Origin of the sequence: Streptomyces roseofulvus (genome assembly GCF_039534915.1) — a bacterium.
Taxonomy (GTDB): Bacteria; Actinomycetota; Actinomycetes; order Streptomycetales; family Streptomycetaceae; genus Streptomyces; species Streptomyces roseofulvus.
Genome location: NZ_BAAAWE010000001.1, coordinates 5,803,020 through 5,918,362, shown reverse-complemented (window position 1 = coordinate 5,918,362; position 115,343 = coordinate 5,803,020). Strand labels below are relative to the sequence as shown.

Annotated in this window: 84 protein-coding genes, 1 tRNA gene, 3 rRNA genes and 1 pseudogene (2 of these 89 cut by a window edge); 29 read left to right on the top strand and 60 right to left on the bottom strand. The window is 72.1% G+C overall.

Features of this window, described 5'->3' with window-relative positions; genetic code table 11:
* From ABFY03_RS27400 to ABFY03_RS27390, 3 genes are all read right to left on the bottom strand, one after another.
* On the bottom strand, window positions 1-588 hold the start of the coding sequence (locus ABFY03_RS27400) for a DNA translocase FtsK (RefSeq protein ID WP_346171035.1). 2,229 nt of this gene lie to the left of the window's left edge; only the first 588 of its 2,817 coding nucleotides appear in the window; its start codon is at window positions 586-588; its stop codon lies off the left edge, out of view.
* Window positions 589-704: 116 nt separating this feature from the next.
* Window positions 705-1,379, bottom strand: a complete 675-nt coding sequence (locus ABFY03_RS27395; protein ID WP_319008733.1) for a response regulator — start codon at window positions 1,377-1,379, stop codon at window positions 705-707.
* Between the two features lie 300 nt (window positions 1,380-1,679).
* Entirely contained in the window at window positions 1,680-7,199 is a 5,520-nt protein-coding gene (locus ABFY03_RS27390) for a HAMP domain-containing protein (RefSeq protein ID WP_319008732.1), read from the bottom strand.
* A gap of 267 nt (window positions 7,200-7,466) precedes the next feature.
* On the opposite strand from ABFY03_RS27390, the gene ABFY03_RS27385 reads away from it, so the two are divergent.
* On the top strand, window positions 7,467-10,112 hold the full coding sequence (locus tag ABFY03_RS27385; protein ID WP_319008731.1) for a SpoIIE family protein phosphatase: 2,646 nt from the start codon (window positions 7,467-7,469) through the stop codon (window positions 10,110-10,112).
* Between the two features lie 100 nt (window positions 10,113-10,212).
* Here the strand turns inward: ABFY03_RS27385 and ABFY03_RS27380 are convergent.
* The 7 genes from ABFY03_RS27380 to thyX form a co-directional block, all read right to left on the bottom strand.
* Window positions 10,213-10,285: transfer RNA gene (locus ABFY03_RS27380), tRNA-Thr, on the bottom strand.
* 5 nt (window positions 10,286-10,290) lie between these two features.
* Window positions 10,291-10,407: ribosomal RNA gene (gene rrf / locus ABFY03_RS27375) — 5S ribosomal RNA — on the bottom strand.
* Between the two features lie 72 nt (window positions 10,408-10,479).
* A 23S ribosomal RNA gene (locus tag ABFY03_RS27370) occupies window positions 10,480-13,595 on the bottom strand.
* A gap of 282 nt (window positions 13,596-13,877) precedes the next feature.
* A 16S ribosomal RNA gene (locus ABFY03_RS27365) occupies window positions 13,878-15,403 on the bottom strand.
* The 16S, 23S and 5S rRNA genes sit together here with 1 tRNA gene alongside, the layout of an rRNA operon.
* A 493-nt stretch (window positions 15,404-15,896) precedes the next feature.
* Entirely contained in the window at window positions 15,897-17,582 is a 1,686-nt protein-coding gene (locus ABFY03_RS27360; protein WP_319011200.1) for a ribonuclease J, read from the bottom strand.
* 130 nt (window positions 17,583-17,712) lie between these two features.
* Window positions 17,713-18,612, bottom strand: a complete 900-nt coding sequence (dapA, locus tag ABFY03_RS27355) for a 4-hydroxy-tetrahydrodipicolinate synthase (protein ID WP_319011201.1) — start codon at window positions 18,610-18,612, stop codon at window positions 17,713-17,715.
* A 177-nt stretch (window positions 18,613-18,789) separates the two neighbouring features.
* Entirely contained in the window at window positions 18,790-19,530 is a 741-nt protein-coding gene (thyX, locus tag ABFY03_RS27350; RefSeq protein WP_319011202.1) for an FAD-dependent thymidylate synthase, read from the bottom strand.
* 171 nt (window positions 19,531-19,701) lie between these two features.
* Between thyX and ABFY03_RS27345 the strand changes: the two genes are divergently transcribed.
* Together ABFY03_RS27345 and ABFY03_RS27340 are read left to right on the top strand one after the other, a co-directional pair.
* On the top strand, window positions 19,702-19,941 hold the full coding sequence (locus ABFY03_RS27345) for a hypothetical protein (RefSeq protein ID WP_319011203.1): 240 nt from the start codon (window positions 19,702-19,704) through the stop codon (window positions 19,939-19,941).
* A 54-nt stretch (window positions 19,942-19,995) separates the two neighbouring features.
* Window positions 19,996-20,544: a hypothetical protein gene (locus ABFY03_RS27340; protein ID WP_319011204.1), complete on the top strand. Its 549-nt coding sequence runs from the start codon at window positions 19,996-19,998 to the stop codon at window positions 20,542-20,544.
* Here the strand turns inward: ABFY03_RS27340 and ABFY03_RS27335 are convergent.
* From ABFY03_RS27335 to eccD, 6 genes are all read right to left on the bottom strand, one after another.
* On the bottom strand, window positions 20,534-20,986 hold the full coding sequence (locus tag ABFY03_RS27335; RefSeq protein WP_319011205.1) for a hypothetical protein: 453 nt from the start codon (window positions 20,984-20,986) through the stop codon (window positions 20,534-20,536). The two genes, ABFY03_RS27340 and ABFY03_RS27335, sit on opposite strands and share 11 nt — an antisense overlap.
* A gap of 5 nt (window positions 20,987-20,991) precedes the next feature.
* Window positions 20,992-21,744 (bottom strand): 4-hydroxy-tetrahydrodipicolinate reductase, encoded by a 753-nt coding sequence (dapB, locus tag ABFY03_RS27330; RefSeq protein WP_319011206.1) that lies wholly within the window; start codon window positions 21,742-21,744, stop codon window positions 20,992-20,994.
* Window positions 21,745-21,769: 25 nt separating this feature from the next.
* The gene (locus ABFY03_RS27325) at window positions 21,770-23,149 is read right to left on the bottom strand and encodes a M16 family metallopeptidase (protein ID WP_319011207.1); all 1,380 of its coding nucleotides are present in this window, start codon (window positions 23,147-23,149) and stop codon (window positions 21,770-21,772) included.
* Window positions 23,146-25,356, bottom strand: a complete 2,211-nt coding sequence (locus ABFY03_RS27320) for a polyribonucleotide nucleotidyltransferase (RefSeq protein ID WP_346171034.1) — start codon at window positions 25,354-25,356, stop codon at window positions 23,146-23,148. The genes ABFY03_RS27325 and ABFY03_RS27320 overlap by 4 nt, the downstream gene beginning before the upstream one ends.
* A 269-nt stretch (window positions 25,357-25,625) precedes the next feature.
* On the bottom strand, window positions 25,626-25,913 hold the full coding sequence (gene rpsO, locus ABFY03_RS27315; RefSeq protein WP_030496547.1) for a 30S ribosomal protein S15: 288 nt from the start codon (window positions 25,911-25,913) through the stop codon (window positions 25,626-25,628).
* Between the two features lie 175 nt (window positions 25,914-26,088).
* On the bottom strand, window positions 26,089-27,588 hold the full coding sequence (eccD, locus tag ABFY03_RS27310; RefSeq protein ID WP_386723770.1) for a type VII secretion integral membrane protein EccD: 1,500 nt from the start codon (window positions 27,586-27,588) through the stop codon (window positions 26,089-26,091).
* Between the two features lie 279 nt (window positions 27,589-27,867).
* On the opposite strand from eccD, the gene eccCa reads away from it, so the two are divergent.
* Window positions 27,868-31,833: a type VII secretion protein EccCa gene (gene eccCa, locus ABFY03_RS27305; protein WP_346171033.1), complete on the top strand. Its 3,966-nt coding sequence runs from the start codon at window positions 27,868-27,870 to the stop codon at window positions 31,831-31,833.
* Window positions 31,834-31,920: 87 nt separating this feature from the next.
* Here eccCa and ABFY03_RS27300 read toward each other — a convergent pair whose 3' ends face one another.
* From ABFY03_RS27300 to eccB, 10 genes are all read right to left on the bottom strand, one after another.
* Complete coding sequence (locus ABFY03_RS27300; RefSeq protein WP_346171032.1) at window positions 31,921-32,616, bottom strand: hypothetical protein; 696 nt, start codon at window positions 32,614-32,616, stop codon at window positions 31,921-31,923.
* 6 nt (window positions 32,617-32,622) lie between these two features.
* The gene (locus ABFY03_RS27295; RefSeq protein ID WP_346171031.1) at window positions 32,623-34,929 is read right to left on the bottom strand and encodes a DUF6571 family protein; all 2,307 of its coding nucleotides are present in this window, start codon (window positions 34,927-34,929) and stop codon (window positions 32,623-32,625) included.
* Window positions 34,929-35,381, bottom strand: a complete 453-nt coding sequence (locus ABFY03_RS27290) for a hypothetical protein (protein ID WP_346171030.1) — start codon at window positions 35,379-35,381, stop codon at window positions 34,929-34,931. The genes ABFY03_RS27295 and ABFY03_RS27290 overlap by 1 nt, the downstream gene beginning before the upstream one ends.
* Window positions 35,382-35,635: 254 nt before the next feature.
* Entirely contained in the window at window positions 35,636-35,932 is a 297-nt protein-coding gene (locus ABFY03_RS27285; protein ID WP_189848199.1) for a WXG100 family type VII secretion target, read from the bottom strand.
* 63 nt (window positions 35,933-35,995) lie between these two features.
* A complete protein-coding gene (locus ABFY03_RS27280; RefSeq protein WP_030496554.1) occupies window positions 35,996-36,358 on the bottom strand; it encodes a WXG100 family type VII secretion target in 363 nt (120 codons plus the stop codon).
* Between the two features lie 102 nt (window positions 36,359-36,460).
* Entirely contained in the window at window positions 36,461-37,738 is a 1,278-nt protein-coding gene (locus tag ABFY03_RS27275) for a S8 family serine peptidase (RefSeq protein ID WP_346171029.1), read from the bottom strand.
* Between the two features lie 40 nt (window positions 37,739-37,778).
* A complete protein-coding gene (locus ABFY03_RS27270; RefSeq protein WP_346171028.1) occupies window positions 37,779-39,521 on the bottom strand; it encodes a hypothetical protein in 1,743 nt (580 codons plus the stop codon).
* 6 nt (window positions 39,522-39,527) lie between these two features.
* Window positions 39,528-39,977 carry a hypothetical protein gene (locus ABFY03_RS27265; protein ID WP_346171027.1) on the bottom strand — a complete coding sequence of 150 codons (450 nt, stop codon included), beginning with the start codon at window positions 39,975-39,977 and terminating at the stop codon, window positions 39,528-39,530.
* Window positions 39,978-40,197: 220 nt separating this feature from the next.
* Window positions 40,198-41,454, bottom strand: a complete 1,257-nt coding sequence (mycP, locus tag ABFY03_RS27260; RefSeq protein WP_386723771.1) for a type VII secretion-associated serine protease mycosin — start codon at window positions 41,452-41,454, stop codon at window positions 40,198-40,200.
* Window positions 41,451-42,989 (bottom strand): type VII secretion protein EccB, encoded by a 1,539-nt coding sequence (eccB, locus tag ABFY03_RS27255; protein ID WP_346171026.1) that lies wholly within the window; start codon window positions 42,987-42,989, stop codon window positions 41,451-41,453. Before eccB ends, mycP begins: the two co-directional genes overlap by 4 nt.
* A 181-nt stretch (window positions 42,990-43,170) precedes the next feature.
* Here eccB and eccE point away from each other — a divergent pair, with 181 nt between their 5' ends.
* The 9 genes from eccE to ABFY03_RS27210 all read left to right on the top strand — a co-directional run bounded on the left by eccE (window position 43,171) and on the right by ABFY03_RS27210 (window position 55,183).
* Window positions 43,171-44,520 (top strand): type VII secretion protein EccE, encoded by a 1,350-nt coding sequence (eccE, locus tag ABFY03_RS27250; protein ID WP_319011216.1) that lies wholly within the window; start codon window positions 43,171-43,173, stop codon window positions 44,518-44,520.
* Window positions 44,517-45,236 carry a hypothetical protein gene (locus ABFY03_RS27245; protein ID WP_319011217.1) on the top strand — a complete coding sequence of 240 codons (720 nt, stop codon included), beginning with the start codon at window positions 44,517-44,519 and terminating at the stop codon, window positions 45,234-45,236. Before eccE ends, ABFY03_RS27245 begins: the two co-directional genes overlap by 4 nt.
* A gap of 178 nt (window positions 45,237-45,414) precedes the next feature.
* Window positions 45,415-45,648 carry a DUF397 domain-containing protein gene (locus ABFY03_RS27240; protein ID WP_031014159.1) on the top strand — a complete coding sequence of 78 codons (234 nt, stop codon included), beginning with the start codon at window positions 45,415-45,417 and terminating at the stop codon, window positions 45,646-45,648.
* A 525-nt stretch (window positions 45,649-46,173) separates the two neighbouring features.
* Window positions 46,174-49,233, top strand: coding sequence for an SCO5717 family growth-regulating ATPase (locus ABFY03_RS27235; protein ID WP_346171025.1), 3,060 nt, complete (start codon window positions 46,174-46,176; stop codon window positions 49,231-49,233).
* A gap of 200 nt (window positions 49,234-49,433) precedes the next feature.
* A complete protein-coding gene (locus tag ABFY03_RS27230; protein WP_346172311.1) occupies window positions 49,434-51,293 on the top strand; it encodes an ABC transporter substrate-binding protein in 1,860 nt (619 codons plus the stop codon).
* Window positions 51,294-51,295: 2 nt separating this feature from the next.
* Window positions 51,296-52,357: an ABC transporter permease gene (locus tag ABFY03_RS27225; RefSeq protein WP_319011219.1), complete on the top strand. Its 1,062-nt coding sequence runs from the start codon at window positions 51,296-51,298 to the stop codon at window positions 52,355-52,357.
* Complete coding sequence (locus ABFY03_RS27220) at window positions 52,354-53,238, top strand: ABC transporter permease (protein WP_319011220.1); 885 nt, start codon at window positions 52,354-52,356, stop codon at window positions 53,236-53,238. Before ABFY03_RS27225 ends, ABFY03_RS27220 begins: the two co-directional genes overlap by 4 nt.
* The gene (locus ABFY03_RS27215; protein WP_346171024.1) at window positions 53,235-54,203 is read left to right on the top strand and encodes an ABC transporter ATP-binding protein; all 969 of its coding nucleotides are present in this window, start codon (window positions 53,235-53,237) and stop codon (window positions 54,201-54,203) included. Before ABFY03_RS27220 ends, ABFY03_RS27215 begins: the two co-directional genes overlap by 4 nt.
* Window positions 54,200-55,183 (top strand): ABC transporter ATP-binding protein, encoded by a 984-nt coding sequence (locus ABFY03_RS27210; RefSeq protein WP_346171023.1) that lies wholly within the window; start codon window positions 54,200-54,202, stop codon window positions 55,181-55,183. Before ABFY03_RS27215 ends, ABFY03_RS27210 begins: the two co-directional genes overlap by 4 nt.
* A gap of 62 nt (window positions 55,184-55,245) precedes the next feature.
* Here ABFY03_RS27210 and ABFY03_RS27205 read toward each other — a convergent pair whose 3' ends face one another.
* Window positions 55,246-56,184, bottom strand: coding sequence for a hypothetical protein (locus ABFY03_RS27205; RefSeq protein WP_319011223.1), 939 nt, complete (start codon window positions 56,182-56,184; stop codon window positions 55,246-55,248).
* 92 nt (window positions 56,185-56,276) lie between these two features.
* Window positions 56,277-57,587 (bottom strand): type III polyketide synthase, encoded by a 1,311-nt coding sequence (locus ABFY03_RS27200; protein ID WP_346171022.1) that lies wholly within the window; start codon window positions 57,585-57,587, stop codon window positions 56,277-56,279.
* On the opposite strand from ABFY03_RS27200, the gene ABFY03_RS27195 reads away from it, so the two are divergent.
* Window positions 57,586-58,908 (top strand): cytochrome P450, encoded by a 1,323-nt coding sequence (locus ABFY03_RS27195; protein WP_319011225.1) that lies wholly within the window; start codon window positions 57,586-57,588, stop codon window positions 58,906-58,908. The genes ABFY03_RS27200 and ABFY03_RS27195 overlap by 2 nt on opposite strands.
* A gap of 15 nt (window positions 58,909-58,923) precedes the next feature.
* Here the strand turns inward: ABFY03_RS27195 and ABFY03_RS27190 are convergent, their stop codons facing one another.
* The 9 genes from ABFY03_RS27190 to rimP form a co-directional block, all read right to left on the bottom strand.
* Window positions 58,924-59,883 (bottom strand): bifunctional riboflavin kinase/FAD synthetase, encoded by a 960-nt coding sequence (locus ABFY03_RS27190; protein ID WP_319011226.1) that lies wholly within the window; start codon window positions 59,881-59,883, stop codon window positions 58,924-58,926.
* Between the two features lie 50 nt (window positions 59,884-59,933).
* The gene (locus ABFY03_RS27185) at window positions 59,934-63,473 is read right to left on the bottom strand and encodes a trypsin-like peptidase domain-containing protein (protein WP_346171021.1); all 3,540 of its coding nucleotides are present in this window, start codon (window positions 63,471-63,473) and stop codon (window positions 59,934-59,936) included.
* Between the two features lie 154 nt (window positions 63,474-63,627).
* Window positions 63,628-64,524, bottom strand: a complete 897-nt coding sequence (truB, locus tag ABFY03_RS27180) for a tRNA pseudouridine(55) synthase TruB (RefSeq protein WP_319011228.1) — start codon at window positions 64,522-64,524, stop codon at window positions 63,628-63,630.
* Window positions 64,521-64,961, bottom strand: coding sequence for a 30S ribosome-binding factor RbfA (gene rbfA / locus ABFY03_RS27175; protein WP_319011229.1), 441 nt, complete (start codon window positions 64,959-64,961; stop codon window positions 64,521-64,523). The genes truB and rbfA overlap by 4 nt, the downstream gene beginning before the upstream one ends.
* Before the next feature lie 29 nt (window positions 64,962-64,990).
* Window positions 64,991-65,284, bottom strand: a complete 294-nt coding sequence (locus ABFY03_RS27170; RefSeq protein ID WP_031008504.1) for a DUF503 domain-containing protein — start codon at window positions 65,282-65,284, stop codon at window positions 64,991-64,993.
* Between the two features lie 138 nt (window positions 65,285-65,422).
* Window positions 65,423-68,485, bottom strand: a complete 3,063-nt coding sequence (gene infB / locus ABFY03_RS27165) for a translation initiation factor IF-2 (RefSeq protein WP_319011230.1) — start codon at window positions 68,483-68,485, stop codon at window positions 65,423-65,425.
* A gap of 148 nt (window positions 68,486-68,633) precedes the next feature.
* Entirely contained in the window at window positions 68,634-68,924 is a 291-nt protein-coding gene (locus tag ABFY03_RS27160) for a YlxR family protein (RefSeq protein WP_319011231.1), read from the bottom strand.
* Between the two features lie 96 nt (window positions 68,925-69,020).
* Window positions 69,021-70,016, bottom strand: a complete 996-nt coding sequence (gene nusA / locus ABFY03_RS27155) for a transcription termination factor NusA (RefSeq protein ID WP_319011232.1) — start codon at window positions 70,014-70,016, stop codon at window positions 69,021-69,023.
* A gap of 2 nt (window positions 70,017-70,018) precedes the next feature.
* A complete protein-coding gene (gene rimP / locus ABFY03_RS27150) occupies window positions 70,019-70,516 on the bottom strand; it encodes a ribosome maturation factor RimP (RefSeq protein ID WP_319011233.1) in 498 nt (165 codons plus the stop codon).
* A 181-nt stretch (window positions 70,517-70,697) separates the two neighbouring features.
* On the opposite strand from rimP, the gene ABFY03_RS27145 reads away from it, so the two are divergent.
* The 4 genes from ABFY03_RS27145 to ABFY03_RS27130 are packed head-to-tail and all read left to right on the top strand — an operon-like array spanning window position 70,698 to window position 73,563.
* Window positions 70,698-71,255 carry a hypothetical protein gene (locus tag ABFY03_RS27145; protein WP_346171020.1) on the top strand — a complete coding sequence of 186 codons (558 nt, stop codon included), beginning with the start codon at window positions 70,698-70,700 and terminating at the stop codon, window positions 71,253-71,255.
* Complete coding sequence (locus tag ABFY03_RS27140; RefSeq protein ID WP_319011235.1) at window positions 71,252-71,668, top strand: ferritin-like domain-containing protein; 417 nt, start codon at window positions 71,252-71,254, stop codon at window positions 71,666-71,668. Before ABFY03_RS27145 ends, ABFY03_RS27140 begins: the two co-directional genes overlap by 4 nt.
* A 55-nt stretch (window positions 71,669-71,723) precedes the next feature.
* Window positions 71,724-72,623, top strand: coding sequence for an aminoglycoside phosphotransferase family protein (locus tag ABFY03_RS27135; RefSeq protein ID WP_346171019.1), 900 nt, complete (start codon window positions 71,724-71,726; stop codon window positions 72,621-72,623).
* Window positions 72,624-72,681: 58 nt separating this feature from the next.
* Window positions 72,682-73,563 (top strand): slipin family protein, encoded by an 882-nt coding sequence (locus ABFY03_RS27130; RefSeq protein ID WP_346171018.1) that lies wholly within the window; start codon window positions 72,682-72,684, stop codon window positions 73,561-73,563.
* Window positions 73,564-73,763: 200 nt separating this feature from the next.
* Here ABFY03_RS27130 and ABFY03_RS27125 read toward each other — a convergent pair whose 3' ends face one another.
* The 12 genes and pseudogenes from ABFY03_RS27125 to ABFY03_RS27070 form a co-directional block, all read right to left on the bottom strand.
* Window positions 73,764-75,464 carry a proline--tRNA ligase gene (locus ABFY03_RS27125; protein WP_346171017.1) on the bottom strand — a complete coding sequence of 567 codons (1,701 nt, stop codon included), beginning with the start codon at window positions 75,462-75,464 and terminating at the stop codon, window positions 73,764-73,766.
* A 71-nt stretch (window positions 75,465-75,535) separates the two neighbouring features.
* Entirely contained in the window at window positions 75,536-76,081 is a 546-nt protein-coding gene (locus tag ABFY03_RS27120; RefSeq protein ID WP_319011239.1) for a GNAT family N-acetyltransferase, read from the bottom strand.
* Window positions 76,082-76,109: 28 nt separating this feature from the next.
* Window positions 76,110-76,956: pseudogene (locus tag ABFY03_RS27115) on the bottom strand (GNAT family N-acetyltransferase).
* A 294-nt stretch (window positions 76,957-77,250) separates the two neighbouring features.
* Complete coding sequence (gene ispG, locus ABFY03_RS27110) at window positions 77,251-78,408, bottom strand: flavodoxin-dependent (E)-4-hydroxy-3-methylbut-2-enyl-diphosphate synthase (protein ID WP_319011241.1); 1,158 nt, start codon at window positions 78,406-78,408, stop codon at window positions 77,251-77,253.
* A gap of 107 nt (window positions 78,409-78,515) precedes the next feature.
* Complete coding sequence (locus tag ABFY03_RS27105) at window positions 78,516-79,823, bottom strand: M50 family metallopeptidase (protein WP_319011242.1); 1,308 nt, start codon at window positions 79,821-79,823, stop codon at window positions 78,516-78,518.
* Window positions 79,820-81,070 carry a 1-deoxy-D-xylulose-5-phosphate reductoisomerase gene (gene dxr / locus ABFY03_RS27100; protein ID WP_319011243.1) on the bottom strand — a complete coding sequence of 417 codons (1,251 nt, stop codon included), beginning with the start codon at window positions 81,068-81,070 and terminating at the stop codon, window positions 79,820-79,822. The genes ABFY03_RS27105 and dxr overlap by 4 nt, the downstream gene beginning before the upstream one ends.
* Before the next feature lie 34 nt (window positions 81,071-81,104).
* Window positions 81,105-82,340: a 3-phosphoshikimate 1-carboxyvinyltransferase gene (gene aroA / locus ABFY03_RS27095; RefSeq protein ID WP_346171016.1), complete on the bottom strand. Its 1,236-nt coding sequence runs from the start codon at window positions 82,338-82,340 to the stop codon at window positions 81,105-81,107.
* A gap of 127 nt (window positions 82,341-82,467) precedes the next feature.
* Window positions 82,468-83,913 carry an aldehyde dehydrogenase family protein gene (locus ABFY03_RS27090; protein ID WP_319011245.1) on the bottom strand — a complete coding sequence of 482 codons (1,446 nt, stop codon included), beginning with the start codon at window positions 83,911-83,913 and terminating at the stop codon, window positions 82,468-82,470.
* A gap of 198 nt (window positions 83,914-84,111) precedes the next feature.
* Window positions 84,112-85,527, bottom strand: a complete 1,416-nt coding sequence (locus ABFY03_RS27085) for an outer membrane protein assembly factor BamB family protein (RefSeq protein WP_346171015.1) — start codon at window positions 85,525-85,527, stop codon at window positions 84,112-84,114.
* Between the two features lie 78 nt (window positions 85,528-85,605).
* On the bottom strand, window positions 85,606-86,622 hold the full coding sequence (locus ABFY03_RS27080) for an EamA family transporter (RefSeq protein WP_346171014.1): 1,017 nt from the start codon (window positions 86,620-86,622) through the stop codon (window positions 85,606-85,608).
* Between the two features lie 91 nt (window positions 86,623-86,713).
* Entirely contained in the window at window positions 86,714-88,270 is a 1,557-nt protein-coding gene (locus tag ABFY03_RS27075; RefSeq protein ID WP_319011248.1) for a PucR family transcriptional regulator, read from the bottom strand.
* A 116-nt stretch (window positions 88,271-88,386) separates the two neighbouring features.
* The gene (locus ABFY03_RS27070; RefSeq protein ID WP_346171013.1) at window positions 88,387-90,750 is read right to left on the bottom strand and encodes a type IV secretory system conjugative DNA transfer family protein; all 2,364 of its coding nucleotides are present in this window, start codon (window positions 90,748-90,750) and stop codon (window positions 88,387-88,389) included.
* Window positions 90,751-90,996: 246 nt separating this feature from the next.
* Between ABFY03_RS27070 and gabT the strand changes: the two genes are divergently transcribed.
* The 4 genes from gabT to ABFY03_RS27050 all read left to right on the top strand — a co-directional run bounded on the left by gabT (window position 90,997) and on the right by ABFY03_RS27050 (window position 96,941).
* Window positions 90,997-92,331, top strand: a complete 1,335-nt coding sequence (gabT, locus tag ABFY03_RS27065; RefSeq protein ID WP_319011250.1) for a 4-aminobutyrate--2-oxoglutarate transaminase — start codon at window positions 90,997-90,999, stop codon at window positions 92,329-92,331.
* A gap of 104 nt (window positions 92,332-92,435) precedes the next feature.
* Window positions 92,436-93,245 (top strand): phosphatase PAP2 family protein, encoded by an 810-nt coding sequence (locus ABFY03_RS27060; protein ID WP_319011251.1) that lies wholly within the window; start codon window positions 92,436-92,438, stop codon window positions 93,243-93,245.
* Complete coding sequence (locus ABFY03_RS27055) at window positions 93,188-95,650, top strand: McrB family protein (protein ID WP_346171012.1); 2,463 nt, start codon at window positions 93,188-93,190, stop codon at window positions 95,648-95,650. Before ABFY03_RS27060 ends, ABFY03_RS27055 begins: the two co-directional genes overlap by 58 nt.
* On the top strand, window positions 95,634-96,941 hold the full coding sequence (locus ABFY03_RS27050; protein ID WP_346171011.1) for a 5-methylcytosine restriction system specificity protein McrC: 1,308 nt from the start codon (window positions 95,634-95,636) through the stop codon (window positions 96,939-96,941). Before ABFY03_RS27055 ends, ABFY03_RS27050 begins: the two co-directional genes overlap by 17 nt.
* Window positions 96,942-96,965: 24 nt before the next feature.
* Here ABFY03_RS27050 and ABFY03_RS27045 read toward each other — a convergent pair whose 3' ends face one another.
* From ABFY03_RS27045 to ABFY03_RS27010, 8 genes are all read right to left on the bottom strand, one after another.
* A complete protein-coding gene (locus ABFY03_RS27045) occupies window positions 96,966-98,771 on the bottom strand; it encodes a chitinase (protein ID WP_346171010.1) in 1,806 nt (601 codons plus the stop codon).
* Between the two features lie 106 nt (window positions 98,772-98,877).
* Window positions 98,878-99,360, bottom strand: a complete 483-nt coding sequence (locus ABFY03_RS27040) for a hypothetical protein (RefSeq protein WP_319011255.1) — start codon at window positions 99,358-99,360, stop codon at window positions 98,878-98,880.
* A gap of 126 nt (window positions 99,361-99,486) precedes the next feature.
* Window positions 99,487-100,905, bottom strand: a complete 1,419-nt coding sequence (locus tag ABFY03_RS27035; RefSeq protein ID WP_319011256.1) for an NAD(P)/FAD-dependent oxidoreductase — start codon at window positions 100,903-100,905, stop codon at window positions 99,487-99,489.
* 36 nt (window positions 100,906-100,941) lie between these two features.
* Window positions 100,942-101,736 carry an ABC transporter permease gene (locus tag ABFY03_RS27030; protein WP_319011257.1) on the bottom strand — a complete coding sequence of 265 codons (795 nt, stop codon included), beginning with the start codon at window positions 101,734-101,736 and terminating at the stop codon, window positions 100,942-100,944.
* Window positions 101,736-102,665 carry an ABC transporter permease gene (locus ABFY03_RS27025; RefSeq protein ID WP_319011258.1) on the bottom strand — a complete coding sequence of 310 codons (930 nt, stop codon included), beginning with the start codon at window positions 102,663-102,665 and terminating at the stop codon, window positions 101,736-101,738. Before ABFY03_RS27025 ends, ABFY03_RS27030 begins: the two co-directional genes overlap by 1 nt.
* A complete protein-coding gene (locus tag ABFY03_RS27020) occupies window positions 102,662-103,810 on the bottom strand; it encodes an ABC transporter ATP-binding protein (RefSeq protein ID WP_319011259.1) in 1,149 nt (382 codons plus the stop codon). Before ABFY03_RS27020 ends, ABFY03_RS27025 begins: the two co-directional genes overlap by 4 nt.
* A gap of 41 nt (window positions 103,811-103,851) precedes the next feature.
* A complete protein-coding gene (locus tag ABFY03_RS27015; RefSeq protein WP_319011260.1) occupies window positions 103,852-105,099 on the bottom strand; it encodes an ABC transporter substrate-binding protein in 1,248 nt (415 codons plus the stop codon).
* 49 nt (window positions 105,100-105,148) lie between these two features.
* Window positions 105,149-106,663: a gamma-aminobutyraldehyde dehydrogenase gene (locus tag ABFY03_RS27010; RefSeq protein WP_319011261.1), complete on the bottom strand. Its 1,515-nt coding sequence runs from the start codon at window positions 106,661-106,663 to the stop codon at window positions 105,149-105,151.
* A 175-nt stretch (window positions 106,664-106,838) separates the two neighbouring features.
* Here ABFY03_RS27010 and ybiA point away from each other — a divergent pair, with 175 nt between their 5' ends.
* On the top strand, window positions 106,839-107,423 hold the full coding sequence (ybiA, locus tag ABFY03_RS27005; protein WP_346171009.1) for a riboflavin biosynthesis intermediates N-glycosidase: 585 nt from the start codon (window positions 106,839-106,841) through the stop codon (window positions 107,421-107,423).
* Here ybiA and ABFY03_RS27000 read toward each other — a convergent pair.
* Window positions 107,391-108,140, bottom strand: a complete 750-nt coding sequence (locus ABFY03_RS27000; RefSeq protein ID WP_346171008.1) for a DUF4190 domain-containing protein — start codon at window positions 108,138-108,140, stop codon at window positions 107,391-107,393. The genes ybiA and ABFY03_RS27000 overlap by 33 nt on opposite strands.
* A gap of 75 nt (window positions 108,141-108,215) precedes the next feature.
* Between ABFY03_RS27000 and ABFY03_RS26995 the strand changes: the two genes are divergently transcribed.
* From ABFY03_RS26995 to ABFY03_RS26970, 6 genes are all read left to right on the top strand, one after another.
* A complete protein-coding gene (locus ABFY03_RS26995) occupies window positions 108,216-109,247 on the top strand; it encodes an adenosine deaminase (RefSeq protein WP_346171007.1) in 1,032 nt (343 codons plus the stop codon).
* A gap of 22 nt (window positions 109,248-109,269) precedes the next feature.
* Window positions 109,270-109,956, top strand: coding sequence for a glycerophosphodiester phosphodiesterase (locus ABFY03_RS26990; RefSeq protein WP_319011265.1), 687 nt, complete (start codon window positions 109,270-109,272; stop codon window positions 109,954-109,956).
* A complete protein-coding gene (locus tag ABFY03_RS26985) occupies window positions 109,956-110,732 on the top strand; it encodes an SAM-dependent methyltransferase (RefSeq protein WP_319011266.1) in 777 nt (258 codons plus the stop codon). Before ABFY03_RS26990 ends, ABFY03_RS26985 begins: the two co-directional genes overlap by 1 nt.
* Window positions 110,732-111,883 carry a sensor histidine kinase gene (locus ABFY03_RS26980; protein WP_346171006.1) on the top strand — a complete coding sequence of 384 codons (1,152 nt, stop codon included), beginning with the start codon at window positions 110,732-110,734 and terminating at the stop codon, window positions 111,881-111,883. Before ABFY03_RS26985 ends, ABFY03_RS26980 begins: the two co-directional genes overlap by 1 nt.
* Complete coding sequence (locus ABFY03_RS26975; protein ID WP_346171005.1) at window positions 111,880-112,563, top strand: response regulator; 684 nt, start codon at window positions 111,880-111,882, stop codon at window positions 112,561-112,563. The genes ABFY03_RS26980 and ABFY03_RS26975 overlap by 4 nt, the downstream gene beginning before the upstream one ends.
* 120 nt (window positions 112,564-112,683) lie before the next feature.
* On the top strand, window positions 112,684-113,853 hold the full coding sequence (locus ABFY03_RS26970) for a serine hydrolase domain-containing protein (protein ID WP_346171004.1): 1,170 nt from the start codon (window positions 112,684-112,686) through the stop codon (window positions 113,851-113,853).
* On the opposite strand, the gene ABFY03_RS26965 is transcribed toward ABFY03_RS26970, so the two are convergent.
* Both ABFY03_RS26965 and ABFY03_RS26960 read right to left on the bottom strand, forming a co-directional pair.
* Window positions 113,819-114,367: a hypothetical protein gene (locus ABFY03_RS26965; RefSeq protein ID WP_319011270.1), complete on the bottom strand. Its 549-nt coding sequence runs from the start codon at window positions 114,365-114,367 to the stop codon at window positions 113,819-113,821. The two genes, ABFY03_RS26970 and ABFY03_RS26965, sit on opposite strands and share 35 nt — an antisense overlap.
* Window positions 114,368-114,434: 67 nt before the next feature.
* Window positions 114,435-115,343, bottom strand: partial view of a polyamine ABC transporter substrate-binding protein gene (locus tag ABFY03_RS26960; RefSeq protein ID WP_346172310.1) — the 3' portion only. It continues 204 nt past the right edge of the window; only the last 909 of its 1,113 coding nucleotides appear in the window; its start codon lies off the right edge, out of view — the gene reads right to left on this strand; it ends in the stop codon at window positions 114,435-114,437.

Genomic DNA, 115,343 nt, shown 5'->3' with positions numbered 1-115,343 from the left:
GGCGATGTGGACCTGCCCGAGGACGCCGATGACGAGGGCGGACAGCCCGATGACGATCCGGCCGTTGGCCTCGGGCCGCTCCGGATAGCAGAAGAGCCGGAAGGAGATGCCGCCGAGCAGCAGCGGGACGAGCAGGTCGAGCCGGCCGAAGGCTCCGGTGACCAGCATCTCGACCAGGTCGCCGACCGGGTTCTCCAGATGGGACCAGGTGCCGGCGGCGACGATCAGCGCGGCGGCGAGCAGCAGCAGCGCGAGACCGTCCTTGCGGTGGGCGGGGTCGAGCCCCTTGGCGCCCCGCCCTATCCCCCGGAACATCGCGCCGACGCCGTGCGCCGCGCCGCGGGCCACCTTGTACACGCCCCCGGTCGGGGACGGTGCCGGCCGGGCCGCGGGCCGCTTCGCCGCGGCCTTCTTCGCGGGGGCCCGCTTGGCGGGCGCGGCCTTCTTGGCCGCCGCCTTCTTCGCCGGCGGCTTGGCCGGGGACTTCGCCGTGGACTTGGCGGCCGCCTTCTTCGCGCCGCCCGTCGTCCGGCCGGCGCGCGATGGTGCGGTGCCCTGAGAACCCTTGCCGGACGTACGTGAAGCCATGGTGCTGAGGTTACCGGTGAGCGGCCGGGCTGTCCGCCTCACCCGAACGTGTCGCCCTTGCCCCGGCACGGAGCTGACGGCCGGTCATCACGATCCGGCCGTCCCGTGACGGAGCCTCAGCCCTGCGCGGGCAGCGAGGGCGCGCCGCCGGTGCCCGGCTCCAGCGCGTCCAGCGCCCGCCGCAGCCCGGTGAGCTTGCGCTCCAGATGGGCGGCGGTGGCGACGGCCGCCGCGTCGGCCGACTCGTCGTCGAGCTGCTTGGAGAGCGCCTCGGCCTGCTCCTCGACGGCGGCGAGCCGGGCGGACAGCTCGGCGAGCAGCCCGGCGGCCTCCTTGCCCTGGCCGCCCTCGCCGCCGCCCTCCAACTGGAGCCGCAGCAGCGCCGCCTGCTCCCGCAGCTTGCAGTTCTTCATGTAGAGCTCGACGAAGACCGAGACCTTCGCCCGCAGCACCCACGGGTCGAACGGCTTGGAGATGTAGTCGACCGCGCCCGCCGCGTATCCGCGGAAGGTGTGGTGCGGACCGTGGTTGATCGCGGTGAGGAAGATGATCGGGATGTCGCGGGTCCGCTCGCGCCGCTTGATGTGCGCGGCGGTCTCGAAGCCGTCCATGCCGGGCATCTGGACGTCGAGCAGGATGACCGCGAAGTCGTCCGTCAGCAGCGCCTTGAGCGCTTCCTCCCCGGACGATGCCCGCACCAGGGTCTGATCGAGCGCGGAGAGAATGGCCTCCAGCGCCAGCAGATTCTCCGGCCGGTCATCGACCAGGAGGATCTTGGCCTTCTGCACCATGCCCCGTCCTCCTCGTCCCGGCAACGGCTCGACCCGGCTTCCGGAACCGCTGCCGGAACCGGGGGAAGCACCGGGCGCCGCCCCGGAGGACGGCTTCCTGCCGCCGTCCGTCCTTGTGCCGGTCATCGTAGCCGCACCCCGTACGTCGCCACACCCTGTCACCGCGATGTCACTGTGCACAGTTCGGAAACGGGGCGTGGGTCGAGAAGGTTCCCCGTCCCGGACGGTCTCACACGCGGGTGGCGGGAGTCCGCCGTCCGGCACCGGCCCGCGCGGGGCCCGGCGCCGGACGGCGCGGGCTCACGCGTCCCGCATCCACTGCTCCATCACGGACAGCAGGTAGTCCGGGTCGACCGGCTTGGTGACGTAGTCGGAGGCGCCCGACTCGATCGCCTTCTCCCGGTCCCCCTTCATCGCCTTCGCGGTGAGCGCGATGATCGGCAGCCCGGCGAACTGCGGCATCCGCCGGATCGCGGTGGTCGTCGCGTACCCGTCCATCTCCGGCATCATGATGTCCATCAGGACGACCGTGACGTCGTCGTTCTGCTCCAGGACCTCGATCCCCTCCCGCCCGTTCTCCGCGTACAGCACCGCGAGGCCGTGCTGCTCCAGCACGCTGGTGAGCGCGAAGACGTTGCGGATGTCGTCGTCGACGATGAGGACCTTCTCGCCGGAGAAGGAGAAGGTGCGGCGCGGCTCCGGGGCGGCCTCCTCCGTCGCCCCGCCGGCGAACTCGGCTGCGGAGGCGTCCTCCGGGCCCGGCTGGCCCGGCACCCCGCCCCGGGTTCCGCCCGCACCGGCCGCATCGGGCGTCTCGGCGACCGGTCCGGCCTTCCGCCGGTGCCGGAAGAGCGCCCCGGCCCCGGACCGCGCGTCGCTCCGCACGGGCGCGGGCGGGAAGTGCGGGAAGGTGTCCCCGGCCGGCCCCTCCTCGGCCTCCGGCCGCTCGTCGTCCGCCTCCCCCTGCCCGTAGCCGTTCGGGGGCACCTCGGTCGGGTTCAGCGGCAGGTAGAGGGTGAAGGTGGAGCCGCGGCCGGGCTCGCTCACCGCGAAGATCTCGCCGCCGAGCAGCCGGGCGATCTCCCGGCTGATCGAGAGCCCGAGGCCGGTGCCGCCGTACTTGCGGCTGGTGGTGCCGTCGGCCTGCTTGAACGCCTCGAAGATGACCCGCATCTTGCTGGCCGCGATGCCGATGCCGGTGTCGGTGACCGAGAAGGCGATCAGATCGGCGTCGGCGTCGCGCAGCGCCCCGGCCTCCAGGAGCTGCTCCCGGATGGACTGCGGCACGTCCCCGCCGGCCGGCCGGATCACCAGCTCGACCGCACCGGAGTCGGTGAACTTCACCGCGTTCGACAGCAGGTTGCGCAGCACCTGGAGGAGCCGCTGCTCGTCGGTGTGGAGGGTGGCGGGCAGCTCGGGCGAGACCCGGACCGAGAAGTCCAGGCCCTTCTCCGCGGTGAGCGGCCGGAAGGTCGCCTCCACGTAGTCGACGAGCTGGACGAGGGCGATCCGGGTCGGGGAGACGTCCATCTTGCCCGCCTCGACCTTCGACAGGTCGAGGATGTCGTTGATCAGCTGGAGCAGGTCGGAGCCGGCGCCGTGGATGGTCTCGGCGAACTCGACCTGCTTCGGCGTGAGGTTGGTCTCGGCGTTGTCCGCGAGCAGCTTGGCCAGGATGAGCAGCGAGTTGAGCGGGGTGCGCAGCTCGTGCGACATGTTGGCCAGGAACTCCGACTTGTAGCGCATGGAGACGGCGAGCTGTTCGGCGCGCTCCTCCAGGACCTGCCGGGCCTCCTCGATCTCGGTGTTCTTGACCTCGATGTCCCGGTTCTGACGGGCCAGCAGCTCGGCCTTGTCCTCCAGCTCGGCGTTGGAGTTCTGCAGCTCCTTCTGCCGGTGCTCCAGCTCGGCCGACCGCTCCTTGAGCTGCTCGGTGAGCTCCTGGGACTGCTTGAGCAGCACCTCGGTCTTGGTGTTGACGCTGATGGTGTTGACCGTGGTCGCGATGAGTTCGGCGATCTGGTTGAGGAAGTCCCGCTGGATCTGCGTGAACGGCTGGAAGGAGGCCAGCTCGATGACGCCGAGGACCTTCCCCTCGAAGAGCACCGGCAGCACGATCACGTGCGCGGGCGAGGCCTCGCCGAGCCCGGACGAGATCTTGAGGTAGCCCGGCGGCACGTTGACCTGGATGGTCCGCTTCTCCTCCGCCGCCGTCCCGATGAGGGTCTCGCCGGGGCGGAAGGAGGTCGGCATGGAGCCGGCCGAGTAGCCGTAACTCCCGCGCATGCGCAGCTCGTACGAGCCGTCGCCCTCGCCGACCAGTTCGGTGTCGTGGTTGGCGGAGCCGGTCGGCGTCGCCACGAAGAAGGCGCCGTGCTGGGCGGAGACCACCGGCGTCAGCTCGCTCATGATGAGCGAGGCGACGTCGTCGAGGTCGCGGCGGCCCTGCATGAGGCCGGAGATCCGGGCCAGGTTCGACTTCAGCCAGTCCTGCTCGTCGTTGGCGAGGGTGGTGTCACGCAGGTTGGCGATCATCGTGTTGATGTTCTCCTGGAGCGCCTGGATCTCGCCGGCCGCGTCCACGCCGTCGATCTTGACGTTCAGGTCGCCGCGGGTGACCGCGGTGGCGACGGCCGCGATGGCCCGCACCTGCCGGGTGAGGTTCCCGGCCATCTCGTTCACCGAGAGCGTGAGGTCGCTCCAGGTGCCCTCGACGTCCCGGACCCGGGCCTGGCCGCCGAGCTGCCCGTCGGTGCCCACCTCGCGGGCGACCCGGGTGACCTCCTCGGCGAAGTTCGACAGCTGGTCGACCATCGTGTTGATGGTGTTCTTCAGCTCCTGGATCTCGCCCCGCGCCTCGATGTCGATCTTCTTGGTGAGGTCGCCCTTGGCGATGGCGGTGGTGACCGCGGCGATCTGCCGCACCTGGCCGGTGAGGTTGTCGGCCATGCTGTTCACCGAGTCGGTGAGGTCCTTCCACGTGCCGGAACCGCCGGGCACCCGGGCCTGGCCGCCGAGGATGCCGTCGGTGCCCACCTCGCGGGCCACCCGGGTCACCTCGTCGGCGAACGAGGACAGGGTCGTCACCATCGTGTTGACGGTCTCGGCGAGTTCGGCGACCTCGCCGCGCGCCTCGACGGTGACCTTCTTCGTCAGGTCGCCGTTGGCGACCGCCGAGGAGACCCGGGCGATGTTCCGCACCTGACTGGTCAGGTTGTTGGCCATCAGGTTGACGTTGTCGCTGAGGTCCTTCCAGATGCCGGTGACCCCGCGCACCCGGGCCTGGCCGCCCAGGATGCCCTCGGTGCCCACCTCGCGGGCCACCCGCGTCACCTCGTCGGCGAAGTTCGACAGCTGGTCCACCATCGTGTTGACGGTGGTGACCAGCTCCAGGATCTCGCCCTTGGCGTCGACGGTGATCTTCTTCGACAGGTCGCCGCGGGCCACGGCGGTGGTGACCTCGGCGATGTTGCGGACCTGGAAGGTCAGGTTGTTCGCCATGAAGTTCACCGACTGGGTCAGGTCCTTCCAGGTGCCGGAGACCCCCTGCACCTCGGCCTGGCCGCCCAGGATGCCCTCCGTACCCACCTCACGGGCGACCCGCGTCACCTGGTCGGCGAAGGAGGACAGCTGGTCCACCATCGTGTTGAGGGTGTTCTTCAGCTCCAGGATCTCGCCGCGCGCGTCGACGTCGATCTTCTGCGACAGGTCGCCGCGCGCCACCGCCGTGGCGACCTGCGCGATGTTCCGCACCTGCGCCGTCAGGTTCCCGGCCATGCCGTTCACCGAGTCGGTGAGGTCACGCCACACGCCGGCGACGCCCGGCACCTGCGCCTGGCCGCCGAGCCGCCCGTCGGTGCCCACCTCGCGGGCCACCCGGGTCACCTGGTCCGCAAAGGCGGACAGCTGGTCGACCATCGTGTTGATGGTGTTCTTGAGTTCCAGGATCTCGCCGCGCGCGTCCACGTCGATCTTCTGCGACAGGTCGCCGCGCGCCACCGCCGTGGTCACCTGCGCGATCTGCCGCACCTGCGACGTGAGGTTGCCGGCCATGAAGTTCACCGAGTCGGTCAGCTCGCGCCAGCGGCCGGAGACCCCGTCCACCCGCGCCTGACCGCCCAGCCGGCCCTCGGTGCCCACGTCCCGGGCCATCCGCGTGACCTGGTCGGCGAAGGACGACAGCTGCGACACCATGGTGTTGACGGTGTTCTTCAGCTCCAGCATCTCGCCGGCCACGTCGACCGTGACCTTCTGCGACAGATCGCCGTTGGCCACCGCCGTCGTCACCTGCGCGATGTCCCGCACCTGGCCCGTCAGGTTGTGGAAGGCGTTGTTCACCGAGTCGGTGAGGTCCTTCCACGTGCCGGCGGCGCCGGGCACCTGGGCCTGCCCGCCCAGTCGGCCCTCGACGCCGACCTCCCGGGCCACCCGGGTCACCTCGGAGCCGAAGGCGGACAGCTGGTCCACCATGGTGTTGACGGTGTTCTTCAGCTCCAGCATCTCGCCGGCCACGTCGACCGTGACCTTCTGCGACAGATCGCCGTTGGCCACCGCCGTCGTCACCTGCGCGATGTCCCGCACCTGCGTGGTGATGTTCCGGAAGACGGTGTTGACCGAGTCCGTCAGGTCCTTCCAGGTGCCCGCAGCGCCCGGCACCTGCGCCTGACCGCCGAGCAGACCCTCGGCGCCGACCTCGCCGGACACCCGGGTCACCTCGTCGGCGAAGGTCCGCAGGGTCTCCGTCATCTGGTTGATGGTGTCGGCGAGTTGCGCGATCTCGCCGCGCGCGCTCACGGTGACCTTCTGCGACAGGTCGCCGTTGGCGACCGCCGTCGTCACCTCCGCGATCCCTCTCACCTGATTGGTGAGGTTGCCCGCCATCGTGTTGACGGAGTCGGTCAGGTCCTTCCACACGCCGGCGACCCCGGCGACCTCGGCCTGTCCGCCGAGCTCGCCCTCCGTACCCACCTCGCGGGCGACCCGGGTCACCTCGGACGAGAACGACGACAGCTGGTCCACCATCGTGTTCACGGTGTTCTTCAGCGAGAGCATCTCGCCGGCCACGTTCGCCGTGACCTTCTGCGACAGGTCGCCGTTGGCCACCGCCGTCGTCACCAGCGCGATGTCCCGCACCTGTGCCGTCAGCTGGTTCGCCATGGTGTTGACGGAGTCCGTGAGGTCCTTCCACGAACCGGACACGCCCCGGACGTGCGCCTGCCCGCCGAGGATGCCCTCGGTACCCACCTCGACGGCCACCCGCGTCACCTCGGACGCGAAGACCGACAGCTGGTCCACGAGGTGGTTGACGGTACGGGCGACCTTCAGGAACTCCCCGCGGAGCGGCCGCACCGTCCCGTCGGAACCCTCCGAACGCAAGTCCATCCGCTGTTCGAGGTCGCCCTCCGCGACCGCCGTCAGCACCCGGCTCACCTCGGACACCGGCCGCGCCAGATCGTCGACCAGCGCGTTGGCCGCCTCGATCGCCGCCGCCCAGGCGCCCTCGGTCACCCCGGCCTCGAGCCGCTCGGACAGCTTGCCCTCGCGCCCGACCACCCGCCGCACCCGCGACAGCTCGCCGGTGACGTGCATCTGCCGGTCCGCGACCTCGTTGAACACGGCCGCGATCTCGGCCATCACCCCGTCGCCGGAGACGGTCAGCCGCCTCCGCAGGTTCCCGTCGCGCATCGACACGAGCGCGGACAGCAACCGCTCCAGCGCGGCCGCGTCCACCTGTACCGTCCCCCCACGGGAACGCCCGCCCCTCGCGCGCGTGCCGCCGCTGCTCCCGCCGCCGCGCCGCGCCGCCGTGCCAGACTCCACCGTGTCCCTCCCGAAAGGGGTTCGACCGTTCCGCTCCGGCTCACGCCGAAGCATTCCCAGTGTTTCACCGCGACCGAACCAGGCGATAACAGTTCGGCAGCTTCGCACAAGGTCCCCACCCTCCGAGGGCGGAAACAGCCCGGACCGGCATCCGCGGGGACGGTGAAGGTAAGTAACCTGGCATCCGGCTGTCCAGCCGCCCCGGTCCGCCCGGCAGGGGCGGTGAGGAGCGTACGACCACCGGGCAGCGGGAGGGGCAGACCGAGCATGGCGGAGCCGGGCGTCGAGACGCGTACGAGGAGTGCTGTGATCACCGCGCGGGCGACTGCCACCTTCGACCCTGTCGGACGGTCAGTCGCCGCCGCCCGGGCCTTCGTCCGGGACACCCTCCAGGGCTGGGGCCACCCGGAGCTCGTGGACGACGCCGTCGTCCTCACGAGCGAGCTGGTCACCAACGCCGTCGTGCACGCCGGCACCGCCGCCGAGGTCCTCTGCCTGCGCTCCGAGGACAGCATCCGCGTCGAGGTCGCCGACCGCTACCCGGAGCGCGAGATCCCGGTCCAGAGCGGCCCCGCGATCGCGAGCCCGGACCGCGAGAACGGCCGCGGCCTGCTCCTCTGCGCCGCCCTCGCCGACCGCTGGGGCGTGGACTACTCCCCCACCCGCAAGCACGTCTGGTTCCACCTGGACCTCCCCCAGCGCCCGGTCGGCACCCGCTCGGCCGGCCCGGTCCTCCCCGACGCCCTCCTCCCGGTCGCCGACCACCGGGTCCGCGTCGCCGTCGTCCAGATCGACCAGGGCGGCGCCATCACCTCCTGGAACGAGGACGCCGAGGAACTCTTCGGCTACGCCCCCGAACAGGTCACCGGCAAGCCCCTGGGCGACCTCGCCGCCTGGCCGCACACCCCGGGCATCGGCACGGGCCTGGTCGAGGCCCTCCGCCTCTCCCGCTGGGAGGGCAGTTACGGGCTCCGCCGCGCCGACGGCCGCGTGATCCCCGTGTACGCCTCCCACCTGCGGGTCCGTGACGCGGCGGGGGAACCGTCGACGGTCTGCCTGCTGGTACGGGAGGACGAGCGCGCGGTCCTGCAGACCCCGCAGCGCCCGGCCGCCGATGCCGGCGCGGAGAGCCGCAGCGCGGACCCCTTCGAGGTCTTCATCGGCTCCCCCGCCCCCGACGACCTGGACGGCCTGCTCCAGCGCACGGTGGAGCGGGCCCGGGACATGCTCGACGGCGACGCCGCCTTCCTGCTGCTGGCCACCGACGACGAGACGGAGCTGGAGGTGCGGGCGACGACCGGCCTGCCGGCGGCCCGCCAGCGCTTCGCCCGCGTCCCCGTGGAGACCGGCGCCAGCCGGTACGGCTCCGCCCGCATGCCCGCCGTGCACGAGGACCTGGCCGCCGTCCCCGGCGCCGTGCCCCTCCTCGAAGGCACCGGCATGCGCTCGGTCGTCACCGTCCCCCTGAAGGTGGAGGGCCGTCTCACCGGCTCCCTGGGCGTCGCCGCCGAGGCCGCGAACCGCTACTCGAACGAGGAGGCCCTCCGCCTCCAGTTCGCCGCCGACCGCATCGCCCTGGCCGTGGAGTCCGCCCGGCTGGGCGAGCTGGAACGCCTCCGCCGCGGCTCCCTCAGCTTCCTCGTCGAGGCGTCCGACCTGCTGGCCGGCACCCTCGACCGCGACCAGACCCTGGCCCTGATGGCCCAGATGACGGTCCCGACCCTGGCCACCTGGTGCGCGGTCTACACGATCGCCGACCCGGCCTCCGAGCCGTACCTCTCGTACGTGCTCCACGAGGACGAGGACCGCATCGACGGCCTGAAGGCACTGCTGCACTCCATCGCCCCGCCCGACCCGGTGCCGAGCCCCGGCGCCCGGCTCTGGACGGCCCCGGGCGACGCCGCCCACCGGGCCGCGCTGGCGGCCTCGGCCCGCGAACTGGAGAACCTGGGCGGCCCGCTCTCCTCCGGCATCGACACCGCCCTGGCCACGGCCGGCGCGGTCGCCGGCGAGACGGTCGTCCTGCCCCTGGTCGCGCGGAACCGCGTCATCGGCATGCTGACCCTGGGCCGCCCGGCCGAGGACCACTTCCGCCAGGAGATCCTGGAGCTCGCCGAGGACCTCTCGCGCCGGGCCGCCCTGGCCCTGGACAACGCGCGCCTGTACTCGGAGCGCAACGCCATCAGCCAGTCCCTCCAGCGCAGCCTCCTGCCGCCCGACCTCCCGAAGATCCCCGGCGTCGAGGTGGACGTGATCTACCGCGCGGCCGGCGAGGGGAACGAGGTCGGCGGCGACTTCTACGACGTCTTCCCGATCCGCGACGACGTGTACGGCTTCGCCATCGGCGACGTCTGCGGTACGGGCCCGGAGGCCGCGGCCGTGACCGGCCTGGCCCGGCACGCCCTGCGCCTGCTGGCCCGCGAGGGCTTCGGCGGCCCCGCAGTCCTGGAGCGCCTGAACGCGGCCATCCTCGACGAGGGCGCCCGCAGCCGCTTCCTGACCCTCCTGTACGGCGAGCTCCGCCCGCAGTCCGACGGCTCGGCGATCCTGAAGGTCGTCTGCGCGGGCCATCCGCTCCCGCTGCGCCTCCGCCCGGACGGCACGGTCACCCCGGCCGCCGAGCCCCAGCCGCTGCTGGGCGTGATGGAGGACCTGGAGCTGTACGAGGAGACCTTCACGCTCGACCCGGGCGATGTCCTCCTCTGCGTCACGGACGGCGTCACCGAGCGCCGTGAGGGAACCCGGATGCTGGGCGACGACGGCCTCGCCGACGCCCTCAGGACCTGTACGGGCCTGACGGCCGGCGCCGTCGGCGGCCGCATCCTCCGCGCGGTCGAACGCTTCGCCCACGCCCCCGCCTCGGACGACATGGCCATCCTGACGATGCGCCTGCGGGAACCGGACCCGAGCTGACGCGCCCCGGCCGGCGTCTCCTCCCGGAGACGCCGGCCGCGCATTCCCTGGCTCTCAACGCAAAAAGGCCCCCGCCAGAATGGCGGGGGCCTTTTCTCTGAGCCCTTTAACGGAATCGAACCGTTGACCTTCTCCTTACCATGGAGACGCTCTGCCGACTGAGCTAAAAGGGCGGGTTGTTCGGCGGCGTCCTACTCTCCCACAGGGTCCCCCCTGCAGTACCATCGGCGCTGAAAGGCTTAGCTTCCGGGTTCGGAATGTAACCGGGCGTTTCCCTAACGCTATGACCACCGAAACACTATGAAGTTGAACTCAACCGGCATGGGAGTTCGTTACTTCAGAACTAACACAGTGGACGCGAGCAACTGAGGACAAGCCCTCGGCCTATTAGTACCGGTCAGCTCCACCCATTACTGGGCTTCCACATCCGGCCTATCAACCCAGTCGTCTACTGGGAGCCTTACCCTCTCAAGGAGGTGGGAATACTCATCTCGAAGCAGGCTTCCCGCTTAGATGCTTTCAGCGGTTATCCCTCCCGAACGTAGCCAACCAGCCATGCCCTTGGCAGGACAACTGGCACACCAGAGGTTCGTCCGTCCCGGTCCTCTCGTACTAGGGACAGCCCTTCTCAATATTCCTACGCGCACAGCGGATAGGGACCGAACTGTCTCACGACGTTCTAAACCCAGCTCGCGTACCGCTTTAATGGGCGAACAGCCCAACCCTTGGGACCGACTCCAGCCCCAGGATGCGACGAGCCGACATCGAGGTGCCAAACCATCCCGTCGATATGGACTCTTGGGGAAGATCAGCCTGTTATCCCCGGGGTACCTTTTATCCGTTGAGCGACGGCGCTTCCACAAGCCACCGCCGGATCACTAGTCCCGACTTTCGTCCCTGCTCGACCCGTCGGTCTCACAGTCAAGCTCCCTTGTGCACTTACACTCAACACCTGATTGCCAACCAGGCTGAGGGAACCTTTGGGCGCCTCCGTTACCCTTTGGGAGGCAACCGCCCCAGTTAAACTACCCATCAGACACTGTCCCTGATCCGGATCACGGACCCAGGTTAGACATCCAGCACGACCAGAGTGGTATTTCAACGGCGACTCCACAACCACTGGCGTGGCTGCTTCAAAGTCTCCCACCTATCCTACACAAGCCGAACCGAACACCAATATCAAACTGTAGTAAAGGTCCCGGGGTCTTTCCGTCCTGCTGCGCGAAACGAGCATCTTTACTCGTAGTGCAATTTCACCGGGCCTATGGTTGAGACAGTCGAGAAGTCGTTACGCCATTCGTGCAGGTCGGAACTTACCCGACAAGGAATTTCGCTACCTTAGGATGGTTATAGTTACCACCGCCGTTTACTGGCGCTTAAGTTCTCAGCTTCGCAACCCCGAAAGGTCACTAACCGGTCCCCTTAACGTTCCAGCACCGGGCAGGCGTCAGTCCGTATACATCGCCTTACGGCTTCGCACGGACCTGTGTTTTTAGTAAACAGTCGCTTCTCGCTGGTCTCTGCGGCCACCCCCAGCTCAGAGTGCAAGACTCATCACCAGGCGTGGCCCCCCTTCTCCCGAAGTTACGGGGGCATTTTGCCGAGTTCCTTAACCATAGTTCACCCGAACGCCTCGGTATTCTCTACCTGACCACCTGAGTCGGTTTAGGGTACGGGCCGCCATGAAACTCGCTAGAGGCTTTTCTCGACAGCATAGGATCATCCACTTCACCACAATCGGCTCGGCATCAGGTCTCAGGCTTAATGTGTGACGGATTTGCCTATCACACGCCCTACACCCTTACCCCGGGACAACCACCGCCCGGGCTGGACTACCTTCCTGCGTCACCCCATCGCTTACCTACTACCACCTTGGTTCGCCGGCTCCACCACTTTCCTTTCCCCGAAGGGTCCGGAACGGCTTCACGGGCTTAGCATTAATGGGCTCGATATTGGGCGTTTCAAAGCGGGTACCGGAATATCAACCGGTTGTCCATCGACTACGCCTGTCGGCCTCGCCTTAGGTCCCGACTTACCCTGGGCAGATCAGCTTGACCCAGGAACCCTTAGTCAATCGGCGCACACGTTTCTCACGTGTGTATCGCTACTCATGCCTGCATTCTCACTCGTGAACCGTCCACAACTCGCTTCCGCGGCTGCTTCACCCGGCACACGACGCTCCCCTACCCATCACAGTCCCCGTTGGGGGTATGTACTGCAATGACACGACTTCGGCGGTACGCTTGAGCCCCGCTACATTGTCGGCGCGGAATCACTTGACCAGTGAGCTATTACGCACTCTTTCAAGGGTGGCTGCTTCTAAGCCAACCTCCTGGTTGTCTCTGCGACTCCACATCCTTTCCCACTTAGCGTACGCTTAGGGGCCTTAGTCGATGCTCTGGGCTGTTTCCCTCTCGACCATGGAGCTTATCCCCCACAGTCTCACTGCCGTGCTCTCACTTACCGGCATTCGGAGTTTGGCTAAGGTCAGTAACCCGGTAGGGCCCATCGCCTATCCAGTGCTCTACCTCCGGCAAGAAACACACGACGCTGCACCTAAATGCATTTCGGGGAGAACCAGCTATCACGGAGTTTGATTGGCCTTTCACCCCTAACCACAGGTCATCCCCCAGGTTTTCAACCCTGGTGGGTTCGGTCCTCCACGAAGTCTTACCTCCGCTTCAACCTGCCCATGGCTAGATCACTCCGCTTCGGGTCTTGAGCGTGCTACTGAAACGCCCTATTCGGACTCGCTTTCGCTACGGCTTCCCCACACGGGTTAACCTCGCAACACACCGCAAACTCGCAGGCTCATTCTTCAAAAGGCACGCAGTCACGAGGATCCGAAGATCCCGACGCTCCCACGGCTTGTAGGCACACGGTTTCAGGTACTATTTCACTCCGCTCCCGCGGTACTTTTCACCATTCCCTCACGGTACTATCCGCTATCGGTCACCAGGTAATATTTAGGCTTAGCGGGTGGTCCCGCCAGATTCACACGGGATTTCTCGGGCCCCGTGCTACTTGGGTGTCTCTCAAACGAGCCGCTGACGTTTCGTCTACGGGGGTCTTACCCTCTACGCCGGACCTTTCGCATGTCCTTCGACTACATCAACGGTTTCTGACTCGTCCTGTCGCCGGCAGACGACAGAAGAGAGATCCCACAACCCCGCATGCGCAACCCCTGCCGGGTATCACACGCATACGGTTTGGCCTCATCCGGTTTCGCTCGCCACTACTCCCGGAATCACGGTTGTTTTCTCTTCCTGAGGGTACTGAGATGTTTCACTTCCCCTCGTTCCCTCCACACTGCCTATGTGTTCAGCAGTGGGTGACAGCCCATGACGACTGCCGGGTTTCCCCATTCGGAAACCCCCGGATCAAAGCCTGGTTGACGACTCCCCGGGGACTATCGCGGCCTCCCACGTCCTTCATCGGTTCCTGGTGCCAAGGCATCCACCGTGCGCCCTTAAAAACTTGGCCACAGATGCTCGCGTCCACTGTGTAGTTCTCAAGCAACGACCAGCCACCCATCACACCCTGCCGAAGCAGAGCTTTACTGGGGCCGGCATCGCGAAGATACAACCTTGCGGCCGTACCCTCAGATACCCAACAACGTGCCAGATGCGAGCACCGTCCGTGTCATCCGTTCCACGCCGAAGCAGTACTTGGAGACCTTCAGGTCACTCGCATCCAATAATCAACGTTCCACCCATGAGCTGACCGTGCAGAACGTTTGCCTGCAATCGGTACTGTGCTCCTTAGAAAGGAGGTGATCCAGCCGCACCTTCCGGTACGGCTACCTTGTTACGACTTCGTCCCAATCGCTGGTCCCACCTTCGACAGCTCCCTCCCACAAGGGGTTGGGCCACCGGCTTCGGGTGTTACCGACTTTCGTGACGTGACGGGCGGTGTGTACAAGGCCCGGGAACGTATTCACCGCAGCAATGCTGATCTGCGATTACTAGCAACTCCGACTTCATGGGGTCGAGTTGCAGACCCCAATCCGAACTGAGACCGGCTTTTTGAGATTCGCTCCGCCTCACGGCATCGCAGCTCTTTGTACCGGCCATTGTAGCACGTGTGCAGCCCAAGACATAAGGGGCATGATGACTTGACGTCGTCCCCACCTTCCTCCGAGTTGACCCCGGCGGTCTCCTGTGAGTCCCCATCACCCCGAAGGGCATGCTGGCAACACAGGACAAGGGTTGCGCTCGTTGCGGGACTTAACCCAACATCTCACGACACGAGCTGACGACAGCCATGCACCACCTGTATACCGACCACAAGGGGGCACCCATCTCTGGATGTTTCCGGTATATGTCAAGCCTTGGTAAGGTTCTTCGCGTTGCGTCGAATTAAGCCACATGCTCCGCTGCTTGTGCGGGCCCCCGTCAATTCCTTTGAGTTTTAGCCTTGCGGCCGTACTCCCCAGGCGGGGAACTTAATGCGTTAGCTGCGGCACCGACGACGTGGAATGTCGCCAACACCTAGTTCCCAACGTTTACGGCGTGGACTACCAGGGTATCTAATCCTGTTCGCTCCCCACGCTTTCGCTCCTCAGCGTCAGTAATGGCCCAGAGATCCGCCTTCGCCACCGGTGTTCCTCCTGATATCTGCGCATTTCACCGCTACACCAGGAATTCCGATCTCCCCTACCACACTCTAGCCTGCCCGTATCGGATGCAGACCCGGGGTTAAGCCCCGGGCTTTCACACCCGACGTGACAAGCCGCCTACGAGCTCTTTACGCCCAATAATTCCGGACAACGCTTGCGCCCTACGTATTACCGCGGCTGCTGGCACGTAGTTAGCCGGCGCTTCTTCTGCAGGTACCGTCACTTTCGCTTCTTCCCTGCTGAAAGAGGTTTACAACCCGAAGGCCGTCATCCCTCACGCGGCGTCGCTGCATCAGGCTTTCGCCCATTGTGCAATATTCCCCACTGCTGCCTCCCGTAGGAGTCTGGGCCGTGTCTCAGTCCCAGTGTGGCCGGTCGCCCTCTCAGGCCGGCTACCCGTCGTCGCCTTGGTAGGCCATTACCCCACCAACAAGCTGATAGGCCGCGGGCTCATCCTTCACCGCCGGAGCTTTCCAGACGAGGAGATGCCTCCTCGTCTCGTATCCGGTATTAGACCCCGTTTCCAGGGCTTGTCCCAGAGTGAAGGGCAGATTGCCCACGTGTTACTCACCCGTTCGCCACTAATCCACCCCGAAGGGCTTCATCGTTCGACTTGCATGTGTTAAGCACGCCGCCAGCGTTCGTCCTGAGCCAGGATCAAACTCTCCGTGAATGTGTACCCGTGATCGGGTTCAACACTCGCGTTGAGCGGGACGGTCAGGTCGGAATGTGACCGACCGTCCACAGCGTCCTCGCTGTGTTTTGTTTCAAAGGAACCTCGACCAACCGAAACCGGCTGGACGGGGTATCAACTAATCTGGCGTTGATTTTTGGCACGCTGTTGAGTTCTCAAGGTGCGGACGCTTCCTTCGTTCCTGTTTCCAGGCCCTCCGGGCGCTTCCTTCGTTTCCGACTCTATCAGATCTTTCCGATCCGATTTCCTCGGTGCTTTCCGGTCCTGAGTTTCAATTCCTCGGGGCCTTCCGGCGCTTTCCGACTTTATCAGATGATCTCGGTCGGATTTTCCACCTCCCGGTCGGCCGTCCGGGCGCACTGCGGCGCCGGGGCTTCCCGTTCTGGCGGAGCCGTAAACGTACTGGAGCGGGGCGCCCCGATGCAAATCGAGGTGCCCCGCTCCGTAACCGCGCTGGTCAGGCCCTTCGGGCTCAGACCTCGACGACGACCGGGAGGATCATCGGCCGGCGGCGGTAGGTGTCGGAGACCCACTTGCCGACGGTGCGGCGGATCAGCTGCTGGAGCTGGTGGGGTTCGACGACGCCGTCCTGGGCGGACTTGTTCAGCGCCTGCTCGATCTTCGGGAGCACCGCGTCGAAGGCGGAGTCCTCGATGCCGGAGCCGCGCGCGTGGACGTGCGGGCCGCCGGTGATCTTGCCGGTGGAGGAGTCCACCACCAGGAAGACCGAGATGATGCCCTCCTCGCCGAGGATGCGGCGGTCCTTCAGGGAGGTCTCGGTGACGTCGCCGACCGAGAGGCCGTCCACGTACACGTACCCCGCCTGGACCTTGCCGGTGATGCGGGCGCGGCCGTCGACCAGGTCGACGACGACGCCGTCCTCGGCGATGACGATGTGGTCCTTCGGGATGCCCGTCATCGCGCCGAGCTCGGCGTTGGCGCGCAGGTGGCGCCATTCGCCGTGGACCGGCATGAGGTTCTTCGGCTTGCAGATGTTGTAGAAGTACAGCAGCTCGCCGGCCGAGGCGTGGCCCGAGACGTGGACCTTGGCGTTGCCCTTGTGGACGACGTTGGCGCCCCAGCGGGTCAGGCCGTTGATCACGCGGTAGACCGCGTTCTCGTTGCCCGGGATGAGGGACGAGGCCAGGATGACCGTGTCGCCGGGGACGATCCGGATCTGGTGGTCGCGGTTGGCCATGCGGGACAGGGCCGCCATCGGCTCGCCCTGGGAACCCGTGCAGACCAGCACGACCTCGTCGTCCGGCAGGTCGTCCAGCGTCTTCACGTCGACGACGAGGCCGGCCGGGACCCGGAGGTAGCCGAGGTCGCGGGCGATGCCCATGTTGCGGACCATCGAGCGGCCGACGAAGGCGACCCGGCGGCCGTACTCGTGGGCGGCGTCGAGGATCTGCTGGATGCGGTGCACGTGGCTGGCGAAGCTCGCCACGATGATCCGCTTCTGGGCGTTGGCGAAGACGTTCCGCAGGACGTTGGAGATGTCCCGCTCGTGTGCCGTGAAGCCCGGGACCTCGGCGTTCGTCGAGTCCGTGAGCAGGAGGTCGATGCCCTCCTCGCTGAGGCGCGCGAACGCGTGCAGGTCGGTCAGGCGGTTGTCCAGCGGCAGCTGGTCCATCTTGAAGTCGCCGGTGTGCACGACCATGCCCGCGGGGGTGCGGATCGCGACCGCCAGGGCGTCCGGGATGGAGTGGTTGACCGCGATGAACTCGCAGTCGAAGACGCCCAGCCGCTCGCGGTGGCCCTCGGCCACCTCCAGCGTGTACGGGCGGATGCGGTGCTCCTGGAGCTTGGCCTCGATCAGGGCGAGGGTCAGCTTGGAGCCGATGAGGGGGATGTCCTGCCGCAGGCGCAGCAGGTACGGCACGCCACCGATGTGGTCCTCGTGGCCGTGGGTCAGGACGATGCCGACGACGTCGTCGATGCGGTCCTGGATGGTGGTGAAGTCGGGCAGGATCAGGTCGACGCCCGGCTGCTCCTCCTCGGGGAAGAGGACGCCGCAGTCGACGATCAGCAGCTTGCCGTCGTACTCGAAGACGGTCATGTTGCGGCCGATCTCGCCCAGGCCGCCGAGCGGGGTGACGCGGAGGCCGCCCTGGGGGAGCTTCGGCGGGGCGCCGAGTTCGGGATGCGGATGGCTCAAAAGTCTCTCCTCACCACACACGCCACGTACCGGTCGGCACGTGGCGCGCATGACAATCGTGCACTTGCTGTTGTCGGTGTTCGGTTGTTCGCGGTCTTCAGTTGTCACTGTTCAGTTGTGAAGTCGGATGTCAGAGGTCTACCCCGCCGGCGGCCAGGTCGACCTTGAGCTGGTCGGTCTCCTGCGCGGAGAGCTCGACGAGCGGCAGGCGCAGCGGACCGGCCGGGAGGCCCTGGAGGGCGAGCGCGGCCTTGGTGGTCATGACGCCCTGGGTGCGGAACATGCCCGTGTAGACCGGGAGCAGCTTCTGGTGGATCTCGGTGGCCTTCTCGTGGTCGCCCGCGAGGTGGGCGTCGAGGAGGGCGCGCAGGTCGGGGGTGACGACGTGGCCCACGACGGAGACGAAGCCGACCGCGCCGACGGAGAGCAGCGGCAGGTTGAGCATGTCGTCGCCGGAGTACCAGGCGAGGCCGGAGCGGGCGATGGCCCAGCTGGCGCGGCCGAGGTCGCCCTTGGCGTCCTTGTTGGCGACGATCCGGGGGTGCTCGGCGAGCCGGACGATGGTCTCGGTGTCGATCGGGACGCCGGAGCGGCCGGGGATGTCGTAGAGCATCACCGGGAGGCCGGTGGCGTCGGCGATGGCCGTGAAGTGCCGGTACAGGCCCTCCTGCGGGGGCTTGTTGTAGTACGGCGTGACGGCGAGGAGGCCGTGGGCGCCGTCGCGCTCGGCGGCGCGGGCCAGCTCGATCGAGTGGTGGGTGTCGTTGGTGCCGATGCCGGCGACGACGTGGGCGCGGTCGCCCACCGCCTCCAGTACGGCGCGTACGAGCTCCGATTTCTCCGCGTCGCTGGTGGTGGGGGACTCGCCGGTGGTGCCGTTGACGACGAGGCCGTCGTTGCCGGCGTCCACCAGGTGGGTCGCGAGTCGCCGGGCGCCGTCGAGGTCGAGTGCGCCGTCCGCCGTGAAGGGCGTGACCATGGCGGTGAGGACCCGCCCGAAGGGGGTCTGCGGAGTGGAGATCGGAGCCATGGGTAACACGCTACTCGCTGCTCAGCGCCGGGTGTCCCCTCGGGGGACGTGAGAAGAGGAGCCCGGCACTGCCTGCTCGGGGGTTCAAGCAGTGCCGGGTCCGTTTGATCAGCCTAGATGAACTTCACGAAACGTCGCAATACGGACACTTCGTGAGAGTGGACGAACATCTGTGCCCTATGGCGCGACGCGGCCGTTCTTGTTGAAGGCGGCGTGGGTCAGCGGCATCAGCCGGGCCCAGTGCTCCTCCATCTTCTCGCCGACCATCTCGATCTCCCGCTGCGGGAAGGACGGCACCGCGGCCAGCTCGTGCTGGGTGCGCAGGCCGAGGAAGTGCATCAGCGAGCGGGCGTTGCAGGTGGCGTACATCGAGGAGAAGAGGCCGACCGGGAGGACAGAGCGGGCCACCTCGCGGGCGACGCCGGCGGCGAGCATCTCCTGGTACGCCTCGTACGCCTGGCGGTACGAGTCCTCCATCGCGCGGCCGACCAGCTCGTGCTGCTCCTGGGTGCCCTCGACGAAGACGTACTTGCCCGGGCGGCCCTCCTGGACCAGCTTGCGGGACGCGTCGGGGACGTAGAAGACCGGCTGCAGCTCCCTGTAGCGGCCCGACTCCTCGTTGTACGACCAGCCCACGCGGTGCCGCATGAACTCGCGGAAGACGAAGATCGGGGCGCTGATGAAGAAGGTCATCGAGTTGTGCTCGAAGGGGCTGCCGTGACGGTCCCGCATCAGGTAGTTGATCAGGCCCTTCGAGCGCTCCGGGTCCTTCTGGAGCTCGTCGAGGGACTGCTCCCCCGCCGTGGAGACCCGGGCCGCCCAGAGGACGTCGGAGTCGGCCGCGGCGCTCTTGACCAGTTCGACGGTGATGTCGCTCCTGAGGTCGATCTTCGCCGGCTCGGTGGGGGTGTCGGTCACCAGGAGTACCTTCCAGTCGTCTGTGGGGCGGGCCCAGGTTAGCGCGAGTCCGACTGAAGGATGAGATTGGGCTGCTTCGGTGAAAAACGGCACCAAACCCTCGGTTCGATCGTCTGTACCTGTGAGGCGTACAACAGACCGCCCCACGGACCACCGAGGAGAGTGACACCCATGTTCAGGCGGACAGAGGCCGTACCGTTCGCGTTCGTCGCGGAGGCCGACGAGTTCCGCAGTAACGTCACTCCACCGCCTCGTGAGCGGCTGCGTCCCGGGCAGGTCGTCGGACGTACGCTGCTCGGGCTGACCGTCGCCGCCGGGCTCGTGGGCTCGCTCGTCCTCGGCATGCCGTCCCTCGACAGCACGGACTCGCCCAGCCACCGGCAGCAGTCCGAAGCCTCCGACAACCGCTGAGGTAGCCTCACCGGGCACCGCCCCTTCGAGCGTGCTTGTGAGTGAGGAACCGCCGTGCCCCTGCCCTTCCTGACGGCCGACCGTGCCTTCGACACCACCGACGCCGTCGCGCTCCCGTTCGACGACCACGACCAGTGGCGCCGTCCGTACCGTCCAGGGTCCTACCGGGTCGGCGCGGCGGCGCTCGCACTGCTGCTGGCCTCGTTCGTGCTGCTCGCCGCGGTGATCATCGCAGCCGCGGGCGCCGTCACCGGCTCGCTCGTCACCTTCGGCATCGCCGTGCTGATCATCCTGGCCGCGCTGCGCCTGCTGCGCATGGGCACCTGGGTGAGCCGCGCCGGCGTGCGCCGCGTCGGCTTCTTCACCACCCACACCACCCCCTGGGCGAAGGTGGCCGCGGTCCGCACCGCCCAGCAGCCGGTGCGCTGGCTGAACTTCCCGCGCACCGTCCAGGGCCAGGCCCTGCTCCTCGACCGGACGGCCGGCGAGCAGCTGGTGCTGCTCACCGACCACAACGCCGACTTCCTCTCCCGCGTCGAGGCGTTCGACCGGGCCGCCGACACCGTCGAGGCGTGGCACGCCGAGTACGGCGTCAGGCGCTGACCGCCCGGCCCTCGTGGAGGGCGATGGCCCGCTGCATCGCCTTGCGGGCCCGCGGGGTGTCACGGGCGTCGTGATAGGCGACCGCCAGCCGGAACCAGCAGCGCCAGTCCTCCGGCGACTCCTCCGCCTCGGCCTTGCGCCGGGCGAAGACCTCGTCCGCGGAGTCGCGGTCGATCCGGCCGCCCTGGGTGCGCCGCAGGTCGTCGACGGGGAGCCCGCCCTCGGCCTCCAGCTCCGCCGCCAGCCGGTTGGCCCGGCGCGCGAAGCTCGTGTTCTTCCAGAGGAACCAGCCGCCGACGGCGGGCAGCAGGAACGCCACCGCGCCCATGCCCATGGCCGCCGGCTCGCCGGTCAGCAGGAGCAGGACGCCCTCCATCGCCACCACCCCGAAGACCAGCACGAGGACGGTGGCGAGGAAGACGTACGTGATCTTTCCGCCCATGACCGTCAGCCCAGGTCCAGGAAGTGCTCCAGGCCGAACGTGAGGCCCGGGGTGCTCACCACGCGGCGGGCACCGAGCAGCACGCCCGGCATGAAGCTGGAGTGGTGCAGCGAGTCGTGGCGGACGGTGAGGGTCTCGCCCTCGCCGCCGAGCAGCACCTCCTGGTGGGCCAGCAGGCCCCGGAGCCGTACCGCGTGCACCGGCACGCCGTCCACGTCCGCGCCGCGGGCACCGTCGAGGGCGGTCGCGGTGGCGTCCGGCTGGGCGCCGAGGCCGGCCTCGGCACGGGCCTGCGCGATCAGCTGGGCGGTGCGGGTGGCGGTGCCGGAGGGGGCGTCCACCTTGTTCGGGTGGTGCAGCTCGATGACCTCGACCGACTCGAAGTACGGCGCGGCGATCTGCGCGAACCTCATGGTGAGGACCGCGCCGATGGAGAAGTTCGGCGCGATGAGCACGCCGGTCTCCGGGGAGGCGGCGAGCCAGCCGTTCAGCCGCGCGAGGCGGTCCTCGGTCCAGCCGGTGGTGCCGACGACGGCGTGGATGCCGTGGCCCACGCAGTACTCGAGGTTGGCCATGACCGAGTCGGGGGTGGTCAGCTCGACGACGACCTGGGCGCCCGCCTCGGCGAGGGTCTCCAGCTTGTCGCCGCGGCCCAGGGCCGCGACCAGTTCCATGTCCTCGGCGGCCTCGACGGCCTTGACCGCCGCGGAGCCGATACGGCCCCGGGCGCCGAGGACCGCCACGCGCAGCTTGCTCATCGCACTTCTTCCTTAGGGAGGGAGGTCAGGAGACGGCCTGGTGAAGGCGGTCCGCCTGCTTGTCCTTCAGCGGTCCTATCACCGACAGCGAGGGCCGCCGGGTCAGCACGTCACGGGCGACCTCCCGGACCTCGTCCGGGGTGACGGCCGCTATCCGGCCGAGCATGTCGTCCACCGACATCTGGGTGCCCCAGCACAGCTCGCTCTTGCCGATCCGGTTCATGATCGCGCCGGTGTCCTCCAGGCCGAGGACCGTGGAGCCGGAGAGCTGGCCGACGGCGCGGGCGATCTCCTCGTCGGTGAGGCCGTCCGAGGCGACCTTGTCGAGCTCGTCCCGGCAGATCCGCAGCACGTCGTGGATCTGGCTGGGGCGGCAGCCCGCGTACACGCCGAAGAGGCCGCAGTCGGCGAAGCCCGAGGTGTACGAGTACACGCTGTAGGCCAGGCCGCGCTTCTCCCGGACCTCCTGGAAGAGGCGGGAGGACATGCCGCCGCCGAGGGCGGTGTTCAGCACCCCGAGCGCCCAGCGGCGCTCGTCGGTGCGGGCCAGGCCCGGCATGCCGAGGACGACGTGCGCCTGCTCGGTCTTCCGGCCCATCAGCTCGACCCTGCCCGCCGTCCGGATGGTCTTCCGGCCGTCGCGCGGGGCGATCGGGGCCGCGTCGGTACGGGTCAGGGCGCCGGCGCGCTCGAAGGCGCGGCGGACCTGGCGTACCACCGTGGCGTGGTCCACGTTGCCCGCGGCGGCCACGACCAGGTGGGTCGGGTCGTAGTGCTTCTTGTAGAAGCGGGCGATCTGGCCGCGGGAGAGCGCGTTGATCGTGTCGACGGTGCCGAGGACCGGGCGGCCCAGCGGGGTGTCGCCGAACATGGTCTGCGCGAACAGGTCGTGCACCACGTCGCCGGGGTCGTCCTCGGTCATCGCGATCTCCTCGAGGATCACGCCGCGCTCGGCGTCCACGTCGGAGTCGAGGATGAGCGAGCCCGTGAGCATGTCGCAGACGACGTCGATCGCCAGCGGCAGGTCGGTGTCGAGGACCCGGGCGTAGTAGCAGGTGTACTCCTTCGCCGTGAAGGCGTTCATCTCGCCGCCGACCGCGTCGATCGCGGACGAGATGTCGAGGGCCGAGCGCTGGGCCGTGCCCTTGAAGAGGAGGTGCTCCAGGTAGTGGGTGGCGCCGTTGAGCGCCGGCGTCTCGTCGCGGGAGCCGACGTGGGCCCAGATGCCGAAGGTCGCCGAGCGCACCGAGGGGAGGGTCTCGGTGACGATCCGGAGGCCGCCGGGGAGGGTCGTGCGGCGGACGGTGCCGATGCCGTCCTTGCCCGGGAGAAGCGTTTGGGTACGGGCGACGGCCCGCCCCTCGGAGGAGGGGCGGGCCGTCGTCGCGGAACTACGGGACGTCACGAGGAGGCGTCGTCCTTCTTCTCGTCCTCGCCCTCGATCACGGGGATGAGGGAGAGCTTGCCGCGCTGGTCGATCTCGGCGATCTCGACCTGGACCTTGGAGCCGATCGCGAGCACGTCCTCGACGTTCTCCACGCGCTTGCCGCCGGCGAGCTTGCGGATCTGCGAGATGTGCAGCAGGCCGTCCTTGCCCGGGAGCAGGGAGACGAAGGCACCGAAGGTGGTGGTCTTGACGACCGTGCCCAGGTAGCGCTCGCCGACCTCCGGCATGGTCGGGTTGGCGATGCCGTTGATCGTGGCGCGGGCGGCCTCGGCGGCCGGGCCGTCGGCGGCACCGATGTAGATGGTGCCGTCGTCCTCGATCGTGATCTCGGCGCCGGTGTCCTCCTGGATCTGGTTGATCATCTTGCCCTTGGGGCCGATGACCTCACCGATCTTGTCCACCGGGATCTTGACGGTGATGATCCGCGGGGCGTTCGGGGACATCTCGTCCGGGGTGTCGATCGCTTCCATCATCACGTCGAGGATGTGGAGGCGGGCGTCGCGGGCCTGCTTGAGGGCCGCGGCCAGGACGGAGGCCGGGATGCCGTCCAGCTTGGTGTCGAGCTGGAGGGCGGTGACGAACTCCTTCGTACCGGCGACCTTGAAGTCCATGTCGCCGAAGGCGTCCTCCGCACCGAGGATGTCGGTGAGGGCGACGTAGTGCGTCTCGCCGTTGATCTCCTGGGAGATCAGGCCCATGGCGATGCCGGCGACGGGGGCCTTGAGCGGCACACCGGCGTTCAGCAGCGACATGGTGGAGGCGCAGACCGAGCCCATCGACGTCGAACCGTTGGAGCCGAGGGCCTCGGACACCTGGCGGATCGCGTAGGGGAACTCCTCGCGGGTCGGGAGGACCGGCACGATCGCGCGCTCGGCGAGCGCGCCGTGGCCGATCTCGCGGCGCTTCGGGGAGCCGACGCGGCCGGTCTCGCCGACGGAGTACGGCGGGAAGTTGTAGTTGTGCATGTAGCGCTTGCGGGTCACCGGGGAGAGGGTGTCCAGCTGCTGCTCCATGCGGAGCATGTTGAGGGTGGTGACGCCCAGGATCTGGGTCTCGCCACGCTCGAACAGGGCGGAGCCGTGCACGCGCGGGATGGCCTCGACCTCGGCGGCGAGCGTACGGATGTCCGTGACGCCGCGGCCGTCGATGCGGACCTTGTCCTTGATGACGCGCTCGCGGACCAGGGCCTTGGTCAGGGAGCGGTACGCGGCGGAGATCTCCTTCTCGCGGCCCTCGAAGGCCGGGAGGAGCTTCTCGGCGGCGATCTCCTTGACGCGGTCCAGCTCGGCCTCGCGGTCCTGCTTGCCGGCGATGGTGAGCGCCTGGGCCAGCTCGTCGCGGACGGCCTCGTCGAGGGCGGCGTACACGTCGTCCTGGTAGTCCAGGAAGATCGGGAACTCGGCCTCGGGCTTGGCGGCCTTGGCGGCGAGGTCCGACTGGGCCTTGCAGAGGACCTTGATGAACGGCTTCGCGGCCTCCAGGCCGGCGGCGACGATCTCCTCGGTCGGCGCCTCGGCGCCGCCCTTGACGAGGGCGATGGTCTTCTCGGTGGCCTCGGCCTCGACCATCATGATCGCGACGTCGCCGTCCTCCAGGACACGGCCGGCGACGACCATGTCGAAGACGGCGTCCTCGAGCTCGGTGTGGGTCGGGAAGGCGACCCACTGGCCCTTGATCAGCGCGACGCGGACGCCGCCGATCGGGCCGGAGAAGGGCAGGCCGGCCAGCTGGGTGGACGCGGACGCGGCGTTGATCGCGACGACGTCGTACAGGTGGTCCGGGTTGAGCGCCATGACCGTGGCCACGACCTGGATCTCGTTGCGCAGGCCCTTCTTGAAGGACGGGCGCAGCGGGCGGTCGATCAGGCGGCAGGTGAGGATCGCGTCCTCGGAGGGGCGGCCTTCGCGGCGGAAGAAGGAGCCGGGGATCTTGCCGGCCGCGTACATCCGCTCCTCGACGTCCACCGTGAGGGGGAAGAAGTCGAGCTGGTCCTTGGGACGCTTGGAGGCGGAGGTCGCCGAGAGCACCATCGTGTCGTCGTCGAGGTAGGCGACGGCGGAGCCGGCGGCCTGGCGGGCGAGACGACCCGTCTCGAAGCGGATGGTGCGGGTGCCGAAGGTGCCGTTGTCGATGACGGCCTCGGCGTAGTGGGTCTCGTTCTCCACTATGGGTTTCTCCTACGTTCGTCTTTGGTCCGCGCGCCCGTGTGGCGCGGGACGGGTGCGGAGAAGCACGTTTCAGATGGCGGGCCGGTCTTCGATCGAAGCACCCGGGATGAGGTCCGGGGGCCACTACCGAGGACCGGCGGCGTGCCGGCTGCTTCTCGCGCGGGTTGTGGCGTTCTGCGACCAGAGTAATTGCCGGTCGGTACTTCGCGCACGTACAGCAAAGGGAGCGGCCCCCTGAAAGTGGGAACCGCTCCCTTCACGGCGTCTTACTTGGCGCCGGCCGCACCGCGGCGGATGCCGAGCCGGTCGACCAGCGTACGGAAGCGCTGGATGTCCTTCTTGGCCAGGTACTGCAGCAGACGGCGGCGCTGGCCGACCAGGATCAGCAGACCACGGCGGGAGTGGTGGTCGTGCTTGTGGGTCTTGAGGTGCTCGGTCAGGTCCGAGATGCGGCGGGACAGCATCGCGACCTGGACCTCGGGGGAGCCGGTGTCGCCCTCCTTGGTGCCGAACTCGGCCATGATCTGCTTCTTGACGGCGGCGTCGAGAGCCACGCGGATCTCCTCTAGGTTCGTGCGCCCACGAGTGCCCCTGGTCTTGTTCTCAGGGGAAGCTTCCGTGACTCGGGAGCGAAGGTCCGATGAGCGCTGCTCCCCGAACTTTGAAGGGAGCCTTCGAGGCTTCCGGGAGCGCGTACACAAACGGCCGTCACACAGCGTACCAGGCGGCTCAGGAGGTGAGCGCCCGGATGGAGTGGTAGACGTCGAAGACCGCGAGGCAGAGCGGCAGCAGCGTGAGCAGGACGAAGGTCTCGGCGATCTCCAGGAAGCGGCCCCAGAACGGGGTGACGCCCTTGCGCGGCACGATCAGGCCGATGGCCGTGAGCAGCGCGGCGACGCCGGCGATGGCGGCGGAGAGCCAGACCGTACGGATGTCGAGGGCGGTGCCGTCGCCCTTGAGGGCCTCCAGGAGGAGCTCGGTCGGCGGGTTCAGGGCGAGGCCGAGGCCGAGCAGGACGAGGGAGCCGAGGCCGGCCGCGAGGGCGCAGCCGACCTGCGCGGTGTAGCGGAAGAGGTGGGCGCGCATCAGCATGGCGACGCCGGTGGCGAGGGCGAGGAGCTGGCCCCACACGGTGTCGGAGAAGCCGAGGACGGCGGCGGAGCCGACGGCGACGAGGGCGCAGCCGCCGACGAGGCCGACGAGGAGTTCGTGGCCGCGGCGGGCCTGGGCGGCGATGCGAGCGGCGTCGACGGGGCCCTGCGGCTCGGCCTCGGAGCCGTATCCGCCGATCGTGGTCCTGGGCGGTTCGAAGCCGATGGGGAGCCGGGCGAAGCGGGTGGAGAGGCCCGGCAGGAAGGCGAGCGCGCCGACGGCGAAGGGGGCGCAGACCGCGGCGGTCTCGGCCGGGGTGAGCTCGGTGAGGATGGCCGCGAAGCCGACCAGCATGCCGACGGCGGAGGCGAAGGCGAAGGCGACGAAGGGGCCGTCCCCGCCGGGCGAGACGATCGTGAGGATCACGGCGCAGACGAGGACGGCGGTGCAGGCCAGCAGGAACTGGAGCTTGCCGATTCCCTGGCCGGCCGCGAGGGAGAGCAGGCCGGAGCCGGCGACGGCGGCGTTCGCCATCGCGCCGGTGCCGAGGGCGACGGCGGAGCCGCGGTCGTCGTAGACGCGGGCGCGGACGGCGGCGAGCGCGAGGAGCAGGACGGCGGTGACGCCGGCCAGGATGCCGGCCAGGCCGTGCATGTCGTGGCGGGGCTCGGCCGTCCACAGGACGAAGGCGAGGAGGACGAGGAGCGTGGCCCCGCCGAAGAGGCCGGCGCCGCGCATCAGGGCGTCGGACCACAGGGTGCGGTCCTTGGAGACGGCGGAGGCGACCGCGTCGGAGACGTCGTCGAAGACGGCCGGGGGCAGCGACTCGGCGAAGGGGCGCAGCGACAGCAGCTCGCCGTCGAGGATGCGCTGGGCGGACAGGGAGCGGCTGCCGTCGAGGACGGTGCCGTCGCGGCGCACCAGGTGGTAGCCGACCGGGGCGCCGGGCGCCGGGGTCTGGCCGGAGAGCCGGAGCACCTCCGGGTAGAGGTCGGCGAGGGCCACGTCCTCCGGCAGTGCGACGTCGACGCGGCCGTCGGGCGCGACGACGGTGATCCGGCAGAAGCCGGTGCCGCCGTGGAACACGGTGGTGGGAGCCGACTGGCCGGCTCCGCCGGCCGTGGCTGGGGCCGTCATACTCACCTGCTGCTTCCCCTCGTGGTGGTCCTGGTGCTCCGGCCGGCGGGTCCGGCCGCCGGTCCGCGGACCTGCTCGTGGACCGTGGCCCCCGGCCGCGGACATTGCGCTCCGAATGACCCGATTTTTGCGATAGTTCATGGCCACGCAAATATTTCGGGCCACCCTACCGCCCACCCGTGACCCCGCACCAAAGTAGGATCCCTCCCCGCGGATGGATCCCGTCGCCACGGGGGCGTCTGGAGGAACTTTCCGTCCGGCAACGGAAATTGGTGAGCTGTGAGCCAGATCGTCGTCAAGCGTCCACCGCGGGCTCTGCCGTCCGAAGTGCCTGACGAGCAGGTGCAGTTGCAACCTCCGCCGGAACTGCCCCGCGGGCAGCAGGAGGGCGCCCTGATGCAGCTCCTGCCGATGCTCGGCATGGGCGGCTCGGTCGTCTTCTTCTTCATGACGCCGAACCCGATCATGCGGATCATGGGCATGGTGATGATCGCGTCGACGGTGGCGATGGCCATCGCGATGCTGGTCCGCTACCGGCGCGGTACGCAGGGCCAGCTCGCCGACATGCGGCGCGACTACCTGAAGTACCTGACGCAGACGCGGCGGACCGTGCTGCGGACGGCTCACCTCCAGCGCGACGCCCAGTTCTATCTGCACCCGTCGCCCGAGCAGCTGTGGGCGCTGGTCGCCGAGGGCAGCCGGATCTGGGAGCGGCGCATCGGGGACGCCGACTTCGGTCAGGTCCGGGTCGGCCTCGGCAGCCAGCAGCTGGCGACGCCGCTGATCGCGCCCGAGACGGCGCCGGTGGACGAGCTGGAGCCGCTGACCGCGGGGGCGATGCAACAGTTCCTCACCGCGCACGGCACCCTCGACGGCCTGCCCATGGCGGTGTCGCTGCGGGCCTTCTACCACCTGACGGTGAGCGGGGACGCGGAGGCGGCCCGGTCCACGACCCGTGCCATGGTGGGGTCGCTGACGGCGCTCCACTCCCCCGAGGACCTGGTGGTCGTCGTCGCCACGGACGACGGCGCCGCCCCCGCCTGGGAGTGGGCGAAGTGGCTGCCGCACGTGCAGGCGCCGGGTCCCGGCGACGGCGCGGGCAGCCGGCGGCTGATGACGACGGACGCGCGGGAGCTGGAGGACCTGGTGGCCGGCCGGCTGGAGGGCCGGCCCCGCTTCCAGGGCCCGAACCACCCGCTGCTCGACTTCCCGCACCTGGTCGTGGTGCTCGACGGGCAGTCGATCCCGCAGACCTCGGCGCTGGCCTCGCCGGAGGGCATCCAGGGCGTGACGATCATCGAGGTCGTGCAGGGCCGGGGCGCCGGCGCCCGCGGCGACCTGTCGGTGGTCGTGGAGGGCGGGGCGCTGCGGCTGGAGTCGGGGCACGGGCACGTGTACGACGGCACGCCGGACGCGCTGAGCCTGGACGCGGCGGAGGCGCTGGCCCGGCAGCTGGCGCCGCTGCGGGTGGCGAGCGGTGCGGACGACGACGAGCCGCTCCTCGCCAATCTGGACTTCACCGATCTGCTGAACCTCGGCGACGCGGCCTCCATCGACGTGAGCCGCACCTGGCGGCCGCGGTCCCGGTCCGAGCGGCTGCGGGTGCCGATCGGCGTCGGCGAGGACGGCGTCCCGGTGATGCTGGACCTGAAGGAGGCCGCGCAGGAGGGCATGGGCCCGCACGGCCTGTGCGTCGGCGCGACCGGTTCCGGAAAGTCCGAGCTGCTGCGCACGCTGGTGCTGGGGCTGGCGGTGACGCACTCCTCGGAGACGCTGAACTTCGTCCTCGCGGACTTCAAGGGCGGTGCCACCTTCGCGGGCATGTCGCAGATGCCGCACGTGGCCGCGGTGATCACCAACCTCGCGGACGACCTGACGCTGGTGGACCGGATGGGCGACTCCATCCGCGGTGAGCTGAACCGGCGCCAGGAGATGCTGCGCGACGCGGGCAACTACGCGAACATCCACGACTACGAGAAGGCGCGCGCGGCCGGCGCCCCGCTCCAGCCGATCCCGTCGCTGGTCCTCGTCATCGACGAGTTCTCCGAGCTGCTGACGGCGATGCCGGACTTCATCGAGATGTTCGTGCAGATCGGCCGCATCGGCCGGTCGCTCGGCGTCCATCTGCTGCTGGCCTCGCAGCGCCTGGAGGAGGGCCGGCTGCGCGGCCTGGAGACGTACCTCTCCTACCGGATCGGTCTGCGGACCTTCTCGGCGGCGGAGTCCCGGGCGGCCATCGGCGTGCCCGACGCCTACTCGCTGCCGAACGTGCCGGGCTCCGGCTACCTCAAGTACGGCACCGACGAGATGGTGCGGTTCAAGGCGGCGTACGTCTCCGGCACGTACCGCGCCAACCAGCACGCCGTGACGCCGGGCGGGCCGCTGCCGGTGGACCGGCGGCCGGTGCCGTTCACCGCGGCCCCGGTGCCGGTGCGCTATCTGGAGCCGGCGGAGCAGGCGCGGGTCCCGGAGGCCCGGGAGGCCGAGGACGACGCGCTGGCGGACTCGGTGCTCGACGTGATCGTGCGCCGGCTGGAGGGACGCGGCGTCGAGGCGCACCAGGTGTGGCTGCCGCCGCTGGACAACCCGCCGGCGCTGGACTCGGTGCTGCCGGGGCTCGCGGGCGTGGAGGGCCGGGGGCTGACGCAGCCCGGCTACGAGGGGGCGGGGCGGCTCGTCGTGCCGCTGGGCGTGGTGGACAAGCCGTACGAGCAGCGCCGCGACACGCTCTACCGGGACTTCTCCGGTGCGGCCGGTCACATGCAGATCATCGGCGGCCCGCAGTCCGGCAAGTCGACGCTGCTGCGCACGCTGATCTCGGCGTTCGCGCTCACCCACACCCCGCACGAGGTGCAGTTCTACGGCCTCGACTTCGGTGGTGGCGGCATGGCCTCGGTGGCCGGGCTGCCGCACGTCGGCGGCGTGGCGTCCCGGCTCGACCCCGAGCGGGTCCGGCGTACGGTCGCCGAGGTGTACGGCATCCTGTCGCGGCGCGAGGAGTACTTCCGCAGCGCGGGCATCGACTCGATCGGCACCTTCCGCCGGCTGCGGGCCCGGGGCGACATCCCGGTGACCGACCAGCCGTGGGGTGACGTCTTCCTGGTCATCGACGGTTGGGGCAACTTCCGCACCGAGTACGAGGGTCTCGAACCGGCCGTCGTGGACATCGCGGCCCGCGGTCTGGGCTACGGCATCCACGTGGTCATCACGGCCTCGCGCTCCATGGAGGTCCGGGCCAACCTCAAGGACCACCTGATGAACCGCCTCGAACTGCGGCTCGGCGACACGATGGACTCCGAGCTGGACCGGAAGATCGCCGCGAACGTACCGACCGGCGTCCCCGGCCGCGGTCTCACGCCGGAGAAGCTGCACTTCATGGCGGCCGTCCCGCGCATCGACGGCATCAGCTCCGACAGCGACCTCGCCGAGGCGACGGCCGCGATGACGCAGGAGGTCACCCGGCACTGGACGGCTCCGGGCGCGCCCGAGGTGCGGCTGCTGCCGCGCGAGCTGGACGCGCGCACGCTGCCGGCGGGCTACGCGGAGCCGCAGCGCGGGATCGCCTTCGCCATCGACGAGAACAACCTGGAGCCGGTCTTCGTCGACTTCGACCGCGACCCGTTCTTCCTGGTGTTCGGCGAGAGTGAGTCGGGCAAGTCGAACCTGCTCCGGCTGATGATCAAGCAGATCTCGGAGCGGTACGACGGGGCCGCGGCGAAGTTCTTCGTGATCGACAACCGGCGCGCGCTGCTCGACGTGACGCCGGCGAGCCATCTCGCCGAGTACGTGCCCATGTCCAACAACATGGAGCACCACGTCGACGCCCTCGCCGACCTGATGCGCCGCCGGTCGCCGTCGGCGGACGTCACGGCCCAGCAGCTGCGCGACCGCAGCTGGTGGTCGGGTCCGAACCTGTTCGTGGTCGTCGACGACTACGACCTGGTCTCCACGTCGAGCGGCAACCCGCTGGCCAAGCTGACGGAACTGCTTCCGTTCGCCCGCGACGTGGGCGTCCGTTTCATCATCGCCCGCAGCGCGGCGGGCGCCAGCCGCTCGGCGTACGAGTCCTTCATGCAGCGCATGATGGAACTCGGCGCCCAGGGCGTCCTCCTCTCCGGCGACCCCCAGGAGGGCGACGTCCTCGGCGGCGTCCGCATGCGCCCGATGCCCGCGGGCCGCGGCATCTTCGTCTCCCGCCAGCGCGGGAACCCGCTGGTGCAGACGGGGCGGATGCCGGAGCTGTAGGCGAGGTGCGGGAGGGGCGGGACGGCACAGGGGCGGCTCCGCCCCGACCGTCCCCGCTCCTCCGGGCGCCCCGTCGTCGGCGGAGGGTCAGGACGACACCGGGTCAGGGGCCTCTTCCGGAAGGCGTGCCTCGCCGGCGCAGCCGAGTTCGTCCGCGAGCGTGCGGGCGAACGAGGTGAGAACGGTCATCCGGTCCCTGCTCGTGGTGGACTCGGGTGCCTTGGCGTCCGGATGGCTCATCTGCACCGCGAGGTACGGGCGGGTGTGTCCGGCCTTCCCCACCCGGCAGCGGAACTGCAGCAGCGCCGAGGTTCCGTCCCTCGTGTCGGCGTAGACCCCCAACGGGTAGTACGTCACCCGCTCCGGGCGACGGTCCGGGCCTTCCTTCCGCAGCGGGTCCTCCCTCGCCTCGATCCAGAAGCTGATCGGCCGTGAGTCCTTCGTGCCGTTCGTCAGGTGGATGCCGCACCCGGCGTACCGCGTCAGACCGTCGCGGAGGCTCGCCACCGCCCTGGAGAACGCGAACGTGTGCGGCTCACCGGCCGGATTCTCGCCGGGCGACTCGTAGAAGCCCTGCGTGCCCCCGAGGCGTTCCAGCGCCTTCGCCGCCGGTTCGTCCAGGGCGCCGTCACAGACGCGCGTCGCGGGTGTCGCGGCAGCTGCCGGGGGCTCGTCCGGATCATCCTGTGCGCACCCCGAGAGGCCGGCTCCGAGGACCAGCAGGGCCGACAGGCAGACGGCGGCACCTGAGGACCTGCGTCGCCGTGCTTCGTTTCCCGTCACGAGGTCTCAGTCCTCTTCCTTCTCCGACGGCGGACGGCCGCGGTACTGGTTCTCACCGGACCCGAGGCCCAGGTACGTCGACTCCAGGTCCTTCTTGATGTCCTCGGAGTCGGTTCGCTCCGCTGCGACGCTGCCGTCGCCCACGTATTTGCCGTAGCTGTCCGCGATGCTGCCGATGCCCTTCGCGTAGAACTCCGCGCTGGTCTGCTGGGCATCCTCGGTCGCCTTCTTCTCGCCCTTCTCCACGCTCTTGTCGATCTCCTGGCCGAGGAACGTCTCCAGGGCCTCGCCGGCGATGTCGGTGGCGATGGGTGCGAAGGCGATGGCGCCGGCCGTCGCACCGGGAACGGGGATCGCCGCGATACCGCCGGTGATCACAGCCCCGACCGCGTACTTCCCCCACTCGCCCGACCGGGCGAGGGACTTGTTGGCCTCGTCGGCGTCGTGCTTGAAGTCCGCTTCGGCCTGCTGCACCCGCGAGTGGTCGAGGATGCCCCGGACCTCGGCCTCCATCGAGAGTGCGTCCCGGCCGTGCTCGAAGTTCGCCTGGTTCGTGGCGGGATGGGCGTCCAGGAGGCTCAGGGTGTAGATGTGCTGGCCGGCCGTCACGATGCCGTGCGAGGTCTCGTTCTGGCCGAGCACGCTCAGGAAGTTGATGGCGCCCTGCTCGCCGAAGTCCGCTCGCCCGTCGTACTTGGCCGGGAAGTCCCCCGCGTCCTTGTCGACGTCTCCGATGCCCGACAGTGCGTAGTCGATGTCGTCGACGTACGCGGACCCCATACGGCCCAGGCTGTCGGCCATCTCGGGCTGCGCCCGCAGCATCGCGGGACCGTCCTTGCTGCCGTAGAGATGGGCGATCTGCTCCATGACGCCGGCCGTGGCGGCGGTGCGCCGGTCCGCTTCACCGGGGTCCCCGGGCCCCTTGCCCGGGTGCGCTGCGGCGTCGTAGGCGTAGCCGGTGGTGGCGGCTTCGAGGGCGTGGCCGAGGGAGTCGCGCCCGGCGACGGACTCGTCGTCGCTGCCGACGGGCGCGTCGGGAGGCCAGACGCGCTCCTTGGTGAGGTAGGTGAGGTGCTCGTTCAGGGGGGAGTCGTCGTCCAGGGGCCCGTCCGAGCCGGCGGGTCGCCCGAAGAAGCGGGTCGAGGCGTCCGGGTTGTGACCGAGCGCCTCCAGAAAACCGGTGACCGGGTCGAAGCCCCGCGAGTTGCCGCCCCAGAGATGGAGGTCGGCGCCGAGCATTCCGGGGTGCGTCCACGGGTTGAGGCCGTTGCCGCTGTTCTCCTTGTCGAACGCGAGGAGTTTCTCGCCGTAGTCGTTGAGGAAGTCGTCGTCGTAGTCGCCGAAGCGCATGAGGTTGCTCATGACGGTGAAACCGCGCGGGCTCCCTGCGTGCTCGGCGTCGAGCGCATCCTGGCCGAGCTCCACCAGCTCCTTCTCCCATGCCTGCATCCGGGAACTGTCGGAGCGCGTCGCCGTGCCCAGGGTGATGCCGAGGTCCCGCTGGAGCAGTTTGGCCAGTTCTCCGCGCTTCGGGTCGTACGTGGGGATGCCGGGGTCGGCGATGCCCGCGTAGAACTCCAGGGTCTGCTTGGGAGTGGCGTCGAGGGCGAAGCGCTCCGCGAACAGGGGGTCGTTCTTGTAGCGGGCCAGGGTGTCGGTGAGACGGTTGAGCTCCGTGGTGGTGACGTCGCGCGGGTTCTTCTTCATGAGCGCGGCCATCTCCTCGGCCGCCTTGACCGCCCTCGCCGCCGAGTCGCGGTCCGCGTACACCGCGTCCGAGAACCCCTGCTCGGTCTGGTCCACCAGGAGGCGCAGCACCTGGGCCGCCGAGGTGTCGCTCTCCACCGCCTTGCCGAGGATGCGGCCGATCTCGTCGGCGAGCGCGTCGACGTCCTGCTGGGTGTGATCGGGCGTGGTCGTTCCCTTGGCGGCGCGGTCCGGGTGGACGTTCATGGTGACGGTGAACGTCCCGCAGCCCGTGTCCGTGACCGTGAGGTTCTTCTTGAGGCCGCGGGCGATCGCCTCGTTGAGCTGCTCGCGGTAGGCGACGAACTCGTTGCGGGTGTCCCGCAGGATCTTCGCGATGGTGTCCGCCTGGGTGCGCGCGTCGGCGAACTCCCCCGCCGTCTTGCCGATGAACTCGCGGGAGACGGCGGCGTTCGCGCCCTCCCAGTTCGCCTTCAGAGCCTTCGCCTTCAGATCGTCCCGGGCGCTGGTCTCCAGGGCCTTGAGCTTCTTGACCATCTCCTCCCAGTCGCCGATCGCCTCGTCGAGCTGGGAGAAGGTGCCGAACCGCAGGGCATCGAGGTCCATCAGTTCGCCCTCCGCTCGTCGAAGCCGGTCTCCAACTGGGCGATGCTGCTGAGGGTTCCCGCGATGTGGACCTCGTCGCCCGCGTGCGCGCCCTTGGTGAAGTCGAGGTGGTTGGAGATGTGCGCGGTCGCGTCCAGCAGCGAACGCACCTGCTCCACCCAGCGTTCGGCTACGTGACCGAGAGCGCCGCCCAGGGCGAACCCGTCGCTCGAGAGACCGCCGGCCGCCTTCACCGACGTGGCGCGGGCATGGCCACCGACTCGGATGAGGTCGGTGTGCAGGCGGTAGGCGGAGTCTCCGATCGCGGCCAGGTCCTGCTGGTCAACCCGGAGGTCACCCCCCGCGGGCGTCCTGGCACCGCCGCGTTCCTCGGGCAGACCGTTCAGCTTCATGTGCGCCGTCTGTCGCCCGGCGGCTGCCGCCTTGAGGTCGTTCCATTCCTCCCATGCCATCGACACGCCTCTTCCCCGTAGCCGTCCCGGCCCGTCTCGGGCCGCCGTCTCGTCCCGCTCAACCTAACGAGGAGCACGGGATCCGCAGGCTGTGATGCGGCGAATTCCGGTCAGCCGAGGTCTCGTTGGAGGAAGGTCGGCAGAGGCGACGGGAACAGCAGGCGAACGGCTGGGAGACGTCCCGCCCCGGCTAACGCGACAGGGTGGGCGCCTCCCGTGCACGCCCACCCTGTTCGCCGTCTGCGGCCTTCGGTTTAGAAGAAGCCCGCGGCGCGCTTGTCGCCCGCCTGGTAGGCCGGGGCGGCCTGGCGGACGGCCTTGGAGATGCTCTGCAGGGCGTTGTGGATCGCGCGCGTCTCCTGGTCCCACTTGGCGTGAGCGCCGTCCGCGGCGGTCTTCGCCTCACCCTCCCAGGTGCTGGAGACCGAGCGGATCTTCGTCTGGATGGCCTCCAGGGCCTCGTCCAGCCGCTTCGCCTGCGCGTCGATCTGGTTCGCCGCGTCATCGAGCGACGCGTACGTGACGAGCATGATGCCGTCGTTGGCGGCCATGTTCCCTCCGGTTTTCGGTGGTGTCGTTCAGGTGGGGTTGGTGCGGTGGCTCCGACCCGGAGGTCAGAGGCCGGCGATGCCCGAACGGGCGGCCTTCTCGGCGCCCGCGTCGCCGGAGAAGCCCGCGGTCACGTCGACGCCGCGCAGGGCCGCCTCGACCTCGTCGTCGGTGTTGCTGGACGTGGTCCGGGTGACCTGGATGGCCTCCTGGAAGTTCAGCATCAGCTTGGCGATCCGCACCATGCCCTGGTTGATCTCGGTCTGCTTGGCGTCGAACGCGCCGGCGCCGATGCCCTTCCAGCGGCCTTCGAGGCTGTCGATGACGCCCTGGAGGGCCTGCAGCTGGCCCTTCACGTCATCGAACTTGCGGGTGAGCTCGTCCTGGAAATCCTTGAGACTCTGATCGCCAACCTTCAAGACTGACATGTGTCGCTCTCCCTTTCTCGGGTTCTCTCTCAACGAGGCTGCGTCCGCCTGTTCGCGGCGCGCAGGTCGGTATGTGTGGGGTGGGCCGGCGTCCGCCGGGCCTCAGGCCGTGCGGCGCTTGCGGGCGATCACGACGCCCACGCCCGCGAGGACGACCACGGCCGCGACCGCGCCGATGACGATCCCCGTCGCGCTGCCGCCGTCCTCCGTGCTCGCCGCGCTCTCCGTGGAGCCTGCCACAGCGGAGCCGGACGTCGGCTTGCCGTCGGGCGCTTGTGTCGAAGCTGTTGCGGAGGGGGCGGTCGAGGCGCCCTCGGAGGTGGTCGCCGAGGGGGCCGTGGAGGGGGTGGCGCTGCCTGCGGCGGCGCCGCCCGTGGGCTCGTTGGTCAGGGGGCTGATGTTCGGGTCGCCCGGGTTGCCCTCGCCGCGCGAGATGTTGGCGTTGGGGCGGACGATGCCATGGCCGAGGTACGTGCTGACCGTGCCCGGCTTCCAGTCGTCGCTGCGGGCCGCGGACTCGAACATGGCACGGAGCACCTGGTTTCCCGTCCAGTCGGGGTGCGCGGACCAGATGAGGGCGGCGGAGGCGGAGGCGATGGCCGAGGCATTGCTGGTACCGCCTGCGGTGCAATAGCTCTTGAAGTTCTTGTCGCACCAGCCGGGGATGTCCGCGCCAGGGGCAGCGATGTCCACGTAGTCGCCGTGTTGGGAAGTCTCCTCCACGACGCCGTTCTGGTCGGTCGCTGCCACAGCGATCGCCTCGGGATACGCGGCCGGGTAGGTCTTCTTGTTGCCTTCCTTGGCTTCATTACCGACCGAGGCAAACAGCAACTTTCCCTTGCCGTGGGCGTACTGGACCGCTTCCCGGATGTCCTCGTTGTAGTACTCGGAGCCGAATGAAACGTTGATGATCTGGGCATCACTGTCAGCCGCGGCCTTGATCGCTTCCTGCATGTCGAAAGCATTGACCGCTTGCTCGTTCTGGAGCTGGGTGTTACTGACCCGATACGGAATGACCTTGGCGCCGGGTGCCAGCCCCTTGAGCCCACCGCCCTTGCCGGTCCCGACGATGAGTTCGGCCATGGTGGTGCCGTGCCCGGTGTAATCGTCGGTCTCATCACCATCCGCCTCAGCGGCGTCCAGGCCCTTCAGAACCTGGCCCTGCAGTGACGGCGTGGACGAGTTCACGCCCGTGTCGATCAAGGCGACCTTGATGCCCTTGCCGGTCGTGGTCTTCCAGATCTCGTCGGCGTGCATGGCGTCCAGATACCACTGCTGGGACTGGACGTCAGCGGCAACGGCGGACGGAGCACCGGCCACCACCACCGCCACCGCGACGGTGCTGAGCAGCGCTCGCCGAAGCCTGCCGCCCTCGATCATTCCTGCCGTCATCCTGACTTCCGAGCCTTCCGGGGGGTGGTTAGTCGATCACCGGCGGCACGGCACCGCGCCGGCGGTTGTTCCAGGTCTCTTCGTCTTCCGTCAGGTAGTCGGGGCGCGTCGAGCCCTCGCGCTCCTCTTCCTCACGGCCCGGGCGCTGGGTGCCGCGGCCGCCCATGCCACGGGGCGTCCCCACCACTCCGTTGGAGCTGGGGGTTCCCCGACCGGCGGGACGCGGAGCAGCCTTGGCGTTGTTGGCGCCGACCACTCCGGCCTGGCTGGGGCGTGCCCCCGCCGTGCGGCCGGCCGCGCCCTCGCTCCCGACGACGGTGCCCCTCGGGATCCGGGATCCGGTGCTCCCCCCGGTGGTGCGCTGCGGGGTGCCGCCCACGATGGCCTTGCCGCCGGCCGTTCGCCCGGTGACGGGCTGTCCGGCACGACCGGCCTGCGGCGTGGCCGACGGACCGCTGGCGCGGCCCATGGGGCCGCCGGCGCGCCCCGTCGCCGGAGAGCTCGTCGGGCCTCCGGGACGGCCCACCGCCGGTGAACCCGTCGGGTTGCCCGGCCTCCCCGCCATGGGGGCGCTCGTGGGTCCGGTCGTACGCCCCATCGCCTGCGGGCCCTTCGGGCCGCCGGCGCGGCCCACGGCCGGCTGGGTCGTCGGTCCGGCCGGACGGCCGAGGCCGGTCCTTCCGGTCGCGGTACGGGGGCCCGCCGGGTTACCGGTGATCTTGGGCCCGCCGGCGCGCGGCGGGGTGCCGAGCGTGAGCGGCGGAGGCATGCCGGGGCCGGTCGGCGGTGCGGTGTTGGTGGGCGCCGTCGGGGTGGGCGGGGTGTTGGTGATCGTGGGCGGCGGAGGCGTACGGACCGTGTCGATCTGGACCCTCGTGTCGTCCGAGGGCTTCTCCCGGATCGGCTCGGATCCGTCAAGTTCCCCGCCGGTGCGCGGCATCGTCGGGGTGGTGCGGTCCTCGACGGAGCTGATGGGCCCGGAGGACTGCCTCGACAGGCCCTCGCGGGACGTGCCTGATTCAAAACCGCCAGATGATGGGGTCCGCTTCTCGCCCGACGGCTGAGGTACCGCCGCCTTGTACGCCTCCGGCGGCTTGGGCATCTCCTGCCCTGCCAGCGTGCTCTTGGAGACGGCGTAGAACGACGCCAGGCGGTTCATCTGGTTGATGGCCTCCTGGCGGTCCTTCTCCACCTGGACGGCCTTCTGGTATTCCTCCTTCTTCTCGGTCTTCTCCAGCTCCGAGAATTCGGTGGGCTTCCTCTGGTCGGCACGGGTGTCGCGCGGCGGCTTCGCGTTGCGGACCGAGGTCAGGCCGGTGCTGGCGACCTTCAGCTGGGAGCCGGCCGCGTTGGCGACCTTGCCGATGTCCCAGGCGTAGGTGACGACCTCGGAGCCGTACCGCTGGAACTCGACGGCCGCCTCGCCCTTCCACTCGACACTGCCGATGAAGGTGTTCAGTTCCTTGGCGGCCGCGTTGAGGGACTTCGTCGCCGCCTCCAGGGCCTCGCCGGCCTGCTCCAGGTCGGAGGGGTTGGCGCTGTCGAGGAGGTCGAGCATGTCGTTGAGGCGGGCGCCCTCGAAGGACGTCGAGCCGAAGACGCTGCCCTTGGGGCCGAGGCCGAAGGGGAGGACCTCGTCCAGCTTCTCCAGGACGTTCGTCGTCGCGTAGACCGCGTTGATGTCCGCGGTGTCCTTCGCCTGCTCCTGCTCCTGGGGCGTCAGGTTCGGCTGCGGGGGCGTGCTCGGGTTCGGGTTCTTCTCTTCACTCATCGGTCGTCACCCCAGGTCCTTCTTGCCGCTCCGGGTGCCATGGCTCTCCTGCGCAGGCTGTTCCGGCTTCTTGCTCCGCTCCAGCTCCTCGCGCCTGATGGCCTCGGCGCGCTCCTCGCTGAGGCGCGCGCGGATCTCGTGGAAGCGCCGACGCTGCTCGTCCTCAACGTTCTGGTAGCCGACGTCCGCCGCGTGGACGCCGATCTGGAGGAGTTCGATCTGGCCGCTGAGGGACTTCGACAGGGCGACGAGCGAGCTGTGGACGCGCTCGTACTCCGTGAAGAAGCCGTCGGCCTCGGCGAAGGCGATCTTCCCGGTGCCGAGCGAGTCGCGCGTCACGCGGTTCTGGCCCAGCTTCGCGGCGCCGCCGGCGCCGCCTTCCAGGTCCTTGATGACTCCGTCGATCCGGTCACGGAACTTCTTCAGTTCGCCGACGCCGAGCTCAAGGTCACTCACTGTCGCACCCGCCCCCGTCACCCGTTACCTCGAACACGAGCCAATCCTCCCCGTTTGCTCCTGCTGTCCTGCATTGCGATCGTGGCGACTCGCCATCCACCGATCACGCGCATACCACTCTAGTGATTGCGACTGGCAGGCCCAAGTCTCTTGTTCGTCACGAGACTTCTACAGTTCGTTTGTCATGATCGACGCTATCAGCCGTGTGCGTCTGCAATGATCACCGGCCTGCCGTCAGCGCGGCCCGCCGCCTCCGGTGGTCCCGTACCGCGACCGCCGAGCCCGCGATCGCCGCGACGAGGACGCCGCCGCTGACGACGATGTACGTGGCGAGGCGGGCGGCGCGCTGTTCCGGGGTCTCGCCGAGGTGGACGGCGGCGGGGGTGGGGGCCTCGGCGCGGGTGACGCCTTCGTCGGCGACGGGCTTCTCGATGGGCTTGTCGTCCTCGGTCAGGGCTCTGACCGGGTCGACGACGCCCCAGCCGACGAGGCGGTCGTGGCCGGCGAAGGAGCGTTCGGCGGTCTGCTGGATCTGGGCGACGATCTGCTCCTGGGTCCAGTCCCGGTGCTCGCTCTTGATGAGGGCGGCGAGACCGGCGACGTACGGGGCGGAGAAGCTGGTGCCGTTGTCGGCGCAGTGGCCGCCGCCGGGGACGGTGGAGACCATGTCGACGCCGGGGGCGGCGACGCCGACGAAGTCGCCGGACTGGGAGAACTGGGCCCGTTCGTTGTTGCGGTCCGCGGCCGCGACGGCGAGGACGCCGGGGTACGAGGCCGGGTAGGTGGGCTTGACGTTGCCGCCGAGGCCGTCGTTGCCGGCCGAGGCGACGACCACGATGTCCGCGTCGAGGGCGGCGCGGACGGCCTGTTCCAGGAGGGGGGTGGGCTTGACCGCGTTCGCGGTGTCCTGGGAGATGTTGATGACGTCCGCCTTCTTGGCGATGGCGTGGCGGATCGCCGTCGCGAGCGTCACCGCGGTGCCGTTGCCGTCGGCGTCGTTCTGCTGGATGGGGATGATCGTGGCGTCCGGGGCGAGGCCGACGAAGCCGGTGCCCTTGGCGGGGCGGGCGGCGATGATGCCGGCCACCTTGGTGCCGTGGCCGACGGTGTCGGTGGTGCCGTTCTCCTTGCCGCGCTTGAGCTTGTAGCCGTTGGCGTCCTTGGCGTCCTTCGGGATCAGGTTGATCCCGCTCTTGGCGTCGACGGCCTTGGTCAGCTGGGGGTTCCGGGTGTCGACGCCGGTGTCGATGACGGCGACGCGGACGTTCCTGCCGGTGGACTGGGCCCAGAGTTCGTCGAGTTGGACGCGCTGGAGGGACCAGGGGCGGCCCTCGTACTTCTTGTTCGGGAAGGTGCACTGGCCGCCGTCGTCCGCCGCCGCCGGGGCGGCGGTGGCGAGCGGCAGACCGAGGGCGCAGAGCGTCGTCGCGGCGGCGACGAGCGGGAGGCGCCGGAGCCGGCGCGGGGGCGCGCTCACGAGCCCTGCGGCTGGCGGGCGCCGCCGGTGGAGAGGCGGGGGCCGGTGGGCAGGAACGTGGACCACTCGGCGGGGATGGGGAGGGGCTCGATGTTCTTGTAGCCGAGGCGGTTCTGCGCCTGCTGGGCCTCCGCCTGCCGGGCCGCCCTCTCCTCGTCGGAGCCGGAGGAGCCGATGCCGGAGTCGTCGGTGACGGTGTCGCCGTTGGACTGCATCGCGTAGCGCAGGCCGGTGTCGGTGACGAGGAAGAGGAAGCCGCTGGTCGTCGTGGAGCCCTTGAACTGGCGGAAGAGCTGGCCGGATCCGGGGGTGACGTAGGCGCTGCTGGAGCCGGTCGGCAGGGTGGCGGGGAAGTCCTTGCCCGCCCAGGTGCTGAGGGTGGTGGCGCCGTTGTCCCCGTCGACCGCGCGGAGCACGTTGCAGACGGTGTTGCGGCTGCCTTCGCCGGTGCCGGCCTCGTTGACGGGGACGGGTTCGGCCTTCGGCCACTTCTTGTCCGCTCCGAAGGCGGCGCCCGGCTGGAAGGCGCCGCCGCTGAGCTCGGTGGCCTTGCCGGCCTGGCCGAGCTCGACGAGCTGGCGGCTGTTGAGCAGCAGCTTGGCGGTGAAGTCGGAGATGGGCGCGACCCGGTCCTGGAGGACGACGTACATCTTCCGCTCGGTGCCGTCGGAGGCGGAGAGCACCATGCCGACCTTGGCGACGTCGCCGACCTCGGGCAGCATTCCGCTGATCTCGGCGCGGGCGCCCGGCTCGCCCGGGATGGTGGGGAAGGAGATGGTGTCGCCCTTGTGCAGGGTGTTCAGCCACGCCTCGGAGACGCGCTGGGCGGGGCGGCCCTGGCCGACGAGCTGGCGCAGCAGCAGTTCGTCCTTCTCGACGGGGTACGCGGTCCCCTGCGCGTCGACCACGTAGCGCGTGCGGTCGGGGGCGGGGCCCTCGACGTAGAGGAGCTGGCCGCCGGTCAGCCGCTCGGGGCCGTCGGTCTTCGCCTCCTCGCGGGCGGCGAGGACGAAGGCGGCCTTCTGGATGGCGCGGCCGCCCTCGCCGGGGCGCTCGCAGACGGCCCAGCGCTTGGCGGCGCCGGCCTCCTTCTCGTCGGGGAGGCGGTCGGGGGCGTAGGGGATGCCGAGGGTGGCGCCGTGCGGGATCTTGCCGCTGTCGAGGACCGACTCGGCGACCGTGATGATCTTGTCCTTGTCGGGGTCGAGGAGCAGCTTCGCCGACGACATGTTGAGGACGGGGTGGAGCTGGGTCTTGTCGCCCGTCTTGAGGACCACGTACCGGGTGGTCGACTTGTCGGCGATGATCACGTTCTGTCCGGGCTTGTCCCAGTCCTTGGGGGCGACGGGCTTGAACATGCCCCAGGCCCCGAAGCCGGCGAGGATGACCACGCCGACGATGGCGCCCGGCACCACCGCGCGCAGCGGGCGCGGCGCGCCCTCCTCGGAACCCGTCGAGTTCGGCTGCACGAACTGCGCGACCAATCTCCGCTTCGCGAAGGTGTAGGCGTTCAGTTCGTCCCGTCGTGATGCCATCTGAAGTGTCGTCCCTCTCCCCGCCGGCCGACCAGGTTGCCACACTCGGCGGGTCCGTCCGCCGTCCCGCCGCCCCCTACTATGCCTGGCGGCACCCGTGTCTCACCGCTCAGGTAGGGTGATCGCCCGGTCAACGCCCAAGGGAATTCGGCTATTACGGACACGAGGGGGCAACGCGGCGATGGGTACGGCGACGCGTGCGCGCGACGGGCGGCGGACCAGCGGCCGAGCGCCTCAATCTTCCCGACGGCAACGCAGCAACGGGGGCGCCGAGGCACCGGTTCCGGGCGGCCCGCAGGCCGTCCCCGCGACCACCACGCTGCGGCCGCTGTCGCGCACCGGCCGGATCGGTCCCGTGCAGCTGCGTCAGCTGGTGCTGGTGGAGTCGGCGCTGGCCCTGGTGGCCGTCGGCTTCGTGCTGGGCGGTCTCTGGCTGGTCCCCACCTGTGTCGCCGCCGGCGTCCTCGTGCTCCTCGCGGTGATACGGCGCCGCGGCCAGGCCGTGCAGGACTGGATGGGGACGGCGCTCGCGCTGCGGTCGCGCCGGCGTGACACCGAGCCCTCCGCGCCCGACGCGGACCCGTCCCTCGCCCCGGTGACGGAGAGCGTGCGCGGCTTCGGCGCGCAGCCGTACGTCGACCGCAACCACCGCACGGTGGGCATGCTGGGCGACGGCACCTTCCTGACGGCCGTGCTGCGCGTCGAGGCGAGCGGTTCGGCGCTGCGGCCGGTCTTCGGCGCCCGCGCCTTCCCGATGACGCTGCTCGGCGACGCGCTGGAGGTCGACGACATCGTGGTCGAGTCGGTCCAGCTGGTGCAGCAGGTGCGCCCCGCCCCGGCGCCGCACCTCCCCCAGCAGTCGGTGGCCCGGCTCTCGTACACCCCGCTCCAGGAGCGGACCGGCGCGCCCGCGCTGCGGCTGACCTGGGTGGCGGTGAAGCTGGACCCGGAGCGCTGCAAGGAGGCGGTCGCGGCGCGCGGCGGCGGTCTGGAGGGCGCGCAGCGCTGTCTGGTGCGGATCGCTGACCACCTGGCGAGCCGGATCACCGGCGCCGGTTTCCAGGCGGTCGTCCTGGACCAGGAGGAGGTCAACTCGGCGATCGCGACGGCGGCCTGCACGAGCCCGCACGCGGCCGCGCGGGCGGGCCGGGCCGGTGCCGCCCCGCAGCGGCGGACCGCCGAGACGTCCCGGGTCTGGCGGTGCGACGACCGCTGGCACACCACGTACGCGATCGGGCGCTGGCCCGAGCTCGGCCGGGGCGCGGCCCCGCTGCCGCGGCTGGTGTCGCTGCTGACGTCGGTGCCCGCGTACGCCACGACGTTCAGCCTCACCGTCCGGCGCGGGAACCGCCAGGGCGCGATGGAGGTCGGCGGCCACGTCCGGGTCACCGGCGGTTCCGACAACGAACTCGTCCGGGTCCGCCGGACGCTGGAGCAGGCGGCGCGCACGGCGAAGGTCGGCCTGCTGCGGCTGGACCGCGAGCAGCTGCCGGGCGTGCTGGCGACGATGCCTCTCGGGGGTGCGCGATGACGGTCCGCGGCGGAGCGGTGAAGGGGCTGCGCGGTCTGCTCGGTCCGCGGCACGCGGGGCACACCGTGCCGACGGCCGAGCTCGGCGCGCTCTCCCTCCCGGTGGGCGACGACGGCGTGGTGATCGGCGAGGACGCCGAGGGCCGCTCGCAGCTGGTGGGCTTCCACCGCTCGACGCCGTACGACGTGCTGCTGATCGGCGGTCTGTGGACGGCGCAGGTGCTGGCGCTGCGCGCGGCCGCCACCGGCTCCCGGGTCGTGGTGGAGACCGGCCGCCCGCACGCGTGGGTGGGTCTGGCGCAGGCGGCGGGCGCGGGCCTGGAGTGCATCACGCTCCACGACGTGGGCCGGGTGCCGCCGCTGGGCGCGACCGTCGGCAGCCCGGCCGTGGTGGTGCGGGACTGCGGCATGCGGCCGCCGCGCGGGCGGGTCGTCTCCTCGCCGTGGCAGTCGGTGCTGACCCTGCTGCCGTACCTCAGCCCGGTCGCGCCGCGCCTGATGCGCGCGGCCACGCTCGTCGGCATCCAGCGGGTCTCGCCGCAGGAGGCCCAGCAGACCGGCCGGATCCTGGGACTGACGCAGAACGAGGTGGACGCGCTGCCGACGCTCGCGGACGGCGTGACGCTGTGGTGCGCCGGCGGCGAGCGGCACTGGGTCCTCACCAACGCCACGGACGCGGAGTCGGGCCTGCTCGGCGCGGCCCGCCGGATGGACTGACGCTCGGGACCGGTGCTCCGGACGGGCGCGGGGCCGGCGGCCGTCCGCGATCGGGCGAAGCCGCCCCGGCGCGGGGACCGTTTCCCTAGTATTTCTCCTGGTGGCGCGGGGCGGGCCCAACTGCCCGGCGCCTCGGGACACATGGTCCGCCGACAGGCCGTGAGCGAAAGGAAGCCCCATGGGGAGCGCGCAGGAGAAGGACGAGTTGTACGCCCTCGACATCTCGGACGTCGAGTGGATCGGCGCCCCCGGCACCAGCCCGGACGAGGAGCGGGTCGAGATCGCCCATCTGCCGGGCGGGGCGGTCGCCATGCGCTCCTCGCTGGACCACGGCACGGTGCTGCGGTACACGGAGGCGGAGTGGACGGCGTTCGTGCTCGGCGCGCGGGACGGCGAGTTCGACCTGCGCTGAGTGGAGCGGCCCCCGCCCAGCGCGGCGGGGGCCGCCTCGGACCGGCGGTCGGGCGCCCCGAGCGGGGTGCGCGGCCGCCGGTTCGTCGCGTCACGTCCTGTCGTGTCACGTCCCGCCGCGTCGCGTCACCCGTTCGGGCCACCGTCGGGGCGGGTGGGGTGGAGGGGGACCGGGGGGAACGGGGGGTGCACGGGAGGGGTACGGCGGGGATACGGGCCGGACGGAAGCGGGCAAGACCGTATGAATTCCCCCGTGTTGCTCCGTCTTGTACGGTTTCGCCCGCCCTGCTTCCTCACGCTCCGCCGCACCGGCGTCACCCGGGCCCCGCTCCGGGCCGGAGGGAGGGCGTCCGGGAGAGGACGGGCCTGCCGCGGCGGCGTTGCGGACGTTTAGGGTGGGTGGGGGCGCGGCGGAGGATCCCTCGGAACGTTCGCCGGGTCCGAGGGGAGAGCCGGCCCGATCGGCAGTGAACGGTGGCCCCGACGCACGACGGCACAAGGGTGCTCGACCACACCAGGAGGCAAAGTGAACGGCGATCGCGACGACATCCGCGGGGGCTGGAACGTGCCCGCCGACGAGTCCGACGCGGATCCCGCCGAGATGACGGGTGAGTTCACCATCGACTACACCCCGCCGGCCTGGTACACGCAGAACGCGCCGGGCGGTCCGGGGGGCGCCGGTGCGACTCCCCCGCCGCCGACGGGTGCGCCGGTCCCGGTGCCCGGGGTGCCCCCGGCCGGCTTCCAGCAGGGCTGGACGCCCACCCCGCCGCCGCCCGCGCCCGGGCAGGTCCCCGGCGGGCAGCCCCCCGCACCCGGACCCTACGGGGCGTACGGCTCCGAGCCCGGCGCCCCCGGCACGCCTCCCGGCTACCCGGCGCCCGCGCCGGTCCAGGCGCCCGGGCCGTACCCCGGACAGGCCGCCGGCCAGGTCCCGGGTCCGATCCCCGGTCAGCAGGCTCCCGCGCCGGGCCCGTACGGGGCGTACGGGCCCGGGGCCGGCACGCCCGCCGCGCCCCCGGCCTACCCGGCTCCCGCTCCCGCTCCCGCCCCCGGCGCGCCTTTCGGTGGCGGTGAGGTGGAGAGCGGCGCCACCGTGCGCTTCAACCCCGCCTCGCTGCAGCCGGAAGCGGCCGCGCAGCCGGCCGCCCCCGCGCCGGCCGCCGAACCCCTGCCGGGCTCCCCCGAGGCCGCGGGGCTGGCCCGCGCCGACGTGCCCCCGGCGCCCGCCGAGGACGAGCCGGCCACCGAGCCGGAGGCCGGCGCCCCGGCCGAGCCGGATCCGCGTGCGGACGCCGAGGAGACGGCGGCTGACGCCGAGCCGGACGGGGAGTCCGGCCCGGCCCCCGCCGGGGATCAGGACGAGACCGAGTCCGAAGCCCGCGCCGAGGCCGAGGCGGAGACCGGCACCGAGGACGAGACGGAGCCCGAGGACGACGTGGAGGCCGAGGTCCAGGAGGACCCGGCCGACGCCCCCGCCGCCGAGACCGCATCCGCGACCGAGACGGAGACCGCGACCGATTCCGAGGCCGGGACCGCCGGGGCCGCCGACGCCGTCCCCGCCGCGCTCCCGCCCGCCGCCCCGCTGCCCGCCGAGGGCGCCCCGGCGGCCGCACCCGGAGCGCTGCCGCCACTGCCGCCGGAGTTCCCGCCCGCCTCCCCCGAGGCCCAGCAGCCTCCGCAGCAGCCGCAGCCCGCTCAGGCCCCGCAGCCCGCGCCGCAGTGGCCCGGGCAGCCGGTGGCCGGCGCGCCCGGAGCCGTACCGCCGCAGGGTGGGTACGGCTACCCGCAGGGGCCGGGCGCCCCCGGTCAGCCCCCGCAGGCGCCCGCCGGGTACGGCTACCCGCCGCAGGCGCAGGCCGGTTACGGCTATCCGCACCCCGGCCGGCAGCCCCAGCCGCAGCCGCCGGCGCCCGGCGCGGAGCAGCCCCCCGCCGGGTACGGTCTCCCGCCGCAGGCACAGGGCGGTTACGGATACCCGCAGGCTCCGGGCGCGCCCGGTGAGCTGCCGCCGCAGGGTCCGGAGGGGTACGGGTACCCGCCGGGCGGCGTGGACCCGCGGACCGGGGCGGCCTGGCCGCAGGCGGTCACGCACGACCAGCGCGAGCGGTCGGTGCCGGGTGCCCCGCTGGGCTACACGGCGGCCGTCGAGCTCTCCTCCGACCGGCTCCTGCGCAACAACAAGCAGAAGGCGAAGTCGAGCCGGAACCCGGGCGCGGCCTCGCGGTTCAAGCTGGGCGGCAAGAAGGAGGAGCAGGAGCGGCAGCGGAAGCTGGACCTGATCCGCACGCCCGTGCTGTCCTGCTACCGGATCGCGGTCATCTCGCTCAAGGGCGGCGTCGGCAAGACCACGACGACCACCGCGCTGGGCGCGACCCTGGCCATCGAGCGGCAGGACAAGATCCTGGCGATCGACGCCAACCCGGACGCCGGCACGCTGGGCCGCCGGGTGCGGCGGGAGACCGGGGCGACCATCCGCGACCTGGTGCAGGCGATCCCGTACCTCCACTCGTACATGGACATCCGCCGGTTCACCTCGCAGGCGCCGTCCGGCCTGGAGATCATCGCCAACGACGTGGACCCGGCCGTCTCGACGACCTTCAACGACGAGGACTACCGGCGGGCGATCGACGTCCTCGGCAAGCAGTACCCGGTGATCCTCACCGACTCCGGCACGGGTCTGCTGTACAGCGCCATGCGCGGGGTGCTCGACCTGGCCGACCAGCTGATCATCATCTCGACGCCGTCCGTGGACGGCGCCTCCAGCGCCTCGACGACGCTGGACTGGCTGTCGGCGCACGGGTACGCGGATCTGGTGCAGCGCTCGATCACGGTCATCTCGGGGGTCCGCGAGACCGGCAAGATGATCAAGGTCGAGGACATCGTGCAGCACTTCCGCACCCGGTGCCGCGGCGTGATCGTGGTGCCCTTCGACGAGCACCTGGCGGCCGGCGCCGAGGTGGACCTCGACATGATGCGGCCGAAGACCCGGGAGGCGTACTTCGACCTCTCGGCGATGGTGGCCGAGGACTTCGCGCGGGCGCAGCAGGCGCAGGGCCTGTGGACCGGCGACGGCCAGGGCGGCCTGCCGCCGCACATGGCGCCGCCGATGCCGGGCCAGTACGCCCCCGGCCCGTACGGCCCCGGCCAGCCGGCGCCCGGGCAGCCCGGCCAGCCGGGTCAGCCCGCGCCGGGCCAGCCGTACGGCGCTCCGCCCGCGCCGGGCCAGCCGTACCCGGGGCAGCCCGTGCCCGGCTCGTACGCCCCCGGTCAGCCCGCGCCCGGGCAGCCGTACCCGCCGCAGGGCCAGTCGCAGCCGTACCCCCAGCCGGGCCAGCCGATGCCGGGTCAGCCGATGCCCGGTCAGCCCGGTGAGCCGATGCCGGGTCAAGCGGGATATCCCGGACAGCCGTACGGCGGGCAGCCGTATCCGCCGGCGTCGACTTCCGGCCAGCCGGGTCAGCCGGGGCAGCCCGCGCAGCCGTACGGGCAGCAGCCCGGGCCGGGTCAGCCGTTCGGGCAGCCGCTCCCTCCGCAGGCCCCGCCGCAGACGCCTCCGCAGGCGCCGCCAGCCCCTCAGCAGTAGGGCGTCACAGGAGTAGACCAATGAGGCTCCGTACCGGGTCACCGGTACGGAGCCTTCTTGCATTCCCGCAGCCCACACGGGGTTTGAGTCATCGTTGACGACGGCAGACCACCGCTGATACATCTTCGCTTCACTTGACGTCAGCCCAAGATCCACGACTCCACGACAGATCCCCCGACGCGAGGTCACGTCCCATGGTCATGGTCACGAAGGTTCCATCCCGTCCACTCCCCCGCCGGCCGCACCCGCCCCACCGGGCCGCCCGTCTGCTGCTCGCCGCCGGCCTCGCCACCGCCTCGCTCGCGGCCCTCCCCGCCACCCCCGCCGCCGCCGAGGACGAGAAGTCCGGCGGTACGACGCTCACGGTGGCCGTCTCGCAGAGCATCGACTCGCTGAGCCCGTTCCTGGCGCAGAAGCTCACCTCGACCAGCATCCACCGGCTGGCGTACGAATACCTCACCAACTACGACCCGAAGGACGCCAGAACCGTCCCCGCCTTCGCCACCGAGTGGTCCGCCTCGGCGGACAAGCTGACGTGGACGTACAAGATCCGCGAGGACTCCACCTGGTCCGACGGGAAGCCGGCCACCGCCGAGGACGCGGCCTGGACCTTCAACAAGATGATGACCGACCCGAACGCGGCCACCGCCAACGGCAGTTTCACGGCCAACTTCGCCGAGGTCACCGCCCCCGATCCGCGCACCCTCGTCATCAGGCTGAAGAAGCCGCAGGCGACGATGACCGCGCTCGACGTGCCGATCGTGCCCAAGCACGTGTGGGAGAAGGTCGGCGACTTCTCCAAGTTCAACAACGACCAGCAGTTCCCGATCGTCGGCAACGGCCCCTTCGTCATCACGGACTTCAAGGTCGACCAGTACATCAAGCTCAAGCCGAACAAGACGTTCTGGCGGGGCGCGCCCAAGTTCGACGAGCTGGTCTTCAAGTACTACAAGGACGGGGACGCGGCCGTCGCCGCCCTCCAGAAGGGCGAGGTGTCCTTCGTCCCGAACCTGACGCCCGCTCAGGCCGCTGCCCTGAAGACGCAGAAGGACATCAAGGTCAACGACGCCCCCGGGCGCCGCTTCTACGCGCTCGCCACCAACCCCGGCGCCCGCGCCAAGAACGGCAGGACCTTCGGCAACGGCCACCCGGCCCTCCTCGACCCGGCCGTCCGCAAGGCGCTCTTCCTCGCCGTCGACCGCGCCACCCTCGTCGAGAAGGTCTTCCAGGGGCACGCCGTCGAGGGCGAGGGATACATCCCGCCGCGCTTCGGCTCGTACTTCTGGAAGCCCGCCCCCGACCAGAAGCGCGGCTACGACCCGGCCGAGGCCGACAAGGTGCTCACCGCCGCCGGGTACGAGAAGAACGGCGAGGGGAAGCGGCTCGGCAAGGACGGCAAGCCGCTGACCTTCCGGATCCTCTGCCACGCCACCGACCCCAACGACAAGGCGGTCGCCAAGTACCTCCAGGAGTGGTGGGGCGGGCTCGGCATCGGTCTGACCGTCGAGTGCCTGGACAGCGTCTCCGACCCCTGGGTCAAGGGCGACTACGACCTCGCCTTCGACGGCTGGTCGGTCAACCCCGACCCGGACTACGTCCTCTCCATCCACACCTGCGGCACCCTCCCGGCCACCCCGAAGGACACCGGCGCCACCGACAACTTCATCTGCGACAAGGAGTTCGACGCCCTCTACGCGCAGCAGGCGGTGGAATACGACACCGCCAAGCGGGCGGACCTGGTCAAGCGGATGCAGTCCCGGCTGTACGACACGGGGTACATGAACATCATGGCCTACCCCAACGCCCTGGAGGCGTACCGCACCGACCAGATCGCGTCGATCACCACCATGCCCGAGGCCGCCGGGAACCTGTGGGGACAGGACGGCTACTGGAGCTGGTGGTCGGCCGTCCCCGCCGCCTCCGCGTCCGGGTCGGGGGACGGCTCCGGCTCGTCCTCGACCGGGATCGTGATCGGGATCGGCGCGGCCGCGGTCGTCGTCGCCGGCGGACTCCTGCTCTTCCGGATGCGCCGGCGCGCCACCGCCGACGACCGCGAGTAGCGATGACGACGGCAAGCACCCCCGCCGGCGTGGCGCGGGCCGAGGAGGCCCGCGCCACGGACGGCGCACCCCGCACCGGCGTCGCCTCCGGCTACCTCCGCCACGCGGCGGGGAAGCTGGGCGGCGCGCTCGTCTCCCTCTTCGCCGTCCTGGTCACCAGCTTCTTCCTGTTCCGGATCATCCCCGGTGACCCGGTGAAGGCGATGACCCACGGCATCCCCACCTCGGCCGAGCAACTGGCCACCCTGCGCCGCCAGTTCGGTCTCGACCTGCCGCTGTGGCAGCAGTTCGCCGACTACTGCGCCAAGGCGCTCGGCGGCGACCTCGGCACCTCCTTCCAGTTCCGCGCCCCGGTCGGCGAGCTGATCGCGGCGAAGCTGCCCGCGACCCTGCTGCTCACCGGGGTCGCCGTGGTCCTCTACTCGGCGCTCGGGCTGTGGCTCGGCACCCGCTCGGCGTGGCGGCACGGCGGCCTCGGCGACCGGGTGAACACCGGCCTCGCGCTCACCCTGTGGTCGGTGCCGTCGTTCTGGCTCGGGCTGCTCCTCATCATCGTGTTCTCAGTGGGGATGGGACCGATCCCGGGGCTCTTCCCGACCGGCGGCATGGAGTCCGGGACCGGCGAGACCGGCTTCGCGTACGTCCTCGACGTCGCCCACCACCTGGTGCTGCCCGTCGTGACGCTGGTCGCCGTCGGGTACGCGCAGACCCTGCTCGTGATGCGGTCCTCGCTCCTCGACGAGATGGGCGGCGACTATCTGACGACCGCCCGGGCCAAGGGGCTCAAGGACGACGAGGTGCGCCGCCGGCACGCGGTGCCCAACGCGCTGCTGCCGACCGTCACCATGGTCTTCATCAACCTGGGTCACGTGGCGGCCGGTTCCATCCTGGTGGAGACCGTCTTCTCCTGGCCGGGGCTCGGCGGCCTCTTCTACCAGGCGCTCAGCGTGCCCGATCTGCCGCTCGTGCAGGGCCTGTTCGTCGTCTTCGCCGGAGCGATGATCCTGATGAACCTCCTGGCCGACCTGCTCTATCCGCTGCTCGACCCCCGGGTGGGCCGATGACCTCTCTCGCATGGGAGCGCCGCAAGGGCTCCGCGGCGCGCTTCTGGAAGACGTACCGGACCCACCGGGCGGGCCTGTACGGGCTGGCCGGCCTCGCCCTGATCGCGCTGCTCGCGCTGACCGCCCCGTGGACGGTCGGCGCCGACGTGCAGTCGGTGACGAACGCGCCCGGTACGGCCCTGGAGTCGCCGAGCGCCGAGTTCCCGCTCGGCACCGACCAGTTCGGGCGCTCCCTGCTCGGCCTGCTGATCTGGGGCGCGCGGATCTCCCTGCTCGTCGGGCTGCTCGCGGCGACCCTGTCGGTCGCCATCGGCACCCTCGTCGGGGTCCTCGCCGGCCACTACGGCGGCTGGCTCTCCACGGTCGTCATGCGGATCACCGACTGGTTCCTGGTGATGCCGACGCTGGTCCTGGCGATCGTGCTCGCCACCGTGATGTCCCGGTCGATGTGGACGGTGGTGCTCGCCATCGGCGTCACCTCCTGGCCGACCACCGCCCGGCTGGTGCGGGCGCAGACGATCGCCGTCGAGTCCCGCCCGTACATCGAGCGCGCGACCGCGCTCGGCGGCGGCCACCGGCACGTCATGGCCCGGCACGTGCTGCCGAACGTGATGCCGCTGGTGCTCGCCCAGACCACCCTCGGCATCTCCACCGCCATCCTCACCGAGGCCACCCTCGCCTTCCTCGGCCTCGGCGACCCGACGGTCGTCTCCTGGGGCGGCATGCTCCAGGACGCCCGCGAGGCCGGCGCGGTCTCCTCCGGGCACTGGTGGTACCTGGCCCCGCCCGGGATCGCGATCGCGCTGGTCGCGCTCGCCTTCACGCTCTGCGGCCGGGCCGTCGAATCCGTGCTCAACCCGAGGCTGGGGGTGGGGCGTTGAGCCTCCTGGAGATCAGGGACCTGCGGGTCACGTACGGCTCCGGGGCCGGGGCCGTACCCGCCGTGCGCGGGGTCGACCTCACCCTGGAGGCCGGGTCGAAGCTGGGCGTGGCCGGCGAGTCCGGCTGCGGGAAGTCGACGCTGGCGCTCGCCCTGCTGCGGCTGCTGCCCGCGACCGCCCGGCTCGACGGGGAGATCCTCCTCGACGGGGAGGACGTCCTCGCCATGAAGTGGGGGCGGCTGCGGGCGGTCCGCTGGGCGGGCGCCTCGATCGTCTTCCAGGGCGCGATGCACTCGCTGAACGCGGTCCGCCGGATCGGCGACCAGATCGCCGAGCCCCTGCTCGTGCACCGGCGGGCCACCCCCGCCGTGGCCCGGAAGCGGGTCGCCGCCCTCCTCGACCAGGTCGGCCTGCCCGCCTCCCGGGCCGCCGCGTACCCGCACGAACTCTCCGGCGGACAGCGGCAGCGCGTGATGATCGCGATGGCGCTCGCCTGCGAGCCCCGGCTGATCGTCGCCGACGAGCCGACCACCGCCCTCGACGTGATGATCCAGGCGCAGATCCTGCGGCTGATCGAGCGGCTGGTCGCCGAGGAGTCCATCGGACTGATGATGATCAGCCACGACCTGGCGGTGCTCGCCGACACCTGCGACCGGCTCGCCGTCATGTACGCGGGCCGGATCGTCGAGGAGGGCCCGGCCGCCGAGGTGTACAGGTACGCCGCTCACCCCTACGGGCGGGCGCTGTCGTCGGCGTTCCCCCGGATCGGCGACCCGGCGTCGCGGCGGGCGCCGCGAGGTCTGCCCGGCGACCCGCCGGACCCGGCGGCGCTGCCCGCCGGCTGCGCCTTCCACCCCCGCTGCCCGGTGGCGGTGGCGGAGTGCGCCGAGGAGGACCAGGAACTGCGGGCGGCGGGCGACGGGCGACGGGCCGCCTGCGTCCACGTCGGAAGGGACAGCGGATGACCTTGCTCACGGCCAGCGGGGTGCACGTCACCTTCCCGGGGCGGCGGGGCGCGCCGCCCGCCCGGGCGGTCGACGGGGTGGACCTGGAGATCGGCGCGGGCGAGATCGTGGCCCTGGTCGGCGAGTCCGGCTGCGGCAAGACGACCCTGGCCCGGACGCTCCTCGGCCTGGTGAAGCCGCGGGCCGGCACGGTCTCCTTCGCCGGGGAGCCCCTCGCGTACACCTCCCGGGCTCTCAAGGCCTACCGGCGGCGCGCCCAGCTCGTCCTCCAGGACCCGAGCGGCTCCCTCAACCCCCGGCACACCGTGTACGAGGCGGTCGCCGAGGGGCTGCGGATCCACGGCGTCCACCGCGACGGGGCGGACGAGCGCGCGGCGGTCGCGGAGGCCCTCGCCCGGGCCGGGCTGCGGCCGCCCGAGCGGTTCTTCCTGCGCTACCCGCACGAGCTGTCCGGCGGGCAGCGGCAGCGGGTGGTGATCGCGGGGGCGCTGGTCCTGGAGCCGGAACTCATCGTCGCGGACGAGCCGGTGGCCTCCCTGGACGCGTCGGTACGCGGCGAGATCCTGGCGCTGCTGCTCCGGCTGCGCGACGAACTCGGGCTCTCGGCCCTGGTGGTGACCCACGACCTGGGCCTCGCCTGGAACATCGCGGACCGGGTGGCGGTGATGTATCTGGGCCGGGTGGTGGAGACGGGGCCGGTCGAGTCGGTGCTGACGGCGCCCCGGCACCCGTACACCCAGGCCCTGCTGTCGGTGCTGCCGGAGTCGGAGGCGGCGCCGGTGGTGCTGAGCGGGGAGCCGCCGGACCCGGCCCGCATCCCGGGCGGCTGCCGCTTCCACGCCCGCTGCCAGGTCCTGGCCTCGGGCACGGCGGCCCCGGTCGCCGACCGCTGCCGGACGGAGCCCCTGCCGGTGGTCCGCGCGGGCGGCGGAGAGCCGGGGGTGGCCTGCCACTGGGCGACCTCCGGCGACGACGGCTGACGGCGAACCGCCCGGCGACCCTGGGGGCGGCGGGTCGCCGGGCGGTGGTGCGGGGGCCGGCGTCAGCCGGCCGGCTGGACCGGATGCGGCGCCGGCTGGGCGGCCGCCGGGGTCGCGGGCTTCGCGCCGGCCGGCTGGGCGCCCGACGGGGTCTGCGGCTTCGCCGCGGAGGGGGCGGCCTTCGGGAGCACCTCGCAGGCGGCGATCGAGGTGCGCGTCGAGACCGACTTCACGGTGCAGGTGTCCCGTCCGACGCCCGCGTCGACCATGCCCCAGTGCGGGCCGACCGTGAGGATCGTGCCGCCGGGGCCGCTGATCGTGTCGTCGCCGGGGCCCGCCTGGATCAGGCCGCCGGACTCGGGGCCGAGGCCGGCGGCCTCGATGGTGTCGGCCTCGCTGCCGCCCAGCACGCGGCCGGAGAAGTCGACGACCCCGACCTTGATGGTGTCGGCGCCGTCGTTGCCGGTGACGATCCCGCCGCCCCGGTTGAACTTGCCGGGGGCGCCGCTCACCGAACCGGTGGTGATCTTGTCGTCGCCGTCGTCGCCGTGCACGACGGCCCCGTGCTCGGCGCCCTCGCCGACGACCGTGGCGACCTTGATGACGTCGTTGCCGCGGTTGCCGCGGACCATGCTGGAGGCGTTCTGCGGCACCAGGTGCTTGGCGCGGATGACGTCGTCGCCGTCGCCGCCCATCACGGCCGAGTCGATGACGAGGCCGCGGACCTCGATCATGTCGTTGCCGCCGCCGCCCCAGACGGTGACGTTCTCCAGGTCGCTGTCGCAGAAGATGTTGTCGTCGCCGGAGGAGCCGCTGACCATGTCGCCCGGCGGGGCGGCGACCCCGTTGACCCAGCACTGGTGCATCGGCACCCGGGCCGCACCGGGGGCCGCGGCCTCGGCGGGCGCCACGGCGAGCGAGGCGGCGGCCGCTCCGGCGAGCAGCGCGGCGAGCGCGACGGGGCCGCGCGGCCGTCGACGGGAGGGCGGTGTGGGGGACATACGACTCTCCTTGGCGGGTGTGTGCGTCTGCGGGGTGGTGACCCGCCCGGTCGGACCGGGCGGGGTGGGACGGGACGGTGCCGGCGGGGCGTTCAGGCCCTGCTGCGGGCGTGCTGGAAGCGGGGCGAGTAGCCGACGATCCGGCGGGCGCCGAGCTGCGGTTCGGCGGGGCGGGGCGAGGTGGTCCAGCGGCCCAGGCACATCTCGGCGGTGATGCCGGGGCCGAAGCCGGCGAGGATGCCGCGCGCGCCCTCCGGCTGCCCGCCCTCGTCGAAGAGCCGCCGGACCGCGTCGAGGACGACGGCGCTGGCGATGTTGCCGTACTCCGTGAGGGTCGCCCGGCTGAACCGGAAGGCCTCCGGCGGCACTTCGAGGAAGAGGCTGAGGTCGTCGAGGATCCGCGGACCGCCCGCGTGGATGATGTAGAAGTCGAGGTTCCCGGCGTCCCAGCCGTGCGCGCCGGCGATCTCGCGGAGCGCGGGGGCGAGCGGTTCCATCGTCGTCGGCACCCGCTTGTCGAGCAGGAAGTGGAAGCCGGTCTCGCGGACGCTGTAGGCGATCCAGTCCTCGGTGTCGGGCACCAGGTGGGAGTTGTTGCGCTCCAGGAGGATGCCGGTGCCGCCGCGGCCGCGGACCACGGCGGCGGCGACGGCGTCGCCGAAGAGGCCGTTGGAGAGCAGCGAGCCGACGCCGAGGTCGGTCGGCTGGTAGCAGAGCGAGCAGAACTCGCAGGCCACGATGAGGACGTTGGCGTCCGGGTAGGCGGTGCAGAAGTCGTGCGCCCGGTTGATCGCCGCCCCGCCGGCGGCGCAGCCGAGCTGGGCGATGGGCACCTGCCGGGTGTGGCTGGGGAAGCCCATGGTGTTGATCATCCAGGCGGTGAGCGAGGGCATCATGAAGCCCGTGCACGACACGTAGACGATCATGTCGATGTCGGCCGGGCGCAGTCCGGCGTGGCCGAGGGCCTCCTCGACGACGGCGGGGACCCGGGCCTTCGCCTCGGCCTCGTACAGCTCGTTGCGTTCCTGGAAGCCGGGATGGGCCAGGGTCTTCTCGATGGGCTGCACGATGTGCCGTTTCGCGACACCGGTGTTGCCGATCAGCCGCAGCGCCAGGGGGAGTTGGGGGTGGTCGGAGTGGCGCGCACGGGCGAGGTCGAGCGTCTCCTCCATCGTGATCACGTGCTCCGGCACGGCCACCGCGGGTTTGCACAAGGTCACCACGGCACTCGCTCCTTCTTCTCGATCGGCGGACTGCGGCCCACACTCACCCGCTGATCGCGAGCCCGCAACCGCGAGCGTGCCCGGCTCGTCACGGTGGGTGAGTGCGGGTGTCGGCCGTCCGAGGGGCTGTACGGCCTTCGGCGTGTCGCGTCCGCCCGCCGCCGGGAAAAGCCTCCGCATGACCTCCGAACCGCTGATGTCCGGCCGCCCGGCGTCCGGATCCCCGGCCCCCGGATCCCCGGCCTCCGGCTCTCCGGCCTCCGGTGCCCCGGCGCCCGGATCCGCCCCCGCCGGCTGCCCCGGCGCCACCCGTCCGGCCCGCACCTGGTCCGTCGACGACCTGCCCGCGCTCGACTTCGACCCGCTCCTGACCGAGCTGCTCGCGAAGGAACCGGTCTCCCGGATCCGGCTGCCGTTCGCCGCCGAGAACGAGGCGTGGCTGGTCACCCGGTACGCCGACGTCCGGGCGGTCACCTCGGATCCGCGGTTCAGCCGGACGGCCCTGCTGGACCGGCAGGTGACCAAGATGACCGGCCACATGGTGGCCTCGAAGGCGGCCCTGAACTACGCCGATCCGCCGTACCACACCCAGCTCCGCAAGGCCGTGACCAAGACCTTCACCGGCCGGGGCGCCCAGCGGCTGCGACCGCTCGCCCAGGCGGCCTGCGACCGGTTCCTCGACGCCATGGAGGAGGCGGGCCGGCCCGCCGACCTGATGCGGCACCTGCACGGGCCGCTGCCGATGGCGGTGGTCTGCGATCTGCTCGGCATCCCGGAGGAGGACCGGGCCGAGCTGGCGTCCTGGCCGGACCTGATCCTCTCCTCGGGCCCCGGCCCGGAGGGCAGCCGCGCCGCCAAGGCGCAGATCCACGGCTACATCACCCGGCTGCTCGAACAGCGCCGGGCCGAGCCGCGGGAGGACCTGGCCGGGGAGCTGGCCGAGTCCCTGGCGGAGGGCCGGATCAGCGCCGACGAGGCGGTCTCGCTCGCCATGGCGATCCTGATCAGCGGCGCCCACGCGGTCCGCAACAACAGCGCCAACATGGTGTACGTGCTGCTCACCCGCCCGGACCTGCTCGCCCGGCTGCGCGCCGAGCCGGAGCTGCTGCCGCAGGCGGTGGACGAGCTGCTGCGCTGGATCCCGCACCGCAACGGCGTCGGACTCCCCCGGATCGCGACGGAGGACGTCGAGATCGGCGGGGTCGTGATCCGCGCGGGTGAGGCGGTGTACGCCTCCTACCTGGCGGCCAACCGGGACCCGGAGGTCTTCGCCGACCCCGACGTCCTCGACTTCGACCGCACGGGCATCGGGCACGTCTCCTTCGGCCACGGGCCGCACCACTGCATGGGCGCGATGCTGACCCGGATGGAGTCCGAGGTGATGCTGTCCACGCTGCTGGCCCGCTATCCGGAGCTGCGGCTCGCGGGCCGGCCGGAGGACGTGCCCTTCCAGTCCCAGGGCCTGATCCGCGGCCCCCGGGAGCTGTACGTCACCTGGTGACGGCTCCGGGCGGGATCACTCCGCCGCGGCGTCGTACGCGGCCGTCAGCGCCCGGCACTTGTCGACGTCGGCGGCCATGGCCACCAGCAGGTCGTCGAGGGTGTCGAACTTGAGCATGCCGCGCACGTAGGCGAGGAAGTCGACGGAGACGTGCAGCCCGTACAGGTCGAGGCCCTCGCGGTCGATCGCGTACGCCTCCACCGTCCGCTCGGTGCCGTCGAACTGCGGGTTGGTGCCGACGGAGATCGCCGCCGGCATCCGCTCGCCGTTCGCGGTCAGCCAGCCGGCGTAGACGCCGTCGGCGGGGATCGCGGTGTGCGGCAGGGTCTCCACGTTGGCCGTGGGGAAGCCCAGCTCGCGGCCGCGCTGCGCGCCGCGCACGACGATGCCCTCGACCCGGTGCGGCCGGCCGAGGATCTCGGCGGCGCCGGCCATGTCGCCCTCGGCGACCAGCCGTCGGGTCAGGGTGGAGGAGAAGGGCTGCCCGCCGCCGGCGGTCCCGCTGACGTACAGGTCGATCACCTCGACCTCGTAGTCGTAGGTGGCGCCCAGCTCGGTGAGGAACTCCACGTTCCCCGCGGCCCGGTGGCCGAAGCGGAAGTTCGGGCCCTCGATGACGGCCCGCGCGTGCAGCTTGTCGACGAGCACCTTGACGATGAAGTCGGCCGGCGACAGCTGCGAGAACTCGGCGGTGAACGGCAGCACGAGCACCGCGTCCACGCCCAGGTCGGCCATCAGCTCGGCGCGCCGGTGGTGCGGGGCGAGCAGCGGCGGGTGGCTGCCGGGGCGCACCACCTCGGAGGGGTGCGGGTCGAAGGTCACCACGACGGCGGGGACGCCCAGCTCGCGGGCGCGCTCGACGGCCCGCCCGATGATCAGCTGGTGTCCGCGGTGCACACCGTCGTAGGAGCCGATGGTGACGACGCTGCGCCCCCAGTCCTGGGGGATGTCCTCCAAGCCACGCCAGCGCTGCACTGTGACCGCTCCTCGTCCGCCTGTTCGCCCTGTGCGCCCATTACGCAGGTCTAAGACTGCCATGCCCGGGCCCGTCGGTTCGCATCGGCATGGGCACTGCCGGGTGCGCGGGGCGCGGGCACGGTCTCCGCGAGCAGGGCGGCGAAGGCCGGGTGTTCGGCGGCGAGCGCGGTGAGCAGCCGGTCGCGGTGGGCCGCGCCGCCCGGGTCACGGGCGTAGAGGGCGGCGGTACGGGTCAGCAGGGCGTGGCTGCGGGGGCGCGGGCGGCGGGCGGCGCCCTCGGCGGCGGCGGTCAGCAGGGCGTCCGGCACGGTCCGCTCGCCCGGCTCGGCGGCGTAGGTCTCGTGGTCGAGGAGGACGTCGAGGAGTTCGGCCCGCAGGTGGCGGGAGGCGCCGGTGCCGGGGGCGGCGAGGACGGGGGCGAGGGCGCGCCGGACGGCGGCGGGCCGGCCGTGGATCAGCCCGACGACCAGGGGGAAGAGCACGGCCCGGGCGGTCGGCCCCTCCTCGAACCGCAGGTCGAGGTAGCCGGCGGCGTGGACGGCGCCCTCGGGGTGCCGGGTGACGTAGGCCCGGACGAGGAGGGCGATCCGGCGGGTGAGGGCGGGCGTGTCGACGGCGGCGAGGGCCCGCAGGACCGCTCCCGGGTCGCGGCCCTCGTCCAGCCGGTCGCGGAGGGCGTCGAGGACCGGCCCGGGGTGGTCGGCGAGGGCCGCGACGAGCGCGTCGGCCGGCACCCGGGGGTCGGCGACGGCCCGGGCCAGGTACGCGCCCCGGGTCTGCGGGTCGCGGACGAGGATGCCGAGGGCGGCGCCGTGCAGCGGCCGGTCGCCGGGGCGGGCGAGCAGCGCGCCGGCCGCGTACCGCAGCAGTTCGCGGTCCTGGCCGTGCGGGCCGCGGGTGGCCAGCAGGCTGCCGTACGCGGCGGCGGCGAGCCGCCGCTCGGGGCGCAGGTCGTCGTGGGCCCACCGGTCGACGGCCCGGCAGAGCGCGGACGGCTCGTCGTCGACGAGCGCGCCGAGCAGTCCGTCGGCGAGCGGGTGGGCGGTGGCGGCCAGCGCCTCGCACAGGTCGTCGGCGGCGGTCCCGCGGTGGGTGTGGAGCAGTTCCTGGGCGGTGGTGGCGACGGTGGCGTACGGCCGCGCGGGCAGTGGGCGGGCGTCGGTGAACCAGCGGCAGAGCAGCGGCTGGACCTCCCGGGGCCGGGCGGCGAGCAGCTCCTCGACGGCGTCGAGGAAGGGGGCGGGACCGGGGGGCGGCGGGTCGGCCGTGACGAGGCGGCGCAGCAGGTCGAGGCGTTCGTCCTCGCCGACGGCCACCGCGCGCCACCAGTCGGCCCCGAGGCCGGCGAAGGCCCCGGCCCGGTCGCCGCCCTCCCCCACGCGGTCGGCGAGCCGCCGCAGCACGGGCAGGTAGGGGCGCGGGTCGCCGATCCCGGCGAGGGTCCGCACGAGCAGGGTGCTCCCCCACCAGACGGCGTCCTCGGGCGTCTCCCGGCCGGCGCCGGCCAGGAAGTCGACGAGTCCGGTCAACCGGGGTGCCAGGGCCGCGGCGCCGCCCTGGCGGTGGGCGAGCAGCAGCGCCTGGACGACCGTCCCGATCCGGTGCCGGGGCACGGCGAGCCGCGACGCGGCGCCCGGTTCCGTCGCCCCTCCGCGCCGGCGCCCCCGGGCCCGGTCGGCGGCCGGCCCGGCGGGCGCGTCGGGCGGGGCCGCCGCCGGGCCGCGCCGCCGGCGCCCGCGCGGCCCGGCGGGGGCGTCCGGCGCCTCGCGGCGGTCCGGGTCGACGTCGTCGTCGGGCGGGGTGGGGGCCGGCGGCTCCGGCCGGTCGGAGGCGGTGGGGCGGGCGTGGACGAGGGTGTCGAGGGCCGTGTCGAGGTCGAGGTGGGCGGCCTGGAGCCAGTCGGCGACCTCCTCGTGGGCGAAGCGGTAGCCGGTGCCGGCGGGAACGAGCAGGCCCTCGGTGAGGACGGCGGGGGCCCAGCCGTCCCGCCACGGGAAGAGCTCCTCGAAGGAGGCCCGGTCGAGGAGGCCGTGGCCGGGGCCGAGGCAGCGCCGGGCGGCCTCGTGGACCTGGCCGGTGACCCGGGCGGCGAGCCGGCGGACGGCCGGGCCGCCGGGCCGCGGGCGCGCGTCGGCGGCGATCCGGACCGCGATCCGCAGGCACATCAGGTCCAGGTGGGCGGTGAAGATCTCGGTCCGGCCGGGCCGTCCGGGCACCTCGCCGGGGAGCGCGGCCCGCACCTCCGCGAGCAGCCGCAGGGCGAGCGGGTGCCGGGCGTCGGCGGGGGCGAGGTCGTCGTCGCCGAGCCCGTACCCCTGGCGTACGGCCCTGGCCTCGGCGTCGGTGAGGTCGCCGAGCGGCAGCACGGCGGGGGCGGTGCTCCAGAGGGCGGCGGCCCGCTCGGCGTACTCGGGGCGGCAGGCGAGGACGAGGCGGGTGCCGTGGGCGCGCAGCCAGCGCTCGGTGGCCCCGGTCCAGTCGGCGAGCCGGTGGCCGAGGAGCGGGGGCATCTCCTCGGGGGCGTCGAGGACGACGAGGAGCGGCCGCCCGGCGGCCCGGGCGAGCGCGGCGGCCCGCTCGGGGGTGACGGGGTCGCCGGAGGCCCCGGAGGCGGCGGCGATCCGGGCCGCGCGGTGCAGCAGCCGCCCGACGGCGTCGGCGACCGAGCCGTCCGCCTCCAGCAGGTCGGCGCCCCGCAGCCGTACGGTCGGCGCGGACGCGCGCCGGGCCGCCCGCTCCTCGCAGAGGGCCCCGAGCAGGGTCGTACGCCCGCTGCCGGGCGCGCCGACGACGGCGAGCACGGGGACGGCGGGGTCCGGGTCGCCCGGGCGGGGGTCCGGTCCGGCGAAGCGGGTCAGGGTGCCGAGGGCGGCCGGGCGGGTGACCGGGGCGGGCCAGGGGGACGGGTCGCGGGGCGGGAGCGCGGTGGGGGTGGTGAGTTCGAGGACGGCGGCGAGGTTGAGGTCGGGGCCGTAGGCGGGGACGGTGGCCGCGTTGCGGCGCAGGAGGTCGCCCAGGGGGCCGTCCGGGCGGAGCGGGACGGCGTGTCCGGCGGCGCGGGGGTCGCCCTGGAGCGCGGTGCCGACGACGCCGAGGACGGTGCCGGTGGCGCTGTCGAGGACGGGTCCGCCGGCGGCCGGACCGCCGAGCCGGAGCGCCTCGGCTCCCTCGGTGCCGATGGCGAGTTCGAGGGCGTCGGCGAGGACGTGGAAGCGGTCGGTGGCGGTGTACGTGACGGCGGCGGGGCCGAGGACGCGGGCCTCGCGCCAGCCGTGCGCGGCGATCCGGACGTAGGTGCCGGGTTCGACGGCCGCGCGGGTGGCGAGCGGCAGCGGGCGCACGCCCAGGCCCTCGGTGCGGATCAGCGCGAGCCCCTGCTCGGGGAGGGCGGTGACGGCGTCGGACTCGGCGAGCCAGGTCCGCTCGCCGGGCGCGTGCAGCACGACGCGCGTGAGCCCGTCGACGGCCTCGTGGCTGGTGACGAGGGTGCCCTCGTGGTCGGCGAGGAATCCGGTGCCGCGCGGCCGGCCCGCCAGATCGCAGATGCGCACCAGCCCCACCGGCTCCGCCAGGTCCCCGCGTCCCATGGTGTGGAGGGTAGGTCGGGGCGCTCCCCGCCCGGCGCGGATCGGCGAACGCGCCCCCTCGTACGCCCAGGGTTCACTCCGAGCGCTTCCCCGATGGAGTGAAGAAACACGGAAGGGCGGGCGCGCCGCGCGCACCCGCCCTCCGCGTGACGTGTCAGCCGAAGACGGCCAGGCTCTTCGCCTTGCCCCGCTGGTCCTCGACCAGCGCGAGCAGCTTCCCGTCCGGCCCGAAGACCGCGACCGGGCCCGCGGGGTACTCCGGCATCTCCAGCCGCACCCCGTTGAGCAGCAGCCGGGCCCGCTTCTCGTCGACGTCCCAGCGCGGGAACGCCGCCTCGGCGGCCTCGGCGACCGGCATCACGGTCAGCTCCTGCTGGAGCTGGTCCAGGGTGCGGGCGCTGTCCAGCTTGTACGGGCCCACCCGGGTGCGCCGCAGCGCGGTGAGGTGCCCGCCGACGCCGAGTCCGGCGCCGAGGTCCCGGGCCAGCGCCCGGATGTACGTACCGGAGGAGCAGACCACGGAGACGACCAGGTCGACGACGGGCGTGCCGTCCTCGGCGGTCTCCTCGCGCACGTCGTACACCCGGAAGGAGGAGACGGTGACCGGACGGGCCGGGATCTCGAACTCCTCGCCCCCGCGCACGCGCGCGTAGGACCGCTTGCCGTCGATCTTGATCGCGGAGACCTTCGACGGGACCTGCATGATGGCGCCGGTCAGCTCCGCGACCCCCGCGTCGATCTGCTCGCGGGTGACCTTCGACGCGTCGACCGACGCCGTGATCTCGCCCTCGGCGTCGTCGGTGATCGTGGTCTGGCCCAGGCGGATGGTGCCCAGGTACTCCTTCTCGGTCAGCGCGAGGTGACCGAGGAGCTTGGTGGCCCGCTCCACGCCGAGGACGAGGACGCCCGTGGCCATGGGGTCGAGCGTGCCGGCGTGGCCGACGCGGCGGGTCCTGGCGATCCCGCGCATCTTGGCCACGACGTCGTGCGAGGTGAAGCCCGACGGCTTGTCGACGATGACAAGGCCGTCGGGCGTCCGGTCGTTGATCATTCGGCGGCTTCGTCCTCGCCCGGCTTCTTGTACGGGTCGGCGTCGCCCGCGAAGGTGGCGCCCGAGGACGCCTCCCGCACCTGGGCGTCGGAGGCGCGCGCCTTGTCGAGGAGGTCCTCGATGGTCCGCGCGTTCTCCGGGAGGGCGTCGGCCACGAAGGCCAGGGTCGGGGTGAACTTGGTCCCGGCCGCCTTGCCCACCGCCGAGCGCAGGATGCCCTTGGCGCTCTCCAGGCCGGCCGCGGCGCTCGCCCGGTCCTCGTCGTCGCCGTAGACCGTGTAGAAGACCGTGGCCTCCCGCAGGTCACCGGTGACGCGGGTGTCCGTGATGGTCACGTGCGTACCCAGGCGCGGGTCCTTGATGCCGCGCTGCAGCTTCTCGGCGACCACCTCCCGGATGAGGTCCGCCAGCTTCTTCGCCCGCGCGTTGTCGGCCACTGGTCCGTCTCCTTCTTTGCCTTGCTCATTCAGTCTTCATCAGTGTGGAGCCTTCGGCGCACCGAGAGCAGCTCCACCTCCGGCCGCGCGGCGACCAGCCGCTCGCAGCGGTCCAGGACGCCGTTCAGGTGCCCCAGGTCCCCCGACACCATGGCGACGCCGATCTCGGCCCGCCGGTGGAGGTTCTGGCCGCTCACCTCCGCCACGCTCACCGAGAACTTCCGCTGGAGCTCGGCGACGATCGGCTTCACGAGGGAGCGTTTCTCCTTGAGCGAATGGACGTCGCCGAGGAGCAGGTCGAAGGACAGAGTCCCCACATACATGTGTGTCCGGATGTCCCGCCGGTTCGGGGTCAGTGGCCCCGCCAACCGCTGGACGGGGACACCGAAACCGTACACGGAACGGCCGGGGCCGATCGACGGAATAACCTCCGCCGACCGGCCCCGGCACTTCACCGCGTGTTACGCGCGCGGCTTCTCGCGCATCTCGTACGTCGCGATGACGTCGTCGACCTTGATGTCGTTGAAGTTTCCGAGGTTGATACCACCCTCGAAGCCCTCGCGGATCTCGGTGACGTCGTCCTTGAAGCGACGCAGACCCTCGATGTTGAGGTTCTCGGCGATGACCTTGCCGTCGCGGATGAGGCGCGCCTTGGTGTTGCGCTTGACCTCGCCGGAGCGGATGAGGACACCGGCGATGTTGCCGAGCTTGGAGGAGCGGAAGACCTCGCGGATCTCCGCGGTGCCGAGCTCGACCTCCTCGTACTCCGGCTTGAGCAGACCCTTGAGGGCCGCCTCGATCTCCTCGATCGCCTGGTAGATGACCGAGTAGTACCGGACGTCCACGCCCTCGCGCTCGGCCATCTGCTGCGCACGCCCGGCGGCGCGCACGTTGAAGCCGATCACGATGGCGTCGGAGCCCATCGCCAGGTCGATGTCCGACTCGGTGACGGCACCCACGCCGCGGTGCAGGACGCGGATGTCGACCTCCTCGCCGACGTCCAGCTGGAGCAGGGAGGACTCGAGGGCCTCGACGGAACCAGAGGCGTCACCCTTGATGATCAGGTTCAGCTGCTGGATCTCGCCGGCCTTGAGCACCTTGTCCAGGTCCTCCAGCGAGACGCGGCGGACGCGCTTCGCGAAGGCCGCGTTCCGCTCGCGGGCGGCACGCTTCTCGGCGATCTGGCGGGCGGTGCGGTCCTCGTCGACGACGAGGAAGTTGTCACCGGCACCCGGGACGTTGGTGAGACCCAGGACGAGGACGGGGGTCGACGGGGTCGCCTCCTCCACGTTGTTGCCCTTGTCGTCGAGCATGGCCCGGACGCGGCCGTACGCGTCGCCGGCGACGATCGTGTCGCCGATGCGCAGCGTTCCGCGCTGGACCAGGACCGTCGAGACGGCGCCGCGACCGCGGTCGAGGTGCGACTCGATGGCGATGCCCTGCGCGTCCTGGTCCGGGTTGGCCCGGAGGTCGAGCGAGGCGTCGGCCGTGAGGATGACGGCCTCCAGCAGGGAGTCGATGTGCAGACCCTGCTTGGCGGAGATGTCGACGAACATGGTGTCGCCGCCGTACTCCTCGGCCACCAGACCGAACTCGGTCAGCTGACCGCGGACCTTGACCGGGTCCGCGCCCTCGACGTCGATCTTGTTGACCGCGACGACGATCGGGACGCCGGCGGCCTTGGCGTGGTTGAGCGCCTCGATCGTCTGCGGCATGACGCCGTCGTTGGCCGCGACCACGAGGATCGCGATGTCGGTCGACTTCGCACCACGGGCACGCATGGCGGTGAACGCCTCGTGACCCGGGGTGTCGATGAAGGTGATGCGACGCTCTTCGCCGTTGACCTCGGTACCGACCTGGTAGGCACCGATGTGCTGGGTGATGCCACCGGCCTCGCCCGCGACGACGTTCGTCTTGCGGATGGCGTCGAGGAGTCGGGTCTTACCGTGGTCGACGTGACCCATGACGGTCACGACCGGCGGACGGGAGACCAGGGCCTCTTCGCCGCCCTCGTCCTCGCCGAACTCGATGTCGAAGGACTCGAGAAGCTCGCGGTCCTCCTCCTCCGGGCTGACGACCTGGACGACGTAGTTCATCTCCTCGGCCAGCATGACCAGCGTGTCGTCGGAGACGGACTGCGTGGCCGTGACCATCTCGCCGAGGTTCATCATGACCGCGACGAGCGACGCCGGGTTGGCGCCGATCTTCTCCGCGAAGTCGGTGAGGGACGCACCGCGCGACAGGCGAATGGTCTCGCCGTTGCCGCGAGGCAGCATCACGCCGCCCACGGACGGGGCCTGCATGGCCTCGTACTCCTGGCGCCTCTGCCGCTTCGACTTGCGACCGCGACGCGCGGGACCGCCGGGACGACCGAAGGCGCCCTGCGTGCCACCACGGCCACCCGGACCGCCGGGACGGCCGCCGAAGCCGCCGGGACGACCGCCGAAGCCGCCGCCACCGCCGCCGGGACCACCCGGACGACCGCCGCCGCCACCGGGACCGCCGGGACGGCCGGCGAAGCCGCCGCCACCGCCGCCGGGACCGGCCGGACGACCGGCGAAGCCGGGACGACCGCCGCCGCCACCGGGACCGCCCGGACGACCGCCGGGACCACCGGGGCCACGACCGCCGGGGCCGGGACGCGGGCCGGCAGCGGGACGCTGCGGCATCATGCCCGGGTTCGGACGGTTGCCGCCGGGCGCGCCACCGGGACGCGGGGCCTGCGGACGGGGCATGCCACCCGGGGTCGGACGCGGAGCGCCGCCCTGGGGACGCGGGGCGCCGCCGGGGCCGCCCTGCGGACGCGGGGCGCCCGGAACGGCACCGGGGCCGCCGGGACGCGGGGCGCCGCCGCCGGGACGGGGCGCCTGCGGGCGCGCCATGCCGGTGGAGCCGCCGGAGGTGAAGGGGTTGTTGCCCGGACGCGGGCCGGCCGGACGCGGGGCGCCCGGACGCGGGGCCTGCTGGCCGGGACGGGGGGCCTGCTGACCCGGGCGCGGCGCGGCCTGGCCCGGACGGGCACCGGTCGGACGCGGGCCGGAGGCGGCACCACCGGGACGCTGACCACCCGCGGCCGGAGCCGCCGGAGGCGCGGTGAACTCCGGGTTGGTCGGAGCCGGGGCGGCGGGCGCCGGCTTGGGCGCGGGAGCCGCGGGCTTCGGACCCGGGGTCGGACGCGGGCCGGGGGCCGGCGTCGAGGGCTTCTCGGCCGCCGCGGGCTTGGGCGCCGGGGTGGGCGCGCCAGGCTTCGGGGCAGCGGGACGTGCGGCGGCGGGCGCCGAAGGCGCCGGCGCGGCCGGCTTGGGGGCGGGCGCCGACTTGCGGGGCGCGCCGGGCTTGGCAGCGGTCTTGCCGGCGGAACCGCCGGGACCCTGCAAAGCGTCAGTCAACTTGCGCACGACCGGCGCCTCGATCGTCGAGGACGCCGAACGGACGAATTCACCGAGTTCCTGGAGCTTGGCCATCACGACCTTGCTCTCCACACCGAACTCCTTGGCGAGTTCGTATACCCGGACCTTAGCCACATCGCTCCTTTTAGGTCCGGTTACCGCCGGACCGTCGCTACTTCATGGGCGTACTCATCGCGTACTCATCGAGTGCTCATCGCAATCTCGACCTACTTCCGACTCGCGAGGTACCTGACCGCACGGGGTTCCGTGCCGTACTTCCTGTTCACTGCGGTGCCGCCTGGGCGGCCTGCTCGACGTGTTCCCGCAGCGCCGCCGTGTCGAGCGGCCCCGGGACCCTGAAGGCCCTCGGGAACGCCCGGCGGCGGGCCGCCAGGTCGAGACAGTGCAAGGCGGGGTGCACGTACGCACCCCGGCCGGGCAGCGTACCGCGATGATCGGGGACGCACTCGTCCTTGTTCACCACGATCCGCAGCAGATCGCTCTTGGCCGCTCGCTCCCGGCATCCCACACAGGTTCGCTCAGGGCACGCGCGGGCATGCGTCCGGCCAGACACGATTAAGTCTACCTCCCCGTACCGACCTCACCCGTTTGGGGCAAAAATCGAACAGCTGTTGGCCAAAAACGATCTCCGGCTTGCGGGCGGTGCCGCTCAGCCCTCTTCGGCCGCGGTCTCGGTGTCCGGCCGGATGTCGATCCGCCAGCCGGTGAGCCGCGCGGCCAGCCGGGCGTTCTGCCCCTCCTTGCCGATGGCCAGGGAGAGCTGGTAGTCGGGGACCGTCACCCGGGCGGACCGGGCGGCGGCGTCGACGACCTCGACCTTGGAGACCCGGGCCGGGGAGAGCGCGTTCGCCACCATCTCGGCCGGGTCGTCCGACCAGTCGACGATGTCGATCTTCTCGCCGAGCAGCTCGGCCATCACGTTCCGCACCCGGCTGCCCATGGGGCCGATGCAGGCGCCCTTGGCGTTCAGGCCCGAACGGGTGGAACGGACCGCGATCTTGGTGCGGTGACCGGCCTCACGCGCGATCGCCGAGATCTCGACCGAACCGTCGGCGATCTCGGGCACCTCCAGGGCGAAGAGCTTCTTCACCAGATTGGGGTGGGTGCGCGAAAGGGTGACGGACGGACCGCGGACACCCTTGGCCACCCGGACGACGTACGTGCGCAGCCGCAGGCCGTGCGTGTACTCCTCGCCCGGCACCTGCTCCTGCACCGGCAGGATGGCCTCCAGCTTGTCGTCCAGCTTGACGAGGACGTTCTTCGGGTCCTTGCCCTGCTGCACCACACCGGCGACGACATCGCCCTCGCGGCGGGCGTACTCGCCGAAGGTGACGTCGTTCTCGGCGTCGCGCAGCCGCTGCTGGATGACCTGGCGGGCGGTGCTCGCCGCGATGCGGCCGAAGTCCGACGGGGTGTCGTCGAACTCCTTGGGCTCCTGCCCCTCCTCCAGGTCGGCCGGGTCCTCCTCGGCCCACACCGTCACGTGACCGGTGTGCCGGTCCAGCTCCACGCGCGCGTGGCGGCGGGCGGACGGGGTGCGGTGGTACGCGATGAGGAGGGCCGACTCGATCGCCTCGACCAGCATCTCGAAGGAGATTTCCTTCTCCTGCGCCAAGCCCTTCAGAAGCTTCACGTCGATGTCCACGGCTACGCCTCCTCTTCCTTCTTGTCCTTGCGGTTGAACTCGATCTCGACACGCGCCTTGGCGATCTCGGCGAACTCCACGCGGCGGGCGGTGGCCTTGCGGCCCTTCACGCCCGGGACCTCGGTGTCGAGGCCGTCCTCGTCCACCGCCAGGATGCGGGTGACCAGGTCCCCGCCCTCGACGAGCTGGAGCTTCACCAGCCGGCCGGTGGCCCGGACGTAGTGGCGGTGCTCGGAGAGCGGACGGTCGGCGCCGGGGGAGCTGACCTCCAGGACGTACTCGCCGTCGCCCATGGCGTCGGTCTCGTCCAGCTTCGCGGAGATCGCGCGGCTCAGCTCCGCGCAGGTGTCCAGCTCCACGCCCTCGTCGGAGTCGACGACGATCCTCAGCAGTCCGCGGCGGCCGGCCCGGGACACCTCGATCTCCTCCAGATCCAGGTTCTCCGCGTGGACGAGCGGCTCAATGAGTCCGCGCAGCCTGTCGCTCTGGGTGGTGCTCATCCGGGTGACTCCTCGGCCGCGTGTGCTGTTGTGGGTACGTCGCTTGTCGCTGCGTGTCGGATCAAGGGTATCCGGTCCCGGAGGGTGTTGCCGTCCACGGCCGGGGCCCCCACGGGTACGCTCGCCTGCGGTGATCTTCGAAGGGCGGCCGGGAGGGGTCCTGCATGCTGAGGGAGAGAGCGTGACGACGACGGGCAGACGCGCCGTGCTCGCGGCGGGGGCCTCGGCCGCCGCGGCGGCCCTGACGGGCTGCACCTCCGACGGCGCGGGCCCGCGCCGCCCGAGCGCCGCGGAGGAGGCTGCGGCCCGCGAGGCCGAACGGGTGGCCCGCGCCGAGGCGGCCCTCCGGCGCCGCGCGGTGACCGCCTCCCGGACCCTGCTGGAACGTTACGACGCGACGCTGGCCGCCCACCCCGCCCTGCACGCGCGCGTGCACCCCCTCCGCGCCTCCGCGGCGGCCCACGTCGCCGCCCTCGGCGAGGGCGACCGCCCGGCCCCCGGCTCCCCGTCCGGAACCCCGGCCACCGCGACGGCCTCCGGCTCCGCGGCCCCCGCCAGGGCCGTGCCGACGGATCCGAAGGCCGCGTTGCGGGAGCTGGCGGGGGCGGCTCGGGCCGCGTCCGACGCGCACACGGCCGAGCTGCTCGCCGCGCCGCCCGAGTACGCCCGGCTGCTCGCCTCCGTGGCCGCCGCCGGCGCCGCCCACGCCTACCTCCTGACCGAAGGGGCCCGCGCATGAGCGCCCTGCAGGCCGCCCAGGCCGCCCTCGCCGCCGAACACGCGGCGGTGTACGGCTACGGCGTCGTCGGCGGCCGGGTCGCCGAGGACCGCCGGGCCGAGGCGACGGCCGCGTACCAGGCGCACCGGGCCCGCCGGGACGCGCTGCGCCGCACCGTCCGCGACCTCGGCGGCACGCCGGCCGCCGCGGCCGCCGCGTACGAGCTGCCCTTCCGGGTGGCGGACCCGGCGGGCGCGGTGCGGCTCGCGGCCGTCCTGGAGGACAGGGTGGCCGGGGTCTACTCCGACCTGGTGCGGGCCGCCGACGGCGCGCTGCGCACGGAGGCCGCCGCCGCGCTCCGGGAGGCGGCGGTCCGCGCGGTGCGGTGGCGCGGCAGCGACGTAACCTTTCCTGGGCTCGCCGAGCGGGTGTGAGTCCGGCCCCCACCAGCCCTGATCACCCCGCCCCAGCAGAAGGAACAAGGCACGCATGGGTTTCGAAGCGCCCCGGCGACTGGTGACGGCGCTCCACGAGCGGTACGGCGAGGCCGCCGCGGCCGACTGGCTCGGGCGGCTCCCCGGCCTCGTCGAGCGGGTGCCCCAGGAGGCCGGTCTGACCGTCGAGCGGGTGGTGGCCCCCGGCGGGCGCGGCAGTCTGGTCCTGCTCGTCCGCGACGCCGCCGGCACGCCCGCCGCGCTGAAGATCGCGCCGCCGTACACCCGTCCGGAGCAGGAGCGGGACGCGCTCGCGCACTGGAACGGCTGGGGTGCCGTACAGCTCCTCGGGGAGGCCCCCGAGGGCGCCCTCGTCCTCGAACGGCTGCACCCGGAGGTGTCGCTCCGCTCGCTACCGGAGGCCAAGGCGCTCCTGGAGGCGGCCGGGACCGTACGGAAGCTGTGGGTGGACCCGCCGGCCGGCCACGGCTTCGACTCGGTGGCCGAGCGCACCGCCCGCCAGGCGGAGGCGATGGAGCGGCACCGCGCCGACCCCGTCGCCGGTGACCTGGCCGCCGCGGCGCTCGCCGCCCGCGAGGAGCTGCTGTCCGGGGCCGCCGAGGAGCTGTTGCTGCACGGCGACTTCCGGCAGGGCAAGGTCCTCGGCGGCGACCGCTCGCCGTGGCTGGCGGTCGGGCCCGACCCGGTCGTCGGCGAGCGCGCCTACGACCTCGCGCGGCTGGTCCGGGAGCGGGTCGAGGACCTGGTCGCCTCCTCCGCCGGCGCCCCCGCGGCCCGGCGGCGGGTCAACAAGCTGGCCGACTCGCTCGACGTCGACCGGGAGCGGCTGCGCGGCTGGACGCTCTTCCGGGCCGTCGAGTCCGGCACCCGGGCGCTGGCCGGCGGGCGTCGGCAGGAGGCCGAGTGGCTGCTGGAGTTCGCCGGCTGGCTGTGAGTCCCCGGGCCTTCTGAGGGGAATACCCTTTTTGTATCCCTTTCTCAGGGGGCCCGCGATGATCGAAGACATCCTCCTGGCCGTGGCGGGGGCGGCCGTCGCCGCCGTGGCCTACGTCGGCGCGGCGGCGCGCGTCGTGAAGCAGTACGAGCGGGGCGTCGTCTTCCGCTTCCGCCGGCTGCGGGGAGAGGTGCGTCCGCCCGGCTTCACGATGATCGTCCCGGCGGTGGACCGGCTCCACAAGGTGAACATGCAGATCGTCACGATGCCGGTGCCCGCGCAGGAGGGGATCACCCGGGACAACGTGACGGTCCGGGTCGACGCGGTCGTCTACTTCAAGGTGGTGGACGCGGCGGAGGCGCTGGTGCGGGTCGAGGACTACAAGTTCGCCGTCTCGCAGATGGCGCAGACCTCGCTGCGGTCGATCATCGGCAAGAGCGACCTCGACGACCTGCTGTCCAACCGCGAGAAGCTCAACCAGGGGCTGGAGCTGATGCTCGACTCCCCCGCGATCGGGTGGGGCGTGCAGATCGACCGGGTCGAGATCAAGGACGTCTCCCTGCCGGAGACGATGAAGCGCTCGATGGCGCGGCAGGCGGAGGCGGACCGGGAGCGGCGGGCGCGGCTGATCAACGCGGACGCGGAGCTGCAGGCGTCGAAGAAGCTGGCGGAGGCGGCGCACCAGATGGCGGAGGCGCCGTCGGCCCTCCAGCTGCGGCTCCTCCAGACGGTCATGGCCGTCGCGGCCGAGAAGAACTCGACGCTGGTGCTGCCGATCCCCGTCGAACTCCTCCGCTTCCTGGAGCGGGCCACGCCGGAGGCACCGCCCGCGGCCGCGCCGCCCGGGCCCGCGCCGGAGCCGCTCCCACCGGTCGAGGACCTCACCGGCCCCTCGGTGGACCCGGCCCCCCGAAACCTCCCGCCCGACGTGGCGGCGTGACAGTCCCGCCGGGCGCGTTCGCGGGTCGGCGCCGACTGCAGGCCCTCCGCACAGGCGGGCCTTCCGCCCCTCCGCCGTGCCCAGGCTTCCGCGCCTGAACCCGCACCCCGTGCACGACGCCGTACGGGTGCGGGTCCAGGCCCGGGGCGCGGAGGCACCACTGGGGGTGCCGAGCGGCGCGGCCGCCGGCAACCGCAGCGTCAGGAGGTCAGGGCTGCCAGGGCCTGCTCCACCGTGAGCTCCTCGCGGGCGCCGGTGCGGCGGTCCTTCAGTTCCAGGACGCCCTCCGCCGCGCGGCGGCCGGCGACGAGGATCTTCGGGACGCCGATCAGCTCCGAGTCGGTGAACTTGACGCCCGGCGAGACGCCCGCGCGGTCGTCGACCAGCACGCGGAGGCCCGCGGCGGCCAGCTTGTCGGAGACCTCCAGGGCCAGCTCGGTCTGGAGCGCCTTGCCGGCCGCGACGACGTGGACGTCGGCGGGCGCGACCTCGGCCGGCCAGCACAGCCCCTTGTCGTCGGCGGTCTGCTCGGCCAGCGCGGCGACGGCGCGCGAGACGCCGATGCCGTACGAGCCCATGGTCACGCGGACCGGCTTGCCGTTCTGGCCGAGGACGTCGAGCTTCAGCGCGTCCGCGTACTTGCGGCCGAGCTGGAAGATGTGGCCGATCTCGATCGCGCGGTCCAGCTTGAGGCCGGTGCCGCACTTGGGGCACGGGTCGCCCTCCTGGACGACGACGACGTCGACGTACGCGGAGACCTCGAAGTCGCGGCCCGCGACGACGTTCTTCGCGTGCATGCCCTCCTTGTTGGCTCCGGTGATCCAGGAGGTGCCGGGGGCGACGCGCGGGTCGGCGATGTAGGTGACCTTCTCCAGGCCCTGCGGGCCGACGTAGCCGCGCACCAGGTCGGGGCGGACGGCGAAGTCGGCCTCGGTGACCAGCTCGACGGCCGCGGGGCCGAAGTGCGCCTCGACCTTGTCCATGTCGACCTCGCGGTCGCCGGGGACGCCGACCGCGACGATCTCGCCGTCGACCTTCACGAGGAGGTTCTTGAGGGTGGCGGACGCCGGCACGCCGAGGGAGGCGGCGAGCGTCTCGATGGTCGGGGTGTCCGGGGTGGGGATCTCCTCGGCCGCGGGGACGGCGGCGCCGTCGACGGCCTTGACCTCCTGGTAGACCGCCTCCGTGTTGGCCGCGAAGTCGCAGTTCGGGCAGTCGGCGAAGGTGTCCTCGCCGGCCTCGGCCGGGGCGAGGAACTCCTCGGACTTGGAGCCGCCCATGGCGCCGGCGGTGGCGGCGCAGATGCGGTAGTCGAGGCCGAGGCGCTCGAAGATGCGCTGGTACGCCTGGCGGTGCACGCCGTACGACTGGGCCAGGCCCTCGTCCTCGGTGTCGAAGGAGTACGAGTCCTTCATGAGGAACTCGCGGCCGCGCAGGATGCCGGCGCGGGGACGGGCCTCGTCCCGGAACTTGGTCTGGATCTGGTACAGGATGACCGGCAGGTCCTTGTAGGACGAGCACTGGTCCTTCACCAGGAGGGTGAAGATCTCCTCGTGGGTCGGCCCGAGCAGGTAGTCGCCGCCCTTGCGGTCCTGGAGGCGGAAGAGCTCGGCGCCGTACTCGTCCCAGCGGCCGGTGGCCTCGTACGGCTCGCGGGGCAGCAGCGCGGGGAGGGAGACCTCCTGGGCGCCGACGGCGTCCATCTCCTCGCGGACGATCCGCTCGACGTTGGCGAGGACCTTCTTGCCCAGCGGCAGCCAGCTCCAGATGCCGGCGGCGGTGCGGCGGACGTAGCCGGCGCGGACGAGGAGCTTGTGGGAGAGGACCTCGGCGTCCGCCGGGTCGTCGCGCAGCGTCTTCGCCATCAACTGGGACATGCGCTGGACCGGTGCGTTGGCCATGGTTCTCGTACTCCTGCCGGGACTGAAGGTGATGGCTAGGAGGTTAGCCGGGCCGTACCGTCCGCGAGAAATCAGTTCCGGCGCGGGAGGGGCAGCGGCGCGCCCATCACCGCGTACGGGCGGGCGGCGCTCGGGAAGTGGACCTGGCGGGCGAGGTCGGTGTAGCCGAGGGAGCGGTAGAGGCCGCGGGCCGGGGACTCGGTGTCGATCGCGGAGAGGATGGAGCGCTTCTCGTCGGCAGTGTCGGTGATGGCGGTGATCAGCCCGCGGCCGAGGCCCCGGCCCTGGAAGGCGGGGTGGACGTGCAGCTCGGTGATGACGAAGGAGGCGTCGAGCCAGTCGTCGGTGCCGGTGGCCCTGAGGTACGGCTCCACCACGGTCGACCACCAGTGGGTGCGGTCGTTGGGCATCCCGTACACGAAGCCGACGAGCCGCCCGTCGGGGGTGGTGGCGCCGAAGGCGCGGGCGCCGGGGTTCATCAGGTGGCGCAGCACGATGTGGCGGCGTACCGCGACCTCGGCGGCGTCGAGGCCGAAGGCGACCGCCTGCACGGCGAGGGCCTCGTCCACCCGGGCGGCGAGGTTGACGGGTCCGATCACGGCGGGGGCGTCGTCCATGCGGCGCACCCTACAAGTGCCCGGCGGTTCAGAACAGGACGCTCATGAAAGGCGCCGGTCTCGCGGAAGCCGACGCGGCGGTACGCGGCGCGGGCGGGGGTGTTGTAGTCGTTGACGTACAGGCTGACGACGGGGGCGACGTCGGCGAGGGCGTACTGGAGGACGGCGGCCATGCCGGTCTCGGAGAGGCCCTTCCCGCGGTGTTCGGGGGCGACCCAGACGCCCTGGATCTGGCAGGCCTGGCGGGTGGCGGCGCCGATCTCGGCCTTGAAGAGGACCTTGCCGTCCTCGATGCGGGCGAAGGAGCGGCCGGCGGCGACCAGCTCGGCGACCCGGGCCTGGTAGAGCAGTCCGCCGTCGCCGGCGAGCGGGGAGACGCCGACCTCCTCCGTGAACATGGCGACGCAGGCGGGCATGATCACGTCCATCTCGTCCTTGCGGACGCGGCGGACGAGGGGGTCGGGGGCGACGTCGGCGGAGGGCTCCTCGGTGACCATGAGGGGCTGGTGGGCGCGGACGTCGCGGGCGGGGCCCCAGGAGGGTTCGAGGAGGCGCCAGAGTTCGGCGGTGGGGCCGGCCGGGCCGACGATCGAGGAGCAGCGCCGGCCGATCCGGCGGGCCCGGTCGGCGAAGGCGCGGACGGCCTCGGGGGTGGCGCAGATGGGCACGAGATTGGCGCCGGAGTAGCAGAGCGAGGTGAGCCGGCCCTCGGTGTACCAGCCCCACATCTCGCCGCCCAGGCGCCAGGGATCGAGCCCGGCGATGCGGACGCGGGCGGTCACGAAGGCGTTCTCGACCGGGGCGCTCTCCAGGACGGCGAGGGCGGCTCCGAGGTCGGCGGGTTCGAGGACCCGGGTGGTGGTCTGTGTCAACACGAGGGGCCTCACCGTGCGGGTTCTGCTGGTCCTGGCACTGTACCCCCCTCTTTTGCGGCTCGGCTCGCCTCCGGGGCGCTCCATGCCGGGCTCACGACCCCGACCGTGCTCGCCCCGCTCGTTCCTCCCGGGGCTCCGCGCGCTCGGCGCCGTTCCCCCGGCGCGCCCCTTCGGCTCGCTCGCCGGGCCCTGTACGAAACCCCGCCGCCCCGGGCCTGGGGCGGGGCTCTCCGTGCAGCGGAAACCCCTCCGTCCCGGCGGGGACGGAGGGGTTCCGGGGTGGTCCGGGTCGCGTCAGCCGGCGACGGCGACGGTCGGCTCGCCGCTCGCGATGCCGTCCTTCTCCATCTGCTCGGCGATCTTGAGGGCCTCCTCGATGAGGGTCTCGACGATCTTCGACTCGGGGACGGTCTTGATGACCTCGCCCTTGACGAAGATCTGGCCCTTGCCGTTGCCGGAGGCGACGCCGAGGTCGGCCTCGCGGGCCTCGCCGGGGCCGTTGACGACGCAGCCCATGACGGCGACGCGGAGCGGGACGGTCATGCCGTCGAGGCCGGCGGTGACCTCCTCGGCGAGCTTGTAGACGTCGACCTGGGCGCGGCCGCAGGACGGGCAGGAGACGATCTCCAGGCGGCGCTGGCGCAGGTTGAGCGACTCCAGGATCTGCATGCCGACCTTGATCTCCTCGGCCGGCGGGGCGGAGAGGGAGACCCGGATCGTGTCGCCGATGCCCTGGGACAGGAGCGCGCCGAAGGCGACGGCGGACTTGATGGTGCCCTGGAAGGCGGGGCCGGCCTCGGTGACGCCGAGGTGCAGGGGGTAGTCGCACTGGGCGGCGAGCTGGCGGTACGCCTCGACCATGATCACCGGGTCGTTGTGCTTGACCGAGATCTTGATGTCGCGGAAGTCGTGCTCCTCGAAGAGGGACGCCTCCCAGAGGGCGGACTCGACGAGCGCCTCGGGGGTGGCCTTGCCGTACTTCTGCAGGAGGCGGGCGTCGAGCGAACCGGCGTTGACGCCGATGCGGATCGGGGTGCCCGCGTCCTTCGCGGCCTTGGCGATCTCCTTGACCTTGTCGTCGAACTGCTTGATGTTGCCCGGGTTGACGCGGACGGCGGCGCAGCCGGCGTCGATCGCGGCGAAGACGTACTTCGGCTGGAAGTGGATGTCGGCGATCACGGGGATCGAGGACTTCCGGGCGATGGTGGCGAGCGCGTCGGCGTCGTCCTGGGTGGGGCAGGCCACCCGGACGATCTGGCAGCCGGAGGCGGTCAGCTCGGCGATCTGCTGGAGGGTGGCGCCGATGTCGGAGGTGCGGGTCGTCGTCATGGACTGCACCGAGACGGGTGCGTCACCGCCGACGGCCACGCTGCCGACCTGGATCTGCCGGCTCTTGCGGCGCTCGGCGAGCCGGGTCGGGACGGAGGGCATACCGAGAGAAATCGCGGTCATCTGTAGTGCAACCTCAAAGGTCGTGCGTCGGCGGGCTCAGGCTTCCGAGATTACCGCCCCGGGGGCGGGGGGCCGGACACCGCGGTGCACGGCCCCCCCCCGGGGAGCTACGTCAGCTTCACCGGGTTGACGATGTCGGCGGCGAGGACGAGCAGCGTGAAACAGACGAAGACGCCGGCGACCACGTAGGCGGCGGGCATCAGCTTGGCCACGTCGAACGGGCCGGGGTCGGGGCGCCGGAAGATCCGGGCCGTGTGGCGGCGGACGGACTCCCACAGGGCGCCCGCGATGTGGCCGCCGTCGAGCGGCAGCAGCGGGAGCATGTTGAAGAGGAACAGGGAGACGTTGAAGTACACCAGCAGGTTCATGAACATGACGAGGATGCGCTCCGGCGGGAGGTCCAGGTTCATGAGTTCGCCGGTGATGCGGGCGGCGCCGACGACGCCGACGGGCGAGTCCTCGGCGCGCTCGCCGTCGCCGAAGGTGGCGTCCCAGAGGCCGGGGATCTTGCCGGGGAGCGCGACGACCGACTCGACGCCGTTCTCCATGAGCTCGCCCATGCGGTCGGTGGTCTCGCCGAAGGTCAGCGGCGCCACCTCCGTCTTGGACGCGAAGCCCAGGTAGCCGGCCTTCTCGTAGGCGAGCGGGCGGGCGACCTGGCCGTTCTCGTCCTTCTTCAGGACCTTGTTGGCGACCAGCGTCGGGTGCAGGTCGAGGCGCTGCCCGTCCCGCTCGACGGTGATCGTGGCGGGGCCGATGGTCTTGCGGATGTGGTCCGAGAGGGTGTCCCAGTCGGAGACCGGGGCGCCGTTGAAGGCGACGATCGTGTCGCCGTCCCGCAGCCCCGCCTTGAACGCCGGGGAGACCGGGTCGCCCGCGGCGCAGGAGTCGCGGTTGGCGCTCTGCTCGATGACGCACTTCTGGACGCCGGCCACCTCGGTGGTCTGGCCCTCGATGCCGAGGGTCATCAGGGAGCCGTAGAACAGGCCGAGGGCGAGGACCAGGTTCATGAACGGTCCGGCGAACATGACGATCACGCGCTTCCACGGCTTGCGCGTGTAGAAGAGCCGGGTCTCGTCGCCGGGCTGGAGCTCCTCGTACGACGCCTCCCGGGCGTCCTCGATCATGGAGCGCCAGGGCGAGGTGGAGCGGGCCTCGATCTTGCCGTCCGCGCCGGGCGGGAACATGCCGATCATGCGGATGTAGCCGCCGGCCGGGATGGCCTTGATGCCGTACTCGGTCTCGCCGCGCCTCTTCGACCAGATGGTGGGGCCGAAGCCGACCATGTACTGCGGCACGCGGATGCCGAAGAGCTTGGCCGTGGAGAGGTGGCCGAGCTCGTGCCAGGCGATGGAGACGAGCAGTCCCAGCGCGAACAGGACGACCCCGAGGATCGTCAGGAGCACTTCCGTCATGCGCGCGCCTCCGCGGTTGCCTTCGCTGCGAGCTCTCGGGCCCGGGCCCGGGCCCAGGTCTCCGCTTCCAGGACGTCCGGCACCGTCAGGGAGGTTCCCCCGGTGGGCCGTCCGTGTTCGGTGACGACCGCCGTGACGGTGTCCATGATGCCGGTGAACGGGAGCCGTCCGGAGAGGAACGCCTCGACGCACTCCTCGTTGGCGGCGTTGAAGACGGCGGGGGCGGTGCCGCCGAGCTCACCGACGTGCCGGGCCAGGTTCACCGACGGGAACGCCTCGTCGTCCAGCGGGAAGAACTCCCAGGTGGAGGCCGTGGACCAGTCGAAGGCGGGGGCCGCGTCGGGGACCCGCTCGGGCCAGCCGATGCCGATGGCGATGGGGCCGCGCATGTCCGGCGGGGTGGCCTGGGCGAGCGTCGAGCCGTCGCTGAACTCGACCATCGAGTGGACGTACGACTGGGGGTGGACGACGACCTCGATGCGGTCGAAGGGGATGTCGTAGAGGAGGTGCGCCTCGATGACCTCCAGGCCCTTGTTGACGAGGGTGGCGCTGTTCACCGTGATGACCGGGCCCATGGCCCAGGTCGGGTGGGCCAGCGCGTCCTCGCGGGTCACGTGCTCCAGCTCGGCGCGGGTCCGGCCGCGGAAGGGGCCGCCGGAGGCGGTGACGACCAGCTTGCGGACGTCGGCGCGGCTGCCGGCGGCGAGCGCCTGGAAGAGGGCCGCGTGCTCGGAGTCGACCGGGATGATCTGGCCGGGCTCGGCGAGCGCCTTCACCAGCGGGCCGCCGACGATCAGCGACTCCTTGTTGGCGAGGGCGAGGGTCCGGCCGGCCTCCAGGGCGGCGAGGGTCGGCGCGAGGCCGATGGAGCCGGTGATGCCGTTGAGCACGGTGTGGCACGGGGAGGCGGCGAGCTGGGTGGCGGCGTCGGGGCCGGCCAGGATCTCGGGCAGCGGCTCGGAGCCGTACCGCGCCCGGAGGGCGGTCCGCAGCTCCCCGACGGTCTCCTCGCGGGCGACGGCGACCTGGGCGACCCGGAGCCGGTGGGCCTGCTCGGCGAGGAGCCCGACCCGGCCGCCGGAGGCGGCCAGGGCGGTGACCCGGAAGCGGTCGGGGTTGCGCAGCACCAGGTCGATGGCCTGGGTGCCGATGGATCCCGTCGAGCCGAGGACGACGATGTCCCGGCGGCCTTCGGCGGGGTCGAAGGCGATGTGCGGATCGGCGAGAGGAGAGGGGCGGTCGCTCATGCCCCCCATTCTTGCCGCAAACGCTGTGCGCTCTTCACGGGGTCCGGGCGAACGCGCCGAACACCCGGTGGAAGTCCGGGAAGGTCTTCTTCACGCAGCCGGGGTCGTCGAAGGCGATGCCGGGGGTGCGCAGGGCGGTCACGGCGAAGGACATGACGATCCGGTGGTCGCCGTGGGTGGCGATCTCGGCGGGTCCGGCCGGGGTGCCGGGGTGGATCTCGATCCAGTCGGGGCCGGTCCGCACGGTGATGCCGAGGCGGCGGAGGTTCTCGGCGCAGGCGTCGAGCCGGTCGCACTCCTTGACCCGGGTGTTGGCGACGTCCTCGATGCGGACGGGTCCGTCGGCGAAGGGGGCGATCGCCGCGAGCGTCGGCATGGTGTCGGAGATGTCCCGCATGTTCACGGTGAGGCCGCGCAGGGTGCCGGTGGAGCGGACGGTGGTCGCCCCTTCCGTCACCTCGACGTCGGCGCCCATCCGGCGCAGGACGTCGACGAAGGCGAGGTCGCCCTGGAGGGCACCGGTGCCGAGGCCGGGAACGGTGACGGAGCCGCCGGGCCGGAGGGCGGCGGCGGCGAAGAAGTAACTGGCGGTGGAGGCGTCGGGTTCGATGCCGTAGGTGCGGGCGCGGTAGCCGGTGGGGGCGACGCGGTAGGTGCGGCCGTCGCGGACGACCTCCGCGCCGAAGTCGCGCATCATCGCGAGCGTGATCTCGACGTACGGCTCCGAGACCAGGTCGGTGACGGTGATGTCGAGGCCCTCGGCGGTGAGCGGGCCCAGCATCAGCAGGGCCGTCAGGTACTGGGAGGACTGTCCGGCGTCCAGCGTGAGCGCGCCGCCCTTGACGCCGTCGGCGTGCACGGCGAGCGGGTGGTGGCCGTCCTTCCCGCCGTGCCGCAGGTCGACGCCGAGCTCGCGCAGGGCGGTGGTGAGCGGGCCGAGGGGGCGGCGGCGCATCTGCGCGGAGGCGTCGAAGCGGAAGGTGCCGCGGCCGGCGGCGGCGAGGGTCGGCAGGAAGCGGGCGGTGGTGGCGCCGTCGCGGCAGTAGACGTCCGTCTCGGCGACCCCCGGCCCGGCCGGGCGGCCCTCGATGTGCCAGGCGCCGGGCTCCTTCCGTACGGCGTACCCGAGGGCCCGGAGCCCTTCGGCGAAGCCCTCGGTGTCGTCGGAGACGAGCGGGCGCAGCAGGGTGGTGGTGCCCTCCGCGGCGGCGGCGAGGAAGAGCGCGCGGGCCGTGACGGACTTGGAGCCGGGGATGTCGATGACGGTCACGGCGGTCATCCTGCCGTGGCCGGCCGCGCCGTCGCCGCCCGGTCCGCCTGCTGGACGCGGACGCGAGAAGACGGCCCGGGCCCCCGCACAGTGGGCCCGGACCGCCTGGTCTCGCGATGCGCGTGTCCTAGAGGGCGAGGCCCGTCAGGACGAGGACGCGCTCGTAGGTGTAGTCGTCCATGGCGTACGCGACGCCCTCGCGGCCGACGCCGGAGCGCTTGGCGCCGCCGTACGGCATCTGGTCGGCGCGGTACGAGGGGACGTCGCCGACGATCACGCCGCCGACCTCCAGCGCGCGGTGGGCGCGGAAGGCGGTCTGCAGGTCGTGGGTGAAGACGCCGGCCTGGAGGCCGAAGTCCGAGTCGTTGACCGCGGCGAACGCCTCGGCCTCGCCGTCGACCTTGGCGACCGTGAGGACCGGGCCGAAGACCTCGGCACGGGCCAGGGTGACGTCGGCCGGGAGGTCGGCGAGGACGGTCGGGGCGTAGGTGGCGCCCTCGCGCTTGCCGCCGGTGAGGAGCTTCGCGCCGGCCGCGACGGCCTCGTCGACCCAGGACTCGACGCGCTGGGCGGCGGCCTCGTCGACGAGCGGGCCGACGTCGGTGGCGTCGTCCGCCGGGTCGCCGGTGACCTGGGCCTCGACGGCCGCGACGATCTTCGGCAGCAGGCGGTCGTAGACGGTGGCGTCGGCGATCACGCGCTGCACGGAGATGCAGGACTGGCCGCCCTGGTAGTTGGAGAAGGTCGCGATGCGGGTCGCGGCCCAGTCCAGGTCGGCCTCGGAGGACCAGTCCGGGAGGACGACGGCGGCGGCGTTGCCGCCGAGCTCCAGGGTGCAGTGCTTGTGCGGCACGGACTCCTGGATGGCGTAGCCGACCTTGTCGGAGCCGGTGAAGGAGATGACCGGGAGGCGCTCGTCCTGGACGAGGGCGGGCATGCGGTCGTTCGGCACGGTGAGGATCGACCAGGAGCCGGCCGGCAGGTCGGTCTCGGCCAGGAGCTCGCCCAGGATGAGGGAGGAGATCGGGGTGGCCGGGGCCGGCTTGAGGATGATCGGGGCGCCGACGGCGATGGCCGGGGCGACCTTGTGGGCGCTGAGGTTCAGCGGGAAGTTGAACGGCGCGATGCCGAGGACGACGCCCTTGGGGATGCGGCGGGTCACGGCGAGGCGGCCCACGCCGCCGGCCTCGGTGTCCAGGCGCTGGGCCTCGCCGGCGTTCCAGCGGCGGGCCTCCTCGGCGGCGAAACGGAAGACGGAGACGGCACGGCCGACCTCGCCGCGGGCCCACTTGATGGGCTTGCCGTTCTCGGCGGAGATGATCTGGGCGATCTCCTCGGTGCGCTCGGCGAGCCGCTTCGACACGTGGTCGAGGGCGGCGGCGCGGACGTGCGCCGGGGTGGCGGCGAACTCGTCGACGACCGCGTGGGCGGCCGCGACGGCCTCCTCGACCTGGGCCTCGGTGGGCACGGCGACCTTGCCGACCAGACGTCCGTCGTACGAGTTCGTGACGTCGAAGGTGGTGTCGCCGGTGGCCTCGCGGCCGGCGACCCAGAAGGCGTGGGTGGTCGTCATTGCGCGTCCCGGCCCTTTCCGTATCGGGGTGTGAGCGGTTGCTCTCCAGACACGTTAGGGCCGGGACCGGCGTGTGGCGTTTGTCCGTGATGGAGTGGTGGAGGCCGCGGTCTGTCCGCTTCGGCCGAACGGGTGGTGCGGTCGGACGCCGGTCAGCGCTCCTCGTCGACGGTGATCAGCGGCCCTCGTACGCGGTGATCAGCGCTCCTCGTACGCGGTGAAGGGCGAGAGGTAGCCCTCGCTCCAGCGGACGGCGATCAGCCGGTCCTGGTGGCCGAGGACGTCCTTGATCTCGCCGGACGAGCCGCCCACCGAGTCGGGGAAGGTGCGGGCGTCGCGCTCGTCTCCGTCGTCGGCGTCGAGGACCAGGAGCCCGTCCTCGTCCGCCGACCCGTAGAGGTCGACCAGGGCGGTGACCCGGCCGCCCGCGACCCGCAGGCCCATGACGTCCTCCAGGTCGCCGATCTCCGCGCGCCAGAGCCGCTGTCCGCTGCGCAGGTCGAAGGCGGTGACGACGTCGTCGTAGTCCGCCTCCATGGCGACGGTGTAGAGGCGGCCGTAGGCGACGCGGGTGCGCGCCGGCTCCTGCGCCGGGGAGGTGATCCTGCCGTTGACGGGGCCGGACGCGATGGTGCCCTGGGCGCGGCCCTCGTCGTCGAAGGAGAGGAACGTGGCGTAGCCGGACTCGTCGAGGCTGTCCGCGCTGACCACGATCGGGTCGGCGGAGACGAAGGCCGGCATGTGGGTCAGGGGGTCGACGACCCGCCGCGGGTCGAGGGGCGTGACGCCGCGGACCCGCCCGTCCGCCGGGTCGAGGACCGCGAGCCGTACGTCCCGGCGGTCGCAGACGAGGAGCGCCGCGACCCGCCGGGCGCCCGCGGCGACTCCGTACGGCACGCAGCCGTCGGGCATCCGCGCCGACCAGCGGGGCTTGCCGGTCCGCAGGTCGAAGGCGCGCAGGGCGCGGTCGGGGTCGAGCCGGTCGGGGCTGCCCAGGGCCGACTCGTACGACCAGTCGGCGTCCTCGTCGCGCAGCACGGCGAGGCCGCCGCCGGCGGCGACGAGGTCGCGCTCGGCGCGGATCTCGCCGTGGGCGGCGGTCCGGGTGGTGCGCCACAGTTCGCGCCCGGAGGCGAGGTCGAGGGCGACGACGGTGGTGCAGCCCCTGCTCGCGTCGTCGGAGACGGGGCTGCCCGGGACGCCCTGGGCGACCAGGGCGACGCCGTCGGCGGCGGTGCGGCCGGCGGAGCAGATCGCGGCGCCGCGGGACGGCCGGTACCGCCAGCGCCGCTCGCCGGTGCGGGCGTCGAAGCCGGAGACGCCGGCGGCGTTGCTGTGGACGAGCGTGTCGCCGGCCGCCCAGGCGGCGTCGCCGGAGGCGGGGGCGCCGCCGTCGGTCGGGGTGCTCCAGACCTGGCGCATCGAGTCGCCGGGGAGGTAGCCCTCGCCGGCGAGGACGCCGGCGGTGATGCCGCCGCAGCCGGCGAGCAGGGCGAGCAGGAGGCCGCCGACGACGGAGTACCGGACGAGGCGGGAGCCCGCCTTCGGCGCGCCGCCGCCGCTGCCGCCCGCCTTGTTCCCGGCCGCTCTGCCGGCCTTCGTCGCTGTCGCCATCCGGACCCCACCCCTTGTCGCCGTGTACACGACCGATCGATACGAGGGATCAGGGTAGGGCCACGGCGATCTTCGCCGTCACCGCCTCCGCTCGGTGGAGACGATGAGGCAGACGGCCGCGACGACGATCGCGCCGCCGAGGAGGATCGGCCAGGTCAGGGCCTCGTCGAGGATCAGCGCGCCGAGCAGGACGGCGACGACCGGGTTGACGTACGCGTAGGTGGCGGCGAGCGAGACCGGGGCGGACTGGAGCAGCCAGGCGTACGCGGTGAAGGCGATCAGCGAGCCGAAGACGACCAGGTAGCCGAGGGCGGCCCAGGAGGCGGTGGAGACCGTGCCCGGGTCGAAGCCGCGGTGCTCGCCGCGGATCAGGCCGACGACGATGCCGGCGAGACCGCCGGCCAGCATCTCGTACACGCTCGCGGTGAACGGGTTGGCGGGCAGGGGGAGGCGGGCCGAGGAGACGGTGCCGAGCGACCAGAGGAGGGCTGCGGCGAGGACGGTCAGCACGCCGCCGAGGCCGACCTCCCCGCTGAGCCCGGGGAGGGTGAGGACGGCGAGGCCGGCCATGCCGAGCAGGACGCCGCCGTACGCGCCGAGCCCGGGGCGCTCGCCGGCGGCGGTGCGGAGCAGCACGACCCAGACGGGGACGGCGGCGACGAGGAGGGCGGCGAGGCCGGAGGGGACGTCGGTCTCGGCGAGGTTGACGAGGCCGTTGCCGCCCAGGATCAGCAGCAGGCCGACGAGCGCGGCGGAGCCGAGCCGGCGGCGGTCGACCTTGAGGGCGGCGGGGCCGTGCCGCCAGGCCACGAGGGCGGCGAGGAGCAGGGCGGCGGTGACGAAGCGGGCGCCCGAGGCGAGGAAGGGCGGGACGGTGTCGACGACGATCCGGATGCCGAGGTAGGTGGAGCCCCAGACGACGTACACGATGGCGAGGGCGGCCCAGACGGCCCCGCCGAGGCGGCGGACGGGCTTCGCGGGGGCAGCGCCCCGGAGACCGGGGGCGAGGTCCGGGGCCGGGGCGGCGGTGGGGCCGGCGGTGGGGTCGGCGGCGGGGGGCGTGCCGGGGGCGGGATCGACGGCGGGGCTTGTCATGAGCAGGAGATTAGGCATTCGAGGCGCGCCCGGCCAGGAATTCTGCCCGCCTTCGGGCAGGGATCGGCGAAATCGTCTGCCGGAACCGTCGCTACTTCTCGCCCTCGCCGGTCGTCTTGAGTGCCAGCCACAGCTCCATGCGGACGTCCGGGTCGTCGAGCGACCGCCCGAGGATCTCCTCGACGCGCCGCATCCGGTACCGCAGGGTGTGCCGGTGGACCCCGAGGTCGGCCGCGGCGGCGTCCCACTGCCCGTGCCGGGAGAGCCAGGCGCGCAGCGAGGCGACGAGGTCGCCGCGGCCGGTCGCGTCGTGCTCGCGCAGCGCTCGCAGCATGCCGTCGGCGAAGGCCCGTACGGCGTCGTCGGCGAGCAGCGGCAGCACGGAGCCGGCCGCCAGGTCCTCGTGCTCGACGAGGGCGCGGCCCCGGCGGCGGGCCACCGAGAGGGCCTGCTCGGCCTGCTTGTACGCGACCGCGGCGGTGGCGGGGCCGGCGGAGGCGGAGAGGCCGACGTAGAGCCCCGCGTCCTCGGCCTCGCGCTCGGCGTACCCGGCGGAGGCGGAGACGACCGCGCCGCCGTCGCCGGCCAGGACGACCAGCCGGCCGTCCCCCTCCGGGACGGTCAGCACGGCCTCGCCGGCCCGGGCGGCGGCGGCCTCCAGGGCCTCGGCGAGGACCGGCAGCGGGGGTTCGGCGGCCGCCGGCTCGCCGCCGGCGGGCTCGGCGACGAGGATCCGGAAGGGGGCGTCGAGGAGGTCGCCGTAGACGTCGCCGGCGACGGTACGGGCGTGCTCGGACTGACCGGCGAGCATCATGCGCAGCACGGCGGCGCCGAGCCGGTGCTCGGCGGCCTGGAGGGAGCGGGAGCGTTCGGTGGTGAGGGTGAGGAGCGCGATCGCCGAGTGGACGGCGTACCGCTCGGCGGTGCCCAGGGGGGCGCCGGTGCCGACGGCGAGGGCGCCGCGGACCCGGCGGCCGGTGCCGAGGGACTGGAGCTCGATCCGGTCGTCGGTGCCGCCGACGACGGCGCTGGCGGGGGCGGGCCGCTCGCGCAGCCGCTCGACGTCCGGGGTGAGGCGGGCGGCGCGGCGGGCGGCCCACTCGGGCGAGACGGCGACGACGCTGCCGGCGGCGTCGTAGAGCGCGGCCCAGCCGTCGACGTGCGCGGCGAGCCGGGCGACAACGGCGTCCGGCCCCTCGGCGAGGGCGGCCCGGGTGAGCTCGCGCTGCGCCTCGAACCCTGCGGTGACGGCCCGGTACTGGTCGGCGGCGATGGCGGCGGACACGGCCTTGCTGATGGCGAGGAACGGGGTCCGGCGCGGCACTTCGAGGAGCGGCAGGTGCTCGGCCCTGGCGGCGTCGAGCAGCGCCTCCGGAATGTCGTCGTAGTTCACCCCGACGGCGAACCCGAGCCCGACCACCCCGGCCCCGAGCAGCCGCCGCACGTACCGGCGCATCGCCTCGCCGTCCTCGGCGTCGAGCGTCAGGGCGGTGGTGAGCAGCAGCTCCCCGCCCTCCATGTACGGCACGGGATCGGCGAGCTCACTGACGTGCGCCCACCGGACGGGCGTGTCGAGCCGGTCCTCCCCGGCCCGGACGACGAGCCGGAGGGAGGAGTGCTGAACGAGCGAGGCGAGGGTGGGCGGCATCGGAAACCGGCGGACCTTTGAGCGGGACCGAACACGGACGACTCCGCACCCGGCGAGGGGACACCGCTGGGGAGGGCGGCGCGTCCGATTGTGCCAGGGCGGCCGGGGGGCCGCTCTCAGCTGCGCAGGTCGACCAGGAGCGGCGGCGTGTGCTCGCCCCGCACATGGGTGAGGGAGAGGACCGCGTGGCCGGGCGGCACGCCGTGCGCCAGGTCGGAGGCGGACCAGCGTTCCCGCTCGACCTCGCGGACGGTCACCGCGTCGGTGGTGACGGCCCGGCCGGTGACGAGCTTGCGCACCGCGTGCGCCACCCGGGTGAGCGGCTCGTCGGAGCGGACGGTCCGGCTGGTGACGTCGCGGGTCTCCACCCACTCGGTGCCCCAGGTCTCCGCGAACCGCTTGCCGTCCCAGGTGGTGACGCCGGCGAGGGCGAACCGGCAGCCGACCGCGCCGAACAGCGGGGTGCGCAGGTGCTCGGGGACGTCCTCGACGGTGCGGAGTCCGAGGACGACCCCGGCGTGGGCGGAGCGCAGCCGCTGGAGGCCCCGCACGGTCTCCGCGGTCAGTGTGTGCGCGGCGTCGTCGAGGACGAGGCAGGCGAAGCGGGAGCGGTCGGTGCGGCCGACGGTCCGGCCGAGGAACTGGGCGAGCACGAGCCGGGTGAGGAGCCGGGAGGCTTCGGCGTGGCCGGATTCCGGCAGGTCGATCCGGACGCGTACAGGGTGTTCCAGGGCGCGCATGGTGAACGGCGCGGTCGTTCCCGAGGTGTCGAAGAAGCCGGCGAACGCGGGGCGGTCGAGCAGGGCGACGCGGTCGGCGAGGGCGCCCGCGGGGTCCCCGTCGGCGCCCTGCTGCCGGGCGCGGGCATCGAGTTCGCGGACGAGGGAGGGGTGTCCGGCCCGTTCGAGGGCCGCGCGCAGGGTCTGGAGGACGGTGGGGGCGCCGTCGAGGAGTTCGCGCAGCTCGGGGACGGAGGGGAAGCGGCCGTGGACGGCGTGGAAGGGTCCGAGGAGCTGGGCGAGCGTGGTGGTGGCCCGGCGGGTGTCGGTGGTGTCGGTCGCCAGGACGTCGGCGAGCAGCGCGGCGGCGCGGTCCGGGTCGGAGGTGCCGCCGTAGAGGTCGAGGTCGTGCGGTGAGGCCGGGTCGCCGACGCGGATGACGACGTCGTAGGCCTCGTCGGGGCCGAGCGGTGCGGTGTCGGAGCCGACCACGACGACGGCGGCCTGTCCTGCGAGCGCCTGGAGGGAGAGGGACTCGACGAGGGGGCGGACGAGGCGGGTCGTCTTGCCGCTGCCCGAGGGGCCGACCACGAGCATGCCGGTGCCGAGCACGTCCGGGTCGAGGGCGAGGCCGGTGGTGCGGCGCGCGTACGGGTTGCGGTCGGTGTCCGTGACGGTGCCGAGGCGCACCTGCCGGACGGCGAGGTCGTGGGTGGCCGTACGTCCGGCCAGGAAGCGGGCGCCGGACGGGTGCAGGAATGCGGCGGCGCCCCGCGCGTGGACCTCGCGGACGAAGGCGGCCTGCCGGTCGGGGGCGTGGCCGGTGTTCTCCCAGGCGGTCCTGATCCGGGCGAAGTCGACGTCGTTCATGGCCCCGGAGGCGGCCTCGGCGGCGAGGCGGTCGGCCGCCTCGACGAGCCCGGCGGCCCTCAGATCGGGCCAGGAGGAGAGGTCGGGACCGGGATCTGCCGCCGGGGGCGGTGATCCGACGACGGCCGACGGGACACGGCGCAGGGCGAGCCACAAGAAGGGCACAGCGGTGCCGACGGCCAGGGACCAGTCGGCGGTCTCCTGCAGTCGGAGGTTGGCCTCACCGAGCCCGGGCCCCTCTTCCAGGGGCAGCAGGGCGTAGACGATGTCGCCGACCGGCACCCACCCGTCGTGGACGAGGGAGACGGTGAGGACCCCGAGGAGAGCAGCCAAGACGGCCCGAGCCCTCTTGCCATAGGCCAGGGCGAGCCTGTCCCAGGCGTGCATCCAGCGGCCGAAACGGCCGATCCCGAAGAAGACGGCGGCGAAGAAGATCGTGCGGTAGATCCCCAGGGCGACCTCGCCGCCGGTGTCCGGCTTCGCGACGACCTGACCGAGCTCCCACCACTCCCCCGGAGTGAAGAGCCGGAGCGGCACATCCCAGTACGGGATGTAGTTGTTGCGCAGCAACGACCACAGCAGCACCGCGACGAGGAAGGAGATCGAAGCGCCGAAGAGCACGGTCCGCAGCGGAACCTCGTCGGGCGCGGTGTCGGGACGCGGCACATGACCGTACCGCCAGACACCGGGCGCGGCCTCGGGGCGCGGTGTCCGCAGCCAGTCGACGAGCGTGGCCCGGCCGGGTGCGGCGGTCGGTCTCGGCGGCGCGGAGGGCGGTGCGGCCGCGGGCATCGGCGGGACGCCGGCGGGCGCCCCGGCCGGGCGCGGGATGTCGGCGTGCGGCGGCCCGCCGTGGGTGCTCCGCGAGCCGTGCGTGCCCTCGAACTCCATGTCCCCTGCCCCCTGGCCCTTCGACTCCGCGGCGCTGTCGTCCGGGCCCAATCTAGAGCCTCGGTCCCGGATCATGCCCCGGATCAGGGCGATGGCACGGCGCCGCCCCGGACAAGTCCGCGTATGGCCGATACGGACAAGGACACGCCGGGACCACTCCCATCCGTAGCATGCGCCGGGCCGGTGCCCGCGCCTAGCCTGCGGAGGAAACCCGCAAGAGCGTCCAGAACACCCCAGGAGCCCCGCATGAACGCTGTCCCGCAGGAGCGGCGCGTCGTCACCGCCATTCCCGGTCCGAAGTCGCAGGAGCTTCAGGCTCGCCGGCTGGACACCGTCGCCGGGGGCGTGGGCTCCACGCTGCCGGTGTTCACCAAGCGTGCGGGTGGCGGCATCATCGAGGACGTCGACGGCAACCTGCTGATCGACTTCGGTTCCGGCATCGCCGTGACCTCCGTGGGCGCCTCCGCCGAGGCCGTCGTGCGCCGCGCGTCCGCGCAGCTCCAGGACTTCACCCACACCTGTTTCATGGTGACCCCGTACGAGGGCTACGTGGAGGTCTGCGAGGCGCTGGCCGAGCTGACCCCGGGCGACCACGCCAAGAAGTCCGCGCTCTTCAACTCGGGCGCCGAGGCCGTCGAGAACGCGGTCAAGATCGCGCGTTCGTACACCAAGCGCCAGGCCGTCGTCGTCTTCGACCACGGCTACCACGGCCGCACCAACCTCACCATGGGCATGACGGCGAAGAACATGCCGTACAAGCAGGGCTTCGGCCCGTTCGCGCCCGAGGTCTACCGCGTGCCGGTCGCCTACGGCTACCGCTGGCCCACCGGTGCCGAGAACGCCGGCCCGGAGGCCGCCGCGCAGGCGATCGACAACATCACCAAGCAGATCGGCGCCGAGAACGTCGCCGCGATCGTCATCGAGCCGGTCCTCGGCGAGGGCGGCTTCATCGAGCCGGCCAAGGGCTTCCTCCCGGCGATCGTGAAGTTCGCCAACGACAACGGCATCGTCTTCGTCGCCGACGAGATCCAGGCCGGCTTCTGCCGCACCGGCCAGTGGTTCGCCTGCGAGGACGAGGGCATCGTCCCGGACCTCATCACCACCGCCAAGGGCATCGCGGGCGGTCTGCCGCTCGCCGCCGTCACCGGCCGCGCCGAGATCATGGACTCCGTGCACGGCGGCGGTCTGGGCGGCACCTACGGCGGCAACCCGGTGGCCTGCGCCGGTGCGCTCGGCGCCATCGAGACGATGAAGGAGCTGGACCTCAACGGGAAGGCCAAGCGCATCGAGGAGGTCATGAAGGACCGCCTCACCGCGATGCAGGAGAAGTTCCCGGTCATCGGCGACATCCGCGGCCGCGGCGCCATGATCGCCATCGAGCTCGTCAAGGACCCGGAGACGAAGGAGCCGGCCGCCGAGGCCGCCGCCGCGCTCGCCAAGTACTGCCACAACGAGGGCGTCCTCGTCCTCACCTGCGGCACCTACGGCAACGTGCTCCGCTTCCTGCCGCCGCTGGTCATCGGCGAGGACCTGCTCAACGAGGGTCTGGACGTCATCGAGGCGGCGCTCGCGGCGCTCTGAGCCGCGACCGGGGTCCACACGGTGTGAAGACTCTGTGGGGGGCCGATGGCGGGATGCGTTTCCCGCTGTCGGTCCCCCTCTTCGTGCCGTACGGTCTTCCCCAGATGAGAGAAACACCCAGGGCGGAGCCTCCCCAGCCCCGCCCGCACCGTGCCGAAGCGCACACCTCCGGAGCCTCGTGCTCCGGGACTCCTCACCGATCGGATGGCCGCCCGCCCCACACCCCCCGGGGCGCGCGGCAGCCCGATCCCCTCGGCCGCCCCGGAACCACCCCCCCTGTTCCAGGGCGGCCGGCTCTCTTCTCGGCGCTCGTCGCCCTCGCCGTCGTGACCTGGCAGGTGCTCGTCCACGGCCCCTTGGCCAGGCTCGACGAGCGGGTGTCCCGGGCCCTCGTGGACACCGTGCCCCGCCGGCTGAGCGAACTCGCCTCCGACCTCGGCAACCTGACGGTCGCCCTGCCCGTGCTCGCCGCCGCGATGGCGTACGCGGTGTGGCGCGGCCGCGGCCGGCAGGCGCTCTTCGCCGGCCTCGCCATGGCCTGCGTACCGCTGCTCGTCGTCCCCCTGAAGGAGTGGACGGCCCGGCCCGGCCCCCTCGAACCCTGGGCCCACGGCTACTACCCCTCCGGCCACACCGCCACCGCGATGGTCGCCTACTTCGGCGCCGCCCACCTGGTGTCGCGACGGCTCGCTCCCGCCGCCGCCGTGCTGACGGCGGTGACGGGGGCGGGCCTGGTCCTGCGGGGCTTCCACTGGCCGCTGGACGTGCTGGCGTCCGTCGCGCTGTGCCTTCCGCTGCTGTGCTGGCCGGTCCTCGCGGCGCGGTACGGTCGGGGCCGGATCCGGGGAGGGGACGCATGGCGGACGGGGAGCGGCGGTACGCCGTCACGATCGACGGACGGGCCTACGAGCTGAGTCCGTCGCCGGGGGAGGTCATCCTCCCGGAGCACGGGGGCAAGATCCATCACTCGGCGGCGTGCGGGCACCTGACGGACTCCGCCCGGCTGCCGCGCCGCCCGGATCCCGACGGGCTCGTCTGGCGACGGCTGCTCGACGCCCCGGACCCGGCCGCGTTCGCGGCCTCGGCCGGGCTGCTCAACGGACGGAACCGGCCCGTGACCGGCGTCTGCTCCTGCGCGTTGCGGCCGGTCCCGCACAGCCACGCGGAGACGCTCCCGTACTGGCCGGTCGACGAGGCCCTGCGGGTCTTCGACCCGGAGCAGCACCGGGCGGCGGTCGAGGCCGCGGACCGGGACGCCGAGCGGATCCGTACGGAGTTCCCCTGGGAGGACTGGGCCGGACTGCCGTTGCGGCGGTACGCGCTCGGGCAGCCGGACATGCCCGGCCACCGGGTGTACAGCTACCTGCTGGAGTTCGGCAGCAAGGCGCTCGGGAGCATCACCGGCGGCACGGCGAAGAAGCACTTCGTCTACCAGCGGAAGCAGAACGGCGCCTGGTGGTTCGACCGGCGGTACCCGGACGTCGCCACGGCCTGGGAGGACGTGCGGGCCGGGCTCGTCGCCGCCGTGACCGCCGCGCGTGAGGGCCGGGTCCGCGACATCGACGACATCGCCTCGGTCCGCTCCGGGATCACGGTCGTGGCGAAGACCCTGCGCGTGTACGCCCCGGACGCCGTCCTGCCCGTCTACTCGGACAGCTTCACCCGGCACTATCTGGAGCGGCTCGCGCCGGGCAGCTCCGCGAAGCTCCAGCCGTTCGCGCGCAAGGAGCTGCTGAAGGCCCTGGTGGACAAGGACCCGCGGTTCGCCGGCTGGCCGCCGCAGCTGGTCTGGTACTTCCTGGACTGGTGGGCCCCGGTCCACAGGACCGCGCCCCGGACGGTGCGGATCGCGGTCTCCGGCCCCGAGGAGGAGTGGGACCGCTTCGCCGCCGCCGGGCTCGTGCCGGTCGGCGTGGACCTCGTCGGCGACCTGCACGGATACGCGGACGAGAAGGAGCTCGCCGACGCGTACGAGGAGGAGTACGCGAGCGGCGCGCTCGCCGGAGCGACGCCGTCGGTCGACGTGCCGGCCCTGTGGGGGCTGCTCGGCCTGCGGGTCGGGGACTGGGTGGTCGCGACCCGGGGCCGCAGCAGGGTCCTGGGGATCGGGCGGATCACCGGGGACGGCTATGTGTGGCTGCCCGACGCCTCCCCGGACGGGCTCTCGGGGCACGCGCTGACCGTGGAGTGGGAGCGGGGCCGCCCCGGCGGCCGGCTGGACGAGCCGGTGCCCGGCTGGGACACGGACCTGATCTCGGACGTGTCCGCGGACCTCTGGCGCAGGCTCCTCGACCTTCCGCCGTCCGGCGGCGCGGCCGAGGCCGCGCCCGTCCCCGCCGAGCCCGTCGCCCTGCCCCCGCTCGACGGCGCCCTCCAGCGGATCGACGACGCCCTCGAACGCCGCGGACAGGCCGTGCTGTTCGGGCCGCCCGGCACCGGCAAGACGTATCACGCGCTGCGGTACGCCGTCCGGCGGCTCGGCGAGCTGTCCGCCGATCTGCCGGACGTCGATCCGCAGGCCGAGCCGGGGACCGCCGCCTTCGCCGCGACGATCGAGGCGCTGACCGCGTCGGGGCGGCTGACCCTGGCCACCTTCCACCCGAGCTACGGCTACGAGGACTTCGTGGAGGGGCTGCGTCCCGTCAAGGGCGCCTCCGGCTTCGTCCTGGAGCCGGTGGACGGCGTCTTCAAGCGCGTCTGCGAAGCCGCCGCGGCGGACCCGGGCCAGCTCCACCTGCTGGTCGTCGACGAGCTGAACCGGGGCAACCTGCCCCGCATCCTGGGCGAGTCGATCACCGTCCTGGAGAAGGACAAGCGGGGTCTGCCCGTCACGCTGCCGCTCTCGGGGGCGGCTTTCCGGGTCCCGCCGAACGTGCGCCTCCTCGGCACGATGAACACCGCCGACCGGTCGATCCGGATGCTGGACTCGGCCGTCCGCCGGCGCTTCGCCTTCATCGAACTGCTCCCCGACCCGGGCCCCCTGCGCGGCAGCCAGGTCGACCAGCTGGACCTCGGCGTCTTCCTCGACCGGCTCAACGCGCGCATCAGGACGCGGCTCGACCGCGAGAAGCAGATAGGGCACGCGTTCTTCCTCGCCGGGGGCGTCCCCGTCGCGACCGCCGCGGAGTTCGCCGCGATCGTGCGCGGCGAGATCCTGCCGCTGCTCCAGGAGTACGCGTACGACGACTACGGACTCCTCGCCGCGTTCCTCGGCGAGGAACTGGTCGACGTCGCGGCCCACACCCTCCGGGACCTCACGGACGAGGACCTCGTCAACCGGCTGTACGAGGAGCTCCAGGTCGGTGCCGGTGCGGAGTGAGGGGCCCGTTCCGCTGGAACTGACCGAGTACGCCACCCGGGTCTTCGACGGGGTGCGGCTGACGGAGGCCGACCGGCGGCTGCTGGCCGGCGGCGCCTTCGACGGCCGGCTGCGGCTGCGGGAGCTCCGCGGGGACCGGCTGGAGGTGGCCGCCGCGCAGTACGTGGGCACGGTACGGCTGGAGGCGGCCGAGATCAGGGTGGTCCCGAAGCACCTGGGCGGGGAGCTCGACGTGCTGCGGATGGTCGACCACGCCTGGGGCCGGCTGCGGAACCCGCTGCCGACCGCGCAGAGCCTGGCCGGCGGACGGCCGCACCTGCGGGACCTGGTCTGCCTCATGGTCGTCGAGCACGGCGAGCGGCTGCTGCGGCACGGGGTGCGCCGTGACTACGTGACGACCGAGGACGACCTGCGGGTGGTCCGCGGCCGGCTGCTCCCCGACCGTCAGCTGCTCCACCACCACGGCCGGCTGGACCTGCTGGCCTGCCGCTTCGAGGAGCACGAGGCGGACGTCGCCGACAACCGGCTCTGCGCCGCCGCCCTCGCCCTGGCCGCGCGGACGGCGCGCGACGACGGGGTGCGGGCGCGGGCCCGGCGGGCGGCGGGGCTGTTCGCCCAGCACGCCCCGACCCCGCTCGGCGACGTACGGGCCGCGCTCGCCGGGCTGACGTACCACCGGCACAACGAGCACTACCGGGCCGCGCACCTGTGGGCGGGCCTGCTCCTGACCGGCGGCGGCCTCGACGGGCTCTTCACCGCGGGCCCGCTGGTCTCGCGCGCCTTCCTGGTCGACATGAACCTCCTCTTCGAGGCCTTCGTGACCCGGCTCCTGGAGGACGGCGCGGCGGGCTCCGGGCTGCGGGTGGAGCGCCAGACCTCGCACGCCTCGGTGCTGTTCGACGAGCGGACCCGCCGCGGCTACGGGACCGTACGGCCGGACGTGCTGGTGTCGGGCCTGCGGTCCGGGCTCCCCTACCGGCTGCCGGTGGACGTCAAGTACAAGCTCTACGCGGAGAAGAAGCTCTCGCCCGCGGACCTGTACCAGGCGGCGTTCTACGCCCACGCGCTCGGGCGGCGGGCGGACGGGCGGCCGCCGGTCTGCGCGCTGGTCCACCCCGGCCCGGCCGGTTCGGGCGGCGGCGGTGACCGCGTGGCGGCGCGGACCCTGGAGGGGGCGGTGACGGCCCGGGTGCGGGCCGTCCCGCTCGATCTGCGGGCGGCGCTGGCGGAGTTGGGCGGGCCGGGTCCCCGGGAGGTCCCGGCCCGCCTGTTCCGCGAGGTGGCGGGGTGACCGGTCACCTCGCGGAGGGCACCGTCAGCTCCAGTCGTACGCGTCGAAGTTCCGGCTGAACTCCCACTGGTTGAAGCGGTCCCAGTTGATGGACCAGGTCATCAGGCCGCGGAGGGACGACCAGGTGCCGTGGGTCTGGTAGGTGCCGCAGTTCTGCTTCCTGGTGAGGCAGTCGAGGGCCTTGTTCACCTCGGCGGGGGTGGTGTGGCCGTTGCCCGCCTGGGTGGAGGCCGGGAGGCCGATGGCGACCTGGTCGGGGCGGAGGCCGGGGAAGACGCGGGCGGTGTTGCCGGCGACCGGGAAGCCGGCGAGCAGCATGTCGGTCATGGCGATGTGGAAGTCCGCGCCGCCCATGGAGTGGTACTGGTTGTCCAGGCCCATGATGGGGCCGGAGTTGTAGTCCTGGACGTGGAGCAGGGTGAGGTCGTCGCGCAGGGCGTGGATGACCGGGAGGTAGGCGCCGGCGCGCGGGTCCTGGCCGCCCCAGGGGCCGGAGCCGTAGAACTGGTAGCCGAGCTGGACGAAGAAGGTCTCCGGGGCCATGGTGAGGACGAACTTCGCGCCGTACTTGGCCTTGAGGGTCTTGATCGCCTGGATCAGGTGGACGATGACCGGGGTGGTGGGGCTGCGGAAGTCGGTGTCGCCGGTCTGGAGCGAGAGCGAGTGGCCCTCGAAGTCGATGTCGAGGCCGTCGAGGCCGTACTCGTCGATGATCTTCGAGACCGAGGTGACGAAGGCGTCGCGGGCGGCGGTGGTGGCGAGCTGGACCTGGCCGTTCTGCCCGCCGATGGAGATGAGGACCTTCTTGCCGGCGGCCTGCTTGGCCTTGATGGCGGCCTTGAAGTCGGCCGGGGACTCGACGTTGGGGCATTCGGTCGCCGGGCAGAGGCTGAAGCGGATGTCGCCGGAGGTCACCGAGGTCGGTTCGCCGAAGGCCAGGTTGATGACGTCCCAGGAGTCCGGCACGTCGGCCATGCGGGTGTAGCCGGAGCCGTTGGCGAAGCTGGCGTGGAGGTAGCCGACGAGGGCGCGGGCGGGGAGGGTGCCGCCGGGGTTGCCGCCGCCTCCGGAGGTCGTGGTCGCGGTCACCGGGGCCGACTTCGGGGACTCGCCGGCGCTGTTCGCGGCGGTGACCTGGAAGGTGTACGGGGTGGAGGCCGTGAGCCCGGTGGCGGTCGCCGTGGTGCCGGTGACCGTCTGGATCATGGTGGTGCCCTGGTAGACGTGGTACGAGGTGGCGCCGGGGACGGCGGTCCAGCTCAGCGGCACGGAGGTGGCGGTCGGGGAGCCGGCCGTGAGGCCGGTGGGGGCGGCCGGGAGCTGGACCGGGTAGCCGCCGGGGCCGTAGAGGGAGAGGTCGTCGGCCTGGTAGGCGGGGGTGCCGTACCAGCCGTGGGTGTAGACCGTGACCGAGGTGGTGTTCGCGCCGGTGGTGAAGGTGGTGGAGAGCTTCTGCCAGTCGGGGGCCGACTGGGTCCAGGTGGAGGTGTCGGTGGTTCCGGTGCCGGTGACGCCGAGGTAGACGTAGCTGCCGCGGACCCAGCCGCTCAGCGTGTACGCCGCGTTGGGCTTGACCGTGATGGTCTGGGAGCACTTGGCGTTGTCGCTGCCGGCCGGGGTGGCCTGGAGCGCCTTCGTCCCGCTGTGCACGGGCGAGGACACGACGGCGCCGCTGCCGGCCGTGCAGTTCCAGCCGTCCAGGCCGGCCTCGAAGCCGCCGTTGCGGGCGAGTTCGGAGTCGGCGGCCTGGGCGGCCGGGGTGAGCGCGGCGAGCCCGCCGACGGCGAGCGCGCCTGCGAGCAGCAGGGTGAGAGGTCTGGTGCGGTCCACGACTGCCTCCGGGGGTGGGGGATCGGAGTGGAGCGCGGCACAGCATGGTCCAGACCAATCGAGTGGTCAAGACCTCTGGACGGGACCGGAGTCGAGGAGGGGGGTATCAGGAGGCGCCCCCTCCGTGCGTCTGCGCGCGGGCAAGGTCCCCCGCGGCCTCGTGCATGGCGAGTTCGAGCAGCGAGGCGTCGGTGAGGGTGCCCTGCCCGTCCGGCATCACCAGCCAGCGCACTCCCCCGGTCGCCCGCCCCGGGTACGGGACGACGATCCAGGTGCCGGTCCCGGCGCCGCGGACCCCGGTGCCGAGCCAGCGGGCGGCCGTGCCGGGCGGGACGAAGAAGCCGATGCGGGCGTCGCCGAAGTCGGCGAGCACCGGGCCCGGCCGGTCGACCAGGCGGGTCAGGACGTCGAGGGTGGGGTGGCCGAGCTCGCCCGGCAGGATCAGCACGTCCCAGCGCCGGCCGGCGGGCAGCAGGGCGACCCCGTGCGGGTTGCGCTCCCACTCCCAGCGGCAGGCGTCGGGATCGGGCGCGACCGCGGCCAGCCATTCCACCGCGGCCCTGGCGCCGGAGGCCCCCGTACCTGTCATCGTGCGTACTCCTCTCCGTGGGGACGCGCGGAGGTGCGCGTCCACACGGAGAGAGCGCGAGGGTTCCCCGCTCTTACGCGGGTTTCCCTACCCATCGGTTGTGATCTGAATCACACCGGGGCGGGGTCAGCTGTCGAAGCCGAGGCCCAGCTTGTCCATCGTCCTGAGCCACAGGTTCCGCCGCCCGCCGTTGGCGTCGGCGCGGGCCAGCGACCACTTGGTGATCCCGATGCCTGCCCAGGCGATCGGCTCCGGCGGGAAGGGCAGCGGCTTGGAGCGGACCATCGCCAGCTCGGTGCGCTCGGTGCGCTCGCCGGAGAGCAGGTCGAGCATCACGTCGGCGCCGAAGCGGGTGGCGCCGACGCCGAGCCCGGTGTAGCCCTGCGCGTACGCCACCTTGCCCTGGTGGGCGGTGCCGAAGAAGGCCGAGAAGCGCGAGCAGGTGTCGATCGCGCCGCCCCAGGCGTGGCTGAAGCGGACCCCCTCCAGCTGCGGGAAGCAGGTGAAGAAGTGCTCGGCCAGCTTGAGGTACGTCTCCGGGCGGTGGTCCATCTCCGCCTGCACCTTGCCGCCGAAGCGGTAGATGGCGTCGTATCCGCCCCAGAGGATCCGGTGGTCGGCGGTGATCCGGAAGTAGTGGAACTGGTTGGCGGAGTCGCCGAGGCCCTGCCGGTTCTTCCAGCCGACGGAGGCGAGCTGCTCCTCGGACAGCGGTTCGGTGACCAGCGCGTAGTCGTAGACCGGGACGGTGTACGGGCGCAGCCGCTTGACCAGCGACGGGAAGACGTTGGTGCCGAGGGCGACCCGGCGGGCGGCGACCCGGCCGTACGGGGTGCGCACGGCCATGCCGGCGCCGGCCGACACCAGGTCGAGGCCCGGGGTGTTCTCGAAGATCCGCACGCCGAGGTCGAGGCAGGCCCGCTTGAGGCCCCAGGCGAGCTTCGCCGGGTGGAGCATGGCGACGCCGTCCCGGTCCCACAGGCCGCCCCGGAAGGTCGGGGAGTTCACCTCGGCGCGGACGGCGTCCTGGTCGAGGAGGGTGAGGCCGTCGGCGAGGCCGAGCCGCTCGGCCTCCTCGTACCACGCGTGGAGCTCCTCCACCTGGTACGCCTCGGTGGCCACGTCGATCTCGCCGGTGCGCTCGAACTCGCAGTCCAGGGAGTAGCGGGCGACGGCCGCCTCGATGGCGTCGAGGTTGGCCGCGCCGAGCCGTTCCAGCTTCGGCAGCTCGCCCGGCCAGCGGGAGAGGCCGTTGCCGAAGCCGTGGGTGAGGGAGGCGGCGCAGAAGCCGCCGTTGCGGCCCGAGGCGGCCCAGCCCACCTCGCGGCCTTCGATGAGCACGACGTCCTGGGAGGGGTCGCGCTCCTTGGCGAGGAGCGCGGTCCACAGTCCGCTGTAGCCGCCGCCGACGACGAGGAGATCGCACTTCTCGGTGCCGGTGAGGGCGGGCAGGGCGCCGGGCTTGCCGGGGTCTTCCAGCCAGAAGGGGACGGGCTGGGCGTCGGAGAGAGATTTAGCAGCGAGACGCATGGCGACTGGGGCCATGGTTTCCAACTCCTTCGGTGCCTGGGCTTCCTACGCTCAGGCTGTTGCTGTTTTCTTGCGCCGGTTCGTGATGATCTGTCCGGCCACGACGATCAGTACCGCAAGCGCGAACATCGCGGTGCCGATGACGTTGATCTGAACGGGGGTTCCGCGCTGTGCCGAGCCCCAGACGAACATGGGGAAGGTCACCGTGGAGCCCGCGTTGAAGTTGGTGATGATGAAGTCGTCGAAGGAGAGCGCGAAGGCGAGCAGCGCGCCGGCGGCGATGCCGGGCGCGGCGATCGGCAGGGTGACGCGCAGGAAGGTCTGCGCGGGCCCGGCGTAGAGGTCGCGCGCGGCCTCCTCCAGGCGCGGGTCCATGGACATGACCCGGGCCTTGACCGCCGTCACGACGAACGACAGGCAGAACATGATGTGGGCGATGAGGACCGTCCAGAAGCCCAGCTCGATCCCCATGTTGAGGAAGAGGGTGAGCAGCGAGGCGGCCATGACGACCTCGGGCATCGCCATCGGCAGGAAGATCAGCGAGTTGATCGCGCCGCGCGCCCGGAAGCGGTAGCGGACCAGCGCGAAGGCGATCATCGTGCCGAGGACGACGGCGCCGACGGTGGCCCAGGCGGCGAGCTGGAGCGAGAGCGTCAGCGACTCGCACATGTCGGCGACGCCGCAGGGGTCCTTCCAGGCGTCGAGGGAGAACTGCTGCCAGGAGTAGTTGAAGCGCCCGTTCGGTTTGTTGAACGAGAACACCATGACCACGACGTTCGGCAGGATCATGTACGCGAGCGTCAGCAGGCCCGCGATGACGACGAGGTTCTTGCGCAGCCAGGTCATCAGACGAGGTCCTCCGTTCCCGCCTTGCGGATGTAGACGGTGACCATGAACAGCACGATCGCCATGAGGATGAAGGACAGGGCGGCGGCCGTCGGGTAGTCGAGGACGCGGAGGAACTGCGACTGGATGACGTTGCCGATCATCTTGGTGTCGGTGGAGCCGAGCAGTTCGGCGTTGACGTAGTCGCCGCTCGCCGGGATGAAGGTGAGCAGGGTGCCGGAGACGACGCCGGGCATCGACAGCGGGAAGGTCACCTTGCGGAAGGTGGTCGCCGGGGTGGCGTAGAGGTCCTGGGCGGCCTCGTGCAGCCGGCCGTCGATCCGCTCCAGGGAGGTGTAGAGGGGCAGGATCATGAACGGCAGGAAGTTGTACGTGAGGCCGCAGACGACCGCCATCGGGGTGGCGAGCACCCGCTCGCCGTCGGTCCAGCCGAGCCAGCTGGTGACGTCGAGGACGTGCAGCGCGTTGAGCGCGTCCACGACGAGGCTGTCGTCGGCGAGGATCGTCTTCCAGGCCAGCGTCCGGATGAGGAAGCTGGTGAAGAAGGGCGCGATGACGAGGACGAGCAGCAGGTTGCGCCAGCGGCCGGCCTTGAAGGCGATGAGGTACGCGAGCGGGTAGCCGAGCAGCAGGCAGAGCAGGGTCGCGGTGCCGGCGTACAGCAGCGAGCGCAGCAGCTGCGGCCAGTACTCGGTGAAGGCGTCCAGGTAGGTCTGGAAGTGCCAGGTGACCTGGAAGCCCTGCTCCAGGGAGCCGGTCTGCACCGAGGTGGACGCCTGGTAGACGAGCGGCAGGGCGAAGAAGACCAGCAGCCAGAGGATGCCGGGGAGCAGCAGCCAGTACGGGACGAGCCGCTTGCGGGTGGGGGGCTTGCGCAGAACCGGTTCGTCGACCGGCCCCGGCGCCTCCTTGGTGAGGGTGGTGGTCACGAGGCGTCCTCCACCGTCTCCACGCCCGCGTCGATGTCCTGGGCGGCGTCGAGGCCGAAGGTGTGGGCCGGGTTCCAGTGCAGGACGACCTCGGCGCCCGGGACGAGCCGCGTGTCACGCTCGATGTTCTGCTCGTAGACCTGGAGCTCCGCCCCGGCCGGCGAGTTCACCACGTACTGGGTGGAGACGCCGATGAAGGAGGAGTCGACGATCCGGCCGGTGACCCGGTTGCGGCCGTCGGCGATCGTGCCCGCGTCGTCGGCGTGCGCGAGCGAGATCTTCTCGGGGCGGACGCCGACGAGGAGCTTGCCTCCCTGGCGGACCGCGTCGGTACAGCGGTCGCCGGGCACCCGGAGCTTGCCGCCGCCGGCGGTGACGACGACGTCGGAGCCCGTCTCGACGACCTCGGCCTCGATGAGGTTGGAGGTGCCGAGGAAGTTGGCGACGAAGGTGGTCTGCGGGTTCTCGTACAGGTCGGCGGGGGCGCCGAGCTGCTCGACCCGGCCGCCGTTCATGACCGCGACCTGGTCGGCCATGGTCATGGCCTCCTCCTGGTCGTGGGTGACGTGCACGAAGGTGATGCCGACCTCGGTCTGGATCCGCTTGAGCTCCAGCTGCATCTGGCGGCGCAGCTTGAGGTCGAGGGCGCCGAGCGGCTCGTCGAGGAGGAGCACCTGGGGGTGGTTGATGAGGGCGCGGGCGACGGCGACGCGCTGCTGCTGGCCGCCGGAGAGCTGGTGCGGCTTGTGCTTCGCCTTGTCGCCGAGCTGGACGAGCTCCAGCATCTCGTCGACCTGCTTCTTCACCGACTTGATGCCGCGCCGGCGGAGACCGAAGGCGATGTTCTCGGAGATGTCCATGTGCGGGAAGAGCGCGTAGGACTGGAAGACGGTGTTGACCGGCCGCTTGTAGGGCGGGAGGTCGGTGACGTCCTTGTCGCCGAGGAAGATCGTGCCGGTGGAGGGGTCCTCCAGGCCGGCGATCATGCGCAGGGTGGTGGTCTTGCCGCAGCCGGAGGCGCCGAGCAGGGCGAAGAAGGAGCCCTGCGGCACGGTGAGGTCGAGCGGGTGGACGGCGGTGAAGGAGCCGTAGGTCTTGCTGATCCCGGTGAGTCGGACGTCGCCGCCGGTGGTCTTGTCAGTCATGGGTTGCGGTCCCGGATCTTCGTAAGAGGGTGGACGACGGCTCAGGCGCCGATGAGCTTGGCGAACTTCTCCTCGTACGCCGTCTCCTCATCGCCGGTCAGCGAGCGGAAGGCGCGGGACTTCTTGGCCATGGCCTTGTCGGGGAGGATCAGGGTGTTGGCCGCGAGCTCGGGGTCGATCTTGGCCAGTTCGTCCTTCACCCCGTCGACGGGGCAGACGTAGTTGATGTAGGCGGCGAGCTGGGCGGCGTTGGGAAGCTCGTAGTAGAAGTCGATGAGCTTCTCGGCGTTGGCCTTGTGCCGGGCCTTGGTGGGGACCAGCAGGTTGTCCGTCGACGTGATGTAGCCGGCGTTCGGGATCGTGTACTGGATGTCCGGGTTGTCCGCCTGCAGCTGGATGATGTCGCCGGCCCAGGCGAGACAGGCGGCGATGTCGCCCTTGTCCAGGTCCGAGGTGTAGTCGTTGCCGGTGAAGCGGCGGATCTGCTTCTTGTCGACGGCCTTCTGGAGGCGGCCGATCGCCGCGTCGAAGTCGGCGTCGGTGAAGGTGCCCGGGTCCTTGCCCATGTCGAGCAGGGTCATGCCGACGGTGTCGCGCATCTCGGTGAGGAAGCCGACCCGGCCCTTGAGCGCGGGGTCGTCGAGGAGCTGGCTGACCGAGTCGACCTTCTTCCCGCCGGTCGCCTTGGTGTTGTAGGCGATGACGGTGGAGATGCCGGTCCACGGGTACGAGTAGGAGCGGCCCGGGTCCCAGTCGGGGCGGCGGAACTGGGCGGAGAGGTTCGCGTAGGCGTTGGGCAGGTTCGCCGGGTCGAGCTTCTGCGCCCAGCCGAGCCGGATGATCCGGGCGGCCAGCCAGTCGGTGACGCAGATCAGGTCGCGGCCGGTGTCCTGGCCGGCCGCGAGCTGCGGCTTGATCTTGCCGAAGAACTCGACGTTGTCGTTGATGTCCTCGGTGTACTTGACCTTGATCCCGGTGCGTTTGGTGAACGCCTCCAGGGTGGGCCGGGACTTCTCGTCCTCGCTGACGTCCATGTACTCGGTCCAGTTGGAGAAGTTGACGCTCTTCTCCTTGGCCGAGAAGTCGGTGGACGCCGGGCCCTGGCCTTCTCGCTTGGCCGGCGGGATGCCGCAGGCCGTCAGGCCGGCCAGGCCGCCGACCGTGAGCGCGCCCACACCTCCGGCCCGCAGCAGCGAGCGGCGGCTGAGGGCGCCACGGCCGCTCGTCATGCTGCGCCGGATCGCCGCCAGCTGGGCGGCGGACAGGCGGTCGGGCTCGTACTGCTCCATGCGCTGTGCCCTTTCGGGATGGTTGCGCCGCTGGTCGGGCGGCTGACTGCTATCGGTCCCCGAAGATCGTGCGGTGCCAGTCCTTGGCCGCCACCGCCGTGTTGTCGAACATCACGTGCTTGACCTGCGTGTACTCCTCGAAGGAGTAGGAGGACATGTCCTTTCCGTAGCCGGACGCCTTGTATCCGCCGTGCGGCATCTCGCTGATGATCGGGATGTGGTCGTTGACCCAGACGCAGCCGGCCTTGATCTCGCGGGTGGCCCTGTTCGCCCGGTAGACGTCGCGGCTCCAGGCGGAGGCGGCGAGGCCGTACGGGGTGTCGTTGGCGAGCCGGATGCCCTCGTCGTCGGTGTCGAAGGGCAGGGCCACCAGGACCGGTCCGAAGATCTCCGACTGCACGACCTCGCTGTCCTGAGCGGCGCCGGTGATCAGGGTGGGCCGATAGTATGCGCCGTTCTCGAGCTCTCCACCAGGGGCTTCGCCTCCGGTGACGACGGTCGCGTAGCCACGGGCCCGCTCCACGAAGCCGGCGACCCGGTCGCGCTGGGCGTGCGAGACGAGCGGGCCGAGGTCGGTCGCGGGGTCGGCGGGGTCGCCGAGCCGGACGGTCTCCATGAGCTCCGCGACCCGGGCCACGAAGGCGTCGAAGAGCGGCCGCTGGACGTAGGCGCGGGTGGCGGCGGTGCAGTCCTGGCCCGTGTTGATCAGGGAGGCGGCGACGGCGCCGTGGGCGGCGGCCTCCAGGTCGGCGTCGTCGAAGACGACGAAGGGGGCCTTGCCGCCGAGCTCCAGGTGGAGCCGCTTGACGGTGGCGGTGGCGACCTCGGCGACCCGCTTGCCGACCGGCGTGGAGCCGGTGAAGGAGGTCATGGCGACGTCCGGGTGGCCGACGAGGTGCTCGCCCGCCTCGCGGCCGGAGCCGGTGACGACGTTGACGACGCCGTCGGGGATGCCCGCCTCCTTGGCCGCCTGGGCGAACATCAGGGAGGTGAGCGGGGTCAGCTCGGCCGGCTTCAGGACGATGGTGTTGCCCGCCGCGATCGCCGGGAGGATCTTCCAGGCGGCCATCTGGAGCGGGTAGTTCCAGGGGGCGATGGAGCCGACCACGCCGATCGGCTCCCGCCGCACGTACGAGGTGTGGTCGCCGGAGTACTCGCCGGCGGACTGGCCCTGGAGGTGGCGGGCGGCGCCGGCGAAGAAGGCGGTGTTGTCGATGGTGCCGGGCACGTCGAACTCGGTGGTGAGCCGGATGGGCTTGCCGCACTGGAGCGACTCGGCCAGGGCGAAGTCCTCGGCCTGCTCGGCGAGGACCGCGGCGAGGCGGTGCAGCGCGTCGGAGCGCTCGCCCGGGGTGGCCGCGGCCCACCCGGGGAAGGCGGCCCTGGCGGCCGCCACGGCCTCGTCGACGTCCGCCGTGGAGGCGAGTTCGTAGGTGTGGACGCTCTCGCCGGTCGCGGGGTCGACGACGCTGTGCGTCTTCCCGGAGGTCCCGGGGCGGAGCCGTCCGCCGATGTACTGCGCGCCGTCCGCGAAGCGGTCGGTCACCTGGAAGCGGTTGCCCATGACGCTCTCCGTTGTCCCAGCTCGAATTGAGTGCCGATCCTGACAGAGGGGCTGGGTTCGAACAAGGGATTCCGTTGTTGCCTTTTGGTTACTCGACGGATTCGGTCGACCAACTGTCGAGGCTGCGGGAAAATCTCCGTACACCGTGTCGCTCGCGGATGCCAGACTCGCGTGCATGATGACCATCGAGGAGCTGACACAGCAGGTCAGCAGGGGTGAGAAGGTGAAGTGGCTGCACTTCTGGGGCCACCGGCCGGCCCCGGAAGGACGGCTCACGCAGAGCTGTCTGAGCCAGTGGTGGCCGTCACCCTTCGTGGTCGACGGAGTGCGGTACGCGACGGCCGAGCACTGGATGATGGCCGGGAAGGCGCGCCTCTTCGGCGACGCGGAGGCGGAGCGGAGCGCGCTGGCCGCCCGCACCCCGGCCGAGGCGAAGAACGCCGGCCGGCTGGTCCGCGGCTTCGACGAGACCGTGTGGGCGCGGGAGCGCGCGGAGATCGTGGTGACCGGCAGCGTCCACAAGTTCGCCTCGGACGAGGGGCTGCGGGACTTCCTGCTGGGGACCGGCTCCCGGGTGCTCGTGGAGGCGAGCCCGCTGGACCGGATCTGGGGCATCGGCCTCGCCGCCGGCGACCCCGGCGCCCACGACCCGGCCCGCTGGCGCGGGCTCAACCTGCTGGGCTTCGCGCTGATGGAGGCCCGGGAGCGGCTGCGGAGCGGGGCCGGTTCAGCCCCGGTCGCCGACGACGAGGACCGCTGAGGTCCGCACCCCGTCCTCGGTCTCCTCGTACTCGCCGTAGCTGGTGACGGCCCAGACGATGAAGGCGATGACCGCCGCGCCGAGGACGGTGGAGATGATGCCGAGGACGATGCCGGCGGTGGCGGCGCCGCCGTTGGCCGCCTCGCCGCGCTGGGCCCGCTTGCGGCCGAGGATGCCGAAGATCAGGGCGAGGATGCCGAGCACGATCGACGGGACGCCGTAGAACCAGAAGAGGCAGGTGCCGATGATGCCGAGCACCATGCCGGCCGTGCCCATGCCGTTGTGCCGGCCGGGCACCGGCCCGTACGGCAGCGGATGGGCCGGCGGGTAGCCGTACGAGGACGGGCCGGGACCGGCCGGCGGGTAGCCGTACGAGGACGGGCCGGGACCGGCCGGCGGGTAGCCGTACGAGGGCGTGGCGCCGGGCCCCGCGCCCGGGTGACCGAAGCCCGACGCGACGGTCGGGGGGCCGTACGCGGGCGGCGCCGCGGGCCCTCCGTAGGCGGCCGGGCCGCCGGGGGCGACCGGCGGCGGCGGCAGTTCCGCGCCGGCCGCCTCCCCCGTGGGTATCGAGGTGACCGTCGGCTGCTCGTGCACCGGGCGGCGGTCCGCCGGGGCCCGCTTGCCCAGCTCCACCCGGGACTCCGCGCGGTCCGGCGGGGCCCACGGGTCGCTCGTGCCCCGGTCCTGCGGGCTCGGCTCGGCGGTGTCGGACATTCGGGGCTCCCTCCGTGGTCCCGTCATGCTACGGCGTGCCGTCCGGCGCGCACCCGCCCGGCCTACGATGATCCGATGACCGATCTCCACCCCTTCATCGCGGGCCTGCCCAAGGCCGAGCTGCACGTCCACCACGTGGGCTCCGCCTCCCCCCGGATCGTCTCCGAGCTCGCCGCCCGGCATCCGGACTCCAAGGTCCCCACGGCCCCGGAGGCGCTGGCCGACTACTTCACCTTCACCGACTTCGCGCACTTCATCGACGTGTACCTGTCCGTCGTGGACCTGGTGCGCACCCCGGAGGACGTCCGGCTGCTGACCTTCGAGGTCGCCCGGGACATGGCGCGGCAGAACATCCGCTACGCCGAGCTGACCATCACCCCGTATTCCTCCACCCGCCGCGGCATCGAGGAGCGGGCGTTCATGGCGGCGATCGAGGACGCCCGCAAGGCGGCGGAGGCCGAGTTCGGCACCGTGCTGCGCTGGTGCTTCGACATCCCCGGCGAGGCCGGCCTGGAGTCCGCGGAGGAGACCGCGCGGCTCGCCACCACCGACGGCATCCGCCCCGAGGGCCTGGTCTCCTTCGGCCTCGGCGGCCCGGAGATCGGGGTGCCGCGCCCGCAGTTCAAGCCGTACTTCGACCGGGCCAGGGCGGCCGGGCTGCACTCGGTGCCGCACGCCGGCGAGACGACCGGCCCGCAGACGGTCTGGGACGCGATCCGCGACCTGGGCGCCGAGCGCGTCGGCCACGGCACCAGCTCCGTCCGGGACCCCGAGCTCCTCGCGTACCTGGCGGAGCACCGGATCGCCCTGGAGGTCTGCCCGACCTCGAACATCGCGACCCGGGCGGTGGCCACCCTCGACGAGCACCCGATCCGGGCGATGGTCGACGCCGGCGTGCTGGTCACGGTCAACAGCGACGACCCGCCGATGTTCGGCACCGACCTGAACAACGAGTACGCCGTCGCCGCCCGCCTCCTCGGCCTCGACGAGCGCGGTCTGGCCGCCCTCGCGAAGAACGCGGTCGAGGCGTCCTTCCTCGACCCGGCCGGCAAGGAGCGGCTGGCCGCCGAGATCGACACGTACACGGAGGAGTGGCTGGCGCGCTGAGCCCCGGCCGAGAATGGGCCCCATGCGATCCGTCACTGTCGTAGGCCACCGCGGCGACCCGTACCGCGCCCGTGAGAACACCCTCGCCTCGATCGGCTCCGCCTTCGAGCGGGGGGCGGACGCGGTCGAGGTCGACGTCCGGCTGACCCGGGACGAGGTGCCCGTCCTCCTCCACGACGACACCCTGAAGCGGCTGTGGGGCCACGACCGGGCGCTCTCCTCGCTCACCCACGAGCAGCTGCGCGAGCTGACCCACGGCGGGGTGCCGACGCTCCGGGACGCGCTCCTGGCGGCCGGGGAGCGCCGGCTGATGCTCGACCTGCCCGGCGGCAACGAGGCGTCGGTCCGGAAGATCGTCGGCGCGGTCCGCGAGGCCGGCGCCGGGGAGCGCGTCTACTACTGCGCGGGCGCGGTCGCGATGCTCCAGGTGCGGGCGGCCGACCCGCACGCGGAGATCGCGCTCACCTGGACCTCGCTGGCCCCGCCTCGCCGGGTGCTGCTCGACGCGGTCCGCCCGAAGTGGCTCAACTACCGTTTCGGGCTGGTCGGGGAGGCGCTGGCGGAGCGGGTGCACCGGGACGGGCTGCTCGTCTCGGCCTGGACGCCGGACACCCGCAGGACCATGCGTAGGCTGATCGCGAACGGGGTCGACTCCCTCACCACCAACCGGGTCGACGTCCTCGCCGCCGTCCTGCGAAAGGCTCCCTGATGAACGACCGGATCCGGACCGACATCGCCCACAACGCCCGTGTGTGGAACTACTGGCTCGGTGGCAAGGACAACTACCCGGTCGACCGCGCCGTCGGCGACCAGGTCGTCTCCTTCCACCCGAGCATCGGCGAAGTCGCCCGCGCGGACCGGGCGTTCCTCGGCCGGGTGGTGACCCGGCTGGCCGGCGAGGGGGTGCGCCAGTTCCTCGACATCGGCACCGGGCTGCCGACCGCCGACAACACCCACGAGGTGGCCCAGCGGGTCGCGCCGGACGCCCGGATCGTCTACGTCGACAACGACCCGATCGTCCTCACCCACGCCCGGGCGCTGCTGACCAGCTCCCCCGGGGGCGTCACGGAGTACGTCGACGCGGACGCCCACGAACCGGAGAAGATCGTGGCGGCGGCCGGCGAGGTGCTCGACCTGTCGCGCCCGGTGGCGGTGATGATGCTCGGCCTGCTCAACTTCGTGATGGACACCGACGAGGCCCGGTCGATCGTGCGGACGTTGATGGCCGCGGTGCCGTCCGGCAGCTACCTGGTCCTCACCCATCCCACGCTGGAACCCGAGCTGGGCGGCGAGGGCAACAAGGCGGCGATGGCGTTCTGGAACGAGAACGCCACCCCGCCCATCACCGCCCGCACCCGCGAGGAGTTCGCCTCCTTCTTCGACGGCCTGGAGCTCCTCGCGCCGGGCGTCGTGTCGTGCGCGCGGTGGGGCGCGCCGGAGGCCCCCGCGGTGGCCCAGTTCGGCGCGGTGGGCCGCAAGCCGTAATGCGGATACGGGGGGTGGCGCAGGCCCGGGAGTGGGGCGCGGCGCATCCGCGGGCGGTGGACGCGGGCCTCGCGCTGCTGGTGCAGGCGGCGGTGACGATGCCGTTCGTGGTGCCGCGCGGGCCGGAGCTGCCGCCGGCGACCTGGCAGGCGTACGGGCTGACGACGCTGACCGTGCTGCCGCTGGTGTGGCGGCGGCGGGCGCCGATGACGGTGCTGCTCGCGGTGCTGGCGGCCAGTGGGCTGTACCGGCTGGCGGTCGACGGTCCGGGGCAGCCGCTGCCGTACCAGGGGCTGGTGTGCCTCCACACGGTGGCGATGCTGGCGCCGGCCTGGCAGCGGGCGGTGGCGGGGGTGCTGATGCTGGTGTCGGTGCCGGTGTCGGTGTGGCTCAACTCCCGCTCGGCCCGTGAACTCACCTTCTCGCTCTTCGTGTTCGGGGCCGCCTATGTCTTCGGCCGGCTCACCGACGCCCGGCAGCGGGCGCAGGCGGTGGAGGCGGAGCGGGCGGCCGCGCGGGAGCGGGCCCGGATCGCCCGGGAGATGCACGACATCCTGTCGCACGCGGTGAGCCTGATGATCGTGCAGGCGGAGGCGGGTCCGGTGGCGGTGCGGAAGGCGCCGGAGCGGGCGGAGGCCGCCTTCGAGGCGATCTCCGCGACCGGGCGGGACGCGATGGACCAGCTGCGGCGGATGCTGGGCGTGCTGCGGGACGAGGACGGCGGCGGGGGCCGTTCGCCGCAGCCGGGCCCGGCAGAGCTGCCCGCGCTGCTCGACCGGGTGCGGGCCGGCGGTCTGGAGGTGCGGTACGAGACCTCGGGGGAGGTGGCGGGGCTGCCCGCGGGGCTCGCGGCGACGGTGTACCGGATCGTGCAGGAGGCGCTGACCAACACGGTGCGGCACGCCCGGGCCCGTACCGCCACGGTCCGGGTCGACCTCTCCCCCGGCCGGGTCACCGTCCTGGTGCGCGACGACGGGCGGGGTCCCCGGCCGTCCCCGGGGCGCTCCGCCGGGCACGGTCTGGCCGGGATACGGGAGCGGGCGGCGGCGCACGAGGGCACGGCGACCGCGGGCCCGGGCCCGGACGGCGCCGGATTCGAGGTGCGGGCGGAGCTGCCCGTACCCTCCCCCGCGGAGGTGGGAGAGCGGTGATCCGTGTGGTGGTGGCCGACGACCAGGAGCTGGTCCGCAGCGGCTTCGCGCTGATCCTCGACGTCCAGGACGACATCGAGGTGGTGGCGGAGGCCCCCGACGGGGCGGCGGCGGTGGAGGCGGTGCGGCGCCACCGGCCGGACGTGGCGCTCCTCGACATCCGGATGCCGCGGATGGACGGCATCGAGGCGTGCCGGGCGATCAGCGCGGAGAGCGCCTGCCGGACGGTGATGCTGACGACCTTCGACTCGGACGCGTACGTGTACGAGGCGCTGCACGCGGGCGCGAGCGGCTTCCTCCTGAAGGACGTGCGCCGGGACGACCTCGTGCACGCGGTGCGGGTGGTGGCGGCGGGCGACTCGCTCCTCGCGCCCTCGGTGGCGCGCCGGCTGGTGGAGCAGTACACGGCGGGCGGACCGCGCCGGCCGGTCGCCCCGGATCCGCGCCTGGACGTGCTGACGGGCCGGGAGCGGGAGACGCTGCTGCTGCTCGCGCGGGGCCTGTCGAACGCGGAGATCGCGGCGGAGCTGGTGGTCTCCGAGCACACGGTGAAGACCCATGTGGGCAACGTGCTGGCGAAGCTGGGGCTGCGGGACCGGATCCAGGCGGTGATCTGCGCCTACGAGACGGGTCTGGTGGCGCCGGGGCCTCCCTCGCGCGGGGGAGCCGCGGGCGGCTGAGCCTCCCCCGCTCCGGCGAGGGAGGGCGGGGCGGGACCGCCGGCGCGGGCGATCCGCCGGCCGCCCCCGGTCAGCAGGATGGAGTCGTCGGAACAACGGCTCACGTCACGGGAGTTGACCATGAAGAAGTCCACCCGCGCCCTGCTCGCCGCCGCCCTGGTCCTGGGCGTCGCCGCGGGCCCCCTCACCCTCGCCCCCGCCTTCGCCGAACCGGCCCCGCCGGCCGCGGCGGCGCCGGCCGGTCCCGATCTGTCGGCGGTGATCGCGGGGCTGCCGCGCGCGGACGCGACGGCGGCGCTGGTCCGGATCGGCGGCACCGAGGGGAGCTGGGCGGGCAGCGCGGGCGTGCACGACCTGGAGTCGGGGGCGGCGGCCGATCCGGCGGCCCGCTTCCGGGCGGGTTCGGTGACGAAGGTGTTCACGGCGGCGACCGTGCTCCAGCTGGCCTCCGAGGGCCGGATCGACCTGGACCGCACGGCCCGCTCGTACCTCCCGGAGCTGATCCCGGGCCGGTACGCGACGGTGACGGTCCGCCAGCTGCTGAACCACACGCACGGCATCCCGGCGGCGGGCATGCCGGGCGAGACCGTGGAGGAGTGGTACGAGCGCCGCTTCGAGGTGCACGAGCCGGAGGAGGTGGTCCGCCGGGCGACCGCGAAGGCGCGGGAGTTCCGCCCCGGCACCCGCCAGCACTATCTGAACATCGGCTACACGATCGCCGGGCTGATCGTGGAGCGGGTGACGGGCGACCCGTACGAGGAGCAGCTGGAGCGCCGGATCCTGCGCCCGCTCGGGCTGCGGGACACCTACTCCCCCGGCCGGGAGCCCGCGATCCGGGGCCCGCACAACCACGGCTACCAGTTGATGCGGCTGGACGACGGGACGACCGGGCTGCGGGACGTATCGGTGTGGGGCGTCACGGACGGCTGGGCGGCCGGCGACCTGGTCTCGACCACGGCGGACCTGGAGCGGTTCACCCGGGCCCTGTTCGCCGGCCGGGTGGTGCGCGGCCCGCTCCTGGAGGAGATGTTCACGCTGCCGGAGGTGACCGACTTCGGCTCCGGCGAGCCGGCGGCGTATTCCGCCGGCCTGTCGATGAAGAGGCTGGGCGGGCGCGAGGTGTGGGGCAAGACCGGCGGCCGCTGGGGCTACAACGCGGCCATCGCCTCGACCCGCCACGGGGAGCGGACCCTGGTGTACAGCGTCAACTCGACGGACGCGAAGGGCCAGGAGATGAACCGCACGGCCCTGGAGCTCATGCTGGCGACGTACGGGCTGCCGTCGGAGTGACGCCGCCCTGGGCGGCCTCAAGACGCTTGATGAGCCGGCGGACGTGGAGCAGCGGCAGGATGCCGAAGACCCCGAAGGACATGTCGATGACCGACCACCAGAAGGGGATGTCCCGGATCGGCCCGCAGATCAGGGCGAGGGGGATGATGCCGACGCAGGCGATCATGCCGAACTCGACGACCCAGATGTTGCGGACCGGGTCGCGGTAGGGCCCGTAGAAGGCGACGGCGATGACGAGGTGGGCGAAGGCCAGCCAGTCGGTGCCGTAGAGGAGGTACGGGGCGTCGGCGCCGGCCGTCTCGACCCCGCCGGCCACCTTGTGGATCCACTCGGCGAGGCCGGGGAGGGCGTCCGCGACGGGCGCGGCCCAGCCGGTCAGCGAGGAGTCGAGCCAGCGGAGTTCGGTGACGAGCGGGAAGGCGGTGGCCCCGCTCAGGACGAGGCAGACGACGAAGAGGATCAGCCATGCGCGGATCCGCGCGAGAAGGGCTCTCGGCCCGTTCGAGTCGCTCATGGGGGTAGCGTACGCCCCTCTTGAACGCGTTCAGAAACAGGGGGCGCCGGTCTCGCCCCGCCCCCGCTCACAGCCCGACGAGGGCGTTCCACCGCTGGGCCATGGTCCGGCGTTCCGCCGAGGTGATGTCGCGGGCGATGGCGAGCCGGCCGCGCATCTCGCGGTCGGGGAAGATCAGCGGGTCCTCGGCGAGCGCGGCCAGTTCCGCGTCGCCGGAGTCGGCGAGGACGGCCTGGGCGGCCGGGACGGGGCAGACGTAGTTGACCCAGGCGGCGAGTTCGGCGGCGACCTCGGGCTCGTAGTAGTAGTCGACCAGCCGCTCGGCGTTGGCCTTGTGGCGGGCGAGGTTGGGGATCATCAGCGACTCGGCCCACAGCTCGCCGCCCTCCTCGGGGACGACGAACTCGATGTCGGGGTCGTCGGCCTGGAGCTGGATGACGTCGCCGGAGTACGCCTGGCAGGCGAGGACGTCGCCGCTGGAGAGGTCCTTGATGTAGTCGTTGCCGGTGAAGCGGCGGATGTGCTTCTCCCGCACCAGCTTCTCGACCTGGTCGCAGACGGTGTGGAAGTCGTCCTGGGTCCAGCGGGTGACGTCGGCGCCGTTGGCCTGCATGAGCAGGGCGACGGCCTCGTCGAGGCCGGAGAGGAGGGTGACCTTGCCGCGCAGGTCGGCGTCCCACAGCTGGCGGGTGGAGCGCAGTTCCCGGCCGAGCGCGCGCCGGTTGTAGGCGATGCCGGTGATGCCGGACTGCCAGGGCACGGTGTGGAGCCGGCCGGGGTCGAAGGCGGGGCGGCGCAGCTGGGGGTCGAGGTGGCCGGCGACGTGGGACTGGGCGGCGCGGTCCATCTTCTGGACCCAGCCGAGGCGGACGAAGCGGGCGGCCATCCAGTCGCTGACGACGATCAGGTCGCGGTCGGCGGCCTGGCCGTTCATGAGGGCGGGGCCGACCTTGCCGAAGAACTCGTCGTTGTCGTT

Coding starts and splice junctions, on each gene's coding strand:
- ABFY03_RS27395 (WP_319008733.1), bottom strand. CDS start 1,379: ATGGTGCAGAAGGCCAAGATCCTCCTGGTCGATGACCGGCCGGAGAAT.
- ABFY03_RS27385 (WP_319008731.1), top strand. CDS start 7,467: ATGGCGGAGCCGGGCGTCGAGACGCGTACGAGGAGTGCTGTGATCACC.
- dapA (WP_319011201.1), bottom strand. CDS start 18,612: ATGGCTCCGATCTCCACTCCGCAGACCCCCTTCGGGCGGGTCCTCACC.
- ABFY03_RS27345 (WP_319011203.1), top strand. CDS start 19,702: ATGTTCAGGCGGACAGAGGCCGTACCGTTCGCGTTCGTCGCGGAGGCC.
- ABFY03_RS27335 (WP_319011205.1), bottom strand. CDS start 20,986: ATGGGCGGAAAGATCACGTACGTCTTCCTCGCCACCGTCCTCGTGCTG.
- dapB (WP_319011206.1), bottom strand. CDS start 21,744: ATGAGCAAGCTGCGCGTGGCGGTCCTCGGCGCCCGGGGCCGTATCGGC.
- eccD (WP_386723770.1), bottom strand. CDS start 27,588: ATGACGGCCCCAGCCACGGCCGGCGGAGCCGGCCAGTCGGCTCCCACC.
- ABFY03_RS27295 (WP_346171031.1), bottom strand. CDS start 34,929: ATGGACCTCGATGCCCTGCGGTTCGGCACCTTCTCCCAGCTCGACGAG.
- ABFY03_RS27290 (WP_346171030.1), bottom strand. CDS start 35,381: ATGGCATGGGAGGAATGGAACGACCTCAAGGCGGCAGCCGCCGGGCGA.
- ABFY03_RS27285 (WP_189848199.1), bottom strand. CDS start 35,932: ATGGCCGCCAACGACGGCATCATGCTCGTCACGTACGCGTCGCTCGAT.
- ABFY03_RS27280 (WP_030496554.1), bottom strand. CDS start 36,358: ATGTCAGTCTTGAAGGTTGGCGATCAGAGTCTCAAGGATTTCCAGGAC.
- ABFY03_RS27275 (WP_346171029.1), bottom strand. CDS start 37,738: ATGATCGAGGGCGGCAGGCTTCGGCGAGCGCTGCTCAGCACCGTCGCG.
- ABFY03_RS27270 (WP_346171028.1), bottom strand. CDS start 39,521: ATGAGTGAAGAGAAGAACCCGAACCCGAGCACGCCCCCGCAGCCGAAC.
- eccB (WP_346171026.1), bottom strand. CDS start 42,989: ATGGCATCACGACGGGACGAACTGAACGCCTACACCTTCGCGAAGCGG.
- eccE (WP_319011216.1), top strand. CDS start 43,171: ATGGGTACGGCGACGCGTGCGCGCGACGGGCGGCGGACCAGCGGCCGA.
- ABFY03_RS27245 (WP_319011217.1), top strand. CDS start 44,517: ATGACGGTCCGCGGCGGAGCGGTGAAGGGGCTGCGCGGTCTGCTCGGT.
- ABFY03_RS27240 (WP_031014159.1), top strand. CDS start 45,415: ATGGGGAGCGCGCAGGAGAAGGACGAGTTGTACGCCCTCGACATCTCG.
- ABFY03_RS27230 (WP_346172311.1), top strand. CDS start 49,434: ATGGTCACGAAGGTTCCATCCCGTCCACTCCCCCGCCGGCCGCACCCG.
- ABFY03_RS27225 (WP_319011219.1), top strand. CDS start 51,296: ATGACGACGGCAAGCACCCCCGCCGGCGTGGCGCGGGCCGAGGAGGCC.
- ABFY03_RS27220 (WP_319011220.1), top strand. CDS start 52,354: ATGACCTCTCTCGCATGGGAGCGCCGCAAGGGCTCCGCGGCGCGCTTC.
- ABFY03_RS27210 (WP_346171023.1), top strand. CDS start 54,200: ATGACCTTGCTCACGGCCAGCGGGGTGCACGTCACCTTCCCGGGGCGG.
- ABFY03_RS27205 (WP_319011223.1), bottom strand. CDS start 56,184: ATGTCCCCCACACCGCCCTCCCGTCGACGGCCGCGCGGCCCCGTCGCG.
- ABFY03_RS27195 (WP_319011225.1), top strand. CDS start 57,586: ATGACCTCCGAACCGCTGATGTCCGGCCGCCCGGCGTCCGGATCCCCG.
- ABFY03_RS27200 (WP_346171022.1), bottom strand. CDS start 57,587: ATGCGGAGGCTTTTCCCGGCGGCGGGCGGACGCGACACGCCGAAGGCC.
- ABFY03_RS27185 (WP_346171021.1), bottom strand. CDS start 63,473: ATGGGACGCGGGGACCTGGCGGAGCCGGTGGGGCTGGTGCGCATCTGC.
- truB (WP_319011228.1), bottom strand. CDS start 64,524: ATGATCAACGACCGGACGCCCGACGGCCTTGTCATCGTCGACAAGCCG.
- ABFY03_RS27170 (WP_031008504.1), bottom strand. CDS start 65,284: ATGTATGTGGGGACTCTGTCCTTCGACCTGCTCCTCGGCGACGTCCAT.
- rimP (WP_319011233.1), bottom strand. CDS start 70,516: ATGAGCACCACCCAGAGCGACAGGCTGCGCGGACTCATTGAGCCGCTC.
- ABFY03_RS27140 (WP_319011235.1), top strand. CDS start 71,252: ATGAGCGCCCTGCAGGCCGCCCAGGCCGCCCTCGCCGCCGAACACGCG.
- ABFY03_RS27135 (WP_346171019.1), top strand. CDS start 71,724: ATGGGTTTCGAAGCGCCCCGGCGACTGGTGACGGCGCTCCACGAGCGG.
- ABFY03_RS27130 (WP_346171018.1), top strand. CDS start 72,682: ATGATCGAAGACATCCTCCTGGCCGTGGCGGGGGCGGCCGTCGCCGCC.
- ABFY03_RS27125 (WP_346171017.1), bottom strand. CDS start 75,464: ATGGCCAACGCACCGGTCCAGCGCATGTCCCAGTTGATGGCGAAGACG.
- ABFY03_RS27120 (WP_319011239.1), bottom strand. CDS start 76,081: ATGGACGACGCCCCCGCCGTGATCGGACCCGTCAACCTCGCCGCCCGG.
- ispG (WP_319011241.1), bottom strand. CDS start 78,408: ATGACCGCGATTTCTCTCGGTATGCCCTCCGTCCCGACCCGGCTCGCC.
- ABFY03_RS27105 (WP_319011242.1), bottom strand. CDS start 79,823: ATGACGGAAGTGCTCCTGACGATCCTCGGGGTCGTCCTGTTCGCGCTG.
- dxr (WP_319011243.1), bottom strand. CDS start 81,070: ATGAGCGACCGCCCCTCTCCTCTCGCCGATCCGCACATCGCCTTCGAC.
- ABFY03_RS27090 (WP_319011245.1), bottom strand. CDS start 83,913: ATGACGACCACCCACGCCTTCTGGGTCGCCGGCCGCGAGGCCACCGGC.
- ABFY03_RS27085 (WP_346171015.1), bottom strand. CDS start 85,527: ATGGCGACAGCGACGAAGGCCGGCAGAGCGGCCGGGAACAAGGCGGGC.
- ABFY03_RS27080 (WP_346171014.1), bottom strand. CDS start 86,622: ATGACAAGCCCCGCCGTCGATCCCGCCCCCGGCACGCCCCCCGCCGCC.
- ABFY03_RS27075 (WP_319011248.1), bottom strand. CDS start 88,270: ATGCCGCCCACCCTCGCCTCGCTCGTTCAGCACTCCTCCCTCCGGCTC.
- ABFY03_RS27070 (WP_346171013.1), bottom strand. CDS start 90,750: ATGGAGTTCGAGGGCACGCACGGCTCGCGGAGCACCCACGGCGGGCCG.
- gabT (WP_319011250.1), top strand. CDS start 90,997: ATGAACGCTGTCCCGCAGGAGCGGCGCGTCGTCACCGCCATTCCCGGT.
- ABFY03_RS27060 (WP_319011251.1), top strand. CDS start 92,436: ATGAGAGAAACACCCAGGGCGGAGCCTCCCCAGCCCCGCCCGCACCGT.
- ABFY03_RS27055 (WP_346171012.1), top strand. CDS start 93,188: ATGGCGGACGGGGAGCGGCGGTACGCCGTCACGATCGACGGACGGGCC.
- ABFY03_RS27040 (WP_319011255.1), bottom strand. CDS start 99,360: ATGACAGGTACGGGGGCCTCCGGCGCCAGGGCCGCGGTGGAATGGCTG.
- ABFY03_RS27035 (WP_319011256.1), bottom strand. CDS start 100,905: ATGGCCCCAGTCGCCATGCGTCTCGCTGCTAAATCTCTCTCCGACGCC.
- ABFY03_RS27030 (WP_319011257.1), bottom strand. CDS start 101,736: ATGACCTGGCTGCGCAAGAACCTCGTCGTCATCGCGGGCCTGCTGACG.
- ABFY03_RS27020 (WP_319011259.1), bottom strand. CDS start 103,810: ATGACTGACAAGACCACCGGCGGCGACGTCCGACTCACCGGGATCAGC.
- ABFY03_RS27015 (WP_319011260.1), bottom strand. CDS start 105,099: ATGGAGCAGTACGAGCCCGACCGCCTGTCCGCCGCCCAGCTGGCGGCG.
- ABFY03_RS27010 (WP_319011261.1), bottom strand. CDS start 106,663: ATGGGCAACCGCTTCCAGGTGACCGACCGCTTCGCGGACGGCGCGCAG.
- ybiA (WP_346171009.1), top strand. CDS start 106,839: ATGATGACCATCGAGGAGCTGACACAGCAGGTCAGCAGGGGTGAGAAG.
- ABFY03_RS27000 (WP_346171008.1), bottom strand. CDS start 108,140: ATGTCCGACACCGCCGAGCCGAGCCCGCAGGACCGGGGCACGAGCGAC.
- ABFY03_RS26995 (WP_346171007.1), top strand. CDS start 108,216: ATGACCGATCTCCACCCCTTCATCGCGGGCCTGCCCAAGGCCGAGCTG.
- ABFY03_RS26990 (WP_319011265.1), top strand. CDS start 109,270: ATGCGATCCGTCACTGTCGTAGGCCACCGCGGCGACCCGTACCGCGCC.
- ABFY03_RS26985 (WP_319011266.1), top strand. CDS start 109,956: ATGAACGACCGGATCCGGACCGACATCGCCCACAACGCCCGTGTGTGG.
- ABFY03_RS26980 (WP_346171006.1), top strand. CDS start 110,732: ATGCGGATACGGGGGGTGGCGCAGGCCCGGGAGTGGGGCGCGGCGCAT.
- ABFY03_RS26970 (WP_346171004.1), top strand. CDS start 112,684: ATGAAGAAGTCCACCCGCGCCCTGCTCGCCGCCGCCCTGGTCCTGGGC.
- ABFY03_RS26965 (WP_319011270.1), bottom strand. CDS start 114,367: ATGAGCGACTCGAACGGGCCGAGAGCCCTTCTCGCGCGGATCCGCGCA.